Source organism: Tsukamurella hominis (assembly GCF_965137015.1).
Taxonomy (GTDB): domain Bacteria; phylum Actinomycetota; class Actinomycetes; order Mycobacteriales; family Mycobacteriaceae; genus Tsukamurella; species Tsukamurella hominis.
In genome coordinates this window covers 53,628-162,817 of the sequence record NZ_CBCRZG010000008.1, presented here as the reverse complement: position 1 = coordinate 162,817, position 109,190 = coordinate 53,628, and the positions used below count along the sequence as shown (strand labels likewise).

The 109,190-nt window shown below is 71.9% G+C and carries 118 protein-coding genes (2 of these 118 cut by a window edge); 72 read left to right on the top strand and 46 right to left on the bottom strand.

From position 1 onward, the window contains the following. Both ACM9LD_RS13045 and ACM9LD_RS13040 read left to right on the top strand, forming a co-directional pair. Positions 1-178, top strand: the final stretch of a protein-coding gene (locus tag ACM9LD_RS13045) for an SDR family oxidoreductase (protein ID WP_415677065.1). The gene continues 758 nt to the left of window position 1, outside the view; only the last 178 of its 936 coding nucleotides appear in the window; the start codon falls outside the window, past its left edge; it ends in the stop codon at positions 176-178. Then, a complete protein-coding gene (locus ACM9LD_RS13040; protein ID WP_415677064.1) occupies positions 162-731 on the top strand; it encodes a TetR family transcriptional regulator in 570 nt (189 codons plus the stop codon). Before ACM9LD_RS13045 ends, ACM9LD_RS13040 begins: the two co-directional genes overlap by 17 nt. Positions 732-752: 21 nt before the next feature. Here the strand turns inward: ACM9LD_RS13040 and ACM9LD_RS13035 are convergent, their stop codons facing one another. Together ACM9LD_RS13035 and ACM9LD_RS13030 are read right to left on the bottom strand one after the other, a co-directional pair. Continuing rightward, a complete protein-coding gene (locus ACM9LD_RS13035) occupies positions 753-1,460 on the bottom strand; it encodes a DsbA family oxidoreductase (protein WP_415677076.1) in 708 nt (235 codons plus the stop codon). Between the two features lie 41 nt (positions 1,461-1,501). Next, positions 1,502-2,056 carry a TetR/AcrR family transcriptional regulator gene (locus ACM9LD_RS13030; protein WP_415677063.1) on the bottom strand — a complete coding sequence of 185 codons (555 nt, stop codon included), beginning with the start codon at positions 2,054-2,056 and terminating at the stop codon, positions 1,502-1,504. Between the two features lie 52 nt (positions 2,057-2,108). Between ACM9LD_RS13030 and ACM9LD_RS13025 the strand changes: the two genes are divergently transcribed. Beyond that, entirely contained in the window at positions 2,109-3,116 is a 1,008-nt protein-coding gene (locus tag ACM9LD_RS13025) for an NAD-dependent epimerase/dehydratase family protein (RefSeq protein ID WP_415677062.1), read from the top strand. On the opposite strand, the gene ACM9LD_RS13020 is transcribed toward ACM9LD_RS13025, so the two are convergent. From ACM9LD_RS13020 to ACM9LD_RS13010, 3 genes are read right to left on the bottom strand one after another with little or no spacing between them, the layout of a single operon-like run. Further along, the gene (locus tag ACM9LD_RS13020; protein WP_415677061.1) at positions 3,100-3,939 is read right to left on the bottom strand and encodes an SDR family NAD(P)-dependent oxidoreductase; all 840 of its coding nucleotides are present in this window, start codon (positions 3,937-3,939) and stop codon (positions 3,100-3,102) included. The two genes, ACM9LD_RS13025 and ACM9LD_RS13020, sit on opposite strands and share 17 nt — an antisense overlap. Before the next feature lie 10 nt (positions 3,940-3,949). After that, positions 3,950-4,879: an oxygenase MpaB family protein gene (locus tag ACM9LD_RS13015; RefSeq protein ID WP_415677060.1), complete on the bottom strand. Its 930-nt coding sequence runs from the start codon at positions 4,877-4,879 to the stop codon at positions 3,950-3,952. A 47-nt stretch (positions 4,880-4,926) separates the two neighbouring features. Next, positions 4,927-5,847: an HhH-GPD family protein gene (locus ACM9LD_RS13010; protein WP_415677059.1), complete on the bottom strand. Its 921-nt coding sequence runs from the start codon at positions 5,845-5,847 to the stop codon at positions 4,927-4,929. Between the two features lie 9 nt (positions 5,848-5,856). On the opposite strand from ACM9LD_RS13010, the gene ACM9LD_RS13005 reads away from it, so the two are divergent. Further along, positions 5,857-6,510, top strand: a complete 654-nt coding sequence (locus ACM9LD_RS13005; protein ID WP_415677058.1) for a carbonic anhydrase — start codon at positions 5,857-5,859, stop codon at positions 6,508-6,510. Between the two features lie 69 nt (positions 6,511-6,579). Next, positions 6,580-7,389: a hypothetical protein gene (locus tag ACM9LD_RS13000; RefSeq protein WP_415677057.1), complete on the top strand. Its 810-nt coding sequence runs from the start codon at positions 6,580-6,582 to the stop codon at positions 7,387-7,389. Between the two features lie 38 nt (positions 7,390-7,427). Here the strand turns inward: ACM9LD_RS13000 and disA are convergent, their stop codons facing one another. From disA to ACM9LD_RS12985, 3 genes are read right to left on the bottom strand one after another with little or no spacing between them, the layout of a single operon-like run. Next, on the bottom strand, positions 7,428-8,501 hold the full coding sequence (gene disA, locus ACM9LD_RS12995) for a DNA integrity scanning diadenylate cyclase DisA (RefSeq protein ID WP_415677056.1): 1,074 nt from the start codon (positions 8,499-8,501) through the stop codon (positions 7,428-7,430). Positions 8,502-8,510: 9 nt separating this feature from the next. Further along, the gene (gene radA / locus ACM9LD_RS12990; protein WP_415677055.1) at positions 8,511-9,914 is read right to left on the bottom strand and encodes a DNA repair protein RadA; all 1,404 of its coding nucleotides are present in this window, start codon (positions 9,912-9,914) and stop codon (positions 8,511-8,513) included. A 15-nt stretch (positions 9,915-9,929) separates the two neighbouring features. Then, complete coding sequence (locus ACM9LD_RS12985) at positions 9,930-10,523, bottom strand: hypothetical protein (protein WP_415677054.1); 594 nt, start codon at positions 10,521-10,523, stop codon at positions 9,930-9,932. Between the two features lie 282 nt (positions 10,524-10,805). Here ACM9LD_RS12985 and ACM9LD_RS12980 point away from each other — a divergent pair, with 282 nt between their 5' ends. From ACM9LD_RS12980 to ispF, 3 genes are read left to right on the top strand one after another with little or no spacing between them, the layout of a single operon-like run. Next, positions 10,806-11,294, top strand: a complete 489-nt coding sequence (locus ACM9LD_RS12980) for a CarD family transcriptional regulator (protein ID WP_068523712.1) — start codon at positions 10,806-10,808, stop codon at positions 11,292-11,294. Then, a complete protein-coding gene (gene ispD / locus ACM9LD_RS12975) occupies positions 11,291-11,953 on the top strand; it encodes a 2-C-methyl-D-erythritol 4-phosphate cytidylyltransferase (RefSeq protein ID WP_415677075.1) in 663 nt (220 codons plus the stop codon). The genes ACM9LD_RS12980 and ispD overlap by 4 nt, the downstream gene beginning before the upstream one ends. Further along, positions 11,950-12,423, top strand: coding sequence for a 2-C-methyl-D-erythritol 2,4-cyclodiphosphate synthase (gene ispF, locus ACM9LD_RS12970; protein ID WP_415677053.1), 474 nt, complete (start codon positions 11,950-11,952; stop codon positions 12,421-12,423). Before ispD ends, ispF begins: the two co-directional genes overlap by 4 nt. 503 nt (positions 12,424-12,926) lie before the next feature. On the opposite strand, the gene rarD is transcribed toward ispF, so the two are convergent. Next, a complete protein-coding gene (gene rarD / locus ACM9LD_RS12965) occupies positions 12,927-13,850 on the bottom strand; it encodes an EamA family transporter RarD (protein ID WP_415677052.1) in 924 nt (307 codons plus the stop codon). An 85-nt stretch (positions 13,851-13,935) separates the two neighbouring features. Between rarD and cysS the strand changes: the two genes are divergently transcribed. The 3 genes from cysS to ACM9LD_RS12950 are packed head-to-tail and all read left to right on the top strand — an operon-like array spanning position 13,936 to position 16,959. Next, a complete protein-coding gene (gene cysS / locus ACM9LD_RS12960) occupies positions 13,936-15,342 on the top strand; it encodes a cysteine--tRNA ligase (RefSeq protein ID WP_415677051.1) in 1,407 nt (468 codons plus the stop codon). A gap of 11 nt (positions 15,343-15,353) precedes the next feature. Next, positions 15,354-16,319 (top strand): 23S rRNA (guanosine(2251)-2'-O)-methyltransferase RlmB, encoded by a 966-nt coding sequence (gene rlmB, locus ACM9LD_RS12955; RefSeq protein ID WP_415677050.1) that lies wholly within the window; start codon positions 15,354-15,356, stop codon positions 16,317-16,319. Between the two features lie 25 nt (positions 16,320-16,344). Next, on the top strand, positions 16,345-16,959 hold the full coding sequence (locus tag ACM9LD_RS12950) for a TetR/AcrR family transcriptional regulator (RefSeq protein ID WP_415677049.1): 615 nt from the start codon (positions 16,345-16,347) through the stop codon (positions 16,957-16,959). Between the two features lie 4 nt (positions 16,960-16,963). Here ACM9LD_RS12950 and ACM9LD_RS12945 read toward each other — a convergent pair whose 3' ends face one another. The 5 genes from ACM9LD_RS12945 to ACM9LD_RS12925 all read right to left on the bottom strand — a co-directional run bounded on the left by ACM9LD_RS12945 (position 16,964) and on the right by ACM9LD_RS12925 (position 20,802). Next, complete coding sequence (locus ACM9LD_RS12945) at positions 16,964-17,719, bottom strand: LamB/YcsF family protein (RefSeq protein WP_415677048.1); 756 nt, start codon at positions 17,717-17,719, stop codon at positions 16,964-16,966. After that, positions 17,716-18,618 (bottom strand): metal ABC transporter permease, encoded by a 903-nt coding sequence (locus ACM9LD_RS12940; protein ID WP_415677047.1) that lies wholly within the window; start codon positions 18,616-18,618, stop codon positions 17,716-17,718. The genes ACM9LD_RS12945 and ACM9LD_RS12940 overlap by 4 nt, the downstream gene beginning before the upstream one ends. Then, positions 18,618-19,373, bottom strand: a complete 756-nt coding sequence (locus ACM9LD_RS12935; protein ID WP_415677046.1) for a metal ABC transporter ATP-binding protein — start codon at positions 19,371-19,373, stop codon at positions 18,618-18,620. The genes ACM9LD_RS12940 and ACM9LD_RS12935 overlap by 1 nt, the downstream gene beginning before the upstream one ends. Continuing rightward, complete coding sequence (locus ACM9LD_RS12930) at positions 19,370-20,266, bottom strand: metal ABC transporter solute-binding protein, Zn/Mn family (protein ID WP_415677045.1); 897 nt, start codon at positions 20,264-20,266, stop codon at positions 19,370-19,372. The genes ACM9LD_RS12935 and ACM9LD_RS12930 overlap by 4 nt, the downstream gene beginning before the upstream one ends. Positions 20,267-20,373: 107 nt before the next feature. Beyond that, positions 20,374-20,802, bottom strand: a complete 429-nt coding sequence (locus ACM9LD_RS12925; protein WP_415677044.1) for a nuclear transport factor 2 family protein — start codon at positions 20,800-20,802, stop codon at positions 20,374-20,376. 70 nt (positions 20,803-20,872) lie between these two features. Here ACM9LD_RS12925 and ACM9LD_RS12920 point away from each other — a divergent pair, with 70 nt between their 5' ends. The 4 genes from ACM9LD_RS12920 (at position 20,873) to ACM9LD_RS12905 (ending at position 24,762) form a co-directional block, all read left to right on the top strand. Further along, a complete protein-coding gene (locus ACM9LD_RS12920; RefSeq protein WP_415677043.1) occupies positions 20,873-21,430 on the top strand; it encodes a PadR family transcriptional regulator in 558 nt (185 codons plus the stop codon). A gap of 76 nt (positions 21,431-21,506) precedes the next feature. Further along, positions 21,507-22,319, top strand: a complete 813-nt coding sequence (locus ACM9LD_RS12915) for a hypothetical protein (protein ID WP_415677042.1) — start codon at positions 21,507-21,509, stop codon at positions 22,317-22,319. Positions 22,320-22,483: 164 nt separating this feature from the next. Next, positions 22,484-24,037: an LVIVD repeat-containing protein gene (locus ACM9LD_RS12910; protein ID WP_415677041.1), complete on the top strand. Its 1,554-nt coding sequence runs from the start codon at positions 22,484-22,486 to the stop codon at positions 24,035-24,037. Beyond that, positions 24,034-24,762, top strand: a complete 729-nt coding sequence (locus tag ACM9LD_RS12905) for a DUF305 domain-containing protein (protein WP_415677040.1) — start codon at positions 24,034-24,036, stop codon at positions 24,760-24,762. Before ACM9LD_RS12910 ends, ACM9LD_RS12905 begins: the two co-directional genes overlap by 4 nt. Positions 24,763-24,776: 14 nt before the next feature. Here ACM9LD_RS12905 and ACM9LD_RS12900 read toward each other — a convergent pair whose 3' ends face one another. Beyond that, positions 24,777-25,748 carry a pirin family protein gene (locus ACM9LD_RS12900; RefSeq protein WP_415677039.1) on the bottom strand — a complete coding sequence of 324 codons (972 nt, stop codon included), beginning with the start codon at positions 25,746-25,748 and terminating at the stop codon, positions 24,777-24,779. Positions 25,749-25,918: 170 nt separating this feature from the next. Between ACM9LD_RS12900 and ACM9LD_RS12895 the strand changes: the two genes are divergently transcribed. The 3 genes from ACM9LD_RS12895 to ACM9LD_RS12885 are packed head-to-tail and all read left to right on the top strand — an operon-like array spanning position 25,919 to position 28,635. Further along, positions 25,919-26,785: an alpha/beta fold hydrolase gene (locus tag ACM9LD_RS12895; protein ID WP_415677038.1), complete on the top strand. Its 867-nt coding sequence runs from the start codon at positions 25,919-25,921 to the stop codon at positions 26,783-26,785. Positions 26,786-26,809: 24 nt separating this feature from the next. Beyond that, a complete protein-coding gene (gene mshA / locus ACM9LD_RS12890) occupies positions 26,810-28,123 on the top strand; it encodes a D-inositol-3-phosphate glycosyltransferase (protein WP_415677037.1) in 1,314 nt (437 codons plus the stop codon). 5 nt (positions 28,124-28,128) lie between these two features. After that, positions 28,129-28,635, top strand: coding sequence for a type III secretion system chaperone family protein (locus tag ACM9LD_RS12885; protein WP_415677074.1), 507 nt, complete (start codon positions 28,129-28,131; stop codon positions 28,633-28,635). Here the strand turns inward: ACM9LD_RS12885 and ACM9LD_RS12880 are convergent. Then, entirely contained in the window at positions 28,583-30,076 is a 1,494-nt protein-coding gene (locus ACM9LD_RS12880; protein ID WP_415677036.1) for an MFS transporter, read from the bottom strand. The two genes, ACM9LD_RS12885 and ACM9LD_RS12880, sit on opposite strands and share 53 nt — an antisense overlap. Before the next feature lie 139 nt (positions 30,077-30,215). On the opposite strand from ACM9LD_RS12880, the gene ACM9LD_RS12875 reads away from it, so the two are divergent. Next, positions 30,216-30,716, top strand: coding sequence for a hypothetical protein (locus ACM9LD_RS12875; RefSeq protein ID WP_415677035.1), 501 nt, complete (start codon positions 30,216-30,218; stop codon positions 30,714-30,716). Between the two features lie 65 nt (positions 30,717-30,781). Then, positions 30,782-31,561, top strand: a complete 780-nt coding sequence (nagB, locus tag ACM9LD_RS12870) for a glucosamine-6-phosphate deaminase (protein WP_415677034.1) — start codon at positions 30,782-30,784, stop codon at positions 31,559-31,561. Between the two features lie 4 nt (positions 31,562-31,565). Here the strand turns inward: nagB and ACM9LD_RS12865 are convergent, their stop codons facing one another. Then, complete coding sequence (locus ACM9LD_RS12865) at positions 31,566-32,225, bottom strand: TetR/AcrR family transcriptional regulator (protein ID WP_415677033.1); 660 nt, start codon at positions 32,223-32,225, stop codon at positions 31,566-31,568. 87 nt (positions 32,226-32,312) lie between these two features. On the opposite strand from ACM9LD_RS12865, the gene ACM9LD_RS12860 reads away from it, so the two are divergent. Continuing rightward, positions 32,313-33,668, top strand: coding sequence for an MFS transporter (locus ACM9LD_RS12860; RefSeq protein WP_415677032.1), 1,356 nt, complete (start codon positions 32,313-32,315; stop codon positions 33,666-33,668). Between the two features lie 9 nt (positions 33,669-33,677). Continuing rightward, positions 33,678-34,808, top strand: coding sequence for a YbfB/YjiJ family MFS transporter (locus ACM9LD_RS12855; RefSeq protein WP_415677031.1), 1,131 nt, complete (start codon positions 33,678-33,680; stop codon positions 34,806-34,808). Positions 34,809-34,933: 125 nt separating this feature from the next. Here ACM9LD_RS12855 and ACM9LD_RS12850 read toward each other — a convergent pair whose 3' ends face one another. From ACM9LD_RS12850 to ACM9LD_RS12820, 7 genes are all read right to left on the bottom strand, one after another. Continuing rightward, positions 34,934-35,344 carry a hypothetical protein gene (locus ACM9LD_RS12850; protein ID WP_415677030.1) on the bottom strand — a complete coding sequence of 137 codons (411 nt, stop codon included), beginning with the start codon at positions 35,342-35,344 and terminating at the stop codon, positions 34,934-34,936. A 121-nt stretch (positions 35,345-35,465) separates the two neighbouring features. Further along, positions 35,466-36,464: an aldo/keto reductase gene (locus ACM9LD_RS12845; RefSeq protein ID WP_415677029.1), complete on the bottom strand. Its 999-nt coding sequence runs from the start codon at positions 36,462-36,464 to the stop codon at positions 35,466-35,468. Between the two features lies 1 nt (position 36,465). After that, the gene (locus ACM9LD_RS12840) at positions 36,466-36,999 is read right to left on the bottom strand and encodes a MerR family transcriptional regulator (RefSeq protein ID WP_415677028.1); all 534 of its coding nucleotides are present in this window, start codon (positions 36,997-36,999) and stop codon (positions 36,466-36,468) included. 55 nt (positions 37,000-37,054) lie between these two features. Further along, positions 37,055-37,426, bottom strand: coding sequence for a type II toxin-antitoxin system VapC family toxin (locus tag ACM9LD_RS12835; RefSeq protein WP_415677027.1), 372 nt, complete (start codon positions 37,424-37,426; stop codon positions 37,055-37,057). Continuing rightward, complete coding sequence (locus ACM9LD_RS12830) at positions 37,427-37,681, bottom strand: type II toxin-antitoxin system Phd/YefM family antitoxin (RefSeq protein WP_415677026.1); 255 nt, start codon at positions 37,679-37,681, stop codon at positions 37,427-37,429. A gap of 34 nt (positions 37,682-37,715) precedes the next feature. After that, entirely contained in the window at positions 37,716-38,309 is a 594-nt protein-coding gene (locus ACM9LD_RS12825; RefSeq protein WP_415677025.1) for a DinB family protein, read from the bottom strand. Positions 38,310-38,611: 302 nt separating this feature from the next. Next, on the bottom strand, positions 38,612-39,409 hold the full coding sequence (locus ACM9LD_RS12820) for an ABC transporter ATP-binding protein (protein WP_415677024.1): 798 nt from the start codon (positions 39,407-39,409) through the stop codon (positions 38,612-38,614). Between the two features lie 36 nt (positions 39,410-39,445). On the opposite strand from ACM9LD_RS12820, the gene ACM9LD_RS12815 reads away from it, so the two are divergent. After that, positions 39,446-40,219: a methyltransferase domain-containing protein gene (locus ACM9LD_RS12815; protein WP_415677023.1), complete on the top strand. Its 774-nt coding sequence runs from the start codon at positions 39,446-39,448 to the stop codon at positions 40,217-40,219. Here the strand turns inward: ACM9LD_RS12815 and ACM9LD_RS12810 are convergent. Beyond that, a complete protein-coding gene (locus ACM9LD_RS12810; RefSeq protein WP_415677022.1) occupies positions 40,201-41,100 on the bottom strand; it encodes a LysR family transcriptional regulator in 900 nt (299 codons plus the stop codon). The two genes, ACM9LD_RS12815 and ACM9LD_RS12810, sit on opposite strands and share 19 nt — an antisense overlap. Positions 41,101-41,171: 71 nt before the next feature. Between ACM9LD_RS12810 and ACM9LD_RS12805 the strand changes: the two genes are divergently transcribed. From ACM9LD_RS12805 to ctaD, 4 genes are all read left to right on the top strand, one after another. After that, complete coding sequence (locus tag ACM9LD_RS12805) at positions 41,172-42,398, top strand: MFS transporter (protein WP_415677021.1); 1,227 nt, start codon at positions 41,172-41,174, stop codon at positions 42,396-42,398. Between the two features lie 14 nt (positions 42,399-42,412). After that, positions 42,413-43,189 (top strand): LLM class F420-dependent oxidoreductase, encoded by a 777-nt coding sequence (locus tag ACM9LD_RS12800; RefSeq protein ID WP_415677020.1) that lies wholly within the window; start codon positions 42,413-42,415, stop codon positions 43,187-43,189. Positions 43,190-43,313: 124 nt separating this feature from the next. Then, a complete protein-coding gene (locus ACM9LD_RS12795) occupies positions 43,314-43,727 on the top strand; it encodes a pyridoxamine 5'-phosphate oxidase family protein (protein ID WP_415677019.1) in 414 nt (137 codons plus the stop codon). Between the two features lie 67 nt (positions 43,728-43,794). Continuing rightward, positions 43,795-45,504 (top strand): aa3-type cytochrome oxidase subunit I, encoded by a 1,710-nt coding sequence (gene ctaD / locus ACM9LD_RS12790; protein WP_415677018.1) that lies wholly within the window; start codon positions 43,795-43,797, stop codon positions 45,502-45,504. Here the strand turns inward: ctaD and ACM9LD_RS12785 are convergent. Then, positions 45,501-46,343 (bottom strand): class I SAM-dependent methyltransferase, encoded by an 843-nt coding sequence (locus ACM9LD_RS12785; RefSeq protein WP_415677017.1) that lies wholly within the window; start codon positions 46,341-46,343, stop codon positions 45,501-45,503. The two genes, ctaD and ACM9LD_RS12785, sit on opposite strands and share 4 nt — an antisense overlap. 66 nt (positions 46,344-46,409) lie before the next feature. On the opposite strand from ACM9LD_RS12785, the gene ACM9LD_RS12780 reads away from it, so the two are divergent. The 7 genes from ACM9LD_RS12780 (at position 46,410) to ACM9LD_RS12750 (ending at position 51,562) form a co-directional block, all read left to right on the top strand. Beyond that, a complete protein-coding gene (locus ACM9LD_RS12780) occupies positions 46,410-46,979 on the top strand; it encodes a TetR/AcrR family transcriptional regulator (RefSeq protein ID WP_415677016.1) in 570 nt (189 codons plus the stop codon). Next, positions 46,976-47,722 carry a phosphoglyceromutase gene (locus tag ACM9LD_RS12775; protein WP_415677015.1) on the top strand — a complete coding sequence of 249 codons (747 nt, stop codon included), beginning with the start codon at positions 46,976-46,978 and terminating at the stop codon, positions 47,720-47,722. The genes ACM9LD_RS12780 and ACM9LD_RS12775 overlap by 4 nt, the downstream gene beginning before the upstream one ends. Before the next feature lie 98 nt (positions 47,723-47,820). Continuing rightward, positions 47,821-48,117: a GNAT family N-acetyltransferase gene (locus ACM9LD_RS12770; protein WP_415677014.1), complete on the top strand. Its 297-nt coding sequence runs from the start codon at positions 47,821-47,823 to the stop codon at positions 48,115-48,117. A 63-nt stretch (positions 48,118-48,180) separates the two neighbouring features. Next, positions 48,181-49,377 (top strand): sensor histidine kinase, encoded by a 1,197-nt coding sequence (locus tag ACM9LD_RS12765; protein WP_415677013.1) that lies wholly within the window; start codon positions 48,181-48,183, stop codon positions 49,375-49,377. Beyond that, positions 49,374-50,063, top strand: a complete 690-nt coding sequence (locus tag ACM9LD_RS12760; protein ID WP_415677012.1) for a response regulator — start codon at positions 49,374-49,376, stop codon at positions 50,061-50,063. Before ACM9LD_RS12765 ends, ACM9LD_RS12760 begins: the two co-directional genes overlap by 4 nt. 90 nt (positions 50,064-50,153) lie before the next feature. Further along, positions 50,154-50,879 (top strand): FadR/GntR family transcriptional regulator, encoded by a 726-nt coding sequence (locus ACM9LD_RS12755; protein ID WP_415677011.1) that lies wholly within the window; start codon positions 50,154-50,156, stop codon positions 50,877-50,879. Next, entirely contained in the window at positions 50,876-51,562 is a 687-nt protein-coding gene (locus ACM9LD_RS12750; protein WP_415677010.1) for a sterol desaturase family protein, read from the top strand. The genes ACM9LD_RS12755 and ACM9LD_RS12750 overlap by 4 nt, the downstream gene beginning before the upstream one ends. Here ACM9LD_RS12750 and ACM9LD_RS12745 read toward each other — a convergent pair. Then, positions 51,559-52,374, bottom strand: coding sequence for a hypothetical protein (locus tag ACM9LD_RS12745; protein WP_415677073.1), 816 nt, complete (start codon positions 52,372-52,374; stop codon positions 51,559-51,561). The two genes, ACM9LD_RS12750 and ACM9LD_RS12745, sit on opposite strands and share 4 nt — an antisense overlap. A gap of 48 nt (positions 52,375-52,422) precedes the next feature. Between ACM9LD_RS12745 and ACM9LD_RS12740 the strand changes: the two genes are divergently transcribed. From ACM9LD_RS12740 to ACM9LD_RS12700, 9 genes are all read left to right on the top strand, one after another. After that, the gene (locus ACM9LD_RS12740; protein ID WP_415677009.1) at positions 52,423-53,382 is read left to right on the top strand and encodes a Ppx/GppA family phosphatase; all 960 of its coding nucleotides are present in this window, start codon (positions 52,423-52,425) and stop codon (positions 53,380-53,382) included. Positions 53,383-53,543: 161 nt separating this feature from the next. Further along, positions 53,544-54,839 (top strand): hypothetical protein, encoded by a 1,296-nt coding sequence (locus ACM9LD_RS12735; RefSeq protein ID WP_415677008.1) that lies wholly within the window; start codon positions 53,544-53,546, stop codon positions 54,837-54,839. A gap of 14 nt (positions 54,840-54,853) precedes the next feature. Further along, the gene (locus tag ACM9LD_RS12730) at positions 54,854-55,705 is read left to right on the top strand and encodes a sugar phosphate isomerase/epimerase family protein (RefSeq protein WP_415677007.1); all 852 of its coding nucleotides are present in this window, start codon (positions 54,854-54,856) and stop codon (positions 55,703-55,705) included. 44 nt (positions 55,706-55,749) lie between these two features. Further along, positions 55,750-56,589: a thioesterase family protein gene (locus ACM9LD_RS12725; protein WP_415677006.1), complete on the top strand. Its 840-nt coding sequence runs from the start codon at positions 55,750-55,752 to the stop codon at positions 56,587-56,589. Between the two features lie 23 nt (positions 56,590-56,612). Continuing rightward, on the top strand, positions 56,613-57,422 hold the full coding sequence (gene proC / locus ACM9LD_RS12720; protein WP_415677005.1) for a pyrroline-5-carboxylate reductase: 810 nt from the start codon (positions 56,613-56,615) through the stop codon (positions 57,420-57,422). Between the two features lie 128 nt (positions 57,423-57,550). Beyond that, complete coding sequence (locus tag ACM9LD_RS12715; protein ID WP_068523814.1) at positions 57,551-57,796, top strand: helix-turn-helix domain-containing protein; 246 nt, start codon at positions 57,551-57,553, stop codon at positions 57,794-57,796. A gap of 160 nt (positions 57,797-57,956) precedes the next feature. Continuing rightward, positions 57,957-58,058, top strand: coding sequence for a 30S ribosomal protein bS22 (locus ACM9LD_RS12710; protein WP_003402602.1), 102 nt, complete (start codon positions 57,957-57,959; stop codon positions 58,056-58,058). A 75-nt stretch (positions 58,059-58,133) separates the two neighbouring features. Beyond that, positions 58,134-59,216: an NAD-dependent epimerase/dehydratase family protein gene (locus ACM9LD_RS12705; protein ID WP_415677004.1), complete on the top strand. Its 1,083-nt coding sequence runs from the start codon at positions 58,134-58,136 to the stop codon at positions 59,214-59,216. Positions 59,217-59,220: 4 nt separating this feature from the next. Then, entirely contained in the window at positions 59,221-60,288 is a 1,068-nt protein-coding gene (locus ACM9LD_RS12700) for a lysophospholipid acyltransferase family protein (protein WP_415677003.1), read from the top strand. A gap of 411 nt (positions 60,289-60,699) precedes the next feature. Here the strand turns inward: ACM9LD_RS12700 and ACM9LD_RS12695 are convergent, their stop codons facing one another. Further along, positions 60,700-61,593 carry an HAD family hydrolase gene (locus ACM9LD_RS12695; RefSeq protein ID WP_415677002.1) on the bottom strand — a complete coding sequence of 298 codons (894 nt, stop codon included), beginning with the start codon at positions 61,591-61,593 and terminating at the stop codon, positions 60,700-60,702. 83 nt (positions 61,594-61,676) lie between these two features. On the opposite strand from ACM9LD_RS12695, the gene ACM9LD_RS12690 reads away from it, so the two are divergent. From ACM9LD_RS12690 to ACM9LD_RS12660, 7 genes are all read left to right on the top strand, one after another. After that, positions 61,677-61,934 (top strand): glutaredoxin family protein, encoded by a 258-nt coding sequence (locus ACM9LD_RS12690; protein WP_415677001.1) that lies wholly within the window; start codon positions 61,677-61,679, stop codon positions 61,932-61,934. Between the two features lie 148 nt (positions 61,935-62,082). After that, complete coding sequence (locus ACM9LD_RS12685) at positions 62,083-63,420, top strand: glutamyl-tRNA reductase (protein ID WP_415677000.1); 1,338 nt, start codon at positions 62,083-62,085, stop codon at positions 63,418-63,420. Next, positions 63,413-64,363 carry a hydroxymethylbilane synthase gene (gene hemC / locus ACM9LD_RS12680; RefSeq protein ID WP_415676999.1) on the top strand — a complete coding sequence of 317 codons (951 nt, stop codon included), beginning with the start codon at positions 63,413-63,415 and terminating at the stop codon, positions 64,361-64,363. Before ACM9LD_RS12685 ends, hemC begins: the two co-directional genes overlap by 8 nt. Before the next feature lie 26 nt (positions 64,364-64,389). Then, positions 64,390-66,099 carry a bifunctional uroporphyrinogen-III C-methyltransferase/uroporphyrinogen-III synthase gene (locus tag ACM9LD_RS12675; RefSeq protein WP_415676998.1) on the top strand — a complete coding sequence of 570 codons (1,710 nt, stop codon included), beginning with the start codon at positions 64,390-64,392 and terminating at the stop codon, positions 66,097-66,099. 21 nt (positions 66,100-66,120) lie between these two features. Continuing rightward, positions 66,121-67,113, top strand: a complete 993-nt coding sequence (hemB, locus tag ACM9LD_RS12670) for a porphobilinogen synthase (RefSeq protein ID WP_415676997.1) — start codon at positions 66,121-66,123, stop codon at positions 67,111-67,113. Then, positions 67,110-67,688: a hypothetical protein gene (locus tag ACM9LD_RS12665; protein WP_415676996.1), complete on the top strand. Its 579-nt coding sequence runs from the start codon at positions 67,110-67,112 to the stop codon at positions 67,686-67,688. The genes hemB and ACM9LD_RS12665 overlap by 4 nt, the downstream gene beginning before the upstream one ends. After that, positions 67,685-68,182: a hypothetical protein gene (locus ACM9LD_RS12660; protein WP_415676995.1), complete on the top strand. Its 498-nt coding sequence runs from the start codon at positions 67,685-67,687 to the stop codon at positions 68,180-68,182. Before ACM9LD_RS12665 ends, ACM9LD_RS12660 begins: the two co-directional genes overlap by 4 nt. Positions 68,183-68,185: 3 nt before the next feature. On the opposite strand, the gene ACM9LD_RS12655 is transcribed toward ACM9LD_RS12660, so the two are convergent. Then, positions 68,186-68,767, bottom strand: coding sequence for a TetR family transcriptional regulator (locus ACM9LD_RS12655; RefSeq protein ID WP_415676994.1), 582 nt, complete (start codon positions 68,765-68,767; stop codon positions 68,186-68,188). 133 nt (positions 68,768-68,900) lie between these two features. Here ACM9LD_RS12655 and ACM9LD_RS12650 point away from each other — a divergent pair, with 133 nt between their 5' ends. Beyond that, positions 68,901-70,628 (top strand): GMC oxidoreductase, encoded by a 1,728-nt coding sequence (locus tag ACM9LD_RS12650; RefSeq protein WP_415676993.1) that lies wholly within the window; start codon positions 68,901-68,903, stop codon positions 70,626-70,628. A 1-nt stretch (position 70,629) separates the two neighbouring features. Here the strand turns inward: ACM9LD_RS12650 and ACM9LD_RS12645 are convergent, their stop codons facing one another. Further along, positions 70,630-71,106 carry an NUDIX hydrolase gene (locus ACM9LD_RS12645; RefSeq protein WP_415676992.1) on the bottom strand — a complete coding sequence of 159 codons (477 nt, stop codon included), beginning with the start codon at positions 71,104-71,106 and terminating at the stop codon, positions 70,630-70,632. A gap of 35 nt (positions 71,107-71,141) precedes the next feature. On the opposite strand from ACM9LD_RS12645, the gene ACM9LD_RS12640 reads away from it, so the two are divergent. The 9 genes from ACM9LD_RS12640 (at position 71,142) to ACM9LD_RS12600 (ending at position 80,452) form a co-directional block, all read left to right on the top strand. Further along, positions 71,142-72,266: a serine hydrolase domain-containing protein gene (locus ACM9LD_RS12640; protein WP_415676991.1), complete on the top strand. Its 1,125-nt coding sequence runs from the start codon at positions 71,142-71,144 to the stop codon at positions 72,264-72,266. Between the two features lie 69 nt (positions 72,267-72,335). After that, positions 72,336-72,542 carry a heavy-metal-associated domain-containing protein gene (locus ACM9LD_RS12635; RefSeq protein WP_415676990.1) on the top strand — a complete coding sequence of 69 codons (207 nt, stop codon included), beginning with the start codon at positions 72,336-72,338 and terminating at the stop codon, positions 72,540-72,542. Between the two features lie 48 nt (positions 72,543-72,590). Beyond that, a complete protein-coding gene (locus ACM9LD_RS12630; RefSeq protein WP_415676989.1) occupies positions 72,591-73,214 on the top strand; it encodes a CYTH domain-containing protein in 624 nt (207 codons plus the stop codon). Between the two features lie 110 nt (positions 73,215-73,324). Continuing rightward, on the top strand, positions 73,325-75,490 hold the full coding sequence (locus tag ACM9LD_RS12625) for an MMPL family transporter (protein WP_415676988.1): 2,166 nt from the start codon (positions 73,325-73,327) through the stop codon (positions 75,488-75,490). A 5-nt stretch (positions 75,491-75,495) separates the two neighbouring features. After that, complete coding sequence (locus tag ACM9LD_RS12620; protein WP_415676987.1) at positions 75,496-76,173, top strand: TetR/AcrR family transcriptional regulator; 678 nt, start codon at positions 75,496-75,498, stop codon at positions 76,171-76,173. Between the two features lie 153 nt (positions 76,174-76,326). Then, on the top strand, positions 76,327-77,739 hold the full coding sequence (locus ACM9LD_RS12615; protein WP_415676986.1) for a purine-cytosine permease family protein: 1,413 nt from the start codon (positions 76,327-76,329) through the stop codon (positions 77,737-77,739). 93 nt (positions 77,740-77,832) lie between these two features. Further along, on the top strand, positions 77,833-78,828 hold the full coding sequence (locus ACM9LD_RS12610; RefSeq protein WP_415676985.1) for a methionine ABC transporter ATP-binding protein: 996 nt from the start codon (positions 77,833-77,835) through the stop codon (positions 78,826-78,828). Then, positions 78,825-79,535 carry a methionine ABC transporter permease gene (locus tag ACM9LD_RS12605; protein ID WP_415676984.1) on the top strand — a complete coding sequence of 237 codons (711 nt, stop codon included), beginning with the start codon at positions 78,825-78,827 and terminating at the stop codon, positions 79,533-79,535. The genes ACM9LD_RS12610 and ACM9LD_RS12605 overlap by 4 nt, the downstream gene beginning before the upstream one ends. Then, positions 79,532-80,452, top strand: coding sequence for a MetQ/NlpA family ABC transporter substrate-binding protein (locus tag ACM9LD_RS12600; RefSeq protein WP_415676983.1), 921 nt, complete (start codon positions 79,532-79,534; stop codon positions 80,450-80,452). Before ACM9LD_RS12605 ends, ACM9LD_RS12600 begins: the two co-directional genes overlap by 4 nt. 1 nt (position 80,453) lies before the next feature. On the opposite strand, the gene ACM9LD_RS12595 is transcribed toward ACM9LD_RS12600, so the two are convergent. After that, positions 80,454-81,374 carry a tetratricopeptide repeat protein gene (locus ACM9LD_RS12595; protein ID WP_415676982.1) on the bottom strand — a complete coding sequence of 307 codons (921 nt, stop codon included), beginning with the start codon at positions 81,372-81,374 and terminating at the stop codon, positions 80,454-80,456. A gap of 9 nt (positions 81,375-81,383) precedes the next feature. Further along, positions 81,384-82,997 (bottom strand): HNH endonuclease signature motif containing protein, encoded by a 1,614-nt coding sequence (locus ACM9LD_RS12590; protein ID WP_415676981.1) that lies wholly within the window; start codon positions 82,995-82,997, stop codon positions 81,384-81,386. 149 nt (positions 82,998-83,146) lie between these two features. Between ACM9LD_RS12590 and ACM9LD_RS12585 the strand changes: the two genes are divergently transcribed. After that, on the top strand, positions 83,147-83,626 hold the full coding sequence (locus ACM9LD_RS12585; RefSeq protein WP_415676980.1) for a hypothetical protein: 480 nt from the start codon (positions 83,147-83,149) through the stop codon (positions 83,624-83,626). An 82-nt stretch (positions 83,627-83,708) separates the two neighbouring features. On the opposite strand, the gene ACM9LD_RS12580 is transcribed toward ACM9LD_RS12585, so the two are convergent. After that, positions 83,709-85,682: an acyl-CoA dehydrogenase family protein gene (locus ACM9LD_RS12580; protein ID WP_415676979.1), complete on the bottom strand. Its 1,974-nt coding sequence runs from the start codon at positions 85,680-85,682 to the stop codon at positions 83,709-83,711. Between the two features lie 51 nt (positions 85,683-85,733). Continuing rightward, entirely contained in the window at positions 85,734-86,372 is a 639-nt protein-coding gene (locus ACM9LD_RS12575) for a pyridoxamine 5'-phosphate oxidase family protein (protein WP_415676978.1), read from the bottom strand. 77 nt (positions 86,373-86,449) lie between these two features. On the opposite strand from ACM9LD_RS12575, the gene ACM9LD_RS12570 reads away from it, so the two are divergent. Together ACM9LD_RS12570 and ACM9LD_RS12565 are read left to right on the top strand one after the other, a co-directional pair. Further along, positions 86,450-87,829 (top strand): aminotransferase-like domain-containing protein, encoded by a 1,380-nt coding sequence (locus ACM9LD_RS12570; protein ID WP_415676977.1) that lies wholly within the window; start codon positions 86,450-86,452, stop codon positions 87,827-87,829. Positions 87,830-87,955: 126 nt separating this feature from the next. Next, positions 87,956-88,879, top strand: coding sequence for an alpha/beta hydrolase (locus ACM9LD_RS12565; protein ID WP_415676976.1), 924 nt, complete (start codon positions 87,956-87,958; stop codon positions 88,877-88,879). 76 nt (positions 88,880-88,955) lie between these two features. Here ACM9LD_RS12565 and ACM9LD_RS12560 read toward each other — a convergent pair whose 3' ends face one another. The 5 genes from ACM9LD_RS12560 to ACM9LD_RS12540 all read right to left on the bottom strand — a co-directional run bounded on the left by ACM9LD_RS12560 (position 88,956) and on the right by ACM9LD_RS12540 (position 94,179). Next, positions 88,956-90,530 (bottom strand): alkaline phosphatase D family protein, encoded by a 1,575-nt coding sequence (locus tag ACM9LD_RS12560; protein WP_415676975.1) that lies wholly within the window; start codon positions 90,528-90,530, stop codon positions 88,956-88,958. Between the two features lie 101 nt (positions 90,531-90,631). Beyond that, a complete protein-coding gene (locus ACM9LD_RS12555; RefSeq protein WP_415676974.1) occupies positions 90,632-92,122 on the bottom strand; it encodes a carboxylesterase/lipase family protein in 1,491 nt (496 codons plus the stop codon). 2 nt (positions 92,123-92,124) lie between these two features. After that, complete coding sequence (locus ACM9LD_RS12550; protein WP_415676973.1) at positions 92,125-93,543, bottom strand: WS/DGAT/MGAT family O-acyltransferase; 1,419 nt, start codon at positions 93,541-93,543, stop codon at positions 92,125-92,127. 67 nt (positions 93,544-93,610) lie between these two features. Continuing rightward, positions 93,611-93,979: a type II toxin-antitoxin system death-on-curing family toxin gene (locus tag ACM9LD_RS12545; protein ID WP_415676972.1), complete on the bottom strand. Its 369-nt coding sequence runs from the start codon at positions 93,977-93,979 to the stop codon at positions 93,611-93,613. Then, entirely contained in the window at positions 93,976-94,179 is a 204-nt protein-coding gene (locus tag ACM9LD_RS12540) for a CopG family transcriptional regulator (RefSeq protein WP_336669860.1), read from the bottom strand. The genes ACM9LD_RS12545 and ACM9LD_RS12540 overlap by 4 nt, the downstream gene beginning before the upstream one ends. Positions 94,180-94,304: 125 nt before the next feature. Between ACM9LD_RS12540 and hemL the strand changes: the two genes are divergently transcribed. Genes hemL through ccsB form a run of 6 tightly spaced genes read left to right on the top strand, consistent with a single transcriptional unit; the run spans position 94,305 to position 100,234 of the window. Next, the gene (gene hemL, locus ACM9LD_RS12535; protein WP_415676971.1) at positions 94,305-95,630 is read left to right on the top strand and encodes a glutamate-1-semialdehyde 2,1-aminomutase; all 1,326 of its coding nucleotides are present in this window, start codon (positions 94,305-94,307) and stop codon (positions 95,628-95,630) included. A gap of 9 nt (positions 95,631-95,639) precedes the next feature. After that, the gene (locus ACM9LD_RS12530; RefSeq protein WP_415676970.1) at positions 95,640-96,269 is read left to right on the top strand and encodes a histidine phosphatase family protein; all 630 of its coding nucleotides are present in this window, start codon (positions 95,640-95,642) and stop codon (positions 96,267-96,269) included. Further along, a complete protein-coding gene (locus ACM9LD_RS12525) occupies positions 96,266-96,856 on the top strand; it encodes a TlpA disulfide reductase family protein (RefSeq protein WP_415676969.1) in 591 nt (196 codons plus the stop codon). Before ACM9LD_RS12530 ends, ACM9LD_RS12525 begins: the two co-directional genes overlap by 4 nt. Then, positions 96,856-97,641: a cytochrome c biogenesis CcdA family protein gene (locus tag ACM9LD_RS12520; protein WP_415676968.1), complete on the top strand. Its 786-nt coding sequence runs from the start codon at positions 96,856-96,858 to the stop codon at positions 97,639-97,641. The genes ACM9LD_RS12525 and ACM9LD_RS12520 overlap by 1 nt, the downstream gene beginning before the upstream one ends. After that, positions 97,641-99,233, top strand: coding sequence for a cytochrome c biogenesis protein ResB (resB, locus tag ACM9LD_RS12515; protein WP_415676967.1), 1,593 nt, complete (start codon positions 97,641-97,643; stop codon positions 99,231-99,233). Before ACM9LD_RS12520 ends, resB begins: the two co-directional genes overlap by 1 nt. 2 nt (positions 99,234-99,235) lie before the next feature. Next, positions 99,236-100,234: a c-type cytochrome biogenesis protein CcsB gene (ccsB, locus tag ACM9LD_RS12510; protein WP_415677072.1), complete on the top strand. Its 999-nt coding sequence runs from the start codon at positions 99,236-99,238 to the stop codon at positions 100,232-100,234. Between the two features lie 84 nt (positions 100,235-100,318). On the opposite strand, the gene ACM9LD_RS12505 is transcribed toward ccsB, so the two are convergent. Beyond that, the gene (locus ACM9LD_RS12505) at positions 100,319-100,480 is read right to left on the bottom strand and encodes a BldC family transcriptional regulator (protein ID WP_074850913.1); all 162 of its coding nucleotides are present in this window, start codon (positions 100,478-100,480) and stop codon (positions 100,319-100,321) included. A 177-nt stretch (positions 100,481-100,657) separates the two neighbouring features. On the opposite strand from ACM9LD_RS12505, the gene ACM9LD_RS12500 reads away from it, so the two are divergent. Next, entirely contained in the window at positions 100,658-100,957 is a 300-nt protein-coding gene (locus ACM9LD_RS12500) for a DUF4229 domain-containing protein (protein ID WP_415676966.1), read from the top strand. Continuing rightward, entirely contained in the window at positions 100,954-102,054 is a 1,101-nt protein-coding gene (cds1, locus tag ACM9LD_RS12495) for an L-cysteine desulfhydrase Cds1 (RefSeq protein ID WP_415676965.1), read from the top strand. Before ACM9LD_RS12500 ends, cds1 begins: the two co-directional genes overlap by 4 nt. A gap of 26 nt (positions 102,055-102,080) precedes the next feature. On the opposite strand, the gene ACM9LD_RS12490 is transcribed toward cds1, so the two are convergent. Next, positions 102,081-103,019, bottom strand: coding sequence for an SDR family oxidoreductase (locus ACM9LD_RS12490; protein WP_415676964.1), 939 nt, complete (start codon positions 103,017-103,019; stop codon positions 102,081-102,083). Positions 103,020-103,137: 118 nt separating this feature from the next. On the opposite strand from ACM9LD_RS12490, the gene ACM9LD_RS12485 reads away from it, so the two are divergent. Next, positions 103,138-103,977 (top strand): helix-turn-helix transcriptional regulator, encoded by an 840-nt coding sequence (locus ACM9LD_RS12485; protein WP_415676963.1) that lies wholly within the window; start codon positions 103,138-103,140, stop codon positions 103,975-103,977. A gap of 1 nt (position 103,978) precedes the next feature. Here ACM9LD_RS12485 and ACM9LD_RS12480 read toward each other — a convergent pair whose 3' ends face one another. From ACM9LD_RS12480 to ACM9LD_RS12460, 5 genes are all read right to left on the bottom strand, one after another. Beyond that, positions 103,979-104,854, bottom strand: coding sequence for a 1,4-dihydroxy-2-naphthoate polyprenyltransferase (locus ACM9LD_RS12480; protein ID WP_415676962.1), 876 nt, complete (start codon positions 104,852-104,854; stop codon positions 103,979-103,981). 20 nt (positions 104,855-104,874) lie between these two features. After that, complete coding sequence (locus ACM9LD_RS12475; protein ID WP_415676961.1) at positions 104,875-106,668, bottom strand: acyl-CoA dehydrogenase; 1,794 nt, start codon at positions 106,666-106,668, stop codon at positions 104,875-104,877. Positions 106,669-106,771: 103 nt separating this feature from the next. Then, on the bottom strand, positions 106,772-107,917 hold the full coding sequence (locus ACM9LD_RS12470; RefSeq protein ID WP_415676960.1) for a DUF3089 domain-containing protein: 1,146 nt from the start codon (positions 107,915-107,917) through the stop codon (positions 106,772-106,774). A 34-nt stretch (positions 107,918-107,951) separates the two neighbouring features. Beyond that, positions 107,952-109,094, bottom strand: a complete 1,143-nt coding sequence (menE, locus tag ACM9LD_RS12465) for an o-succinylbenzoate--CoA ligase (protein WP_415676959.1) — start codon at positions 109,092-109,094, stop codon at positions 107,952-107,954. Beyond that, positions 109,091-109,190: the end of a DUF3349 domain-containing protein gene (locus ACM9LD_RS12460; RefSeq protein ID WP_415676958.1), read on the bottom strand. 254 nt of this gene lie beyond the right edge of the window; 100 of the gene's 354 nt are visible here — the last part of the coding sequence; its start codon lies beyond the right edge, outside the window; the stop codon is at positions 109,091-109,093. The genes menE and ACM9LD_RS12460 overlap by 4 nt, the downstream gene beginning before the upstream one ends.

Here is a 109,190-nt window from a genome sequence, read left to right as displayed (position 1 = left end):
TCCGCACGCCCGGAACGGCGAGTACTACGGCCCCCAAGGGCGATTCGGCCTCGTCGGCGCGCCAGGCGTGACCAAGAAGAACGCGCGGATGCGGGACGCCGACGTCGCCGCGAAGCTGTGGAAGTACGCTGCCGAGGTGACCGGAACCGACCTGCCGCGCGATGCCGCCCGCGCCTAAGCAACAGCGCGACGCCGCCGCGACCCGCGCCCGGCTGCTCGACGCCGCGATCGTCGAGTTCGCCGAGCACGGGCTCGCCGGCGCGCGCGTCGACCGGATCGCCGCCGCGGCCGAGGCCAACAAGCAGCTGATCTACGCCTACTTCGGCAACAAGCGACAGCTCTTCGACGCCGTCATCGAGGGCCGCGTCGCGGAACTGCTGGAGACGGTGCCCTTCACCGCCGAGGACCTGCCCGGCTACGCCGTGCGGCTGCGCGGCTTCAACCGTGCGCACCCCGAGCTGATGCGGCTCGTGCTTTGGCACACCCTGGAGTGCCCGGGGGAGCTGCTGGAGCTGGAGTTCACGTCCGACTCGAACGCGAAGAAGATCGCCGCCCTCCGGGCCGCACAGGACGCGGGCACGGTCACCGCGGCGACGCCCGCGCCGACGCTGCTCCTCGAGGTGCTCGCGCTCGTTCACGGCGACATCCTCACCGGGGGCAGCGAGGCTGTCGAGGTCATGCTCGACGACGATGCCCTCGCCGCCGCGGTGCGACGGCTCACCGCGCCCTAGGCCCGGGTCTCGGGCGCGGTCTCAGTCGCGCGGCGGCAGCTCGCAGCCGTCGGGACCGCACGCCTCGGCGTCGTCGCCGCCGATGACGGTGAGCGGCTCCTCACCGCGGGCCTTCGTCAGCGCCTCGGTGAAGACCTCGGGCGGCTGGGCGCCGGAGACGGCGTACTTGCCGTCGAAGACGAAGAACGGGACGCCGCCGATGCCGATCCGCCGGGCGGTCTCCTCGTCGGCGCGGACGGCGTCCGCGTAGGCGGTCGGATCGTCGAGCACCGCGCGGGCGGCGGCACCGTCGAACCCCGCGGACTCGGCGATGGCGACGAGGCGGTCGCGGCTGCCGAAGGCGGGCGTGGGCTCGGCGAAGTTGGCCGCGTAGAGCGCGTCGAGGAGCGCCTCCTGCCGGCCGAGCTCGAGGGCCCAGTGGAGCAGGCGGTGCATGTCGAAGCTGTTGCCGCTGTCACGGCCGTCGACCTGGTAGGGCAGGCCCAGCTGCTGCGCCTGCGCGCCGAGCCCGCGCTCGTTCGCGGCCGCCTGCGCCTCGCTGATCCCGTACTTGGCCGCGATCCGCGGGATGACGGGCTCGGAATCGCCGGCGGTCGGGTCCAGCTCGTAGGAGCGGTGGATCACCTCGACCTGATCGCGCTGCGGGAACTCCGCGAGCGCCTCCTCGAAACGGGCCTTCCCGATGTAGCAGAAGGGGCAGTTGATATCGGTCCAGACGTCCACGCGCATGGAAGGTTCAACAGTCACCGGCTCGCTCGCATTCCGGATGATCACGCCGCGAGGGCGCGCTCACAGAGGTCGACGAGCGCGTCCTGCAACTCCGGGTCCGGGAGGTGGCCGAGCCCGCGCAGTGCGGGGCCGAGATCGCTGAGCTGCAGCCAGCCGGCGAGCCGGCGCGGCGCGGGGTCCGGCCCGAGGAGTAACGGGAGCGCGTCCACGGCGATGGCGTCGAGGTCTGCGGTGGTCGACATCGCGCGCCGGAGCGCGGGATCGCCTCCGATGCCGACGGTGCCGATGCGCCGGAAGGCGCGGATCGACTGCTCGACGTAGCCCGCGATGAGCGCGCTGCGGCGCGCGGCGGGGTCGGGGAGTGCTGCGGCGTCGTCCACGAGTGCGCGCAGCGCCTGCGCGTGCGGCGCGACGACGCCCCCGAGCAGGGCCTCCTTCGTGCGGAAGTAGTAGTAGACGTTCGCCTTCGTGACGCCGGCGCGGTCCGCGACCTGCTGCAGGGAGGTGCGGTCGAAGCCTCGCTCGGCGATCAGCGCCTCGGCCGCCGCCAGGATCGTCGCCCGGGTCCGCTCCGCCTGCTCCGCTCGCGTGCTCACGCCTCCGATGCTACCTTTGGTTAGCCAATCGGCTAACGAAAGCAGGGGGATCATGGCCACAGCGCTCGTCACCGGCGGAACCGGCTTCGTCGGGGGATGGACGATCGCGGCGCTCCTCGACCGCGGCGACACCGTACGCACGACGGTGCGCGACGCGGCGAAGGCGGGCGCCGTCCTCGCCCGGTTCCCGGATGCCGACGGGCGGCTCACCGTCGTGCAGGCGGACCTGCTCGGCGACGACGGCTGGGCCGAGGCGACCGCCGGGTGCGACGTCGTGCACCACGTCGCCTCGCCGCTCACCGCCACGCGCGACGAGGAACAGGTGATCCGCCCAGCGGTCGACGGGGTGCTTCGGGTGCTCAGGGCCGCACGGGATTCCGGCGTTCCCCGGGTGGTGGCGACGTCGTCGTGTGGCGCGGTCTACTACGGCCACCCGTCGCGGGCGACGCCCTTCGACGAGTCGGACTGGACGAACGTCGACGGCGGGCCGATGAGCGCGTACGTGAAGTCCAAGGCGCTCGCCGAGCGCGCCGCGTGGAACTTCATGGAACGCGAGGGCGGCGACCTGTCGCTCACGACGGTCTGTCCGACCGGCATCTTCGGGCCGGCCCGCTCCGCCGACGCGACCTCGTCGCTGCGGCTGATCGACGGCCTGCTGTCCGGCCGGCCCCCGGCCGTCCCGAACGTGCGGCTGAACGTCGTCGACGTGCGCGACGTCGTCGACCTGCACCTGCGGGCCGCCGCCGCCGAGGCGGCCGCGAACCGTCGCTACATCGCCGCGACGGAGGGCGTCATCTCCATGCTCGACATCGCCCGCGAACTGCGCGCCCGCCTCGGCGACCGCGCGAAGCGGGTGCCGGCCCGCGCGATCCCCGACGTGGTGCTTCGCCTCGTCGGGCGGTTCGACCCCGAGGTCGGCGACCTGGTGCCGCTCCTCGGGCAGACCCGCTCGGCGTCGAGCGCGCGGGCCCGCGACGAGCTCGGCTGGCGGCCCCGCGCCTGGCAGGACGCGGTGACCGCCTCCGCCCAGAGCCTGCTGGACCTCAGAGCGCGTAGGTGACGCCCGTGAGCTTCTCGGAGACGGCCCACAGCTCGGCCCACTTCGCCTGATCCTTCGAGACCGCGGTGCTGGAGCACTTGCCCACCGGGCCGCGGGACTGGAAGAGCTGCGTCGGCCCCCACCACGGGTGCGGGTCGAGGTCGCGATCGGTCGCGGCCAGGATGAGCGACTGCGCCGCCTTCTCCGGCGGATTGTTCAGCAGCGCCACGGCCGGCTTCATCACGAGATCCAGTGGGGTGTCCGTGCGGGCGAACAGGCCCGTCGGGGAGACGCCGGGGTGCACGTAGTACGCCCGCTTGGCCGAACCCGCGGCCTCGAACCGGCGCTGCAGCTCGCGCGCGAACATCATGTTCGCGAGCTTGCTCTGCCCGTACGCCTCGGTGCGCAGGTACTTCCGGTTCTCGTAGTTGGGGTCGTCCATGCGCCAGCGGTAGTTCTGCCGGTGCGCCACCGAGGAGACGGCGACCACGCGGTCCGTCAGCCGGTCGAGCAGCAGGCCGGTGAGGGCGAAGTGCCCGAGGTGGTTCACGCCGAACTGCATCTCGAAGCCCTGCTTCGTGCGGCGCAGGGGGATGTTCATGAGGCCGGCGTTGTTGACGAGCACGTCGACCTCGGCGGTGCGGTCGGCGAACGCCCGCACGGAGTCGAGGTCGGCCAGGTCCAGGGACTCGACGGTCACGTCGCCGTCGATGCCGTCGGCGATGCGCTGGGCGCCCGCGACGTCGCGGCACGCCATCACGACGCGGCCGCCCGTGGCGGCGAGACTGCGCGTCACGACCTCGCCGAGGCCGCCGTTCGCGCCGGTCAATACATAGGTGGTCATGGCGGCCAGCCTACGAGGCGGTCGCGGCGCGTGCCCCACGGCCGTACCGCTCCCGCGCCTGCCCGGGCGTGACGGTGCCCGCCGGCTCCTCGGTCTGGGCGAAGTGACGCCGCAGGATCCCGCCCGTCATGGGCGCGACCAGCCCGCCCAGCCGGACGGTGCCCGCGGCGTGCTGGGCCGAGGCGGCGCGCACCGCGAGCCGCACGGCGAGCGGATACGCCGCGTCGACGACGCCGGGCTGGTCGAAGCCGCCCATCTCACGCATCCAGGCCGGCAGGGTCGCGATCGTGGCGGGCGCGATGAGCGAGCCGCCGGCGCGCAGCTTCAGGCCGCGATCGCGCGGGCGCAGCAGGTAGTGCATCCCGCGTCGGGCTCGCTCGGTGAGCGCCAGCGTCGGCCGGACGCGCGCGAAGTACTCCCGCACCTCGTCGCGCGTGGTGGGCACGTCGGCCGGGTCGCAGGTCTGCAGCTCCGCGGCGACGACGCAGTCGCGCCAGTACCGCGCCTCCTCGTCGGCGGTGAGCGGCCCGGGACCGTACATCTCGTAGCACTTGAGCACGGAGTGCCAGCCGGTCACGTGGATCCACAGCTGCGAGGCCGGGTTGTTGGCGCTGTACCGCTTGCCGGTGACCGGCTCGATGCCGGTGGCCTTCCGGTGCACGTCCATGAGGTGCTCGGAGGCCTCGATCGCGGTCTTCGAATCCGCCGTGGCGACGAGCAGGAAGTAGGCGAGCGTCCGGTCGAGCCGGCCGAACGGGTCGGTGTAGATCCCCGCCGAGTCCGCGACCGCGGCGGTGAGGTTCGGGTCGAAGTGTTCCAGCACCACCGAGCGCTGGAAACCGATGAGTGCGGTGGGCGAGGCCCACACCTTCCACGTGGGCGAGTCCGGACCGAAGAATCCCTGGTCGGTGACGCGCAGCGGGCCGTCTGAGAGCTTCATGGCCCGAATCTATCACCGATTCCTACAGCTGTGAATAAAAATATCCGTCACCCCTCGCCGGCGAGCGCGAAGCGTCCGTCCCTCGTCTGTTCGATCAGCCCGTCCACCAGCAGAGAGTCCAGCGCGCGGTCGCGCTGCGCCGGATCCCGTTCCCACGCCAGGTCGAGCGCGGCGCGGGGGACAGCACCGTCGGCCCCGCGGAGCACGTCGAGCAGCCTGCCGCGCGCCTGTCGGTCGGTGCCCTCGTACTTCTGCACCTTCCGCGGCGCCACCGTGCCCGACGGTGCGCCGGCCGCGAGCCACGCGCAGTCGGCGTGGACCGGGCACTCGCCGCAGCGCGGCGACCGCGCCGTGCAGACCAGCGCGCCCAGCTCCATGAGCCCGGCCGACAGCCGCGTCCGGCGGTCCGCGGGCACGGTGCCCAGGGCCGCCGTCGCCGCTGCGAGGTCGCGCTTCGCCGACGGTGCCGCCGCGTCGGAGTCCCCGTCGGCGGCGCGGGCGAGGACCCGGCGCACGTTGATGTCCACCACCGGCACGTCCTGGCCGAAGGCGAAGCAGGCCACCGCGCGGGCGGTGTAGTCGCCCACACCGGGCAGCGACAGCAGCTCGTCGACGTCGGCGGGGACGGCACCGTCGAACCGCTCGACGAGGGCCTGCGCGCACGCGTGCAGCCGCATCGCCCGGCGCGGGTAGCCGAGCTTGCCCCAGGCGCGCACGGCGTCGGCGCCGGTGGCGGCGGCGAGATCGGCCGCCGTGGGCCAGCGCTCCATCCAGGCGCGCCAGACGGGCTCGACCCGCACCACGGGCGTCTGCTGCAGCATCACCTCGCTGACCAGGATCGCCCACGCGCCGACGTCGGGCGCGCGCCACGGGAGGTCGCGCTCCGCGGCGTCGAACCATCCGAGCACCGGTGTGAAATCCGGGACAGAATCGCCGCTGGTGTCTCGCGAAGGATGCACGACGTGCATTATGGACCCATGCCCACCTCGACTCCTCCCGGCGCCTGGCGCGCCCTCCGTGACGGCAACCGCCGCTTCGTCGAAGGCGCGCCTGCGCACCCGAATCAGGGCGCCAGCCGCGTGGCCGAGCTGACGGCCGGCCAGCAGCCGACCGCCGTGCTGTTCGGCTGCGGCGACTCCCGCGTCGCCGCCGAGGTGATCTTCGACCAGGGCCTCGGCGACATGTTCGTCGTGCGCACCGCCGGCCACATCATCGACGCCGCCGTGCTCGGCTCCATCGAGTACGCCATCGAGGTGCTCAAGGTGCCGCTCATCGCGATCCTCGGGCACGACAGCTGCGGCGCCGTCGCGGCCACCGTGAACTCGATCGACACCGGCACCATGCCCCCCGGCTACATCCGCGACATCGTCGAGCGGCTGACCCCGTCGGTGCTCGCCGGCCGCCGCGAGGGCCTCTCGGACGTCAACGACATCACCGCGCAGCACGTCATGGAGACCAGCTGGCTGCTGATCGAGCGCTCGCGGATCATCGCCAAGGGCGTCGAGGAGGGCCGGGTCGCGATCGTCGGCCTCACCTACGAGCTCGCCGAGGGCAAGGTGCACCTGCGCGGCTCCGTCGGCGACATCGGCGAGGCGGCCACGTCGCCGTTCCAGGCCGTCCGGCCGGAGTGATCCGTACCGATTCGTGACACGCCGCCGCAGGTCAGCGGCGTGAGCTCGGGGAAACGTTACGGTTGAGACGTGCTTGAACCCCACGGACCCCTGCCGCCCGAGATCTACTGGCGCCGCCGCGTGCTGGCCGCCGTCTTGGCGCTGTTCGCCGTGCTCGTGGTGGTACTCCTGATCGTCTTCGTCGGTGGCGGCAAGGACTCGTCGCAGAACGCGGCGGCGACCTCGTCGACGCCGGTCACCACGTCCGACCTGCCACCGTCGCAGGCGCCCGACGGTGCCGACCCCTCCGCCGGGAACAACAACGGCGGCGGCACGGGCGGGGCCGGCGGCTCGGGTGCGCCCCAGTCCGGCGCACCGGCTTCGGGTTCCGCTTCGGCCTCCGCCAGTTCCTCCGGCGGCGGAGTCCCGACGCCCGGCGCGGTCGTCGCCGGCGGCCCCTGCCCCGACGCCAACATCTCCGTCGTCGTCGGCGCCGACAAGCCGACGTACGCGCTCGGCGAGCAGCCGACCTTCGAGGCGACCGTGACCAACGCCGGCCCGGTGGCCTGCTCGCGCGACATCGGCTCCGGCCAGCAGCAGCTGATCGTGCTCACCCTCGACGGCAGCAAGCAGCTGTGGACCAACTTCGACTGCACCTTCCAGCCCGGCATCAAGAACGAGGTGCTGCAGCCCGGCCAGCAGCTGCGCTACAAGCTGCAGTGGGCCGGCACCACCTCCGCGCCCGGCTGCCAGGCCCAGCGCGTCCCCGTCGCGCCCGGCGCCTACCAGGTGGTCGCGCAGCTCGGCGCCAAGCGCAGCGCGCCGGTGACCTTCAACATCGTCCGGGCGGCTCCCACGCCGGAGGCCGGCGCGGACGCCGGGACGGGCACGGGCAACTGACCGCCCGGAACCCGTAGCGGTTCAGCCGGCACCGCGGCTCAGAAGCGCTCGACCGAGGCCTCGGCGAGGCGGGAGAGGCCCTCGCGGGCCTGCCGCGCACCGTCGGACCCGATACCGGGCACCGCCTGCAGGTCCGCGGCCGAGGCGGCGAGCAGCGTCTGCAGCGTGCCGAACGTCCCGACCAGCGCCTCCACCTGCGCGGCGCGCAGCCGCGGGATGGAGCCGAGTAGGCGGTGGCCGCGCGGCGAGACCGGCTCGTCCTGCGCCTCCACCGTCCCCGAGAAGCCCAGGGCCGCAGCGATGGTGGTGGCGGCGAGCAGATCGGCGTCGCTGAGCGCGTCGATGCGGGCGACGGCGGCGTCCACGGTGTCGTCGTCGCCGAGGTAGTCGCGCAGTACGGGCTCGCGCAGCGAGATGGACTCGCCCAACAGGTCTTCCAGCTGCAGCGCGATCTGCCGGCCCGAGGTGCCCAGCTCCAGCACGTGCTGCTCGATCTCGACAGCCAAGCGCCGCACCAGCTCCAGCCGCTGCACGACGAGCGCGACCTCGTGGACCGTCACCACGTCCTCGATCTCCGCGCGGGAGAGCTGGGCGAGCACCTCGTCGAGGCGGTGGGCGTACCGCTCCAGCGTCGCGATGGCGAGGTTGGCGCGGGAGAGGATGGGCGCCGCGTCGTCGACGAGGTGCCGCACCCCGCCGACGTAGGCGTGCACGATCGACATCGACGCGCTCACCGAGATCACGGGATAGCCGGTCTGGATCGCGGCCCGCTCGGCGGAACGGTGCCGCGTGCCCGACTCCTGCGTGGGGATCGCGGGATCCGGCACGAGCTGCACGTTCGCCCGCACGATCCGCGCGCCGTCGGTGGAGAGCACCACCGCGCCGTCCATCTTCGCCAGCTCCCGCAGCCGGGTGGGCGCGAACTCGACGTCCAGGTGGAAGCCGCCGTCGCAGATGCCCTCGACGGCGTCGTCGTACCCCAGCACGATGAGCGCGCCCGTGCGGCCGCGGAGGATCCGCTCGATCCCGTCGCGCAGCGGCGTGCCCGGGGCCACCCGGCGCACGGTGTCGCGCAGCGGCGCGTTCCCGACGAACGCGGCTTCGAGGTTCATAGCGGTAGGTTAGCGCTCCTTCTTGCCGCTGGGCGCGAGGGAGCCCAGACGGAGGGCGTCGGCCAGCGTCGCCGCCTCGCCGATGTGGATGCCGTCGACCTTGAGCTTCTGCCCGTCGGGCGAGGGCGGCACGATGGCGTGGGTGAAGCCGAGGCGGGCGGCCTCCGCGAGGCGCCGCTCCAGGCCGGTCACGCGCCGCACCTCACCGGCCAGGCCCACCTCGCCCAGCACGACGGTGTTCGGGCGCAGCGCCTTCTCCACCGCGCCGGACGCGACGGCCAGCGCCAGCGCCAGGTCGGCCGCCGGCTCGGTGATCTTCATGCCGCCGACCGTCGCCGCGTAGACGTCCTTCTGCGGCAGGTTGTCGATGCCGCCGTGCTTGGTCAGCACGGCCAGGATCATCGCCACCCGGGCCGAGTCCAGGCCCGAGACCGCCCGCCGCGGCGAGGGCAGGGGAGTCGGCGTCACGAGCGCCTGGAGCTCGCCCAGCATGGGCCGTTTGCCGTCGAGGCCGACGGTGACCGCGGTCCCGGCGGCCGCCTGGTCGCGGTGGTGCAGGAACAGGCCCGACGGGTCCGTGACCTCGACGATGCCGGACTCGCGCTGCTCGAAGCAGCCCACCTCGTCGGAGGCGCCGAAGCGGTTCTTGATGCCGCGCACCATGCGCAGCGTGGAGTGCTTGTCGCCCTCGAAGCTGAGCACCACGTCCACGAGGTGCTCCAGCGACCGGGGGCCGGCGACGGCGCCGTCCTTGGTGACGTGGCCGACGAGGATCACCGCGATGCCGGAGGCCTTCGCCAGCGACGTGAGCGTCGTCGTGATCGCGCGGACCTGGGTGACGCCGCCGTGCACCCCGTCGACGCCGGACGCCGAGAGGGTCTGCACCGAGTCGACCACCATGAGCGTCGGGGAGATCTGCTCGACGTGGCCCAGCACCGTGCCGAGGTCGGATTCCGCGGCGAGATACAGCTGATCGGAGAGGGCGCCGGTGCGCTCGGCGCGCAGCCGCACCTGGCCCGCGGACTCCTCGCCCGTGACGTACAGGGACTTCCCGCGGCCCGTCGTGGCCCAGCGGTGCACCACCTCGAGCAGCAGCGTCGACTTGCCGACGCCGGGCTCACCGGCGAGCAGGATCACAGAGCCGGGGACGATGCCGCCGCCGAGCACGCGGTCGAGCTCGCCGATGCCGACGGGCAGTGCGCGCGTCGAGTTGGGGTCGATCCTCGTGATCGGGACCGCGGGGGTCTTCGGGAGCGTCAACCCGACATTGGCCGCCGGGCCGGAGCCCGCGGCGCGGGCGGGCGCGCCCTCCTCCATCGTGGACCAGGCGCCGCACGACGGGCAGCGGCCGACCCACTTGGCCACGGTGTGGCCGCACTCGGTGCAGGTGTACTGCACCTTGGCTCGTGCCATGAAGTACCGAGGGGCCTAGTGGCCGCCGGTGCCCTCGCCCGCACCGTGCTCGCCACCCTCGGTGGGGGTGATGCCCGCGGCGGAGGCGGGGGCGGCGCCGGCGTCGATCGGGACGTCGATCGGCAGCGAGCCCGCCTTCTCGAGGTGGAACCAGAGCTTGTTGGTCAGGCCGGGGCGCCAGTTCGCGTCGACGGGGACGGAGACCGTGAGGCGGGTGATGCCGGCGGCCTTGGTGTCGCTGCCCGCGGGGGCGGTGCCGTACAGCGAGCCGCTGGCGGCGAGGGTGGTGTCACCGCTGATGGTGGCGAAGCGGCCCTTCTCGTCCGAGATGCCCTTGAGCTTGTCGGCCTGGTGCGGGTTCAGGTTGGTGAGCACGAAGGCGAGCTTGCCCTGGCTGCCCGACACCGGGAACAGGACGTGCACGTCGCTGAGGGCGATCTTCTGGTCCACGAAGGTCTGGTTGGCGCCGTTGATCGCGGCCACCTGGTTCGCGGTCTGCGAGATCTGGCCCGCGCCGCAGGCGGACACCGAGAGCAGGGCGCCGGCGGCGAGCAGGGCGCCCGCGACGGTGGTGGCGGTGCGGCGGGTCGAGACGGTGCGTGCGGACACGGTTCCTCCAGTTTCCTCCCCGTGCGCGGCGACACCCGCGTGCGGACGGTGCTGAGTATGTCACCACGCAGCGTAGTAGAAGGCGGGTCGGCCCGTGCCGCCGGGCGGCATCTACGGCGTAAGTACTACGCGCCGTCGTGTGCGCCGCCGGTTGCCGGAACCTGCGGAGAACATCCGCGGCTTCGTTTGTCAAGCCCGGGAGGAGTCCTGACCTGCGACGTTGCCTCGCAGCCCGAATTCGCCCCGTGTTATCCTGGTCATATCGAAAGGGGCAAGGATCAGATGATTTTCAAGGTCGGAGACACCGTTGTCTACCCCCATCACGGTGCCGCACTGATCGAAGCTATCGAGATCAAGACCATCGGTGGACGTGAGCGCGAGTACCTCGTGCTCAAGGTCGCACAGGGTGATCTGACGGTCAAGGTTCCCGCTGAGAACGCCGAGGTCGTCGGCGTTCGTGACGTGGTCGGCCAGGAGGGCCTGGACAAGGTCTTCCAGGTGCTGCGCGCGCCGCACACCGAGGAGCCCACGAACTGGTCGCGCCGGTACAAGGCGAACCTCGAGAAGCTCGCGTCGGGCGATGTGAACAAGGTGGCCGAGGTCGTTCGCGACCTGTGGCGTCGGGAGCAGGATCGCGGCCTCTCGGCCGGCGAGAAGCGCATGCTGACGAAGGCCCGCCAGATCCTCGTGGGTGAGCTCGCGCTCGCCGAGGCGACGGACGACGGCAACGCCGAGTCCCGCCTGGACGAGGCGCTGGCGGCGGCCTCCTGACCGTCGTCGCGCTGGTCCCCGCCGCTGGGCAGGGGACGCGCCTGGGGCTGAACGTCCCCAAGGCCTTCGTGACTCTGAAAGGCCGTTCGCTGCTCGCAAGGGCAGTGGACGGTCTTTTGGCGTCCGGCGTCGTCGACGAGGTCGTCGTCATGGTGCCGCCGGACATGATCGAGCGGGCGCGGGACCTGGTGCCGCGGGCGCGCATCGTCGTGGGCGGGGCGGAACGCACCGACTCCGTCCGCGCCGGCCTCGCCGCCGCGGGCGACGCCGAGCTGGTGCTCGTGCACGACGCCGCGCGGCCCCTGACGCCCGCCCCGATGATCGAGCGGGTGGTCGCCGCGCTGCGCGCCGGAGCCTCCGCGGTCATCCCCGTGCTCCCGGTCGCCGACACCATCAAGCGCGTCGGGCCCGACGGTGCCGTCGAGGCCACCGTCGACCGGGCCGACCTGCGGGCCGTGCAGACGCCCCAGGGTTTCACCGCCGCGGCGCTGCGCGCGGCCTACGACGCCGCGCCCGGCGAGCTCGCCACCGACGATGCGGGCCTCGTCGAGCGCGCGGGCGGCACCGTCGTCACCGTTCCCGGCGACCCCCTCGCCCTGAAGATCACCACCGCCTTCGACCTGCGGGTCGCGGAAGTCCTTGCGCAGGAGCAGAGATGATGATTCCCCGCGTCGGCATCGGCACCGACGTCCATCCCTTCGAGCCGGGCCGCGAGTGCTGGATGCTCGGCCTCCTCTTCGACGGTGACGGCTGCTCCGGCCACTCCGACGGCGACGTCGCCGTGCACGCCCTGTGCGACGCGCTGCTCTCCGCCGGCGGCCTCGGCGACCTGGGCACCGTCTTCGGCGTCGGGCGCTCCGACAACGTCGGCATCACGGGCGCGGAGATGCTCACGCACGTGCGGTCGCTCCTGACCGACGCCGGCTTCGCCGTCGGCAATGCCGCGGTGCAGCTGATCGGCAACCGGCCCAAGGTCGGGCCGCGGCGGGACGAGGCCCAGGAGGTGCTGAGCGGGCTGCTCGGCGCCCCGGTCTCCGTCTCCGCCACCACCACCGACGGCCTGGGCCTCACCGGCCGCGGCGAGGGCGTCGCCGCCATGGCGACGGCCCTGGTCTACTCCGCCGGCTGACCCGGGCGGCAGTTCGCGGGCGCTCGCCGGGGTGGGGCCGTGTGTCGATCTCGGGAGCTATGCGTCGCGCGCATGGCTTGAGTATCTGCAGGTCGGAGGTTTTCTCTGCCACCTGGCCATGCGCGGCACGCATGCCCCTCCGTCCGGAGGCGAGAAACACCGGTCCGCGACCGCCTGTGTCACTCGCGCCGCGTGATGGTCTCGGTGTGTGGCCCCGTCGGCTGTCGTCCCCCGCGCGGCGCCGATCTGCGGACCCCACGTTCGAACCCCCACCAGAAGCCGTGCTTGCGGTGGGGGATCGGCTGACCCCTGCGCGGCGTTCGGTCCCCCGTCTGAAGCCGAGCGCGTTTCGTGGGGGACCGGTTGACCCCCGCGCGACGTTCGGTCCCCCGCTGAACGCCATCACGGTCCCGCCCGCGTCGATCTGACCGTGCTGCGAGGGTATGCGTCACGCGCACGGCTGCGCAGAGCTACACACGAACAGCAGGAGTGCTGCCGTGGAGCTACGCCGCGAGCCGGCCGGCCCGCGCGCGACGCAGCGTCACCACGGTGTCGGTCGTGAGGAGGAGCAGCGCGACCCAGACGATGCCGAAGCCGATCCACCGCTCGGGGGAGACGTGCTCGCCCAGGAACAGCACCGCGCACAGCAGCTGCATGATGGGTGTCGCGAACTGGATCAGCCCGACCGTCACCAGCGGGATCCGGCGCGCGGCCGCGGCGAAGAGGAGCAGCGGCACCGCGGTGGCGACGCCCGCGAAGGCGAGCAGCGCGGCGTGCCCGGCGCCGTGGCGCGCGAAGTCGAGTCCGCCGCCCCACACGGCGATGCCCACGAGTACCGCCGCGGCGATCGGCGCGAGGATCGCGGTCTCCAGCGTCAGGCCCTGCAGCGCGTTCAGGTGCACGCCGACCTTGTTCTTCACCAGCCCGTAGAGGCCGAACGAGAAGGCCAGCGCCAGCGCCGTCACGGGGAACGTCCCGGCCACGACGGCCAGGTAGACGAAGGCCAGGACGCCGATGCCGACGGCCACCCACTGGAGCGGCCGCAGCCGCTCGCGCAGCACCACGACGCCGAGCGCCACCGTGACCAGCGGGTTGAGGAAGTAGCCGAGCGCCGCGTCCGACGTGTGGCCCGACGTGACCGCCACGATGTAGACGATCCAGTTGGTGGAGATGAGCAGGGCGGCGATCGTCACCCCGGCCAGCAGCCGCGGCTGGCGCAGCACCGGCCGGATCCAGCCGAGGTCGCGCAGGATCAACAGCGCGGCGCCGCACAGCACCAGCGTCCACAGAATCCGGTGCGCCAGGATCTCCCACGGCCCGGTGGGCCTGAGGGCGTCGAAGTAGAGGGGGAACAGGCCCCACAGCAGGTACGCGGCGATGCCCATGGCGGTGCCGCGGGTCACCTCGGAGACGTCGCGTTCGGGCACCGAATGATCCTACCTTTTCGGGCGCGCACCGTCGAAGCCCCTGACCTGCGAGGCGCGCGCACCGCGACCCGTAGAATCAGTCGACGTGACGCTGCGCCTTTACGACTCCCTGACCCGCGAGGTCCGTGACTTCGTGCCCCTCGTGGACGGCAAGGCGGGCATCTACCTCTGCGGCGCGACGGTCCAGGGCGTTCCCCACATCGGCCACATCCGCAGCGGCGTGGCCTTCGACGTGCTGCGGCGCTGGCTGATCGCGAAGGGCCTCGACGTGGCCTTCGTCCGCAACGTGACCGACATCGACGACAAGATCCTGCGCAAGGCCGCCGAGGCGGGCCGCCCCTGGTGGGAGTGGGCCGCGACGCACGAGCGCGAGTTCACCCGCGCCTACGACGCCCTGGGCGTGCTGCCCCCGTCCGCGGAACCGCGGGCCACCGGGTTCATCACCCAGATGGTCACGTACATGGAGCGGATGATCGAGCGCGGCCACGCCTACGCGGCGCCGTCGGGCGCGGGCAACGACGTGTACTTCTCCGTCCGCAGCCTCCCGACCTACGGCGAGCTGAGCCGGCAGAAGGTCGACGACGTGCAGCAGGGCGAGACCCTCGCCGAGGGCAAGCGCGACCCGCTGGACTTCACCCTGTGGAAGGCCGCGAAGCCGGGCGAGCCGAGCTGGCCCTCACCGTGGGGCGACGGGCGGCCGGGGTGGCACCTGGAGTGCTCGGCGATGGCGACGAGCTACCTGGGCGCCCAGTTCGACATCCACTGCGGCGGCATGGACCTGGTCTTCCCGCACCACGAGAACGAGATTGCGCAGGCGCACGGCGCGGGCGATCCGTTCGCGAACTACTGGCTGCACAACGGCTGGGTAACGATGTCGGGCGAGAAGATGAGCAAGTCGCTCGGCAACGTCGTCTCGATCCCGAACCTCCTCACGCAGTACCGCGCCGTCGAGCTGCGCTACTACCTCGGCTCGGCGCACTACCGGTCGATGCAGGAGTACTCCGCGGGCGCACTGGACGAGGCCGTCACGGCCTACGGCCGGATCGAGGCGTTCGTGCGGCGCACCGTCGAACGGGCGGGGGAGGTGCCCGTCGGGGAGTGGACCGACGGTTTCGCTGCCGCGCTCGACGACGATCTGGGCGTACCGTCGGCGTTGGCGGAGGTCCACGGCACGGTGCGGGCCGGGAACGCGGCGCTGGAGTCGGGGAACCTCGACGAGGCGCGGCGGCTCGCGGGCGCGGTGCGGGCCATGACGGCGATCCTCGGCGTCGATCCGCTGGACCCGCACTGGGTCACGGAGAACGCCGGCGACGGCCAGGCCATGGACGCGCTCGGCGTGCTGGTGCAGGCCGAGCTCGAGCGGCGTGCCGCCGCCCGGGCCGAGAAGAACTGGGCGGAGGCCGACGCGTCGCGCGACCGGCTGCACGCCGCGGGTATCGAGGTGACCGACGGTGCCGACGGCTCCGCCTGGACCCTGAAGACGAATAAGTAGGAGGCGGACTGATGGCAGGCAATTCGCAGCGCCGCGGCGCGGTCCGCAAGGCGGGCACCAAGAAGGGGCAGGTCCAGGGCTCGGGCGGCGTCCGGCGCCGCGGGCTCGAGGGGCGCGGCGCGACGCCGGCCGCCAAGGACCGCCCGTACCACCCCGCGCACAAGAAGGCGCGGGCCGCGGCGAAGGCGGCCACCACGCCGCAGCGCCGGCCGAAGGTCGCCGGCCGCGCCGCCGACGACGGCCCCGAGTACGTCCTCGGCCGCAACCCCGTCGTCGAGTGCCTCCGCGCGGGCGTCCCCGCGTCGGCGCTGTACGTCGCGATCGGCTCGCAGAACGATGAGCGGCTCACCGAGTCCGTGCAGATCGCGGCCGATACGGGCATCGCGATCCTCGAGGTGCAGAAGGGCGAGCTCGACCGGCTCAGCGACAACGGCCTGCACCAGGGTGTCGCCCTGCAGGTGCCGCCGTACCAGTACGCGCACCCGGAGGACCTCCTCGCCCGGGCGCGGGACCGCGGCGAGGCGCCGCTCATCGTCGCGCTCGACAACATCACCGACCCCCGCAACCTGGGCGCCGTCATCCGGTCGACGGCCGCGTTCGGCGGGCACGGCGTGGTCATCCCGGGTCGACGGTCCGCGGCCGTCACCGCCGTCACCTGGCGCACCTCCGCGGGCGCGGCGGCCCGGCTGCCCGTCGCGCAGGCGCCGAACCTCAACCGTGCGCTCGCCGAATACGCGGCCGCCGGCCTGCAGGTCGTGGGCCTCGACGCGGGCGGCGACGTGGATCTTGACGACTACCGCGCCGACACCGGCGTGGTCGTGGTCGTCGGCTCCGAGGGCAAGGGCCTCTCGCGACTGGTGCGGGAGAACTGCGACTCGATCCTGTCGATCCCGATCGCGTCGTCGGTCGAGTCGCTCAACGCCTCGGTCGCCGCGGGGGTCGTCCTGGCCGAGTTCGCCCGACAGCGCCGTCAGTAAAGGTCAAGTGCGTTAGCCTGAACCAATGACCTCACTCGAGGAGCGGCAGGAGTCGCGGCGCCGGCAGATGCTCGACGCCGGGATCGCGCTCCTCGGCGGTCCCGAGGCCGGGGCGCTCGGCGTCCGCGCCGTGTGCCGATCCACGAGCATCACCGAGCGCTACTTCTACGAGGCATTCGGCACGCGCGACGGCTTCGCGCACGCGATCTACGACGACGTCAGCAGCCGCGCGCAGGAGGTGCTGGTCCATGCGCTCGGGACGACCCGGGCCGACGCCGTGGCGACCGGGAATCCGGTGACCTCCGTCATGATGGCGGAGGGGGTCATCACCGCGTACGTCGAGTTCGTCGTCGACCAGCCGGAGATCGGCCGGGTGCTCCTGCTCGGGCCCTACCGCGAGGCGGTGCTCTCCGAGCGAGGCCTCAGCAGCATGCCCGGCTTCTTCAACGTGGTCGCCGGCGCGCTGCCGAACTCGGTCGACGCCACCACGCGCCGGCTCGTCGCCACCGGCCTCGTCGGCGCGCTGACCACGCTGTTCACCGAGTACATCGCCGGACGACTCGACGTCACGCGTGAGCGGCTCATCGGCCACTGCGTCCGCCTCGTCGCCACCGCGCCGCAGCGGTTCCAGGAGGCCTGAGGCGCTACGCGAACCGCGCGACCGTCACGCCGGCACCGTCGAGCACGGTGCGCAGGCGTCGCGCGACGGCGACGGCCGACGGGTTGTCGCCGTGCACGCACACCGAATCCGGCGTGAGCTCCACCTCGCTGCCGTCGATCGCCTCGACGGTGCCGTCGCCGACCATGCGCAGCACCCGCGCGGCGATCTCGTCGGGATCGTGCAGCACCGAGCCTTCCCGCGAGCGGGGGACGAGCGCACCGTCGGGCAGGTAGGCGCGGTCGGCGAAGGCCTCCCGCACCGTGCGCAGCCCGCGCTCGGCGGCGATGCGGAGGAAGGCGGAACCGGGGAGGCCGAGGACCGGCAGCTCCGGCGCGGCCGCGAGCACGCCCGCCACGACGGCCGCGGCCTGCGCCTCATCGGCGACGATCCGGTTGTAGAGCGCGCCGTGCGGCTTGACGTAGTCGACGGTGCCGCCGACACTCCGCGCGATCGCCTGCAGCGCGCCGATCTGGTAGATCACGTCGGCGGTGAGGTCCGCGGCGGGGACGTCCATGGAGCGGCGGCCGAAGCCCCGCAGGTCCGCATAGCCCACCTGGGCGCCGATCGCCACGCCCTTGGCCACCGCCGCGGCGCAGGTCTCGCGCAGCGTCGTCGGGTCGCCGGCGTGGAAGCCGCACGCGACGTTGGCCGAGGTCACCACGTCGAGCAGCGCGGCGTCGTCGCCGAGGCGCCAGGCCCCGTAGGACTCGCCGCAGTCGGCGTTGAGGTCGATTCTCACGACCTCGACGGTAGCGCGTGCTGGCAGTCGTGCGCGGGAGCGTCGACGGGCGCGACGGTGCCGCGGCGGCCGCGCTGCCCGAGCAGGCGGCAGACCATGTAGATCAGGAACGAGATCGACGTGACGAACACCGACACCGGCAGCGCGGGGGCCAGCGACAGGATGATGCCGCCGACGGCGGACACCAGCGCGAAGATCAGCGAGAGCACCGTCGCCCTACCGGGCGAGCTGGTGACCCGTGCGGCCGCGGCGGCCGGCGTGATGAGCAGGCTCATCACCAGCAGCGCCCCGACGATCTGCACGCCCTGCGCGGCCGCGGCGCCCACGAGCATCGCGAAGACCACCGACAGCGTCTTGACCGGGACGCCGTGCGCGGCGGCCACGTCGGGGTCGGTCGAGAGGAACAGCAGCGGCCGGTAGATGAACGCGAGGATCAGCAGCACCACGACGGTGGTGATCGCCATGAGCGTCACCCCGCTCATCCCGACGGCCACGATCTGACCGGTGAGCAGCGCGAACGCGGTGCCCTGCCTGCCCTCGTGCAGCGCCAGGAACAGCACCGACAGGCCCAGGCCGAAGGCCATGATCACGCCGATCACCGAGTCCCGCTCGCGCGCGTAGACGCCGAGCAGGCCGAACAGCAGGCCCGCGACGAGGGCGCCGAGCAGCGCGCCCGAGCCCACGCTCCAGCCCATGAGCAGCGCGAAGGCGGCGCCCGTGAGCGACAGCTCGGAGGTGCCGTGCACGCTGAACGCCATCTGTCGCGAGACGATGAGCGGGCCCATCACCCCGGCCAGCACGCCGAGCAGCGCCGCGGCGAGCAGCGCCTGCTGCACGAAGGGCTGCTGCAGCAGCTCCCAGGTGAGGGAGAAGTTCGTCAGATTCTCGAGCCGGTCCATCAGTGCTCCCCTCCCACCACGACCAGCCGGTCGCGCACGTGCAGCACGTCGACGGGGGTGCGGTACAGCCGGGTCAGCCGCTCGGAGGTCATCACCTCGGCGGTCGGCCCCACCTCGAACCGCCCGTCCACCAGGTAGAGGACGCGGTCGCAGTAGGGGAGCACCGGGTTGATCTCGTGCGTCACGAACAGCACGGCGGTGTCGTGCTCGCGGCGGCGGCGCTCGATGAGCGAGACGGCCAGCTGCTGGTTGCCCGGGTCGAGCGAGAGCAGCGGCTCGTCGCAGAGCAGGATCGTCGGGTCGGAGGCCAGGGCCTGCGCCACCCGCAGGCGCTGCTGCTCGCCGCCGGATAGGGAGCCGATGGGCGCCTCGGCGAAGGCCTCGGCGTCCACCTGCTTCAGGGCCGCGTCGACGGCGGACCGTCGGGCGGCGCGGTTTCGCAGGCCGAGGCCCCAGGCGGCACCGTCGAAGCCCAGGCCCACGAGGTCGCGCCCGCGCAGGGGCACGGCCCCGTCGAGCGCGCGCTGCTGCGGGATGTAGCCGATCCGGCCGTTCACGTCCACGGTGCCGGCGGAGAGGTGGCTCTGGCCGAGCAGGATGCGCAGCAGCGAGGTCTTGCCGGCGCCGTTCGGGCCGAGCACGGCCACGAACTCGCCGGGCGCGATGTCGAGGTCGAGCCCGTCCCAGAGGGTGCGGTCCCCGTAGCGCAGCCCGGCGTCCCGCAGGCGGATCACCGGGTCCGACGGTGCGCTCACGGGCGCGGCGCGAGCGCGTCGGAGAGCGCCTTGACGTTGCTCGCCTGCCACGCGACGTAGTCGTCGACGCCCGCGGGCAGCGACTCGGTGACCTTGACGACGGGCACGCCCGCGGTCTCGGCGGTCTTCGCGAGCGCGGCGGTGACGGGGCTCTCGGTCTGGCCGTTGAGCACCACGGCCCGTACCTGCTTGCCGCTGACCAGCGCGTTCGCGGCCGCGATCTCGGCGGGCGCCGGGTCGGTGCCGGACTCGATGGCCGCGGTGTAGCGCGCGGGGGCGGCGTCGGTCAGGCCCGCGAGCGTCAGCAGGTAGCCGGCGACGGGCTCGGTCGCGGCGATCTTGGCGCCGGGGTTGGCGTGGCCGATGGCGCGGGCCTGGCCGATGACGGTGTCGAGCTTCGTGGAGAAGGCCGCGGCGCGGCTCTCGTAGCCCTCGCGGTGCGCGGAGTCCTTCTCGGCGAGCGCCTTCGCGACGGCCGTCGCGACCTTCTGCATGGTGGGCAGGTCGTAGAAGACGTGCTCGTTCTCGCCCTTCGGGTCCTGTAGCGCGACCGCGTCGACCTTGGCCGCGGCGGCGCCCTCGGCGGCCTGCTCCATGTAGGCGTCGTAGTGGCCGCCGTTGAAGACGAGCACGGCGGCCTTCTTGACCTTGAGCGTGTCCTGGGCGGAGGGCTCGAACTCGTGCGGGTCGCCCGTCGGGTTGGCGAACAGCGAGGTCACCGTCGCGTCGCCGCCGGCGACGGCCTGGGCGACCGCGCCGTAGACGTCGGTCGAGGCCACGACGGCGGGCTTGCCGTCGCCCGTGTCCGAGGAGGACGTCCCGCACGCGGTGAGCGCGAGGGCCAGGGCGGCGACGGCGCCGGCGACCCGGGTGAGACGAAGGCGGTTGCGCACGGTCGAGCTCCTCTGACAGCAATGGGAATCGTTGTCATTTAGAGTAGCGGCGTCGCCGTTGCACTGTCGAATAGGCGGATGCGCATGTATCGGCGCATCCGGCGTGGTCAGGCCCCGGGGGTGCCGGCCGCTCCGGCGGCCTCGGCCTGGGCGGTGGCGGCGGCCTCCTCGGCGATGGCGCCGAACTGCGCACCCATGGCGGCGGAGAGGGCCTGCGCGGCGGAGAGCGGGCGGACCATCACCATGAAGTCGTCGATCTTGCCCTCGGCGTTGACGTGGATGAAGTCGCAGCCGGTGATCTTCTTGCCGTCGACGGCGGCCTCGAAGACGAGCGCGTGGTCGTCGCCGTCGTTGATCTCGCGCACGTAGCGGAAGTCCTCGAAGACGCGCAGAACGCCGCGCAGGATGGCCGCCGTGATGTGCCGGCCCTCGTAGGGCTTGAACGCGACGGGGCTGGTGAAGGTCACGTCGTCGGCGAGCAGGCCGTCGAAGGCCCCGCCGTCGCGGGCCTCGACGGCGGCACGGAACTCACGCATGGCAACTCCTAGTAAATTTGTTGAGTAGGCATCCACGAGTATAGGCAACTAGTTGACTAGAATGGAAGGCATGGCGCTGCGGCACGCGATCTCCTCGACCCTGCTGGTGTTGGGGGAGGCCTCCGGGTACGACCTCTCGAAGGAGTTCGACGGTGCCCGCGCGAACTTCTGGGTCGCCACGCCGCAGCAGCTCTATCGGGAGCTCGAGCGCATGGAGTCCGACGGGGCGATCGTCGCGCGGACCGTCGAACAGGAGAAGCGGCCCACCAAGCGCGTCTTCCGGCTCACCGACGCCGGTCGTAGCGAGCTCGCCGCCTTCACCGCGACCTCGCCGCGCGCGACGGCGATCCGCGACGAGTTGATGGTGCAGGTGCAGGCCGTCGAGGTCGGCGACCCGGCCGCCGTGTGCGATGCCGTGGCCGCGCTCCGCGACGCCGCTGCCGCCAAGCTCGCCTACTACGAGCGGATCGAGCGCACCTGGCTCGGCGGCCGCGGCCGCGACGAGCTGCTCGCGGACCCGCACCTCGGCGGCCCCTATCTCACGCTGCTGCGCGGCCTGTCCTTCGAGCGCGAGAACATCGCCTGGTGCGATCTCGCGCTGCCGGTGCTGCGCGCCCGGATCGCCTGACGCGCGGCGTTTCCCGGGCCGTGCGCCCGTCGCTGTGTCACGATGGCGAGGGAACGCTTCTGGGGAGGGGCTCGACATGAACGGTGACCGGGGACTGCGCGCACGCTTCAGCACGACGGCCGGGGGTGGGATCGCGCTGTGCGCGCTCCTCGCGACCGCGGCGTGCGATGGCGGCGGGACGACCACCACGACGGAGACGGTCACGGCGACGCCGGCCGCGTCCTCGGCGGGGAGCGCCGCGACCACGACGGGCGGAACGAGTGCGCCGGCCGCGGCTGCGACGGTAGGCGAGGTGCCGGGCAGCGCGGGCGCCGCGAAGGCCCTGCGGCCCTGGCTCGCCGACGTCGTGGCGAAGGACCTCGGTGCGCTCACCACGAAGTGCTGGACGCAGCCGCCGAGCGTCGTCGGCGAGATGTACGGCGATGCCGCGCGGATCACCGAGGCCGTCTCCAAGCCCGGCGTGCTGGGCCAGTTCGGCCCGTCGTGGAAGAGCGCGACCACTACCGTCCAACTGCGCCCGAGCGAGGTCGCGTCGTCCTACGGCTGCCCCGACGTCTACGCGGCGGGCGCCTCGATCCCGATCGAGAAGGCGCGGTACGCCGTCGTCCGATACCTGGGCCGACAGTTCGGGAAGCCGGTGAACGCGGCCGATGTCGAGGCGGACTATCCGCTGCTGTGCCAGGCCGGTGGCGGTGCCCCGGACCTGTCCGAGGCCACGGGTTTCGACGCCGGGCAGGTCGGTGCGCCGCGGGAGGTCAGGAACGCATCGACCACCGTGACCTCGGTGACCGCGCAGGTCGCGACCCGCTCGGGGATCCGGAAGGCCGCCAACTTCACGCTCGACACGGGCCCGAACGGCTACTGCATCAGGGCCCTGACCATCCGCTAACGCGGAATCCGGGCGCTGACACTCCGCTCGGCATTTTCGGTGGTTCCGCGGAAAGTTAACGAGTGATTCCTTAGGCTGCCTGCAGGAACAACCCGCGTACGGGTGCCATTGTCATCTGCATCCCGTTTCGGATCGCCCGGGACCTGCGGGAATGCGGAGGATGTATGAGGATCACCGGTGTCAGGGCCTCGGCCCCGCTGCGCTGCCTGCTGGCCGGCCTGCTCGTGGCGGTGGGGGTGGCGGGCGCGCCGGGCGTGGCGCAGGCCGACCCGTCGTACTTCCCCACGACCGGCAGGTGGGACAAGGCGGTGCCGCGCGCCGACTGCCGCGAGGGCGACCGCGTCGAAACGGGGATTCAGGGGGACGTCCCGCTCGAGGATCGCAAGAGTCGGCGCAGCACCAAGGGCTACAACTGCAACATCGACCTCGTCGGCCAGTACCAGGGCGACGGCGCGGGCATCGTCAGCCCGAGCTACAAGAACTGCTCCTACATCTCCACCACTTTCCCGACGAACTTCGCCGGAGGCCGTGGGCCCGGCGTGCGGGTCATCGACAACTCCGACCCGAGGAACCCGAGGCAGACGGCGGTCCTCAACGAGCTCGGCATGGTCACCGGGACGTGGGAATCGCTCAAGGTCAACGCGAAGCGGGGCCTGCTCGTCGGCACCTCCGTCCCGTTCCTGACGGGGTTCGGCTACATCGCGATCTACGACATCTCGAAGGACTGCTCGCGCCCGCGGCTGCTCAACCCGGGCCCCGGCTCGAACCTGGCGATGCCGATCCCGATCACCACCCACGAGGGCGACTTCTCGCCCGACGGGAGGACGTACTGGGCATCCGGGCCGATCGCGGGGCATCTCAGCGCCGTGGATATCACCGATCCCGCCAACCCGATGGTCGTCTGGTCGGGCATCACGGGGATCGAGGGGCACGGCATAGGCTTCTCGCCCGATGGTCGCCAGCTCTACGCATCCACGCTCGCCGGCATCACCGTGATCGACGTCTCGGCGATCCAGGACCGTCGGCCGCGCACCGTGGTCACGGCGCCGGTGCCGCACGTCGGGCGCAAGTTCTGGCTCGACGGGAACATCACGCAACACAGCATCTACGTCACCTACGGCGGCAGGCCCCACGTCTACGTCGTCGACGAGGCCGGATCGGGCGGTGTGAAACTGCTCGCTCTCACCGATCTCAAGGACCTCAAGCTCCGCAACCAGATCAAGCTCGAGATCAACCTGCCGAAGAACGCGACGAAGTGGGCGTCCAGTGCCACGTCGAACGGCGTCTTCGGCTACGACGCGCACTACTGCACCGTCGACCGGCCGGAGCAGCCGACGGCCATGGCGTGCGGCTGGATCCAGTCCGGGATCCGCGTCTTCGACATCCGCGACCCTGACCGGATCCGGGAGATCGCCTACTTCAACCCGCCGGCGCAGACGGGGAAGAATCTGCAACTACCGAACTCGACGCACGCCCTGCTCGGTTCGATCGTCGCGCCGCCGATCATGGGCACGCTGTCGATCGCGCGGTCGATCCTGCAGGGGCAGGCCCCGGTCAACGGGATCATCAACGACCAGAGCAGGCTCCTGGGCGCGGATCTCTCGGCCGACTGGTGCATGTCGCCGCCGGAGTTCCGCGGCAACGAGCTCATGGTCAGTTGCATGGACAACGGCTTCTTGCGCCTGCGCATCGACCCGAAGGTGTACTCGCCACGATGACGGGATTCACGGAACGGCGGTCCGTGCGCGCGGCCGCCGCAGTGCTGGCGATCGCCCTGGCGGTCGCGATCGGCGTCCTGATCGGGAGGGGCGCCCAGCCGGCGGAGCCCGAGCAGCAGCCGGGCGGGACGCAGCGGCTCAGCGCCGCCGACATCGGCTTCGCACAGGACATGATCGCGCACCATCAGCAGGCGCTGCAGATGGTCGAGTTGCTGGGGCCCGACCTCAGCGTGGACGTGCGGGGTATCGCGACGCAGATCCAGCTCTCGCAGAGCAGGGAGATCGGTGTGCTCATGGGCTGGCTCGAGGTGCTGGGGGAGCCGCTGCAGAACCCGAACCCGATGGCCTGGATGACGGACGAGCCCCCGGCATCGTCGACCCCGAGCGCACCGGGAGGGCACGCCGGCCACGCGATGCCCGCAACGACGTCGAACTCGGCGTCGCCTGCGCCGACGATGCAGCACGCCATGCCCGGGATGGCGACGAGCGAGGAGCTCACGGCGCTGACCACCGCGTCGGGTGTGCAGCAGGAGGTCCGGTTCCTGCAGCTGATGCTCCGCCACCACCAGGGCGGCGTCGACATGGCGGGGTACGCGCAACGCGGCGGCGACGCGCCGGCGGTCCGCCAGCGCGCCACGGCCATGGCCAAGGGACAGTCCGACGAGATCAGCATGATGCTGGTCCAGCTCACCGCGCGCAACGCGACCTCGCTGCCGTACCCCTGAAACCGGGAAAGCGATCAGCGCACGACGTGCGGCATGAGCGCGTCGGGCGGGACCACGCCGAACTTGCCGGCGTTGTAATCCTCGAGCGCCTGGATCAGCTCGGCCTTGGTGTTCATCACGAACGGGCCGTACTGGGCGACGGTCTCGCGGATCGGGCGGCCGCCCAGGATCAGCACCTCCATCGCGGGCCGGTGCGAGTCCTGCGACTCGTCGGCGGCCACGGTGATCCGGTCGCCGGGGCCGAGCTGCGCGAGCTGGCCCTGGTGGATCGGGTGCCCCACGGGCCCGACGGTGCCCTTGCCGCTCAGCACGTAGACCAGCGCGTTGAAGTCGCGGTTCCACGGCAGCGAGGCCTCGGCGCCGGGCGCGATGGTCGCGTGCACGAAGTTGATCGGGGTGCGGGTGGAGCCGGGGCCGGCGTGCCCGTCGACCTCGCCCGCGACGACGCGGATCAGCGCGCCGCCGTCCTGCGTGGTGACGAGCGTGGTCTGGCCGCCCTCGAGGTTCTGGTAGGCGGGCGTCGTGAACTTCTCCGACTTGGGGAGGTTCACCCACAGCTGGATGCCGTGGAAGGTGCCGCCCGACTCGACCAGTTCGGCCGGCGGGGTCTCGATGTGCAGGATGCCGGAGCCTGCGGTCATCCACTGGGTGGCGCCGTCCTGGATGAGTCCGCCGCCGCCGTGGCTGTCCTGGTGCTGGAACAGGCCGTCGATCATGTAGGTGACGGTCTCGAAGCCGCGGTGCGGGTGCCAGTTGGTGCCCTTGGGCTCGCCGGGCTCGTACTCGACCTCGCCCATCTGGTCCATGTGGATGAACGGGTCCAGGTCGCGCGGGTGCACGCCCGCGAAGGCGCGGACGACGGGGAAGCCTTCGCCCTCGTGGCCGCGGGGGCCGGTGGTGATCTTCCGGACGGGGCGCTGCGTGTCCGACGGTGCCGCCGCGGCGATGCGGGGCAGGGTCAGGGTGTCTGCGGTGACGGCGGGCATGTCGTCCTCCTCGATTGGCTGGTGACGCTGACACTACCATCAACCGGACTGCAGTCCGATTAATTCCAGCGGGTTGATGCGTCGAGGAATCGGCCGATTTTCTCGTGGGAGCTTGTATGCCCCGTGTGGCGCGGAAATCAGCCGGTTCTCCGACGGATACGCTCGGAGCCGTGACTCGATCAGTGGGCTTGGCCGTCTCGTACGACGGCACGGAGATCTTCTACGCCGACTACGCGGCAGCAGCGGGCAGTGATACCGGCGCTGCGAAGCCGGCGTTCCTGCTGGTCCACGGCTGGTCGGCGAGCTCGGACTCGTGGGGCGCGGCGTTCGTCGGTGAGCTCACCGCCGCCGGGCACCGCGTCGTCGCGGTGGACAACCGCGGCCACGGCCGCAGCTCGGTCCCGGACTCGGAGCACCCCTACTCCACGGAACGCTTCGCCGACGACCTCGCGGTGATCCGACGCGACCTGGGCCTGACCGACGTGATCCTCGTCGGCTGGTCCTACGGCGGCCTCGTCATCGCCGACCACCTCGCCACCCACGGCACGGACGGAGTCACGGCCGTCGGTCTCATCGGCGCCATCACCTCCATCGGCGGCTCCAAGGAGACCGGCCCGTTCCCCGGCGGCGTCACCGGCGAGTCCATGAACGCCGCCCTGCCGGCCGCCCTGTCTGCGCATGCCGGCAAGGCCATCACCGCGCTCGCGAAGCTGCGGATGCTGCCGCGCGGCTTCGACCAGGACGCACTCGGCCCCGTCGCCCAGCAGCAGTTCGGGATCGCGCTCTCGACGCCCCCGGCCGTGCGCGGCGGGCTGTTCCGGCGCACCGTCGACCACGACGCCGACCTCGCGGCCTGGACCTTCCCGGTCCTGGTGCAGCACGGCCGCGACGACGAGGTCGTGGCACCGTCGACCGCGGAGCACCACGCCCGGATCCTGCCGAACGCGACCCTGTCGTGGTGGGACGGCGGCGGACACGCCCCGTTCGTCGTCGACCCCGCCCGCAGCGCCCGCGAACTCCTCGAACTGGCGCGCTGATCGGCCGGGGTTAAGCTGGACGACGTGCCTACTGGGAAGTCCGCGGCCCCCGTGCCGCGCCGGATCGCGGTGCTGTCGGTGCACACGTCCCCGCTGGCCCAGCCCGGGACGGGCGACGCCGGCGGGATGAACGTCTACATCTGGCAGACCTCCCTCGAGCTCGCGAAGCGCGGCATCGAGGTCGAGATCTTCACCCGCGCCACCGCCTCCGCCGACCAGTCGATCGTCGAGGCCGCTCCCGGCATCCGCGTGCGCAACATCGTCGCCGGGCCCTTCGAGGGCCTGGACAAGACGGACCTGCCCGCGCAGCTGTGCGCCTTCGCCGCGGGGGTGCAGCGCGCCGAGGCCCGCGAGGAGCCCGGCTACTTCGACCTGATCCACTCGCACTACTGGCTCTCGGGCCAGGTCGGCTGGCTCGCGCGCGACCGCTGGGGCGTGCCGCTGGTGCACACCGCCCACACCCTCGCCGCGGTGAAGAACGACGCCCTCGCGGTCGGCGACACCGCGGAGCCGCAGGCCCGGCTCATCGGCGAGCAGCAGGTCTCCGACGAGGCCGACCGGCTCATCGTCAACACCGAGGTCGAGGCCGGTCAGCTGGCACGGATCCACGACGTGCCGCCCGGCCGCATCGACGTGGTCTACCCGGGCGCCGACCTGAACACCTACATCCCCGGCGACGGGGCCGCCGCGCGCGCCGAGCTCGGCATCGCGCCCGACGAGCTGGTGCTCACCTTCGTCGGCCGCATCCAGCCGCACAAGGCGCCCGACCTGCTGCTGCGCGCCGCCGCGCCGCTCATCCACGCGCACCCCGAGCGCCGCATCCGCGTGCTGGTCATCGGCGGACCGTCGGGCACGGGGCTCGAGCGCCCGGACGCGCTGATCGCGCTGGCCCGCGAGCTCGGCATCGAGCACGCGGTCACCTTCGGCCCGCCGCGCCCGCCCGCCGGGCTCGCCGAGGTCTACCGCGCCTCCGACGTGGTCGTCGTCCCCAGTTACTCCGAGTCCTTCGGCCTCGTCGCCGTCGAGGCGCAGGCGTGCGGCACGCCCGTCGTGGCCGCGAGGGTCGGCGGACTGCCGGTCGCCGTCGCCGACGGTGTCTCGGGACGCCTCGTCGACGGCCACGAGCCGCAGGTGTGGACCGCGGTGCTCGACGAGCTCACCGCGGACTCCGTTCTGCGACAGCGGCTTTCCGACGGTGCCGCCGCCCACGCCCGGCAGTTCTCGTGGGCGCGCACGGCCGACGGCCTCCTGGAGAGCTACGGGAAGGCGATGCAGGCGCGCAGCGAGGCGGCGCAGACGGTGCGCCGTCGGCGGCGCCGGACGGGAGCACGGGTATGACGATGATGACCCCGGAGCAGATCGAGAAGGCGCTCACCGAGCGGGAACTCGAGTTCACGCGCAAGGAGGAGTCGGGCAAGGACGTCGCCCACTTCGTGATCGAGCTGCCCGGCGAGAAGAAGCTGAAGACCACCACCCTGCTGACGCTGGGCACGCACGGGGCGCGGGTGGAGGCCTTCGTCTGCCGGCACGTCGACGAGAACTTCGAGGGCGTGTACCGCTATCTGCTGCAGCGCAACCGGCGCCTCTACGGAGTGGCGTACACCCTCGACAAGGCGGGCGACATCTACCTCACCGGCCGGTTCGCCGAGCTCACCGAGGACGAGTTGGACCGGATCCTCGGGCAGGTGCTCGAGGCCGCCGACGGTGACTTCAACATCCTGCTGGAGTTGGGCTTCTCCACCGCGATCCGCCGCGAGTTCGACTGGCGCGTCTCCCGCGGCGAACCGCTGTGGAATCTCAAGCCCTTCGAGCACCTGCTGCCAGAGTTTCCGGAGCTTCCGGAGCGCTGACCTCGTCGGCACCGTCGACGGCAGTGCGTGAGCGCGGGATCGCCAGGGCGACAACGGCCGCCACTGCGGCGACGACGCCGGCGATCACGAAGGTGCTGGTGAACGCGGACTCCGCGGGCAGCTCGACGGCGCGCGGAGTGCCGGCGCCCAGGGTGATGGTGGTGCGGGTCAGTACTGTCGCCATCACGGCCGAGGCGACCGCGGTGCCCATGGAGCGCATGAGCGAGTTGAGGCCGTTCGCGGCGGCGGACTCGGTCTCCGGGACGTTGCCCATGATCAGCGCGGGCATCGCCGAATAGGCCACGCCCACACCGCCGAAGACGATCATCGAGCCGAGCGACATCTTCCACGTCGCGTCGGTCAGGCCGAGCAGCGCGAAGTAGCCGCCGGCCGACATGGTGGCGCCGAGCGCGAGGGTCAGGCGCGCGCCGATCCGCCTGGTCAGCAGCGCGGAGACGGGGGAGAGCGCCATCATGACCAGGCCGCCGGGCACCATCCACAGGCCCGCGTTGAGCATGGTCAGGCCGAGTCCGTAGCCGGTGGCCTCGGGGATCTGCAGCAGCTGCGGCATCGTCAGCATGAGCGAGAACATCGCGAAGCCGACCATGATCGACGCGAGGTTGGTCAGCAGGATGGGGCGGCGCGCCGAGATCCGCAGGTCCACCAGGGATTCGCGGGTGCGCAGCTCCCACCAGCCCCACGCCAGCAGGACGAGCGCGCCGCCGACGGCGCAGCCGATCGTGGCCGCCGAGGTCCAGCCCCAGCTCTGCCCCTTGGTGATCGAAAGCAGCACGGAGACCAGGCCGACGCTGAGGCCGACGGTGCCGACCACGTCGAACTTGCCGGGGTTGAGGTTCGGCGATTCCGGGACCACGACGTACACCAGGCCGAGCGTGATGACGCCCAGCGCGAGCGAGAACCAGAACAGCGTGTGGTAGTCGAAGTGCTCGGAGATGTACGCGCCGAACGGGATACCGATCGCGCCGCCCACGCCGAGCATCGCCGACATGAGGGCGACGGCGCCGGGGATCTTCTTCGCGTGCAGTTCGTCGCGCATGAGCGAGATGCCCACGGGCACCAGGCCCATCGCGAAGCCCTGGAACGAGCGGCCCACGACGGTGAGCAGCAGCGTGTGCGAGAGCGCGCAGATCAGCGAGCCCGCGATGAGGCTCAGCAGGCTGGTGAGCAGGATGAGGCGCTTGCCGTACATGTCGCCGAGGCGGCCGGCGATCGGCATCGCGACCGACGAGGCCAGCAGCGTGGAGGTGATGACCCACGAGGCGTTGTCGGCGGAGGTGTTCAGCAGGTGCGGCAGTTGGCCGACGAGCGGCACCACCAGCGACTGCATGAGGGAGGCGAGGAGTCCGCCGAGGCACAGGACGGCGATGAGGATCCCGTCCGACGGGGCCCCGGCGCGGGTCTTTCGGAGCATGTCTGTCATGCCGCCCGACGGTAGTTGCAGAATACAACTCAAGCAACCGGATGCGGCGAGCGTCACCCCCGCCGGGGGCACTGTGACGTGCATTAATGTGGGGCCGCGAACCGCCACGAATGGGGCGTTCCGTCCCTAAGGTCGGGGTGTGAATTCCACGACGAAGCTCCGTGCCGGCACCGCACTGCTCCTGGCGGCGATCGTGGTGCCGATCCTCCTCGTCCTCACTCTCACCCTGCCGCAGTTCCGGCTCGACGCGCGGATCGTCCCGCTCGACGGTGCGCCGCACGCCGTCGAGCTCCCGGCCGGCGCCGAGTACGCGGTCCTCGCGGCCACGCGGACCAAGGAGGGCGCACCGTCGTGCGTGCTGACCGGGCCCGACGGTGCGCCGATCCCGCTGCGGGAGGCCTCCGGGGGTGTCACGGTGGAGAACCGGATGGTGATCCGCGTCTTCGACACGGGCACCGGCGCGGTCACGGCGACGTGCCCGCCGACCCCCGGCTACACCGAGGTCGCTCTCGGCAAGCGTCCCGACATGACGCGCCTGCTCGGCGGGATCTTCGGCGCCTTCGGCTTCGCCCTGCTGGTCGGCGGGCCGGGGCTGGTGCTGCTCATCGGTGGCCTGCGGGGGCGCTCCCGCGTCGCCTGAAGTTGGTTATGACCAGTTTCGCTGATCTGCGGGTATTCGGCGCGTGCGCCCTCTAGGATGGCCGCATGGAAATCGTGATCCGCCCGACTCCCGCCGACGTCGCAGTCACCGCCGCCGACATCGTGGCCGAGCACGTGCGCCGCGGCCCCGCGGTGCTGGGCCTGGCCACCGGTTCCACGCCGCTCGCCACGTATCAGGAGCTCATCCGCCGCCACCGCGACGAGGGACTGAGCTTCAAGGACTGCGTCTCCTTCAACCTCGACGAGTACGTCGGGCTGCCCAAGGGGCACCCCGAGAGCTACCGCGAGGTGATCCGCAAGGAGTTCACCGCGCACGTCGACATCCCCGACGCCAAGGTCGAGGGCCCGGACGGCACGGCCGCCGACATCGCCGCCGAGGCGAAGCGTTACGAGGACGCGATCAAGGCCGCGGGCGGCGTCGACGTCCAGTTGCTGGGCATCGGCACCGACGGGCACATCGGCTTCAACGAGCCGGTCTCGTCGCTGGCCTCGCGCACCCGGATCAAGACCCTGACCACGCAGACCCGCGAGGACAACGCGCGGTTCTTCGCCTCGATCGACGAGGTGCCGATCCACGTGCTCACGCAGGGGCTCGGCACCATCTCCGAGGCGGAGCACCTGCTGCTGCTCGCCACGGGCGAGGGCAAGGCCGAGGCGATCGCCGCCACCGTCGAGGGGCCGGTCGCCGCGATCAACCCCGCGTCGGTGCTCCAGTTCCACCCGCACGTCACCGTCGTCATCGACGAGGCCGCCGCGTCGCAGCTGCGGCTGAAGGACTACTACGTGCACGTGCTCGCCAACAAGCCGGCGAACCAGCCCTTCTAGGAGCTCAGGGCTCCTCGGGCCCGAAGAGGCCCGTCATCAGCGCCGCGAGACTCGCGGCGAAATCGTCGACGGTGGCGGTCTCCGCGTCCAGTTCCGCGCTCGCGCGCAGGTGCGGCACGGTGTCCCGCGGCATCGTCCCGACGATCTCGTCCATGCGCTCGTGGGTGAGCGGCGTCCCCTCCGCGCGCTGCCGCAGGTGCGAGAGCACGCTGCCGAGGGTGAGGCTCCACAGCGCGCGGTAGGCGGCGAGCGCGGCGGCGCGGTCGCCGGTGAGCTCGTACGCCGCGCCCATCACGGCGTCGGTGAGCAGGAGCGCGCCCCGGCCGATCCGTTGCGGCCGGATGAGCGCCTCCGGCACCCATGGGTGCGCCGTGAGCGACTCGTAGAGCGTCGTCATCGCCATCCGGATGCGGGTGCGCGGCTCCTCGGGGAAGGTGATCGCCGCGAAGGGCTCCGCGATCGCGTCGAGCGCCAGGGCGAGCAGGTTCTCCTTGTCGTCCACGTGCCGGTACAGGGCCATGGTGGTCACGCCCAGGTCGGCGGCGAGCGACTTCATCGTGAGCCCGTCGACGCCGGCCTCGTCGAGCACGACGAGGGCTCGCTCGACGATCCTCTCCCGCGTGATGCTGGGCGGGCGGCCGCGGCGCGGCGTGATCTGACGCATGCGCCCATTCTGTCGGAGGGGCCTTGTGAACGCTCCTCACTGAGGCTACCCTTCCAATTTATGTTACTAGATACACAAAAAACTCCGGTGCGGGCGGCGCTGCTCCTCGCCGCGCTCTCCCAGTTCCTCGTCGCCTTCGACGCCTCCGTCACCAACGTCGCGCTCCGGGCGATCCGCGACGACGTCCACTTCACTCCCCAGGGCCTGTCGTGGGTGGTCAACGCCTACGCGATCGTCTTCGGCGGGCTGCTCCTCCTCGCCGGCCGGCTCTCCGACCGGTTCGGTCCGCGCGCGCTGCTCCGTTTCGGCTTCGCGCTGTTCACCGTCGCCTCGCTCGCCGCGTACCTCTGTCACGAGCCCTGGCAGGTGATCGCGGTGCGGGTGCTGCAGGGGGTCGGCGCCGCCGCGATCGCGCCCGCGGCGATCACCTCCGTGGCGCTCACCTTCCGCGAGCCCGCGCAGCGTGCGAAGGGCTTCGCCGCCATCGCGATCGGCGCCTCGGTCGGCGGCGCCGCGGGGGTGGTGCTCTCCGGCGTCCTCACCGACGCCTTCGGCTGGCGCACCGTCATCGCCTGCGGTGCGGTGGTCTCCGCACTCGGCCTCGCGATGACCTACGCGGCCCCGGGGCCGGTGGCGGGGGCGGACCGTCGGACCGACTGGGCCGGCGGCGCGCTCGCCACCGCGGGCCTGACGGTGCTCGCCTACGGCATCGTGGCGGCCACCGACAACGGCTGGGGCAGCACGCGCACGCTGGGTTGGTTCGTCGTCGCCGCGGTGCTGTTGGCGGCCTTCGTGGCCGTCGAACGGCGAACGACGGTGCCGCTGGTCGACTTCCGCGTGCTCGGCCGGCGGGACGTGCTGGTGCCGTGCCTGGTCTTCGCCTTCGTGGTCGCCGGACAGTTCGGCGCCTTCTACTTCGTCTCGCTGTATCTGCAGATGGGCCTGGGGTATTCGGCCACCAAGACGGGACTGATGTTCCTGCCCTTCTCCTTCGGCATCGTGGTCGCGGTGCAGCTCGCGACGCGCCTCGTGCCGAGGATCGGTGCCCGCCGGGTGGTGGCGATCGGCACCGCGCTGGCGACTGTCGGCTTCCTGCTCTTCGCGCCGCTCCCCGCGGACGGCGGCTTCCTCACGGCGGTGCTCATCCCGTCGCTGGTGACCTCGGTGGGCATCGGGATGGTCTTCCTGCCGCTCCCGGGCGTGGCGACCGCGGCGGTGGCGCCGTCCGCCGCCGGCATGGTCTCGGGCGTGCTCAACACCTTCCGGCAGGTGGGCGGCGCCCTCGGTCTCGCGATCCTGGTCACCGTCTCCGCCGCGCTGAACGGCGACGGCGCCGTCCTCCCCGGCTATCGCGGCGCGCTGCTGGTGAGCGCCGGCCTCGTGGCAGCGGCCTTCGCCCTGGCGCTCCTCCTGCCCGCGAGGCAGGAATCCCCCGCTCGTTAGAATGGCGTAGTGAATACGCGGCAGCTCGGCTTCGGCGCCCTGGCCGGGCTCGCGGCCGCGATGGGGCTCGGGCGGTTCGTCTACACGCCGATCCTGCCGCTCATGCAGGAGCAGACCGGCATCTCGCCCGGCTCCACCGCGGTCGTCGCCACGTTCAACTACCTCGGCTACTTCCTCGGCGCCCTGGCGCTGGCGATGTGGCCGCGGCTGGCCCGCAGTAGGGGACTGCTGCGGGCCTCACTGCTCGCGCTCGTCGCCAGCGAGGTGGCGATGGTCCTGGCGGTGAGCGTGCCGCTGTGGTCCGGGGTGCGGCTGATCGCCGGACTCGCGAGCGCCGTCGTCTTCGTCTACTGCGCCGGCGCGGTCGCCGGGACCGCGGCGGCGGGCGTCGCCTTCTGCGGCGTGGGCGTCGGGATCGCCGCGTCGGGCGTGCTGGTGGTCGCGCTGGGGGAGGTCGTCGGCTGGCAGGTCCTGTGGTGGGTGGCCGCGGTGGCGACCGCGCTGTTCGGGCTGTGCGCGTGGCGGCTCCCGCCGGGCGCGTCCGGCCCCGTCGCCCGGCCCGACGGTGCCCCCGCGCCCCGGCCCGGCGTGGCCGGGTGGGCGCTCGGGATCAGCTACTTCCTCGAGGGGCTCGGCTACATCGTGCTCGGCACCTTCCTCGTCGCGGCCGTGGCCGTCGGCGGGCGGCCCTGGGAGGGGCCGGCGGCGTGGGTGATCGTCGGCCTGGCCGCCGCCGTCTCGCCGCTGATCTGGGCGCGGCTGCGGCGGTACCGCTCCGCGGAATCGCTCCTGGTGATCGCACTGCTCCTGCAGGTGGTCTCCGCGGTGCTGCCCGCGCTGGTGCACGGCCCCGCGGCGGCCGCCGTCTCGGCGGTCCTGTTCGGCGGCACCTTCATCGGCGCGGTGCAACTGTCGATGGAGGCGGGCGCGCGGATCGGCATTCCCCGGTCGGCCGCCGTGCTCACCGCGGGCTACGGGATCGGCCAGATCGTAGGGCCGCTCGTCGTCGCGCCGATGCTCGGCGACGGCTACGACGCGGCCTTCCTCACCGCCGGCGGCGTGCTCGTGGCCTCCGCGGCGCTGGCCGCGGTCGCGCGCTGGACGGCCCCGGATCGGGCCGCTACCCCTGGCGTCCGCTGACCTGTGCCGTGCAGCGGCGCGACCCTCCGATTCCGCGGGGGTCGCGCCGCTGGGGGACACGTTTCAGCGGGTACACCGAGTCCGCCGCACCGCGGGTGAGATCCGACGGTGTCGAAAGGCCGGCGTCAGGCCGGTACGAAGCCGAGCGTGGCGGGCGTGTTCTTGTCCCGAGGCGCGGTGTAGTAGACGTCCACCGTCTGACCGGGGAACACGCGGACCGGTAGGTACCGCCAGGTGAAGGTGACCGTGTCCGTGTTGCATGCGACGCGTAGCAATCGATCGCCCGCCTCCACGGTCAGCGTGTTCGTTCGCCACATCGTCGCCAGCGGCCACTGCGTGACCAGGCCGTCCACGGTGGCCCACACCTCGGGGCCGTTACCGCCCAGGTTGATGAGATCGGTCGGGTCGCGGTACCAGAGGAACTCGGCGATGCGGTCCACGAGGTCGAACCTCTGCCAGAACCCTCGCCGGCCGCGCTGGCAGTGGAGCCGGATCTGGCCAGTCGGGTGGCCGCCCTTCGCCGGATAGGGATGCATCGATTCTCCTGGTGGTCGGCACGGATCTTCTTGCCGACCTCCACGATTCCCGCGAGCCCTTGGTGCCGCCTTGCCCGGCGGTTGGCCCGCACGGTGGCGGTGCGGGCCGACCGCCGGAGTATCAGCGCTGCTGCAGCGTGCGCTGCGGCAGGCGGCTGCCCACGGCAGACAGAGCGGTCAGCTCGGAGAGCTGGTCCGCGGTGAGCGCGACGGCGGCGGCGCCGAGGTTGTCGCCGAGGTGCTTGCGCCGCGTGGTGCCCGGGATCGGCACGACGTCCTCGCCCTGCGCCAGCACCCACGCGAGCGCGACCTGCGCGGCGGTCACCGGCGCACCGTCGGCCCCGGCGCTGGAGGCGGTGAGGTCGGCGGCGATGGCGTCGATCCGGTCCACGAGCCGCAGATTCGCCTCGAGGTTCTCGCCCTGCCAGCGCGGGATCGTGTGGCGGAAGTCGTCGCCGCCGAGCGCCGCGGCAACGGCCTTGCGGTCCGCGGTCAGCAGGCCCCGGCCGAGCGGGCTGAACGGCACCAGGCCGGCGCCCACCTCGTGGGCGGCCTGCAGCGGCCCGTCCTCGACGTCGCGGGTGAAGATCGAGTACTCCGACTGCAGCGCGGCGATCGGGTGCACGGCCGCGGCCCTGCGGATGTCCTCCGCGGTCGCCTCGGACAGGCCCAGCGCGCGGACCTTGCCCGCCGCGACCTGCTCGGCCATCGCGCCCACAGTCTCCTCGACGGGCACCTGCGGGTCGACGCGGTGCAGGTAGTAGAGGTCGATCACGTCGACGCCGAGGCGGCGCAGCGAGCCGTCGACGCACCCCGCCACGCGCTCGGGGCGGCCGTCGAGCCCGACGGGCTTGGCGTTCTGGTCGTTGACGAAGCCGAACTTGGTGGCCAGCACGATCTCGTCGCGGTGCGCCTGCACGAAGGGGGCGAGGAACTCCTCGTTGGCGCCGTTGCCGTACATGTCGGCGGTGTCGTAGAGCGTCACGCCGGCGGCGAGGGCGGCCTCGAGCGTCGCGCGGGCCTCGTCGGGATCGGCCGAGCCGTAGGCGTGGCTCATGCCCATGCAGCCGAGGCCGAGGGCGGAGACGCGCAGGTCGCCGAGGGTGCGAGTGGGGAGCATGTCAGTCCTTCAGGTCGAGTTCGTGGGGTGCGACGGTGCCGGCCGCCGCGGTGTCCGGGGTGGTGGCCGGCGCACCGGCGACGCAGTCGCCGAGCCCACCGCCGTAGGTCGCGATCTTGTAGTCGATGACCGCGAGCGAGTACTGCAGCTCCTCGATCTGCGCGGCCGTGCGGGCACGGTGCGCCGTGAGGAGGGCGAGGCGGGCGGGGATCGTGGCGTCTCCGCCGTCCACGAGGTGGACGTACTCCGTGATGTCGGCGATCGGCATACCGGACAGGCGGAGCCGGGTCAGGAAGATGACCCGCGCGATCGCCTGCGGGCCGTAGCGACGGTGCCCGGCGCTGTCCCGGTCGACCGTCACCAGGCCGACCCGCTCGTAGTAGCGCAGTGTGTGGCCCGAGACGCCCACCAGCTCCGCCATCTCGGCGACGGTGAGCGGCCCCTCCTGCGCCGGCCCGGCGAGGATCTCCGCCGCGCTCGGCAGCGGCCCGCGGGAGCGGACGATGGATGCGAGTTCTTCCGTGTGTGCGACCACGTGAGCAACGCTAAGCCTTCGAGCGCACTCGAAGTCAACAGGAGTTCGGGGCGGATCAGACTTCGAGCGTGTCGACGTCGTATCGCCTGATCGTGGCGTCGCGAGTGACGAGGGTGAGTCGCTCGACCTTCGCCTGCGCGATCAGGATCCGGTCGAACGGGTCGCGGTGGATTTCGGGGAGCTCGGCGGCGGCGGTGGTGTGAACGTTGCGCACTGCCAGTTCGACGAGAGTCGCGAGCCCGGCCGCCAGCCCGCTCGGCACCTCGAGCTTGCCCCGCGCAGACTTGCGCAGGATCTCGTAGGTCGAGATAGGGCTGTAGTACACGGCGGTTTCGGTTTCGATCAGATCGATCACAGCGGGGCTCAGCTCGGATCGGTCGCCGCGCAGCCACCAGAGAACCACGTGCGTGTCGAGGAGGAGGCGCACCTAGGCGTCCTCGCCCCACTCGCGAGCGAGCTCGGCGTTGGTCTCCGGGCTGTCCCATCCTTCGTGCAGGACGATGGAATCCGCGAACATCCCGAAGCTCGATCGCCTGGCCGTCAGGTCGAGTGGCACGACCTTCGCGATAGGGTGCCCGGCCCGCTTGATGGTGATCTCCTCGCCGTTCTCGACGCGATCGAGCAGCTTCGAGAAGTGCGTCTTCGCTTCGTGGACGTTGTACTCGTTCGCGTCCGGATCCATCGTCGCCTCCAGGAGTGGACTAACCGAGTCCACTCTACTCTTCACTCCTGTTCGTGGGCGTCCACGCCTGGACGAAGCCCAGGTCGCCCAGGTCCTCGGCCGCGGCGATGAGTGAGTATCCGGTGGCGCCGTCGATCTCCTCGCGGAGGATGTCGGCGTGGCCGGCGTGGCGGGCGACCTCCTCGATCACGTGCAGCAGGATCCAGCGCACCGTCCACCCCTCGAAGCCCTCGGGGAACCACGGCGCGGGGCGCGCGGGTGCGACCGCGTCGAGATCCGCCTCGTCTGCGACGGCCAGGACGCGCGCAACGGCGGCGTCGTGGGCGGCGAGCAGGGTCGCGAGCGTCTCGCCCTCCCCGAGCCGGAAGTCGTCGCCCTCGGCCATGGCGTCCAGCCGGGGATCGGAGAACAGCTCCGGCGCGGCCTCTGCACGGGCGGACCAGGCGTTCACGGTGAGCGTGACGTGCTTGAGCAGCCCGCCTACGGTGAGCGCGCTGCGGGCGGGGGAGAGCCGGATCTGCGCCTCCGTGAGACCGAACGCGGTGTGCCGCAGGCCGTCGAGCTGCTGCGCGAGGAAGCCGCGGAGCCCGGCGCGCTCGGAATCGGCCGGGGGTGCCATGAAGGGCATGAAGAACTCCTGACGGGATCGAGGGGGCGTCCCCAGTCAAGCGCGGACCACTGACATCCGCCTCGATCGCGTCCTGCTGTGCGTACTCGGCGGCGAGCGCATCGGCGAGCGCGCGGGCGGCGATCTCCTCCTGGGCGACCTCCAGCCACACGCAGTGTTCGAACGGCTCGTACCCGTCGTCGCTGTACATCCGGCACCTCCGTGGAAGGATGCCTCCAGTCTAGCGCCGTTATTCGATCATAAGATCACGAATCAATAACGATCTCGAACGTCAATCGAACGAACGGCGACAGTCGCCGACGCTACGACCGCGCCGTCCAGCGGCCGTCCTGCCGCGCGATGGTGATCGGGTGGTCGAAGGCGTGACTGATCGCGTCGGTGGTCAGCACGTCGTCGACCGCGCCGGCCGCGGTGATCCGGCCGTCGCGGATCAGCACCGCGTGCGTGGTGGTCACCGGGATCTCCTCCAGGTGGTGGGTCACCAGGATCGAGGCGAGCTCGGGGTGGGCGCGCCGCGCACCGTCGACCGTGGTCAGGAGGCGTTCGCGGGCGGCGAGGTCGAGCCCCGTCGCCGGCTCGTCCAGCAGGAGGAGCGCCGGCTCGCCCATGAGCGCGCGGGCGATCAGCGCCCGCCCCCGCTCGCCCTGGGAGAGGGTGGGCCAGCGCGATTCCACGTGCCGCGCCATCCCCAGCGTCTCGACGAGCTCCTCCGCGCGGGCGCGCTGCGCGTTCGTCGGCGCCCACCGGGGCGGGAACTCGGGCGTGTTCGTCACGCCGGTGATCACGACATCGCGCACCGTGAGCGGCACGTCGAGGCGATGCCGCGGGTTCACGTGTCCGATGTGCGTGCGCAGCTCCCGCATGTCCACCCGGCCCAGGCGCTTGCCGAGCACGTCGACGGTGCCGCGGGTCGGGTGGGTGACCGCGCCGCACAGGCCGAGCAGCGTGGACTTCCCAGCGCCGTTCGCGCCCAGCAGGACCCAGTGCTCGCCCCGGCGTACGGTGAGGGAGACGTCGTCGAGGAGGTTGCGGCCGGTGCGGACCAGGTCCACGTGGTCGATGCTCAGCACGTGCGGATCGTTCGTCGCGGTATCAGTCACAGTCCACCTCTCCACTCAAATTGATTGGATGATTGTATGACTTCTCATCGGTGGGATCCATCCCAGTACCTCCGTTACGGCGACGAGCGCACCCGCCCGTTCCTCGACCTGCTCGCCCGCATCCCCGGCGATGCGCGCACCGTCGTCGACCTCGGCTGCGGCCCGGGCAACGACGTCGCGCCGCTGCGCGCCCGCTGGCCGGACGCTGCGATCCACGGCGTCGACTCCAGCGCGGAGATGATCGAGCGCGCCCGCGCCGACGTCGCCGATCCGCGCGCGACCTTCGCGGTCGGGGACGCCGCCGCGTGGCGCCCCGGCGGCGAGCGCCCCGACGTGATCGTCTCGAACGCCATGTACCAGTGGGTCGATCGGCACATCGACCTGCTGCCCGCCACCGCCGACGGTGCCGCCCGCGCCTTCGCCTTCCAGGTACCCGGCAACCAGGACGCGCCCTCGCACGCCCTCCTCTGGCGCCTGGCCGCGGAGTACGGCATCACCGACTTCCGCCGCATCGACGTGCGCGATCCCGCCGAATATCTTGCGGCGCTGCAGCGCCCAGGCTGGGCGGTCGACGCCTGGGAGACGACCTACCAACACGTGCTGCAGGGTCCCGACGCCGTCTTCGAGTGGATCTCCGGCACCGGCGCGCGCCCGGTGCTCGCGCGGCTCGACGGTGCCGAGCGCGCGGACTTCGTCGCCCGGTACAAGGCGGAGCTGAACACCGCCTACCCGCCCAAGGATTTCGGGACGGTGCTGCCGTTCCGCCGGATCTTCGCCGTGGCGACCCGCGATCAGGCGTCGAGCGCGTAGTCGCGGAACGCGCGCACCGCACGCGGCAGCGCCGTGTCGGGCCGCCAGATGAGCCCCACCTCACGGGTCGGCGCGGGCCCGGACATGGGCACCAGCACCAGACCGGGTGGCCACAGCGGGTCCTCGTCGACGGGCAGCAGCGCCACCCCGAGGCCCGCCGCGACGAGGCCGGCGACAGTGAAGGACTCGGACGACTCGAACGCGATCCGCGGTCGGAAACCCGCGGCGGCGCAGCGCTCTTCCAGGATGCGGCGCAGGCCGAACTCGGGGTGCATCGTGATGAAGTCCGCGTCGGCCGCCTCGGAAAGGTGCACGGACGGGCGCTCCGCCAGCGGGTGACCCGCGGGCACGGCCAGCGCCAGGCGCTGCACCGCGAGCAGCCCGAAGGCGACGGCGCTGGTGGCGGGCCGCGGCGAGACGATCGCGAGGTCGGCCTCGTCGGCGAGCACTCGGTCGGTGACCGTCCCAGCGGCGAACTGGGACAACTCGAAACTCACGCGCGGCTCCCGCTTCCGGAAGCCGGAGACGAGGCGCGGCACCAGCGCGACGCCGAAGGAGTGCAGGAAGGAGAGCCGGATCGTGCCCTGTGAGGGGCTGCGCAGGTCCGCGATCTGGGCCCGCGCCGCCTCCAGTTCGGCGTGCGCGCGGCGGGCGTGGTCGAGGTAGATCTCGCCGCTCGTGTTGAGCACGAGGCGCCCGTGCCGCCGGTCGAACAGCGGCGCCCCGATGTCCGCCTCCAGGCGCGCCAGGGTGCGCGAGAGCGTCGGCTGGGTGATCCGCAGCGCCGCCGCGGCGTCGGTCATGTGCTGGGTCTCGGCGAGTGTGATGAACCGCGCGAGGTCGTCCGACGTGCTCGGAACGGGCCTGCCAGCTGTGGTCATGCGTTCTTTCTATCAAGATCAGCAGATCCATGCATTTCACACATCGGCACCGCGGGGGCAGGGTGAGTCCCATGACCGCCACCGTCGAGACCGCCGAGACCGCGCCGCTCCGTGCCGGGACCCCCGCGTACCGTCGGACCACCCTGGCGCTGTTCGTGGCGGGACTGACGACCTTCGGTTCGATGTACTCCACCCAGGCCGTGCTGCCCGAGCTGACGCGGGTCTTCGGTTCGGCGCCGGCCGTCTCCGCGCTCGCGGTCTCCGTCACCACCGGGCTGCTCGCGCTCGCGATCATTCCCGTCAGCGCGCTGTCGGAGCGCTTCGGCCGGACCCGCGTGATGACGGTGTCGGCCGTCGCGGCCGTGCTGCTGGGCCTGGTCATCCCGCTCGCGCCCACGCTGCCGGTCCTGCTGATCCTCCGTGCGCTGCAGGGGATCACGCTCGCCGGCGTGCCCGCCGTCGCCATGGCCTACCTGGCCGAGGAGGTGGACGGGCGCGACCTCGGCGGGGCGATGGGGCGGTACGTCGCGGGCACGACGATCGGCGGCCTGCTCGGCCGCGTGGTGACGGCGGTCGGCCTCGACGTCATGGCCTGGCGCGGCGCCATGGAGCTCTTCGCCGTGGCCGCAGCGGTGCTCACGGTGGTGATGATCCGCACCCTGCCGGCATCGCGGTTCCACGTGCCGAAGCCGGTCTCGGTGGGAACGACGGTGCGCGGCATGCTCGGCCACCTCCGCCGGCCGGAGCTCGCGACGCTGTTCGTGCTCGCCTTCCTGCTGATGGGCGGCTTCGTCAGCGTCTACAACTTCCTCGGATTCCGTTTGCTCGCGGAGCCGTTCGTGTTCGCGCCGGGCGTCGTCGGGCTGGTCTTCCTCATCTACCTGGCGGGCACCGTCTCCTCCGGTGCGGCGGGCCGGCTCGCGGACCGGATCGGCCGGCGCCGGGTGCTGTCGACCTCCATCGCGACGATGGGCGCGGGTCTCGTGCTCACGCTGCCGGATTCGACGCCCGCCGTGCTGGCGGGGATGGTCGTCTTCACCGCGGGCTTCTTCGCGGCGCACAGCGTCGCGAGCGGCTGGGTCGGGCTGCTCGCGACCGAGCACCGCGCGGAGGCCTCCTCGGGGTACCTGTTCTGCTACTACGCCGGCTCGTCGGTGCTGGGGGCGTCGGGCGGGGCGGCGTTCGCCGCGCTGGGTTGGACCGGGCTGGTGATCGCGGTCTCGATCGCCGTCGCCGCGGCGTTCGTGCTGGTCATCGCGGTCCTTCCCGGTTCGGCCAGCGCGTCCGCGGAGGGCTGAGTAGCGTCGATGCCATGCGCATCGGAGTCCAACTTCAGCCCCAGCACTTCACCGAGTACCAGCAGCTCCGCGACGCCGTCGCCAAGCTCGAGGATCTGGGCGTCGACATCGTCTACAACTGGGACCACTTCTTCCCGCTCTCCGGCGACCCCGACGGCACGCACCTCGAGTGCTGGACGATGCTCGCCGCGTGGGCGGAGCAGACCTCGCGGATCGAGATCGGTGCGCTGGTCACCTGCAACAGCTACCGCAACCCCGACCTGCTCGCCGACATGGCGCGCACCGTCGACCACATCTCGAAGGGCCGACTGATCCTGGGCATCGGCTCCGGCTGGTTCCAGCGCGACTACGACGAGTACGGCTACGAGTTCGGCACCGCCGGCTCGCGCCTCGACGACCTCGGGAAGGCCCTGCCACGGATCACCGAGCGGTGGGCCAAGCTCAATCCGGCTCCCACGCGCGACATCCCGATCCTCATCGGCGGTGGCGGCGAGAAGAAGACGCTGCCGCTGGTGGCGCAGTACGCCTCGGTGTGGCACTACTTCGTGGACCTGGAGACCTACCGGCACAAGTCGGCCGTGCTCGCCGAGGCCTGCGCGAAGATCGGCCGCGACCCGAAGGAGATCGCGCACAACATCGCCATCCCGCGCGGCACCGGCCCCGACGACGCCCTCGCCTTCGCCGACCAGCTGGTCGCGGAGGGCGCCACGCAGTTCACCGCGGAGCTCTCCGCGCCCGGCTTCGACTACACCGTCATCGAGGCGCTGCTGCGCTGGCGGGACTCGCAGTAGGCGAGGCCTCCGCTCCCGGCGGTCCCGGGACGTGCGGCCCGACGAAGGTCCCTGGCGACGCGCCGCCGGACGGGGTGAGAGTGGGCGGCGGGCAACACTCCCGCCCCGACCCTAGGAGCACGTCATGGAACGATTCACCGCCGGCACCACCGTCCTCGATCGTGCGGAGGCGACCGAGCTGCTGCGCCGCAAGGACGTGGGGCGCATCGTGATCGCGCTCGGGGGCGAGGCCGAGATCTTCCCCGTGAACTACGTGCTCGGCGAGGGCTGCAACGTCCTGTTCCGGACCGGTCCGGGCAGCAAGCTCGCCTCGGCGGTCGTGGCGCGCGAGGTGGCCTTCGAGGTGGACGAGGTCGGCGGGGATCAGGCCTGGAGCGTCATCGTGCGCGGGCCCGCGCGCGTGCGCACGGACTCGTCGGCCCTGTCCGTCACGGACGCGCTCTCCTTGCGGCCCTTCATCGACGACGGCAAGTACGAGGTCGTGGAGGTCCTGGCGGAACGGGTCAGCGCCCGCGGCTTCGGACGCACCTGGTCCTGAACCGCCGGGACATCGCTCGGGACGTCCGCCGCTGCCGCGGGGGTCTCCCGCGGCCGACGATCGATCCATGGACGGTGGAACCGAGACGACCGCCACGGACGTGGCACCCGAACGGCGGCTGCGCGCCGCGCGCCCCGAACCCGCGCGCGGCAGGCCCGCCGGCGGCTGGATCCGCGACCTCGTGGTCACCACGGATCACAAGACGATCGGCGTCATGTACATCGTCACCTCGATGCTGTTCTTCTTCGCGGGCGGCCTCATGGCCCTGGTCATGCGGGGCGAGCTCGCGGAGCCCGGCCTGCAGTTCCTCTCCACGGAGCAGTTCAATCAGCTGTTCACGATGCACGGCACCGTGATGCTGCTGCTGTACGCGACCCCGATCGCGTTCGGCTTCGCCAATTACCTCGTGCCGCTGCAGATCGGCGCACCCGATGTCGCGTTCCCCCGCCTCAACGCGGTCGGCTACTGGCTGTACCTGTTCGGCGGCCTCACCGCGTCCGCGGGCTTCATGGTCCCCGGCGGCGCGGCCGACTTCGGCTGGACCGCGTACACCCCGCTGTCCGACGCCGCCCACAGTCCGGGCGTCGGCGGCGACCTGTGGTTGATGGGGCTCACGGTCGGTGGTCTCGGGACGATCCTCGCGTCGGTGAACATGGTCACCACCGTGCTCTGCCTGCGGGCGCCCGGGATGACGATGTTCCGGATGCCGATCTTCACGTGGAACATGTTCGTGGTGAGCGTGCTCGCACTGATGGTCTTCCCGTTGCTGGCGTCCGCGCTGGTCGGGCTGGAGGTGGACCGGCAGTTCGGTGCCCACCTGTTCGATCCCGCGAACGGCGGAGCGGTCCTGCGGCAGCACCTGTTCTGGTTCTTCGGCCACCCGGAGGTGTACGTGCTGGCCCTGCCGTTCTTCGGCATCGTCTCCGAGATCTTCCCGGTGTTCACCCGCAAGCCGATCTTCGGCTACAGCGGCCTCGTGATGGCGACGCTCGCGATCGCGGCGATCTCGATGGCGGTGTGGGCGCATCACATGTACGCGACCGGCGCGGTGCTGCTGCCCTTCTTCAGCTTCATGACGTTCCTGATCGCGGTGCCGACGGGCGTGAAGTTCTTCAACTGGATCGGCACGATGTGGAAGGGGAACATGACCTTCGAGTCGCCGATGCTGTTCTCGATCGGCTTCCTCGTGACCTTCCTCTTCGGTGGCCTCACCGGCGTGCTCCTCGCCTCCCCGCCGCTCGACTTCCACGTCTCGGACACCTACTTCGTGGTCGCCCACTTCCACTACACGCTGTTCGGCACCATCGTCTTCGCGGCGTTCGCGGGCATCTACTTCTGGTTCCCCAAGGCCACCGGACGCCTGCTGAACGAGCGACTGGCCCGATGGCACTTCTGGCTCACGTTCGTCGGCTTCCACACCACCTTCCTGGTCCAGCACTGGCTGGGCGCCGAGGGCATGCCGCGTCGCTACGCCGACTACCTCGACACGGACGGCTTCACGAGCCTGAACCGGATCTCGACGGTCGGTGCGTTCATCCTGGGCGCCTCGGTCCTGCCCTTCGTGTGGAACGTCTTCACGAGCTACCGCTACGGCGAGGTCGTCACGGTCGATGACCCGTGGGGCTTCGGCAACAGCCTGGAGTGGGCCACCAGCTGCCCCCCGCCGCGGCACAACTTCACCGAGCTGCCGCGCATCCGCTCCGAGCGCCCCGCGTTCGAGCTGCACTACCCGCACATGGTCGAGCGCATGCGGGCGGAGAAGCACACCGCGCGCTAGCGAGCCGGGGCGAGCGTCACGACGCCGCTCCACGGCGCGTCGCCAGGGGCGCGCGGGTCCGGTTGCGGTCCCGCGGCCAGGCGGTGCGCCTCGGGCGAGTCCAGGCGTCCGAGCTCCAGCGCGGCGACGAACAGCGAGTCGATCCGGTCGGCCGCCCAGCCCCGGTCCTCGAAGTGAGCGACCCCGTCGGCGGGGAGGAACCGCCAGGGCGCGCGATGCAGGATGCCCCGATTCCGCTCGGCCATCACCGATCCCACCCCGGCGGAGCTGAGGTCGAGGCACCAGCGATGCACTCCCGCCGCGCGCAGGACGTCCGCGAGGGCGTCGGCCTCGTCGGGGGAGAGGTACATCACCAGCCCCTCGGACAGGACCAGGATCCGACGGTCCGCGAGGCCGGCCAGGAGGTCCGCGAGGCCGTCGCCGGCCAGGTCCAGCGGCACTCGGCGTAGCCGGCAGCGCGGCGTCTCCGCGGCGAGGACCGCCGCCTTGTGTTCCAGGATCGCGGGGAGGTCGACCTCGATCCATTCCAGGTCGGCGGGCAGGTCGAGGCGGTACGGCCGGGCGTCGAGGCCCGCGCCCAGGTTGACGACGGTGTCGCAGCCGTCGGCGATCGCCGCGGCCACCGCCTCGTCGATCAGGACGGTCCGGGCGGTGAGGTACCAGCCGTCGCCGCCGCCCGCGGCCGGGGCGGCGCCCTCCGCGATCGCCGCGCCCTCGGCGCCCGCGAGCCGCGCGGCGAACGGGTCGTGGAACAGCGCGTCGGGGCGCGCCGATTCGGTGGCCCGATGGTGCGCGACCCAGCGCGCCGTGTCGTCGACGGTGCCGATCAGGTCGTCCATGTCATCCCCCTCTATAGAAGTAGAGTGCTCTAAGGTTATAGAGCATCGAGTGGATGGAGGGCAACCGTGGACGAGCGACGGATCGCGATCGGCGAGGCGGCGCTGGACCTCGCGGCCGACGGCGGCAACCGGGCGGTGACGCACGGCGCCGTCGACAAGCGGCTGGGGCTGCCCAAGGGGTCGACGTCGTACTACTGCCGCACCCGCTCCGATCTGCTGCGCACCGCGATCGAACACCTCCGGCAGCGGTCGCGGGCCGCCTTCGACGCCGACGTGCCGCGCACCGTCGACCGCGAGACCGCGGCGGACCTGACGGCGCGCCAGCTGCACCTCCTGCTCACGGACCGCCGGCGAGACGCCCTCGCCCGCTACGCGCTGGCGCCGGATGCGCTGGCCGAGGGGCTCGAGGCGGATCTCGCCACCTGCCTGTTCTCCGTGCCGCTCGCGAGCGGCCTGTTCGCGGCGCTCGGCACCGTCGACCCCGACCGGGCCGCGGCCGACCTGGTCAGCCTGCTCGAGGGCCTGCTCTTCGACCGCCTGTACGGCACCCGGTCGCTGGGGCCCGCGAAGACCGAGGCCGAGAGCCTCGCGGACCTGCGTGAGCCGATCCGGCGGGCGTTAAACTACGGCGCATGACCTACGGCACCCTGATCCTGCTCCGCCACGGCGAGAGCGAGTGGAACGCGTCCAACCAGTTCACCGGCTGGGTCGACGTGGCGCTGACCGAGAAGGGCCGCGGCGAGGCCGCGCGCGGCGGCGAGCTGCTCAAGGAGGCCGGGCTGCTGCCCGACGTCCTTTACACCTCGCTGCTGCGTCGCGCGATCACCACCGCGAACATCGCGCTGGACGCCGCCGACCGGCACTGGATCCCCGTGGTCCGCGACTGGCGCCTCAACGAGCGTCACTACGGCGCGCTGCAGGGCCTCAACAAGGCCGAGACCAAGGACAAGTACGGCGACGAGCAGTTCATGCTGTGGCGCCGCAGCTACGACACCCCGCCGCCCGCGATCGATCCGGAGAACGAGTACAGCCAGACCGGCGACCCGCGGTACGCGCACCTGCCGCAGGTGCCGCTCACCGAGTGCCTGCTCGACGTGGTCAAGCGCTTCATCCCCTACTACCAGGCCGTGATCGAGCCGCAGGTGGCGCAGGGGAAGACGGTGCTCGTGGCCGCGCACGGCAACTCGCTGCGCGCGCTGGTCAAGCACCTCGACGGGATCTCGGACGCCGACATCGCGGCGCTGAACATCCCCACCGGCATCCCGCTGACCTACTCGTTCAACGAGGACGGCACCGTCGCCAACCCGGGCGGCACCTACCTCGACCCCGAGGCTGCCGCCGCCGGCGCCGCCGCGGTCGCCAACCAGGGCGCCAAGTAGTCCCACGATCGACGACGGGGGCGGTACCGAGCGAATCGGTACCGCCCCCTAAGTTTCTCCTCAGCCTCCGGGGCCGCGCAGGGGATAGGTTGGATCACATGGCTGACGTGACTGTGACCCACTCCCCGGAACAGGAGCGCTACGTGCTCACCGTCGACGGCGAGCAGGCGGGCTATCTCGACTACGTGGACGAGGTGGACGTGCGCCTGCTCACGCACACCGTGGTCGACGCCGAGTACGGCGGCAACGGCTACGCGGCGGTGCTCACCAAGGCCGCCCTCGACGACGTCGTCGCGTCGGGGAAGAAGGCCCGCGCCGTGTGCTCCTACGTCGCGAACTACGTGACGAAGCACCCCGAGTACGCCTCCGTTGTCGAGGTGGCCGCCGACCGGTAACCCGTTGTTCACCAGTCGTTCCCGATGTGAAGAATCGCAGGAGAACCTGGGTACACTGACCGCGTGACTGTGGCCCTCTGTGTGGTGTCCGCCCTGGCGGGCGCCCTCATCGGATGGCTCGCGCGGCGCGTCCGGCAGCGGGTGATCACCGCCGAACCGGTCGGTCCGACGCGCATGACGGTGGCCGAGCTGCACCGCGCGGTGATCCGCGAATCGCCCACCGGACTGGTGGTCGTCGACGGCTTCCGCGACGTCATCGCGTGCAACGCGCGTGCCGAGGAGTTCTCCCTCGTCCGCGAGCAACTCCTCGACGACCGCGTCTGGCAGGCCGCCTCGCAGGTCCTCGAGACCGGTGCCCCGCGCACCGTCGAACTGACGGTGTCCCGCCGGTCCGACCGGGCGAGCATCGCGGTGCGGTGCCGGGTGGACCTCATCGTCGGGACCGAACCCGACGAGCGGTACGCCGTGGTCTACGCCGACGACGACACCGAGAACCAGCGCATGGAGGCCACCCGGCGCGACTTCGTGGCGAACGTCTCGCACGAGCTGAAGACCCCCGTCGGCGCGATCGGCCTGCTCGCCGAGGCGCTGCTCGAATCCGACGACGACCCGGAGGCGGTGCGGCACTTCGGCTCCCGCGTGCTCGTCGAGTCCACGCGCATGGGCAACATGGTCAACGAACTGATCGCCCTCTCCCGTCTGCAGGGCGCGGAGAAGCTGCCCGACCTCGGCAGCGTGGAGGTCGACGACGTGGTCGGCGAGGCCGTCGCCCGCGCCCAGGTCTCGGCCGAGGCTAACAACATCTCGCTCATCGTCGACGAGCCCTCCGGTCTGGAGATCCGCGGCGACGACACCCTCCTGCTGACGGCGCTGTCGAACCTCATCTCCAACGCGATCGCCTACTCGCCGCAGAACACCCAGGTCTCGATCAGCCGCCGCCTGCGCCCCGCCGCCGGGCCCGACGGTGCCTCGTCGGTCGAGATCGCGGTCACCGACCGGGGCATCGGCATCGCCCCCGAAGACCAGGAGCGCGTCTTCGAGCGCTTCTTCCGCGTCGACAAGGCGCGGTCCCGGATGACGGGCGGGACCGGACTCGGTCTCGCGATCGTCAAACACGTCGCCGCGAACCACGGCGGCACCATTAGGCTCTGGAGCAAACCGGGCATGGGTTCGACCTTCACGCTGGTGCTGCCGGCGCCGGTCGAGCCGGGCGCGGGTCCTGCAGAGCGCGATGACCACAGTGAGGATGTACTGCGGTGACACACGTACTGATCGTCGAGGACGAGGAATCGCTGGCCGACCCGCTGGCCTTCCTGCTGCGCAAGGAGGGCTTCGAGACCACCGTGGTCACGGACGGCGCCGAGGCCCTGCGGCACTTCGACTCCGCGGGCGCCGACATCGTCCTGCTCGACCTCATGCTGCCCGGCATGAGCGGCACCGACGTGTGCAAGCAGCTGCGCGCCCGGTCGTCCGTGCCGGTCATCATGGTGACCGCGCGCGACAGCGAGATCGACAAGGTGGTGGGCCTGGAACTGGGGGCCGACGACTACGTCACGAAGCCCTACTCCGCACGCGAGCTCATCGCCCGCATCCGCGCGGTGCTGCGCCGCGGCGCCGACACCGCCGCCGCGGACGGCCTCGACGACGGGGTGCTCGAGGGCGGCCCCGTCCGGATGGACGTCGAGCGGCACGTCGTGACCGTCGGGGGAGACGCGGTGACCCTGCCGCTCAAGGAGTTCGACCTGCTCGAGTACTTGCTGCGCAACAGCGGCCGCGTGCTCACCCGCGGGCAGCTCATCGACCGCGTCTGGGGCGCCGACTACGTGGGCGACACCAAGACCCTCGACGTGCACGTCAAGCGCCTGCGCAGCAAGATCGAGGCCGACCCGGCGAACCCGAAGCACCTGGTCACCGTCCGCGGCCTCGGCTACAAGCTCGAGCCCTAGCCCCGGCATCACCGTCGCGTTCCGCGGCGGTCCGGCGATTTACTGGTAAGACCACTTGACCACCGGACCGGGTGGCGCTACGGTTCCGGCATGGAACTGAGCCCGGTCACGAAGCGGTCCGCCGCCGACGAGGTGCACGAGCAGCTGCTGAACCAGCTGGTCAGCGGCGCCGCGCCGGTCGGCTCGCGGCTGCCCAGCGAGCGCAAGCTCGCGGAGGTCCTCGGCGTCTCGCGGCCCGTCGTCCGCGAGGCGATCGCCCGCCTCGCCACGTCGGGCCACGTCGAGGTCCGCCAGGGCGACGGTGCCGTCGTCAACGACATCACCCGCACGGGCGGGCTGGACCTGCTGCCGCACCTGCTCGTCGCCGCGCCCGACGGTGCCGTCGTCGACCCGTCCGTGGTCCGCAGCGTCCTCGAGGTGCGCGAGCACCTCGGGCCGTGGATCGCCGAGAAGGCCGCCGCCCGCTCGGCCGACGCGCTGACCGTCCCGCTCACCGCGGCGCTCGCCGCGATCGAGGGCGCCGGCTCCGGCCCGGAGCAGCAGGCCGCCGCCCTCGGCTACTGGGAGCAGCTCGTGCGCGGTGCCGACTCGATCGCGATGACCCTCATCTTCAACGGCATGCGCCGCGTGTACGAGCCGCTGCTCGGCGTGCTCGCCGACGCGGTCGCGGCCGCCGAACCCGCGGAGCGCTACCGCACCCTCACCGCCGCTGTCCTCGACGGCGACGCCGCCGCTGCCCGTACCGCCGCGCAGGCCGTCCTCGGCGGCGCCACCGGCGTGCTCGGCGGATTCCTCGACCGGATGGAGCAGTCATGACCACGACCGATCGCGCGGCCCGCCGCAGATTCTCACTCGGCGACGCCGGCCGCGAGTTCCTGCGCCATCCCACGCCGTGGATGATCCTGGCCTTCCTCGCCGGCACCGTCGCCGCGCGCATCGTCGTCGGCGGGGGAGGGCTCGCCGACCTGTGGGCGCCGCTCGTCTTCGCGGCCCTGTTCCCGTTCCTGGAGTGGGTGATCCACGTCTTCGTGCTGCACTGGCGGCCGCGGACCGTCGGGCCGATCACGCTGGACACGCTGCTCGCGCGCGACCACCGGCGGCACCACGCCGCGCCCCGCGACGTGGACCTGGTGTTCATCCCCACCCGCGCGCTGCCCTGGGTGATCGCCGGCCTGGGCGTCGCCGCGCCGCTCGGCGTGGGCGCCCTGATCGGCGCGCCGCTGCACGCGACGCTCACCTTCATGCTGGTCGAGGCGGTCTTCCTGCTCGGCTACGAGTGGATCCACTACCTCGTGCACACCGACTACAAGCCGCGCGGCCGCGCCTACAAGGCGGTCTGGCGCAGCCACCGGCTGCACCACTTCAAGAACGAGCACTACTGGTTCTCGGTCACCACCGCGGGGACCTCCGACCGGGTGCTGGGCACCTACCCGGACCCCGGCGCCGTCGACACCAGCCCGACCGCCAAGAATCTGCACGGCCTGGACGGGCTCGGTTAGAGCTCCACGTACTTCATGTCGTAGGACTGCCGCTCCGTCGCGGCCGCGGTGGCGGGGTGTACGGCGACCAGCTTGCCCTGGCGCGCCTCGCACTCGCGGGCCAGCGCGGCGTAGGCCTCCTCGCCCAGCAGCTCCGTGAGCTCGGGGGCGTAGCTCTGCCACACCTGCTGTGCGCCGACGTGCGCCTCGGGGGAGCCGGTGCAGTACCACTGCAGGTCGAGTCCGCCTGCGCCCCAACCCCGCCGGTCGTACTCGCCGATCGTGGTGCGCAGGATCTGTTCGCCGTCGGGCCGCTCGACCCACTCCTGGGTGCGCCGGACCGGCAGCTGCCAGCAGACGTCGGGCTTGACGGTGAGCGGTTCGACGCCGGTCCGCAGGGCCATCGCGTGCAGGGCGCAGCCCTCGCCGCCGGGGAATCCCGGCCGGTTCAGGAAGATGCACGCGCCCTCGTACCGGCGGGTGCGCAGCGCGGGCTCGTCGTCGAGGTCGTCCTCCTCGAGGTACCCCTTCTTCCCCAATCCCTTACTGCGGAACTGCCAGTCGTCGTCGGTGAGCTTCGCGACGGCCTTCTTCAGGCGCTTGCGGTCGTCGTTGTCGGAGAGGAAGGCGCCGTGGCTGCAGCAGCCGTCCGTGTCCCGGCCCGGCTCGATCCCGTGGCACGACGGGGTGCCGAACACGCACGTCCAGTGGGAGAGCAGCCAGGTCAGATCCGCCGCGATCAGATGGCTCGGGTCCGCGGGGTCGGTGAACTCCAGCCACTCGCGCGGGAAGTCCAGGGGGACTTCCGGGACGGGACGCCGCAGGCCGGGCATCGGAAGGTCGGTCACAGGGGCCACCGTAGTCGGGTCTAGATTGACGGGGTGAGATTGGGAGTCCTCGACATCGGGTCCAATACGGTGCACCTGCTCGTGGTCGACGCCCACTGGGGCGCGCACCCGACGCCGATGAGCTCGACCAAGGCCACGCTACGGCTCGCCGAGAAGATCGAGCCGAGCGGCCGCCTCAGCCGGGCCGGCGAGGACGCGCTCGTCGCATCCGTCGAGGAGTTCACGAAGATCGCGCGCAGCTCCGGCTGCTCCGAGGTGATGGCCTTCGCGACCTCCGCGGTCCGCGACGCCAGCAACACCGACACCGTCCTCGCGCACGTCAAGCAGGCCACCGGCGTCGACGTCGAGGTGCTCTCCGGCGCCGACGAGTCCCGCCTCACCGCGCTCGCGGTGCGCCGCTGGTACGGCTGGAGCGTGGGCCGCGTGCTCAACATCGACATCGGCGGCGGCTCGCTCGAGATGAGCAACGGCGTCGACGAGGAGCCGGACGTCGCGCTCTCGCTGCCGCTGGGCGCGGGCCGGATCACCCGCGAGTGGCTGCCCGACGATCCGCCCGGGCGCCGTCGCGTCGCCATGCTGCGGGACTGGCTCGACGCCGAGATCGCGCCCGCCGCCGCGCGGCTGCAGGCCGTCGGCACGCCCGACCTGGTCGCGGGCACGTCGAAGACGATGCGCACCCTCGCCCGCCTGACGGGCGCGGCGCCCTCCTCCGCCGGGCCGCGGGTCAAGCGCACGCTCACGGCGCGCGGACTGAGCCAGCTGATCGCCTTCATCAGCCGGATGACGGAGTCCGACCGCCGCGAGCTGGACGGGCTGAGCTCCGATCGCGCGGGCCAGATCGTGGCCGGCGCGCTGGTCGCCGAGGCCGCGATGCGGGCGATGAAGGTCGAGGAACTCGACATCTGCCCGTGGGCGCTGCGCGAGGGCGTGATCCTGCGCTATCTGGACACCCAGGCGGGGTTCACCCCGGAGAGCAGCGGTAAAGCCCATTAAAGGCGCGAAGTAACATAACGGACCGCCGCGTGTGCCGCCACGGTTGCGCGGCGGTGTACAAGTAGAATCTTCTGAGACCACACAGGGCGTGAGTGGCGGGTGTGAACTTTCCGGCACGCGCGGGGCCCACGAGGCCGACGAGCCACAGGACGGTGACGTGCATGAGCGAGGAGCGAAGGATTTCGCTGGCGGAGCTGCTCGCCAGGGACGGCGGCACTCCACCCCCACCCCCGGGCGGCCGCCGCCGGCGCCACCGCGGCGGCGAGAACTCGATCACCGTCGCCGAGCTGACCGGCGAGATCCCCGTCATCCGCGACGACCAGCCCGCGCCGGGCACCGAGGCCCCGGCCGAGCAGGCCGCGCCCGAAGCGCCGGCCGCCCCCGAAGCGCCCGCTGCGCAGGCTGTGCAGTCCGCGCCGGCCGCCCCGGCGCAGCCGTCCGCGTACGAGCCCGAGGTGGTGACCCCCGAGGCCGTCGAGCCCGAGGCCGCGGCGCCCGCCGCGCCCGAACCGGCCGCCCAGGCCGCCCAGGCCGCCCCGGCGGAGCCGGCCGACCAGGACGACCAGGACGACGACGAGCCGATCACCTCCTCCTTCCTCGCCGCCGCCGTGGCCGACCCCGGCCCCGTCGACGATCCTGCGCCGCAGGAGAGCGCGCCGCAGGAGCCCGAGGCGCCGGCGGCGGACGAGACGCCCGCGCAGCCCGAGGGCCGGCGCGGTGGGCTGCTCCGCTGGGGCCGTGGCTCCCGGGCGGCCGAGGCGCCGCAGGAGCCCGCGCAGGCCCCGGAGCCCGTGCCGGCGCCGGAGCCCGAGCCGGTCGCGGAGCCCGCCGCCGCGCAGGCCGCCGACGCCGCACAGGCGGAGGACGGCCGCGACTACGCGTGGTCGCGCTGGGATCAGGCGGAGGCGCCGATCATGGCCACCGCCGACTTCAACACCGCTCAGGTCCGCGAGCGCCAGTCCCGGTTCGCCGAGGTCGAGGCCGACGACACCGTCGACGTGAAGCCCGTCGCCGTGCCGGCCCCCGACGTGGACGCCCCCGTCGCGCCCGACACCGCGGCCCTGAGCGCTCAGCAGATCGAGGACGCGCGCGCCGAGGAGACCCCCGACTTCCTCGCGAAGCCGGGCACCGCCGACAGCGACGAGGACGCGGACGCCGACGAGAAGGACGCCGCGCCGGGCAAGGGGCGCGGCTGGGCGGCGCTCGCCGCCGAGGTCGTGCTCGGGCTCGCGGCCGGCGCCGGCCTCTTCTACGGCTTCTTCAAGCTGTGGAACTGGGGCGGCGGCTGGCCGACCATCGCGCTCACCGTCGTGCTGGCGTTCATCGTCATCATCGGCATCGTGACCTTCACGCACTACCTGCGCAAGACCACCGACTACCTGACGCTGGGGCTCGCGCTGTTCGTGGGCCTGGTGATCACCTTCGGCCCGCTGCTGATGGCGCTCGGCTCGAACTGAGTACGCTCGGCGTCGTGAGCGGGATACCGGTCGGACTGTCGACGGCTTCGGTCTACCCCGAGAAGCTCGAGGACGCCTTCCGGTACGCGGCGGAGACCGGCTACGACGGGGTCGAACTCATGGTCTGGCACGAGGGTGCCAGCCAGGACATCGCGAACGTGGCCGGGCTGTCCATGCGCTACGACGTGCCCGTGTTGTCCGTCCACGCGCCCTGCCTGCTCATCAGCCAGCGCGTGTGGGGCCCCGACCCCATGGCGAAGCTCGGCCGCGCGGTGACGGCCGCGGAGGACCTCGGCGCCGACACCGTCGTCGTGCACCCGCCGTTCCGCTGGCAGCGGCGCTACGCCGAGAACTTCGTGGACCTGGTCAGCGAGCTCGAGGACGACAGCCACGTCGCGATCGCCGTGGAGAACATGTTCCCGATGCGGCTCGACGCCTTCTTCGGGCGCCGGGGCGAATCCGTCGAGCGACTCAAGCGGCGCGGCCACCCGGGCACCGCGGTGTCGGCTTTCGCGCCGTCGATCGACCCGACGGACGTCGGCTACGCGAACTACACCCTGGACCTGTCGCACACCGCGACCGCGGGCGTCGACGCCCTCGAGCTCATGGACCGCATGGGCGACGGGCTGCGGCACCTGCACCTCACCGACGGCCTCGGCGCGGCCGTCGACGAGCACCTCGTGCCGGGTCACGGCACCCAGCCGGCCGCCGAGGTGTGCCGCCGGCTCGCCGTCTCGGGCTTCGACGGGCACGTGATCCTCGAGATCGCGACGGGCTCGGCGAAGACGCCCGAGGAGCGCCGTGCGATGCTCACGGAGGCGCTGGAATTCGCGCGGGAGCACCTGCGCGCCGACCCGGCCGCCTGACGTCGGGTACCCGCGCGGGTACCCCGGTAAAGGAGAGCGCACAGATGGCTTTGTTCGCGGACCTCGTCTCCGTCGCGAAGGCCCCCGGCGGGTACACCGCCGACATCGACCCCACCTGGTCGGTGGGCAGCAAGGTGCACGGCGGGGCCCTGCTCGCCGTGATCGCCTCGGCGGCGCAGGCCGCCTACCTCGACGACGGGGGCGACGCCGACGTCACGCCCGTCGTGATCTCCGCCGAGTACCTCGGCGCGCCCGATCCCGGCCACGTCGACCTGCGGACCGACGTGCGCAAGCGCGGCCGCACCACCTCGTTCGTCAACGTCGAGGCCGTGCAGGGCGACCGCGTCTACGTGCAGGCCGCCGTGACCCTCGCGCGCCGCGACGAGGGTGACGAGCGCTACACCGAGGCCCTCCCTCTCGACGCGATGCCGCCGACCCCGCCCGCCGACGCGCTGGCCTGGGACCCCGAGCATCCCGCCGCGAAGATCTTCAAGGTGGGCCGCGTGGCCGAGGTGCACTACGACGCGGAGACCCTGCCGGTGATCGAGGGCCGCACCGGGCCCGCCGAGACCCGCGGCTGGGTGCGGCTGCGCGAGGAGCCGCTCACGGGGCTGTTCGCGCTCCTCGCCACCGACATCTCGCTGCCCGTGGTCGCCAACCTCGGCGGCATCGGCTGGGCGCCCACCATCACGCTGACCGCGTCCGTCCGGCGCGAGCCCGTGAACGGCTGGCTGCGGTTCCGGGCGTCCGCGCCCGTCGTCGGGCAGCGGTGGTTCGAGGAGGACCACGTGCTGGTCGACGAGTCCGGGCACGTCGTCGCGACGTCCCGCCAGCTGGCGATGATGCCCCGCGGCCCCCGGACCCCCGAGCCCGAGAAGAACTGACGTCCCGGAAGAGGAGAACTGACATGGATGGTCGTATCGCGCTGATCGGCGGCGGGCGGATCGGCGAGGCCCTGCTGGGCGGCCTCATCGCCGCCGGGCACGCGCCCGAGGCGCTCACGGTCGCCGAGCCCCACGCCGGCCGCGGCGGGGAGCTCACGGAGCGCTACGGGGTCCGGGCGGTGACCACCGTCGCGGAGGCGGTCGACGGGGCGGACCTCGTGGTGATCGCCGTCAAGCCCGACGTGGTGACCGCGATCCTGCCCGACGTGTCCACCGCGCTGCGGCCGGGCGCGGTCGTGGCCTCGGTGGCCGCGGGCGTCCCCACGACCGTCTACGAGGCGGCCCTGCCCGCCGGGACGCCCGTCGTGCGGGTCATGCCGAACACGGCGATGCTCGTCGGCCGGTCGATGAGCGGGATCTCCGGCGGCCGGGAGGCGACGGAGGCGCACGTGACGCTCGTGCGGGAGGTCATGGACGCGGTGGGTAAGACCCTCGTCGTGCCCGAGGCGAAGCTCGACGCGCTCACCGCGCTGTCCGGCTCCGGGCCCGCCTACGCCTTCCTCGTCGCGGAGGCGATGATCGACGCCGGCGTGGATCTGGGGCTCACCCGGGACCAGGCGACGACCCTCGCCACGCACACGATCGCGGGCGCGGGTGCACTAATGGTTGAGACTTCCACGTCGCCCGTCGAGCTCCGGGCAGCGGTGACTTCTCCGGGCGGCACGACGGCCGCCGCAATCCGTGAGCTGGAGAAAAATGGCCTCCGACCTGCGTTTTACGCGGCGACACGGGCGTGCGCCGAGCGATCGGCCGAGCTCGGGCGCCTCGCCTAGAAGGTTCGGTTAGCTCACTCCCGTCGCATTATTCCCATTGGTACCGCTAAGCTGCTCGAAGCACGTGCGTGTCAGGTCCGCCGGAGGGGAAGCCGGCGGCGCGACATGTGCCGGAGGTTAGGGATTACATGGCGTCTGCAAACAAGAACACCAAGCCCGCCGAGATCGGTGCCGGAGCCCAGGCTCCCCAGGCAGCCGGCTCGTCGTTCCTGACGGTGGCCGAGGTCGCCACCCTCATGCGGGTGTCGAAGATGACGGTCTACCGCCTGGTGCACAACGGGGAGCTCCCCGCGGTGCGTGTGGGCCGGTCGTTCCGGGTCCACGAGAAGGCGGTCCACGACTACCTGCAGACCTCGTTCTTCGACGCGGGCTAGGCCCGTCGGAGAGGGTCGGCAGCAGCGGCGGCGCGGGCGGATTTCGCCTGGGCCGTCGCGACGGGTAAAGTAGAAGCCTGCTGCGTGGACGCGGGGGCTCTTCCGTACCCGGCCGCCGCGCACCGAACATGGCAATTCGATAGAGAGACGTGAGGAACCCATGGGTTCAGTGATCAAGAAGCGCCGCAAGCGCATGTCGAAGAAGAAGCACCGCAAGCTGCTCCGCCGCACTCGGGTGCAGCGTAGGAAGCTCGGCAAGTAGGCCTTCTGGTCACACTTTCATGAGAGCCCGCCCAGGATCTGGGCGGGCTTTCGTGTTTCCGGTTACCCTTCAGTAATGAGTGAGTCGGTCGTCACTGCGCCGCGCGTCGTCATGGTGACGGGCGCCTCCACGTTCGTGGGCGGCTACCTCGTGCGCCGGCTCGCGCAGCGCCCCGACATCGAGCGGGTGATCGGTGTGGACGCCGTGCCGCCGACCAAGGCGATGCACCGCCGGATGGAGCCCGCGGAGTTCATCCGCGTCGACTACCGCAGTCACATCTTCGGCAAGATCATGGCGACCAACGAGGTCGACACCGTCGTGCACTGCTCCACCTCGGTCACCGACAACCACTTCCCGTCCGGGTCCACGAAGGACGCGATCGTCTTCGGTTCCATGCGGGTCTTCGCCGCGTGCCAGAAGTCGGAGACGGTCAAGCGGGTCATCATGCGCTCGGCGACGCAGGTCTACGGCTCGCGCTCCCGCAACCCCGCGCTCATCACCGAGGACCTCGTCGGCGGCGCCGCCGCCAGCGGCCACCCGCGCGACCTGCTCGACGCCGAGGCCTACGCCCGCAGCATGGCCCGCCGTCGCACCGACATCGACCTCACGATCCTGCGCCTCGCGCCGATCCTGGGGCCCAACATCGAGACGCTGCTCGGCTCGCTGTTCGAGCGGCCGGTCGTGCCGTCGATCGTCGGCCGCGACGCCCGGCTGCAGCTGCTGCACCAGGACGACGCCCTGGGCGCGCTGGAGCACGCCGTGGTGGCCGGGAAGCCGGGCACGTACAACATCGCCGGCGACGGCGCGATCTCCATGTCGCAGGCCATCCGGCTCTCCGGCCGGTTGCCGCTGCCGGTGGTCAAGCCCGCGTTCGGGCCCGCCGTCGCGGCGATCCGTGGCCGGGGCCGCGGCCAGACGGACAAGGTGCAGCTCGCCTATCTGAGCTTCGGCAACGCCTTCGACACGACGCGCATGCGGAAGGAGCTCGGCTTCGAGCCGCGCTTCACCACACGGCAGGCGATGGAAGACGCCGCACGCCACGGCCGCACAGAACCTACAATCGGTGTGGATTCGATCGTGGCCGTCGAGCAGCGGGTCGCCTCGCTGGCACGACGGTTCGCGGGAATCGGCTCCGAGTACGGCACGGCTGGACGGTAGACACATGACCAACGCTTCAGGCTCACAGCACGCGAAGGTGCTGCAGCTGCCCGTGTCCATCGACACCGCTCGCACCGAGGGGCGCGAGCGCGCGCAGCAGCGGCACCCGTCCGCGCTGACCGGCACCCCGGCACCGTCGGCCCCGCGCCGCGAGGCCACGGTGCACGCTCTCAACCCCGACTACATCGCCGCCGCGCAGCCGGGCGAGCCCGGTCCGGGCTGGCGCGAGCGCGCCGCGGACTCGGTGGTCGACGGTGCCGCCTTCGTCCGCGAGCGGCTCACCGGCGACTACGACATCGATCCCTTCGGCTTCGATCCGCACCTGACCGACGCGCTCTTCCTGCCGGCGCTGCGGCCGGTCTACGACAAGTGGTTCCGGGTGGACACCACCGGCGCCGACAACCTGCCCCGCGAGGGCGGCGCGCTGCTCGTGGCGAACCACTCCGGCGTGATCCCGCTCGACGGGCTGATGTCGGCCGTCGCGGTGCACGACAACCACCCCGACCAGCGGCACCTGCGCCTGCTGGCCGCCGACCTGGCCTTCGAGTACCCGGTCATCGGCGAGGTCGCCCGCAAGATGGGCGCCACCGTCGCCTGCAACGCGGACGCCGAGGCGCTGCTCACCCGGGGTGAGCTCGTCGCCGTGTGGCCCGAGGGCTTCAAGGGCATCGGCAAGCTCTACCGCGACCGGTACAAGCTGCAGCGCTTCGGCCGCGGCGGCTTCGTGACCGCCGCGATCCGCGCCCAGGTCCCGATCATCCCGGTGTCCATCGTGGGCGCCGAGGAGACGTACCCGATGCTCGCCGACGTCAAGCCCGTCGCGCGACTGCTGGGCCTGCCCTACGCGCCGATCACGCCGCTCTTCCCGTGGCTCGGCCCGCTGGGCATGGTGCCGCTGCCGTCGAAGTGGCACATCGAGTTCGGCGAGCCCATCGCCACGGACCGCTTCACCGAGGCCGACGCCGACGATCCCATGGTGGTCTTCGAGCTCACCGACAACGTCCGCGAGACCATCCAGCAGTCCCTCTACCGCATCCTCGCGCGCCGGAAGAACATCTTCCAGGACTTCTGAGCGTCGGGCACCGTCGGCCGGTCCGACGGTGCGCCGCCCGCCCGGCGGGTGTGCCGTCGGCGCGTCGGGTTCGCGCGGCGCCAGTACTGCTTCGTGTTCGTCCCTCGCGCGGCGCCGAAAGGCGACTCCGACGTTCGTTCCCCCGTGAGACGCCGCTCGTGCGGTGGGGGAGCGGTCGTCTCCCACGCGGCGCCGATTCCCCCACGGCACACCGGCTACCGCCGGAGTTGCCTGCGGTTTCGGCGGCGGCGACCTGCGATCTCGTCGCCGAATCCGCTAGCAATCGCCGGTCCGGCGGCCGTCTCTCCGAACCGCGAGCCATCACCCGCCGGCGAACTGGCGTTGTTCAGTATCTGTATGGGCATCGCGATGACACCGACCGCGACGGCGGGCACCGTCGAACTCGAGGAACTAGTCGTCGCTGAAGTGCTTGATCAGCGCGGCGGCACCGCCGATGGCCGCACCGACGCCGATGGCGGTGGGGACGCCGATCTTGGCGGCCTTGCGGCCGGTGCGGTAGTCGCGGATCTCCCAGCCCCGCACCCGCGCGACGTCACGCAGGTCCGAATCCGGATTGATGGCGACGGCGGTGCCCACCAGGGAGAGCATCGGCACGTCGTTGTGCGAGTCGCTGTAGGCGGTGCAGCGCTTGAGGTTCAGGCCCTCGCGGATCGCCAGCGACCGGACGGCGTGCGCCTTGCCCAGGCCGTGCAGGATGTCGCCGACGAGCTTGCCCGTGAACACCCCGTCCTGCGACTCGGCGACGGTGCCGAGCGCGCCGGTGAGGCCCAGCCGGTCGGCGATGGTCTGCGCCAGCTCGACGGGGGTGGCCGTCACCAGCCACACCTGCTGCCCGGCGTCGAGGTGCATCTGCGCCAGCGCGCGGGTGCCCGGCCAGATCTTGTCGGCGATGATCTCGTCGTAGATCTCCTCGCCGACGGCCTTGAGCTCCTCGGTGGAACGGCCGGCGATGAAGGACAGCGCCTTCTCGCGCCCGGCGGCGACGTCCTCGCTGTTCTCCTTGCCCGTGAGCCGGAACTTGGCCTGCGCCCACACGGCCGAGGCCAGGTCGGAGTAGGAGAAGTAGTTGCGCGCGGCGAGGCCGCGGGCGAAGTGCACGATCGAGGCGCCCTGCACCATCGTGTTGTCGACGTCGAAGAAGGCGGCCGCGGTGAGGTCCGGCGGCACCTGGCCGTCCTCGCGGCCCTCCTTCTCGAGCAGCAGCGAATGGGCGGCGTCGGCGCTCGCCTCGCCCGCCGCGCTCTGCCGTTGTTCGTCGGCGCTGGCCTGGTCGGACAAGGGCACCTCCCCACTCGCGTGATCCCACGTGCGTGATCTCCCCTCAACCTTAGCGGCGCGCGCCGCCCTCGGGGTGGGACACTCGGCACATGTCCGTGATCACGCTGCTCACCAGGGAGGGGTGCGGGATGTGCGCCCGCGCCCACGACGAGCTCACCGCGCTCGTCGAGGAACTCCGCGCCGCCGACCGCCCCGTCGACTACCGGCAGCTCGACGTCGACGCGCCCGGCAACACCGAGTACCGCGGCGAGTACGGCGACATGCTGCCGGTGGTCCTGCTCGACGGCGAACAACACAGCTACTGGGAAGTGGATGTTCCGCAGCTCCGGGCGGATATCCTCGGGTGAACGACCCTCGCGGGTGACCCGCCGTCACCTGCACGGGTGAGGTGAGGCTGTGCGCGTTTTCCCATTTCAGGGGATGCGGGGTACCGTGCCTTAACGGGAAACTACGGACTGTAGTTCACCCGTCAAGATCTTCGAAGGAGCAGCGAGGGTGTCGGTTCTGCTGTTCGGCGCGTCGCACCGCAGCGCGCCGGTGTCGGTCCTCGAGAAACTGGCGATCACCGAGACCGATCGTCCCAAGGTGCTGGCGCAGCTCATGGAGTCGCCCCACATCGACGAGGTCATGGTCGTCACCACCTGCAACCGCGTCGAGATCTACGCCGTCGTCGAGGCCTTCCACCCCGCCCTGGAAGCCGTCTCCGACGTCCTCTCCGCCCGCTCCGGCCTCACCATCAACGAACTCAGCAAGCACGCCTTCGTGCGCTACTCCGAGGCGGCCGTCCAGCACCTGTTCTCCGTCGCCTCCGGCCTCGACTCGATGGTCGTCGGCGAGCAGCAGATCCTCGGCCAGATCCGTGGCGCCTACGCCGCCTCCGACGAGCACCAGGTCGCGGGCCGCGTGGTCCACGACCTCGCGCAGCGCGCCCTGCACGTGGGCAAGCGCGTGCACACCGACACCGGCATCGACAAGGCCGGCGCTTCCGTCGTCTCCGTCGCCCTCGACCGCGCGCAGGACATCCTCGGCGCGCAGGGCGGCTCGCTGCGCCGCGCCGTCGTCGTGGGCGCGGGTGCCATGGGCGGCCTCGGCGTCGCCCACCTGGCCCGTGCCGGCGCCGTCGACGTGACGGTCGCCAACCGCACCCAGGACAAGGCCGATCGCCTCGCGCAGGCCGCCCTCGACGGTGGCGTGGCCGCCGCCCGCGGCGTCGCCATGGACGACCTCGTGGTCGCCCTCGCCGACGCCGACGTGCTCATCGCCTGCACCGGCGCCGTCGGCAGCGTCGTCAGCCTCGCCGACGTGCACTCCGCGCTGGCGCAGCGCACCGTCGACACCGATCTCGTGGTGTGCGACCTCGGCCTGCCACGGGACGTCGACCCCGCCGTCGCCGGGCTGCCGGGCGTGGCCGTCATCGACATCGACGCCCTCTCCCGCGAGCCGGGCACGCAGGCCGCGGAGGAGGACGCCGAGAAGGCCCGCGGCATCGTCTCCGACGAGTTGGCCGAGTACCTCTCCGCGCAGCGCTCGGCCGAGGTCACCCCGACGGTGACGGCCCTGCGCCGGCGCGCCGCCGAGGTGGTGGAAGCCGAACTGCTGCGGCTGGATTCGCGTCTGCCGGGCCTCGAGGGCACGGACCGCGACGAGGTGGCGCAGACGGTGCGCCGCGTCGTCGACAAGCTCCTGCACGCCCCGACGGTGCGCGTCAAGCAACTGGCCGCCACCCCGGGCGGCGACTCCTACGCGGAGGCGCTGCGCGAGCTCTTCGAACTCAAGCCGGGCGCCACGGGCGCCGTCTCCGCGACCGAAGGATCCGACGACCGAAGTGTCTGAAGTGACCGCCACCCCGATTCCCGACCCCATCCGCATCGGTACCCGCGGCTCGCTGCTGGCGACCACGCAGGCCGGCACCGTGCGCGACGCACTGATCGCGGCGGGCCACCCGGCCGAGCTGGTCATCGTGACCACGCCGGGCGACCTGAGCTCCGATCCGGTCGAGAAGATCGGCGTCGGCGTCTTCACCTCCGCGCTGCGCGACGCACTCGCGAACCGCGAGGTCGACGTGGCCGTGCACTCCTACAAGGACCTGCCCACCGCGCCCGACGAGCGGCTCTCGATGCCCGCCGTGCCGCCCCGTGAGGACTCGCGCGACGCCCTCGTGGCGCGCGACGGCCTGGTGCTGGGGGAGCTGCCGGCGGGTTCCGTGGTCGGTACGTCCAGCCCGCGGCGAGCCACACAGCTTAACGCACTGGGTCTGGGTTTGGAAATCCGCCCCCTACGAGGCAACCTTGACTCTCGGTTACGCAAAGTAGCGGACGGCGAACTCGACGCGATCGTGGTCGCCCTCGCCGGACTCAAGCGGATCGGTCGCCACAACGAGGTGACGGAGGCGCTGGATCCGGTGCAGATGCTGCCGGCGCCCGCACAGGGCGCACTCGCGGTGGAGTGCCGACGCGACGATGCGGAACTGCATTCCGTGCTCTCCGGCCTGGACGATCCGGTCACGCGCGCGGCGGTCACCGCCGAGCGCGCCCTCCTCGCCGAGCTGGAAGCCGGATGTACCGCACCCGTCGGTGCGATCGCGGAAGTCGTCGAGTCCCTCGACGACGACGGTCGGATCTTCGAGGAGCTGTCGTTGCGCGGCATCGCGCTCGCGGCGGACGGCTCCGACTCGGTCCGCGCCTCCGTGGTCGGCCCGGTGGGCGACGCCGGCGCGCTGGGCATCGCGCTGGCACGGGAGCTGCTCGACCTGGGCGCACGCGACCTGCTCGCGTAGCACCCGCAACTACTGGGAGCCGATACATGAGCCGCACTGCACAGTCCGCGAAGGCCGACACGGCAGCCGACACCGACACGGTGTCCGCGCGCGTCGCCGCGAAGACGAACAAGCCCGCCCGGGGCCGGGCGGTGGCACCGGGCCGCATCACCTTCGTGGGGTCCGGCCCGGGCGATCCGGGGCTCCTCACGCTGCGTGCTGAGCAGACTATCGCGGGCGCCCGGACGGTCTACACCGACCCCGACGTTCCGCAGACCGTCGTGGACATGGTGGGCACCGCGCTGCCGGCCGAGCCCGTCGAGGCCGACGACGCCGCCGACGGCGCGACCGCGAAGGGCCGCAAGGGCGAGCCCGCCGTGCGCAATCCCGCCACCGTCGCGCCCGCGCTGGGCGAGCCCGCCGAGGTCGCGAAGACCCTGCTGGCGCAGGCCCGCCACGGCCTCGACGTCGTGCGCCTCGTCGCCGGCGATCCCCTGTCCTCCGACGCCGTGCTGGCCGAGGTGAACGCCGTCGCCCGCACCCAGATCGCCTTCGAGATCGTCCCGGGCCTGGCGCCCGCGACGGCCGTCCCCACCTACGCCGGCATGGCGCTCGGCTCGGCGCACACCGAGGCCGACGTGCGCGGCGAGGTCGACTGGGCGGCGCTGGCCGCGGCCCCGTCGCCCCTGGTCCTGAGCGCGACCGCCGAGCACCTCGCCGACACCGCCTCCGCGCTGGTCGAGAACGGCCTCGCGCCGCAGACCCCGGTGGCCGTCACCGCGCAGGGCTCCACCTGCAAGCAGAAGACCGTCGAGGCCACCCTCGCCACGCTGAACGAGGCCGGCGCGGGCCTGCCCGGCCCGCTCGTGGTCACCGTCGGCAAGGTCGTGGGCCAGCGGAACAAGCTCTCCTGGTGGGAGTCGCGCGCGCTGTACGGCTGGACCGTGCTCGTGCCCCGCACCAAGGATCAGGCCGCCGAGATGTCGAACCGGCTGCGCGCCCACGGGTCCATCCCGATGGAGGTCCCGACCATCGCCGTCGAGCCGCCCCGCAGCCCCGCGCAGATGGAGCGGGCGGTCAAGGGCCTGGTCGACGGCCGCTACCAGTGGGTGGTCTTCACCTCGACCAACGCCGTGCGCGCCGTGTGGGAGAAGTTCATCGAGTTCGGCCTGGACGCCCGCGCCTTCTCCGGCGTGAAGATCGCCTGCGTCGGCGAGCAGACCGCCGCCAAGGTCCGCGCCTTCGGCATCGAGCCGGAGCTGCTGCCCACGGGCGAGCAGTCCAGCCTGGGCATGCTCGAGGTCTTCCCGCCCTTCGACGACGTCTTCGACCCGGTCAACCGGGTCCTGCTGCCGCGCGCCGACATCGCCACCGAGACCCTCGCCGAGGGTCTGCGCGACCGCGGCTGGGAGATCGACGACGTGACCGCGTACCGCACGGTGCGCGCCGCGCCGCCGCCCGCCTCGACCCGCGAGATGATCAAGTCCGGCGACTTCGACGCGGTCTGCTTCACCTCCAGCTCGACGGTGCGCAACCTCGTCGGCATCGCCGGCAAGCCGCACGCCCGCACCATCGTCGCGTGCATCGGCCCGAAGACGGCCGAGACCGCGATCGAGTTCGGCCTGCGGGTGGACGTGCAGCCGGAGACCGCGTCGGTGGAGGATCTCGTCGAGGCCCTGGCCGCGCACGCGTCGCGGCTCCGCGCGGAGGGCGCCCTGCCCCCGCCGCGGAAGAAGCCGCGCCGCTCGCGGTCCTGACGCTTACGTAGGCTGGGAGGCATGACCTTTCCCCACGTGCGGCCGCGCCGGCTGCGCACCACGCCCGCCGTCCGGCGGCTCGTCGCCGAGGTGTCGGTGGAGCCGCGGCAGCTCGTGCTGCCGATGTTCGTGCGCGACGGGATCGACGCGCCGCTGCCGATCTCGTCGATGCCGGGCGTCGTCCAGCACACGCCCGATTCGTTGCGTGCCGCGGCCGAGGAGGCCGTCCGCGAGGGCGTCGGCGGGATCATGCTGTTCGGCGTCCCCGACGACGCCGACAAGGACGCCGAGGGCAGCGCGTCGTGGAACCCCGACGGGGTGCTCAACCGCGGCCTGCGGGCCCTCCGGGACGACCTGGGCGATGCGACGGTCATCATGGCGGACACGTGCCTGGACGAGTTCACCTCGCACGGGCACTGCGGCGTGCTCGACGGTGCCGGGCGCGTCGACAACGACGCCACCCTGGAGCGGTACGCCCTCATGGGCGTCGCGCAGGCCGACGCCGGGGCGCACATGCTCGGACCGTCGGGGATGATGGACGGCCAGATCGGCGTGCTGCGTTCCGCGCTGGATGCCGCTGGGCACCAGGACGTCTCGCTGTTCGCGTACACCGCGAAGTACGCGTCGCCGTTCTACGGCCCGTTCCGCGAGGCCGTCGGCTCGTCGCTGCAGGGCGATCGGCGGACGTACCAGCAGGATTCGGCGAACCGGCGGGAGTCGCTGCGCGAGCTCGAGCTGGACCTCGCCGAGGGCGCCGACATCGTGATGGTCAAGCCGGCGATGAGCTACCTCGACGTGCTCGCCGACGTGGCCGCCGCGTCGCCGGTTCCGGTGGGGGCGTACCAGATCTCGGGGGAGTACGCGATGATCACCGCCGCCGCCCAGAACGGCTGGATCGACCGCGACGCCGCGATCCGCGAGTCGCTGCTGTCGATCCGCCGCGCCGGCGCCGACATCGTGCTGACCTACTGGGCCGCCGAGGCCGCGGGGTGGCTGAAGAGGGGTACGTGGTGAGCATGCACCACCAGGGCCCCGTCTGGCCCGGCCCCGGCCCGCAGCCGCCCACCTGGCCGGCGCCGCCGCCCGTGCCGAAGCCCGAGCGCGGGCCGCGTCCCGACGACGTGAAGCTCTCCGTGCAGCTGTGGATCTTCGTCATCGTCGCGTCGGCGATCTCCCGCGTCGCGCAGGCGATCTCGACCCGCGGCTCCGACGAGCTGCGCGAGCAGTTCGACCGGATGCGCGAGGGCGACGGCATCATCGCCCGCACCTCCCGCGAGCAGTACAAGACCTTCGAGCAGTACGACACCACGACCTTCGTGCTCGCCATCGTCATGGTGGTGGTCGGCGTCGCCGTGGCGGCGGGCCTGGTCTACTTCCTGTGGCGCGGGCAGAGCTGGGCGCGGCTGGTGCTCCAGTTCGTCGCCGCGTTCGTCCTGGTGCAGGGCGTGCTCGCCTTCTTCTCCGGGAACGGCGCGGTCGCCGTCCCGGCCATCCTCGCGGCGATCGCCGTGGTGGGGGCCATGATCGCGGCCAACAGCCGCGACGCGCTCGAGTACTTCAAGCCGGGCTCCACGGCGGCCCGCCGGTGACCGCGCCCGTGGCTCCGCTCTACGCCGAGCGGGGCCTGTCGCGCATCTGGCTGGTGCTGGTGCCCCTGGCGACGGTGGCGATGATCCTCACCCAGTGGCTGCTCGCCGGCCGCACCTCCGAGTGGTGGATCTGGCTGCTCCTGGGCCTCGCGACGCAGGGCTTCGTCTGGCTGCAGGTGACCGCCGGCCGCACCCACGTCTCGATGGCGATCACGCCCGAGGAACTGCGCTGCGGCGAGGAGACGATCCCCGTCGCCGACATCGCGCGGATCCTGCCCGGCAAGTCCCCCGACCACCCGCGCAAGGCCAAGCCGGAGGACTTCCCGGCGTGGTCCTCGGCGCGCGCCATGGGGCGGCTGAGCACCGTGCCGCGGCGCCGCTACGGCATGGGCATCCAGCTGGCCGACGGTTCGACGGTGCAGGCCTGGGCCCGCAACGACTACGCGCTGCGCGCGGCCCTCGAGCCGCTGCTCGCCGCCCGGTCCGGGAGCTGATCCTCAGCCGATGAGGGCGGCGGCCGTGCGCTCGATCTGCGTCGCCGCCTCGTCGACGGTGCCGCGCGGCGCCAGCAGGTGGCTCACGGTGAGCCGCACGAACACTTCGACCGTCCCATCGTCGACGGCGGCACCGTCCGGCCGGGCGTCGAGCGCCGCGCGCACCGCGCCGATGGCCCGCCCGAGCACCGGCTCCGGGTCGGTGGTGAGCAGCGGCAGCAGCTCCGCGCCCGCGCCGGGGACGCCGGCCAGGATCGACTTGAGCAGCGTGTTGTCGGAGCCGTGCACGAGCGCGGCCCGGGCCCCCGCGCCCAGTCCCGCGACGGTCGTCTCGGCGGCCGTGATCGCGGCCGTCACCGCGTCGAGGTAGCGGTCCGCGTCGCGCTGGACCAGAGCCGTGGCCAGGTCCTGTTTGGCGCCGAGCTCCTTGTACAGCGCGGTGCGGCTCACGCCCACGCGCTTGGCGATGAGCGACATGTTCACGGCGTCCCAGCCCTGGTCGACGACCAGGGCGCGGGCCGCATCGAGCGCGCGGTCGCGCAGCAGCTGCTTGACCTCGGTGTGGAAGCTCGCGGGAGCGCTCATGTACTCAGCGTACATCTTGTAGACGATTGTCCGCATGGTTGACAGAACTGGCAGATGTGTAATCAAATGGAACACGACAGTGATTCATGTCACCTCGGCGACCGCCCCGTCGAGGAGGACCGAAGGAGACGCCATGTCCAGCTCAGCCGCACCGCAGAAGCCGTCGAAGTCGGGTACCGATTACGACGTCCTGGTGATCGGATCCGGCTTCGGCGGGTCCGTCACCGCCCTGCGCCTCACCGAGAAGGGCTACCGCGTGGGCGTCCTCGAGGCCGGTCGGCGATTCGCCGACGAGGACTTCGCGAAGACCAGCTGGGACCTGCGCAAGTTCGTCTGGATGCCGGCGCTCGGCCTGTACGGCATCCAGCGCATCCACATGCTGCGCGACTGCCTGATCCTGGCCGGGGCGGGCGTCGGCGGCGGCTCGCTGAACTACGCGAACACGCTGTACAAGCCGCCCGCTTCCTTCTTCGCCGACGAGCAGTGGGCCGGGATCACCGACTGGTTCGACGAGCTCTCGCCCTACTACGACCAGGGCCGCCGGATGCTGGGTGTGGTGCAGAACCCGCACCTGACGCCGGCCGACGAGATCGTCAAGCAGGTCGCCGACGACATGGGCGCGGGCGAGACGTTCATCCAGACCCCCGTCGGCGTGTACTTCGGCGAGCCCGGGAAGACCGTCCCCGACCCCTTCTTCGGCGGCGCCGGCCCCGACCGCACCGGCTGCATCGAGTGCGGCGAGTGCATGACCGGCTGCCGCCACGGCGCCAAGAACACGCTGGTCAAGAACTACCTCGGGCTAGCGGAGCGCGCGGGAGCCCAGGTGCACCCGCTCACGACGGTGACCGACCTGACCCGGCTCGTCGACGGCAGCTGGGCCGTCACGACGGTCCGATCGGGCGCGAAGCTCCGCAAGCGCCGCCGCACCTACACCGCCCGGCACGTGGTCTTCGCCGCCGGCACCTGGGGCACGCAGCAGCTGCTGCACCGGCTGCGCGACGAGGGCTCCCTGCCGGAGCTGTCCGACCGGGTGGGCGTGCTCACCCGGACCAACTCCGAGTCGATCCTCTCCGCGGTGCGCATGACGGTCGACAAGGAGCTCGACCTCACCCGCGGCGTCGCGATCACCAGCTCCTTCCACCCGAGCAGTGACACCCACGTCGAGCCGGTGCGCTACGGCAAGGGCTCCAACGCGATGGGCATGCTGCAGACGCTGATGACCGACGGTGGGGGCCGCACGCCGCGCTGGCTGAAGTTCCTCGGCACCGTCGTGCGGCATCCGCTGGCCTTCCTCCGCGTGCTGCTCGTGGGCGGCTGGAGCGAGCGGACGATCATCGCGCTGGTCATGCAGAACCTCGACAACTCGATCACCACGTTCACCAAGCGCGGCCTGTTCGGCCGGAAGATGTCGTCGCGGCAGGGCCACGGCGAGCCGAACCCCACCTGGATCCCGCTGGGCAACGAGGCGACGCGGCGCATCGCCGACAAGATCGGCGGCGCGCCCGCCGGCACGTGGGGCGAGGTCTTCAACATCCCCATGACCGCGCACTTCCTGGGCGGCTGCGCGATCGGCGCGGACCGGTCGACCGGCGTCATCGACCCGTACCACCGGGTGTACGGCTACCCGACGCTCAGCGTGGTCGACGGCTCCGCCGTCTCCGCGAACCTCGGTGTGAACCCGTCGCTGACCATCACCGCGCAGGCCGAGCGGGCCGCGGCGCTGTGGCCGAACAAGGGCGAGGCCGATCAGCGCGCCCCGCAGGGCGAGCCCTACCGCCGCATCGCGCCCGTCGCGCCGCGGCACCCGGTCGTGCCCGCCACCGCTCCGGGAGCCCTCCGCCTGCCGCTGTACGTGGTCTGAGTCACTGCCACGCCGGGCGGGTGTCGCCACGCAGGGCGGCGAGGCCGCGGCGTACCCGCTCGGTCTGCCGCACCGACATCGCCGGCAGCGCCTCGGGGTGGAACCACGCGATCTCGAGCGACTCGTCGTCGGCGACGTGCGCCTCGCCGGCGACGTAGCGGCACAGGAACAGGAGCGTGAGGTACTGCGCCACATCGCCGTTCGGGTAGTGGACGGGCTCGTCGGTGCGGACCGCGAGCAGGTCGAGCACCTCCGCCTCGACGCCCGCCTCCTCGCGGATCTCGCGGACGATGGCCTCGGCGGGCTGCTCACCCGGCTCGAGGATCCCCGCGATCGAGGCCCACTCGCCGGTGTCGGCGCGGCGGCCCAGCAGCACCTCGCCCGCCTCGTTCGCGACCACCGCGGCGACGCCGGGCAGCCAGAGCAGGTCGGTGCCGATCTTCTCGCGGATGCTGCGCACGTACTCGGGGATGGGCATGCTTGTGAGCGTACGTACCCGATCCAGGAGGCGCCGTGCTGCAGGAACTGATCGAGCGGGAGATCGCGCAGGGGCCGCTGCCGGGCGCGGTCGCGGCGTTCGACGACTCGGCGGGGCTGGAGGTCGCCGTCGGGGGCGAGCGGGCACCCGGTGTCCCGATGTCGCGCGACACCGTGTTCCGTATCGCGTCCATCGGCAAGCCGATCCTCGCCGCGGCGGCCCTCGTGCACGTCGAGCGCGGCACCGTCGGGCTCGACGATCCCGTCGCGCGCTGGCTGCCCGAGCTCGCCGAACCGCGCGTCCTCCGCGACCCGAGCGGCCCGCTCGACGACACCGTCCCGGCGGTCCGCCCCATCACCGTGCGGCACCTGCTCTCGTTCACCGGGGGCCTCGGCATGGTCTCCGACTTCGAGGCGCCGCTGATGCAGGAGCTGTTCGGCACGCTGCACCAGGGCCCCGCCGACCCGCTCGGCACCCCGCCGCCCGACGAGTGGCTCGCGGCCGCCGCGCGCCTGCCACTGGCGCACCAGCCGGGGGACGGGTGGACCTACAACACCGGCGCCGATCTCCTCGGCGTGCTGCTCGCCCGCGCCGCCGGGATCACCCTGGGTGAGGTGCTGCGCGACGCGGTGCTGGGGCCGCTGGGCATGGCCGACACCGCCTTCCGCGCGACCGAGGCGATGCGCCCGCGGCTCGGTGACGCCGTGATGTCGACACCGGAGGGGCTCGCGATCGTCGACCCCGCCGACGGCGCCTTCCTCGCCGAGCCGGTCTTCGAATCCGGTGGTGGCGGGCTGCTCTCCACCCTCGACGACCTTCTCCGCTTCGGCCGGATGCTCCGCGGCGCGGGGGAGTCCGACGGGGTCCGCGTGCTCAGCCCGGAGGCCGTGGCCGCGATGACGTCGGTGCAGGTGCCGCCCCAGCCGGGCGACGTCTTCCTCGACGGCGCCGCCTGGGGCTACGGCGGCGCGGTGGACGTCGACCGCGTGCACCCGTGGAGCGTCCCGGGGCGTTACGGCTGGGTCGGCGGCTCGGGCACGGCGTTCTACTTCTATCCGGATTCGGGCAGGATCGCGGTGTGGCTCGGGCAGTTGCAGCTCGCGGGTCCCGCGGAGGGCGGGCCGATCGAGCGGTTCTGTGCGGCCGCGATGGCGGATTGATACCCCTAGGGGGTATTGTGGACGGTGCGCGACGAGCGACGATCGCGTCAGTGTTGTAAGGAGCGAGATATGGCAGTGGAGAGCACCTACACCGTGACCGGCATGACCTGCGGGCACTGCGCGGCGTCGGTCAGGGAGGAGATCTCGGAGATCGGCGGCGTGACGAACGTGGACGTGAACGTCGAGACCGGTGCCGTCACCGTCGCCAGCGAGGCCGAGCTGACGCGCGACGCCGTCGAGGCCGCCGTCAAGGAGGCGGGCTACACGCTGGTCTGAGCGGTCCGCTTCGCGCGGATCGCCACCCCGACCGGCTACGGTGGGGGCATGTCTGAGCAGGGTTTCGGGGACTTCGAGTTCGAGCGCAAGTTCTTCGTGCGCGAGGTCCCCGAGGCCGCTGCTCTCGACCCCACGCCGACCCTCATCGTGCAGGCCTACCTGTTCGCCGCCGACGGCTACGCCGTCCGGGTCCGCGTGCAGGGGCCGGCGCCGGCGGAACTGACCGACGATCCCGGCGCGCTCGTCGACGCCCTCGACGGCGTGACCACCGGCACCATGACGGCCAAGGGGCCCGCCGTGAGCGGCACCCGGTACGAGGCCGAGCGCGAGCTCGACGCCCTCGTCGCCGGGCAGATCGTGCGCCGCGCCGAGCACGTCGTCGCCAAGGTCCGCTACTCCATGTGGCTCGGCGAGGACGGCTGGATCGTCGACGACTTCCTCGGCGCCAACGCCCCGCTCGTGATGGCGGAGGTGGAGCGCGGCGGCCCCGTCGTGGACCTCGCGATCCCCGACTTCTGCGTCACCGAGGTCTCCGAGGACGAGCGGTTCCGCAACGAATACCTCGCGCACGTACCCTTCGGCGGCTGGTCCGAGACCTACGCCCGCGAGCTGGCCCTCCTCGGCCCGCGCTTCGTGCACAGCCTGGGCGAGAACCGCCTCGGCGGCGTCTGAAACCCCTCCCGTCCTCAGGGTGGCGGAGATCTCCGTCTCCGGGCGGTTGACGCGCCCTGTATTAACACTGTTAACTTAACGTCGTTAATACAACTGGAAGGGGACGCACGATGATCGACGCACTCACCCGCTTCGTCGCGCGCCGCGCGAAGGCCGTGCTGCTGCTGGCCGTGATCCTGCTCGCCGCGCTGGGCCTCGCGGGCGCCGGCGTCGCCGACAAGCTGCAGGCCGGCGGCTACGTCGACCCGCAGGCCGAGGCCATGCAGACCTACGACCGCATGGCCGACGACTTCCACCGCGGCGGGCTGCCGCTGGTGCTCGCCGTCTCGATCCCCGAGGGCCAGGAGGCCGCCGCGGGCGCCTACGGCCGCGGCCTGGTCGATCGGCTCAAGGCCGACGGTCGCGTCGAGAGCGTGGTCGACGGCTTCAGCACGCCCACGCCGATGCTGCTCAGCGAGGACAAGCGCACCGCGCTCATCGTCGCCGCCATCGCGGGCGGCGAGTCGCAGGCCCCGCTCAACGCGAAGGCCATCGTCGGCGACCTGCCGCAGCCGCCCCCGTCGGTCACCATGACCCCCGGCGGCCAGGCCTACAGCTACGCGCAGATCAACGACCAGTCCTCGCGCGACCTGCTGCTCGCGGAGGCCGTCGCCATCCCCATCACCTTCCTCGTGCTGGTGTGGGTCTTCGGCGGGCTGGTCGCAGCCGCGATCCCCGTGCTCATCGGCATCGCCGCGATCATCGCGACCACCGGCATCCTGCGCGCGTTCACCACGTTCACGGACGTCTCGATCTTCGCGCTCAACCTCACCACCGCCATGGGGCTCGCGCTCGCGATCGACTACACGCTGCTGGTGATCTCCCGCTACCGCGAGGAGGTGGCCGCGGGAAGCGACCGCCCGGAAGCCCTGCGCCGCACCATGAACACCGCCGGCCGTACCGTGCTGTTCTCCGCGGTCATCGTCGGGCTCTCGCTCGCCGCGATGGCGATCTTCCCCATGTACTTCCTGCGCTCCTTCGCCTACGCGGGTGTCGCGGTGGTGGTCTTCGCGGCCCTGGCCACGCTGATCCTCACGCCCGCGATCCTCACGGTGCTCGGCGACCGCGTCGACGCGCTGAAGATCGGCCGCCGCCGCGCGGAACCGGCGCCGCAGGACAGCCTCTTCTACCGGCTCACCCGCGCGGTGCTGCGTCGCGCCGTGCCCATCGGCCTCGCGCTCGTCGCGCTCCTGCTGATCCTCGGAACCCCGTTCCTCAGCATCCATTTCGGCTTCCCCGACGACCGCGTGCTGCCGTCGTCGTCGAGCTCGCACCAGGTGGGCGACACCATCCGGTCCGACTTCGCCGAGGACGCCTCGGGGCAGGTCAGCGTCGTCCTCACCAGCACCGTCGACGACGGTGCCGTGGCCGACTACGCCGTGCGCCTCTCGCAGGTCCCGGACACCGGGGCCGTGGTGGCCCCGTCGGGCACGTACCTCGCCGGGCAGCGCGTTGCCGACGGTGACCCGACCGCCCGGGCCGCGAACGGGACGGCGCTGCTGCTGGTCTCGTCGAAGCTCGACCCGCTGTCGCAGGCCGCGTCCGACCAGCTCGACCGGCTGCACGAGGTGCAGGCTCCTGCGCCCCCGACCTTCGGCGGCTCCGCGCAGCTCAACCGCGACTCGGTGCAGTCGATCCTCGACACCCTCCCGACGGTCCTCGCCGTGATCGCGGTGACCACCTTCATCCTGCTGTTCCTGTTGACCGGCTCCCTCGTGCTGCCGCTCAAAGCGCTGGTGATGAACGTGATCTCGCTGTCGGCGGTGTTCGGCGCGCTGGTCGCGATCTTCCAGTGGGGCTGGCTCGGCGGGCTCGACACGACGGTGACCGGAGCGATCATCGCGAACATGCCGGTGCTCATGTTCTGCATCGCCTTCGGGCTCTCGATGGACTACGAGGTGTTCCTGCTCTCCCGCATCAAGGAGTTCTGGGACCACTCGGAGACGAAGGACCACGCCGCGAACGACGAGGCCGTGGCGATGGGCATCACCCGCACCGGCCGCGTGGTGACGGCCGCCGCGCTGCTCATGGCGATCGTCTTCGCCGCCATCGGATTCGCCGGCGTCTCCTTCATGAAGATGTTCGGCGTGGGCATGATGATCGCGGTGCTGCTGGACGCCACCCTGATCCGGATGCTCCTCGTGCCCGCGTTCATGCGCGTGGCGGGCGTGTGGAACTGGTGGGCGCCGGCTCCGATGAAGCGCCTGTACGACCGCGTCGGTCTGCGAGAATCGTAGGCACCATGGAGCAGGGACGACGGCGGCGCAACAAGCGCGGCGACGGGGAGCGGCTCGCCGCCGAGATCCTCGACGCCGCCACGGATCTGCTCATCGAGACGGGCAGCGCCGAGGCGGTCTCGATCCGGGCGGTGGCGCAGCGCGCCGGCGTCACGCCACCGTCGATCTACCTGCACTTCCCCGACAAGGACGCGCTGCTCACCGCCGTCGTCGCGCGGTACCTCGGGCAGCTCGATGACGCGCTCAGCGAGGCCGAGGCCGGCGCCCCGACCCCGCTCGACGCGGCGCGGGCGCAGGGCCTGGCCTACGTGCGCTTCGCCCTCGCCACGCCCGAGCTGTACCGGCTGGCGGCGATGACCCCGTCGGACGACGCCTCCGACGTGGACGTCGTGCTCACCACCGCGGCGTTCGCGCACCTCGAACAGAACGTGCGCGACCTGCAGGAGGAGGGCTACTACCCGCCCGGCGACCCGCAGCCCATCGCGCTGCGCATGCTCACCGTCGTGCACGGCGTCGCGTCGCTGCTCGTCGCGAAGCCCTTCCTGCCGTGGGGCGATCCGATCGAGTACGCCGACCGCGTGATCAGCGGCGCGTGCCTCGGCATCGCCCTCACCGCGGGCATGGACGAGTTGCCCGACGGTGCCGCCGCCCTCGCCCTGGTCCGGGAGCTCCGCGGCGGCTGAGTCACCGGTCGCTGTTCAGTGACAACGCCCGTGACCTGCCCGTTCGCAGCTGCAAGGGGCTTGACAAGCATTTGTATAGACAGCACTATACGAATGGCCGGGGTGATCCTCGTCACTGCCGCGCGGCAGTTCCGCTCAGAACGAAGGACCCCGATGGCGACGACGAACGCGAAGGCACCGCTGCGGGAACGCCGCACCATCGACGTGGTGCCCGACTCCGAGCGACACGGCACGCCCCGCAGCCAGTTCACGCTGTGGTTCGGGGCGAACCTGCAGATCACCGCCATCGTCGACGGTGCCCTCGCCGTCGTCTTCGGCGCCGACGCGCTCTGGGCGATCATCGGCGTGCTGATCGGCAACGTGCTCGGCGGCGCCGTGATGGCGCTGCACGCGGCACAGGGCCCGCGGCTGGGCCTGCCGCAGATGATCTCGAGCCGCGCGCAGTTCGGGGTGAAGGGCGCCGCGGTGCCGCTGGTGCTGGTGATCCTCATGTACCTGGGCTTCGCGGCCACGGGCACTGTGCTCTCCGGGCAGGCGATCAACCGCCTGATCGGGGTGGACGAGCCCGCCGTCGGGATCGTGATCTTCGGGGCCCTGACCGCGGTCGTCGCGGTGGTCGGCTACCGGCTGATCCACATTGTCGGCCGGATCGCCACCGTGGTCGGGATCGTGGGCATCGGGTACCTGATGGTGCGCCTGTTCTCCGCGTACGACGTGGGCGCCGTGGTGGGGGTGAAGGGCTTCGACATCGTCACGTTCCTCCTCGCGATCTCCCTCGGCGCGGGCTGGCAGCTCACGTTCGGGCCGTACGTCGCGGACTACTCGCGCTACCTGCCGCGGTCGACGCCGGAGCGCACCACCTTCTGGGCGACGTTCGCGGGCAGCGTGATCGGCTCGCAGATCTCGATGACCTTCGGCGCCCTCGTCGCGGCCTGCGCCTCGAAGGCCTTCCTCAGCAACCAGGTCGGCTTCCTGGGCGACTTGGCCGGCCCCGCCGCCGCGGCCGCCGTGGTCTATCTGGTGATCGTGGTGGGCAAGCTGACGGTCAACGTCCTCAACGCCTACGGCGGCTTCATGTCGGTGCTCACCACCGTCACCGCGTTCGGCGGCGGTTCGCGGATCTCGTCGCTCGCCCGCACGCTGTACATCGTCGGCTTCGTCGCCGTCTCCGTGATCATCGCGATCGCCGCGAGCGCCGACTTTCTGGAGAACTTCAAGAACTTCGTGCTGGTGCTGCTCATGGTGTTCACCCCGTGGAGCGCCATCAACCTGATCGACTACTACGTGATCTCCAAGGAGCGCATCGACATCCCCGCGCTCTACGACCCGGCCGGCCGGTACGGATCGTGGCAGTGGGCGGCGCTGTTCGCGTACGCCGCGGGCATCGTCATCCAGATCCCGTTCCTCGCGCAGAAGCTGTACACCGGGCCCGTCACGGACATGCTCGGCGGCGCGGACATCTCGTGGATCGTCGGGCTGCTCGGTACCGCGGCGATCTACTACCCGCTGGCCAAGAGCACCTCCCGCGCACCGGCCGAGATGATCTACCCCGCCTCCGACTCCTGACCCGGCGTCGGTCGCTCGGATCAGGGTGACCGCAACCGTTCTCTCGCCGGGCCGCGTGCCGCACTGTTCTCCTCACATTCCGAGGAGGAGACGATGATCGAGGTGCACAGCCTCACCAAGACCTACGGGACCGGCGCGGCGGCGACGCCCGTGCTGCGCGACGTGGGTTTCACCGTGGCCGCGGGCGAGATCTTCGCCGTCGTCGGCCCCAGCGGCGCCGGCAAGTCGACGCTCGCGCAGTGCCTGAACCTGCTGGAGCGGCCGACGAGCGGCACCGTCGTGATCGGCGGGCAGGACCTGACGGCGCTGCCGGAGGGGCAGCTGCGGGCGGCCCGCCGCCGGATCGGCACCGTCTTCCAAGCGTCCAGCCTGCTCCGCCGCCGCACCGCGGCCGAGAACGTCGCGCTGCCGCTGGAGTACCTGGGTGTCACCAAAGGGGAGACGCGGGCGCGCGTCGCCGAGCTGCTCGACCGGGTGGGGCTGGCGGACAAGGCCGGCCACTACCCGCACCAGCTCTCCGGCGGCCAGCGTCAGCGCGTCGGGATCGCCCGCGCGCTGGCGCTGCGGCCCAAGGTGCTCCTCTCCGACGAGGCCACGTCGGGCCTCGACCCGGAGGCCACCGCGCAGTACCTCGACCTGCTCCGCGACGTGCGCGACGAGCTGAACCTCGCCGTCGTGCTCATCACGCACGAGATGGACACCATCGTCCGCGTCGCCGACAGCGCCGCGCGCCTCGACCACGGGGTCCTCGCCGAGCAGGGCGCCCTCGTCGACCTGCTGACCGACCCGGAATCGGTGCTCGGCGAGGCCCTCCGCGCCGCCGGGCCCGCGGCGGCGGCGCCGTCCGGCCAGACGACGGTGCGCCTGACCTACGACACGACCGTGCCGGCCGATTGGCTCAGCCGCGTCACCCTCGAGACCGGGGCCGCGGTCGCGCTGCTCTCGGCGTCCGTGCAGGCCGTCGGGGGCGTCACCGTCGGAACGGTCACCGTCGGGATCGACGACGGTGACCTGACCCGCGTCCTGGATTCGGCGCGCGCCCTGGGGCTGCGCACCGACGCCGCCGCCCGCGAGGCGGTGGCCGCATGACCTACCTCGCCTCCGGGATCACGGTGCCGCTCAGCGACATCCCCGACCTGGTGCTGCCCGCGCTGCGCGACACGGTGATCATGGTGGGGCTCGTCATGGTGATCGTGCTCGTCGTGGGCGTGCCGCTGGGCGCCCTGGTGCACAACCTCGCGCCGGGCGGCCTGCTCGCGAGACCGGCGCTGCACCAACCCCTCACGTGGGTCATCAGCATCGGGCGTTCGCTGCCCTTCCTCGTGCTCATGACGGCGATCATCCCGTTCACCCGGTTCCTCACCGGCACCAACATCGGCATCGCCGCCGCGGTCGTCCCGATGTCCATCGCGGGCATCGCCTTCTTCGCCCGGATCGTCGAGAACAGCCTGCGCGCCCTACCGCCCGACGTGGTGACCGTGGCCAAGGCGTCGGGCGGTTCCAACGCCCAGATCATCTGGGGCGCACAGATCCCCGAGGCGCTGCCGGGCATCGTCGGCGGCCTCACCATCAACACCATCGCCATGATCGAGTACTCGACGATCGCCGGCACCATCGGCGCGGGCGGCCTCGGCTACGTCGCCGTGACCTACGGCTACCAGCGGTTCGACCACGGCGTCATGATCGCCACCATCCTCGTGCTCATCGTGGTGGTCACCGCGATCCAGCTCGCCGGCGACGCGCTCGTACGTCACCTCACCCCCGAACAGACCGTCCTCCGAAAGGCCCTCGCATGAGCGACACCGAAACCCCCACCCCGGCAGCGCCTCCCGCCGACGACGACCACGGTTTCACCACGCGCGGCTCGCGCCGGCCCCTCATCATCGGCGTCGTGATCCTCGTCGTGCTCGTGGTGGCCGGCTTCGTGGGCTGGCGCGCCTTCGGCGGCTCCGACGCGAAGACCGCCAACGAGACCGCCGGCGCCACCCTGCTCGTGGCCACCACCGAGGGCAACGCGGCGGAGCAGGCGCTCATCGAGTTCATCGCGAAGGACGTGGCGCCCCGCCACGGCATCACCGTCGCCTTCAAGGGCCTCGCCGACTCCACGACGATCAACCGCGCCGTCAGCGAGGGCGAGGTCGCGGCCACCGTCTACCAGCACAAGCTGTGGCTCGGGCAGGTGCTGCAGGCGAACCCGGACTTCCGCGAGGAGGCGGCGACGCCCGTCTTCCGGTGGGGCTTCGGGCTGTTCTCCGACAAGTACACCGACCCGCAGCAGCTGCCGCAGAACGCGAAGGTCTCGCTGTACTCCGACCCGGCCAACGAGGCCCAGGGGCTGTGGTTCCTCGAGCGGGCAGGGCTCATCACCCTCAAGCCGGGCGTCAACAAGTGGCAGGCCACCGTCAAGGACATCGCGACGAACCCGAAGAACCTGCAGTTCACCCTGCTCGACTTCGCCGCGCAGACCCGCGCGCTGCCCGACCTCGACGCCGCCGTCGGCTACACCGAGTACTACCTCGCCGCGGGCGTGAGCATCGAGAAGGAGATCTTCGCGCCGCCCGCCCCCGACGAGTTCGCCGGCCAGCTGACGATCGGCACCCGCTGGAAGGACACCGAGAACATCAAGAACCTCGTCGCGGCGTTCAAGGACCCGGCGGTGCAGGAGTTCCTGCGCACCGATCCGCGGGTGAAGGACATCCTGCTGCCGCTGTAGGTCAGGGCCGCGGGCGCTGCAGCCCCATCGCGGCCAGGCGCTCGTCGACGACGCCGTCCCCCAGCAGGTGGTCGGCGTCGCCGAGCAGCCGTGCGGCGCGGGAGGGATCGGGCCGCAGGCCGCCGTCGCCGGTGAGCAGCATGACGCCGGCGGTGAAGGCCGCCATACCGTGGTTCTGTTCCGCGGCGTGCAGGTACCAGCGCAGCGACTCCTCGGCGTCGCGGGCGAGGCCGTACCGGCCGGTGGCGTACGCGGCGCCGAGGTTGTAGGACGCCCGCGCGCTGCCCAGCTCGGCGGCGCGGCGGGTCCAGCGCAGCCCCTCCTGGTCGTCCTGCGGCGCACCGCGCCCCTGGTGCGCGCGGAGCGAGAGCTCGAAGGCACCGTCGGCGCTGCCCCTCCCGGCGGCCTCCGCGAAGAAGTCGCCGGCGGCCTCCTGGTTCTCGGGCACGCCGAAGCCGGCCTGCAGGAGGTGGCCCGCGTGGACGAGGGCATCGAGGCGGTCGGGGTGGGTGACCTGGAAGGCCTTGGCCTTCCGCCAGGCGGCGTGTGCGAGTTCGGTGCGGTCCGCCCGGTAGAGCGCGCGCGACAGTGCGTACGGCGCCTCGTCGACGCCGGTGGACTCGGCGTACCGGTACAGCTCGATCGCGCGGTCGTCGTCCTGGGGGAGCAGCGGCGACCGCCAGGTTCCGCCCGCCGCGTGCAGGGCCGCGAGCTCGAGGTAGGCGTCGCCCACGCCCGCGGCGCCCGCCCGCTCGAAGCCGGCGACCATCACCTGCGGTGCGTCGGGCGGCAGCAGCCCGAGCAGGTGCTCGTTCCGGACGAACGCCCCCGACAGCTCACGGGCGTGGTGCAACATCAGGCGCGGATCGGTGCGCGGGTCATCGAGCGCGCGGCGCAGGTCGACGTAGGACTGCGAGGCCATGGCGACACGCTACGCGGCGTCCGGCAGCGGCGACGGGAGTTCCCACGCCGCCTCGGCGTCGTGTTGCGCGAGGAGTTGCTCCAGCAGGGGAGGGCCGTGGGGGCCGTCGAGGATCGTGGCGATGTCGTCGTACGTCGTGCCGATGACGGTGCGGAACCGATCACGGAGATCCTGGGCTCGCCAGTGATCGGCGAACCGCGCCCGGTGACGGTGCCACGCCTCGAGGGCCTGGCTGTAGATCTCCTCGGTGTGGTGCGTGTGGTTCACCCGGTACTGCTGAGTCGGGTCGGCGGTTCGGCGCCACCCGGTGCGGCCCGCGAAGGGCCCGTCGAGGAGCGTGATCGTGCTCCAGCCGGGACGCCCCGAGGTATCCGTCGGAGGGACGACCCTGCCGTGGTGTTGATCGCACGCCAGTGTCAGCGCTGTGATGTCCGTGGAGCCGCCATCGGCCCACTCCGTGATGTGGTGGACCTGGCAGCGCGTCGCGGGCGCATCGCATCCCGGTGCGGTGCAGCCCTTCTCGGAGCCGTACAACGCGATCCGCTGGTCCATCGAAGCGAGTCTCTTCTCGCGCCCGAGGAACAGGGGGCGGCTGTGCAGGTCCAGCACCAGGACGTACTTCGGGTTCGCGCCCATCATGCGCAGGGCGTCGGCGACGGGCATCCGCCCACCGGTGGCGGTGGTAGCGATGCCCGTCTCCGACTCGAGCTGGTCGATGCCGAGGGTGATGATCGGGACGCACGGCACGCCGCGGTGCCGGCCGAGCGCGTCCGATCCGATCGCGGTGCGCAGGGCGTGGGCCAGGGCATCGTGGCTGCGTTGCGCGGCGGTCCGCTTGTCCCGCTTCGCCGCTGCGTGCACCGCGTCGGGATCGGAGGGGTCGACGGGAGCGTCCGCATCGGCGGGGTTGTTCACGCCCGGCCGGGCGAACTTCTCCAGTACGGCGTCGAGGAGCGCGCGAGCCTCGGGGGAGAGGTCGCCGGTGAGCGGGGACATCAGATCGCCGTCCTGTTCGCCGAGGTTCAAGCCGCGTGCGCGGGCGATGACCTCCTCCTTGGGCTCGGCACCGTCGGGGTCGATGAGGTCGATGGCGCGCCTGCCCACCTTGGCGATGTCCTCCGGGCTCGCGGACTTGGCTGCGGTGGTGAGGATCTCCTCCAGGACGGCTTCGTCCTTGATCTCGAGGCGCTTGCGGCAGGAATGGAAGACGTTCTCGATCACCGCCGCGTGTCGCTCAGAGATCTCGCCATGGCGCTGCGCCTCCGCGACGAGCGGGTAGCGCGGCTCCGGGGCGAGGCCGCGCTCATGCCTGGGAACGCGCGAGCGCGAGCCGTGGACCCGGTCGCGCGCCTCGCCGCCCGAGAGGTGGAGTCGCTGCACCAGGAGCTCCTTGAGGCCGGTGTAGCCCAACTCGTCCGGCACGCGGTGCTCCACCGCGGCCTGCGCCAGCCAGTTCTGCGCGTAGGTGACCTTGCGCGCCGCGGACTCCAGGGCGGGCAGCGCATCGGTGATCTCCTGCGAGGACAGCATCACGGGATCCGTCGCGGCGAGGCGTTCCGCGGCTTGTTCGAAGGAGGCGAGGGCGTCGTGGTAATCCGCCATACTGCAGGTAGTGGCGGTCATCGCGCCCTCCTCTCTGTGTCTCCATGCTACGCCCGCATTCGATATATGTCAATCACACAGCAACTGTGTTCGAGATCGACGGGCAATCGGTCGCGTGCGGCCACGCCGGGCCCAAGCGGCCGATAAGCGAGGTGGCGGATGATTCTGCGGTGCAGACCAGCAGGGAACCCCATCACGTGTGGACGCCCGGACCGGAGGAGGCGACGCGGGAAGCCCGCGCCATGGCACGGCTGTTCCTGCGCAGCCCGGCGTGGATCGTTATCGCCGTGCTGTGCGTGCTGTACGCCGTGGTCTCGACCGCGACGGGCCACGGCGACGTCGCGCACTACGCGTTCGCTGTGGTGCCGGTCGTGATTCCGGTCCTGATCTTCGCGCTCACGTGGTGGCGCCTGCGGAGTGTCTTCGTTCCCGGAGCACAGTGGACGTCCACGTTCGGCCCGGAGTCGATGACGATCACGTCGCCGCTCGGTCGGTCCGACCTGCTCTACTCGCAGATGCGACGGGTCCGCCGGCGAGGGGTGTTCGTGGTGATCGCACTCCGTCCCGCCGGCCGGCTCACGACCTACGGTGCGCTGGTCCCGCCGCCTGCGGAGGAGTTCCTGCGCAGCAGGATCGGCAGCGAACGGTGACGTCGCGCAGTGCCGTATGGGTGTGCCGGTTCACGGGCGCCTGAGGAGCGCGGTGGCCTGGGTGGGAGTCACCGTCGGGGCGCTACCGGACGGCGACGCTGTTGGCGGGGTCGAGCATCGGCACGTCGAGGGCGGCCGCGGGGATGCCGAAGGCGTCCACGAGCGACTCGGCGAGCGGGCGGGCCCTACCGCACAGCTCGTTCACGCCGCGCCGGATCGCCTTGGCGCGCTCCACCGAGATGTGCCGGTGCATGAGGTACCAGCCCAGGTCGCGCTCGAGCAGCGAGTACACGTACAGGTTGCGCATCAGCTTGAGCGCGTCGCGGGTCTCGCGGTCCTGGACGTCGGTGATCGCGTCGACGAAGGCCTCCAGCACGATCCGCTCGATGTGCGCGTCGCCGACCTTGATCAGGTGGTCCTGCGTCTCGGTGAAGACCTCGAGCGGGTCCTCGTCGGGCTCCTTCGCGCGCCGCATGCGGGCGGCGGCGGTGCGCAGCAGGTGGTCCTCGCGGTTCCGCAGGAGCCGCAGCTGCGTGCCCGGGTGGGTGAGTTCGCTCTCCTCGGTGTCCTCGTCCGAGTCGTCGAGCAGTGTCTGCACCACCTGGCGGGCGGCGGTCTTCTCCAGCACGACGTCCTTGGCCATGTTCGCCACGAAGCGCACCCAGCCCACCGCGTCGAGGCCCTGCACGTCGCCGGCGTAGGCGGTGAGCTGCTCCTTGGCGACCAGCTGGGTGAGCACCAGGTTGTCGCCCTCGAAGGTGGTGAAGACGTCGATATCGCCGCGCAGCAACGGGAGCCGGTTCTCCGAGAGGTAGCCGGCGCCGCCGCAGGCCTCGCGGGCCGCGCTGATCGCGTCCGACGCGAGGCGGGTGTGGCCGGCCTTGATCGCGGCGGCCTTGCCCTCGATCTCGCGGGCGTAGGCGGGGTCCACCGCGTCGGGATCGCCGGTCTGCAGCTCGTGCAGTTCCGCGGTGAGCTCGTTCTGCGCGATGGCGAAGGCGTAGGCCCGCGCGACCAGCGGCAGCAGCCGGCGCTGGTGCGTGCGGTAGTCGAGCAGCAGTAGCTCGTTGTCGCCGCCGGGCGCGTCGAACTGGCGGCGGACCAGCGCGTACTTGGTGGCGAGGGTGATGCCGAGCCGTCCGGCGGCGCCCGCCGCGGCGCCCACGGTGACGCGGCCGCGGATCAGGGTGCCGAGCATCGTGAAGAAGCGCTTGTTGTCGGATTCGATGGGGCTGGAATAGGTTCCGTCCTCCGCGACGTCCGCGTACCGGTTGAGCAACTCGCGCCGGGGGATGCGCACGCGGTCGAAGACGATGCGGCCGTTGTCCACGCCGGGGAGGCCGCCCTTGTAGCCGCAGTCGGAGGTGGTGACGCCGGGGAGGTCGTCGCCGTTCTCGTCGCGGATCGGCACCACGAAGCAGTGCACGCCCCGGCCGGTGGGCTCCTCGCCCGGGCCGCCGGTGATGAGCTGCGCGAACACGGAGGCCCAGCGCGCGTGCTTCCCGGCGCCGCCGATGTAGTCCTTGCGAGCACTGGAGGTGGGGGAGTGGATCTCGAACTCGCCCGTCTCCGGCAGGTAGGTGGCGGTGGTCTCCAGCTCCTGCACGTTGGAGCCGTGCCCGGTCTCGGTCATCGCGAAACAACCGAGCACGTCGAGGTCGATCAGGCCCTTGACGTACGTGTCGTGGTGGTAGTCGGTGCCCAGGTTCTCCACCGCGCCGCCGAACAGACCCCACTGCACGCCCGCCTTGACCATGAGCGAGAGGTCGCCGTAGCCGAGGGTCTCGATCGCGGTGACCGCGGCGCCCACGTCGCCGGTGCCGCCGTGCTCGGTCTTGAAGCCGTCGGCCGGGAAGCCCAGCGGCACCATCGCCTTCATCTGGCCGAGCATCAGCTCGCGGTACTCGTCCAGGCTCAGCCCCGCCTGCGGGACCACGTTCCCGTCCTGGATCTGCTCGCGCACCACGTCCCTCGTGGCGGCCCACCGGCCGTCGAGGATGGCGCGCAGCGCTGCGGTCAGTTCGGGCGACGATGCCGGCGAGGTCGGAGCACTCATGGCCTCAACCGTACCCAGCCCGGGCGATTCATGCCGTTTCCGAGAGGGGAATCACCGGGCGTTCGCGCAGCACGCCTCCGGCTCGTCCGCCCCGAGCGCCGCCCGCACGGACGCGGGCACCGGCAGATCCTGGCCGGGCGTCGGCTCGATCCGCGCATAGCCCTTCCGCAGCGGCAGCACGCCGGACCAGCCGCCCTCGGTCGACGAGGCTCCGCCGGTGCGCGCCTTGGCGATCCAGTTGTCGGCGGTGATCGGGAAGGTGAGCACGGTGGTCGCGGCGAGCTCCTTGCGGGTGTTGGCGCGCAGCTCCGCGCTGCGGCCCGGCAGTAGCGTGTCGGTGAACGCCTCGAGCAACTCCGCGCCGTCGACCGACTCCGTCGTGAGCGCGCCGCGCAGCACCGCCGAGCGGTAGTTCATCGAGTGGTCGAAGGCCGTGTCGGCCACGATCAGCGCGTCGACATGGGTCACGGTCAGAGTCGCCGGGGCACCCGCTGCGACGTGCCGCAGCGCGCCGGCCCCCGTCGAACCGTGGAGCACGATCCGGTCGCCGAGGCGGGCGTACGCGATCGGCACGGACCACGGCAGGCCGTCGGCCACCGTCGACAGCACCGCGACCACGCCCTCGTCCAGGATCTCGTCGAGGAGGCGGCGGTCGCCGCCGCGCTGGGGATACCGGGTGAGCTTGTCCATGCATCCATCCTGGGGCAGATACCGGTGCTGCAGAAGATCCAGAATTGGGAGATTTCGAGAACCAGTATTCTGGGGCGATGCCCCGCCCGCCCGCGTCCCTCCCCGACTTCTGGTCCGCGTTCGCGCACGGCGGCGCGCTCCCGAGCGGCGCGATCGTCGACGCGGTCATCGACGGCCTCGACGGCGGCGCCCTGCACCCCGGCGACGTGCTGCCCTCCTCGCGGGCGCTCGCCGCGGGACTGGGCATCGCCCGGAACACGGTGATCGCCGCCTACGACACCCTCGCCGCGATGGGCGTCACGGCCGCGGTCCCCGGCAGCGGCACCCGGATCGCCCCGGATACCGACCGGCTCGCGCACGCGATGCACGCCGCGCCCGCCCCGCGTCGCGACGAGGAGGCACCGTCGGACATCTGGGACACGAGCCTGGTGCCGGGCGTACCCGACGTGACCCTCATCGACGAGCGGCGGTGGCGCCGGTCCTGGCGGCACGCGACCGCGCTCCCGCCCACGACGTCGGCGGCGCCGCACGTCGCGGCGCTGCAGGAGGCCTTGGCCGTGCACCTGCGGCGGCGGCGCGCGGTGCGGGCCGCGCCCGGCGACCTGCGCGTGTTCCCGGGCGTGAATCCGGCCCTGACCGCGATCGCCGGGGAGCTCGGCACCCCGATCGCGGTGGAGACGCCCGGCTACCGGCGGGCCTTCGACGCCTTCCGCGCGACGGGCGGCGAGGTCGTGGGTGTGCCCGTCGACGCGGACGGACTGGTCGTCGATCGGCTGCCGCGCCGGCGGTGCCTCGTCTACACGACGCCGGCGCACCAGTACCCGACCGGCGTGCGGCTCTCGATGGCGCGGCGGCTCGATCTCGTGGACTGGGCGCGGGAGACGGGCAGCGTGATCGTCGAGGACGACTACGACGGCGAGTTCTCCTACGACGTGGCGCCGCTGCCCGCGCTGCAGACCCTCGCGCCCGACCACGTCGTCTACCTCGGCACCGCCTCGAAGGCGCTGACCCCGCAGCTGCGACTCGCGTGGGCCGCCGTACCGGAGTCGCTGCGCGGGCTGCCGCACGCGGGGCACGGCTCGAGCGCGGGCGTCGACGGCGCCGCGGCCTCGATGCTGGCCCACTTCCTCGACTCCGGCGCCTGGGACGCCCACGTAGCGCGGGCGGCCCGCACCTACGGCGCGCGGCGTGCCGCCGTCCGGCGGGCGCTCGCGGAGCATCTGCCGGACGCGCTCGTCCTCGGCGCCGACGCGGGGCTGCACCTCACCGTGGACCTGGGCTCCGATGCGGCGCTCGCCGCGGCGCGGGCGACGCTGACCCGGCACCGCTACCGCGTGTCGACCCTCGCCGAGCACGCCTTGACCGACGGCGACGTCGCCGACACCGCGCTCCTGCTGTCGTTCGCGCTGATCCCCGAGACGCGGGCCGCGGTGGTCATCGCGCTGCTGGGCGCCTGACGGCGCCAGACAGGGGCCGGCAGTACCCCCGATAAGCGCCCACTGCCACCGCCGCGCGGACGACGGCAGAGTGGTTCTCAGCAGCCCGGCCGGACGACCGGGACACCGCAAAGGAGAGGAACCATCATGGCCACCCAGTCCGTGAAGATCGCCAAGGGCACCATCGAGCTCGCCGGAAACCTGTTCACCCCGGACGACTTCGACGCCAACAGCACCTACCCCGCCCTCGTCGTCGTGCACCCCGGCGGCGGCGTCAAGGAGCAGACCGCCGGTCTGTACGCCGCGAAGCTGGCCGAGGCCGGGTTCGTGACCGTCGCCTACGACGCCTCCTTCCAGGGCGAGTCCGGCGGCGAGCCGCACTTCCTCGAGGACCCGGCCGCCCGCGTCAGCGACGTCAACGCCGTCGTGGACTTCCTGCAGACCCAGTCCTTCGTCGACCCCGAGCGGATCGGCGTGTGGGGCGTGTGCGCCGGCGGCGGCTACGCCGTGGCCGCCACCAAGGTGGACGCCCGCATCAAGGCGGTCGGCACCGTCAGCGCCGTGAACATCGGCTCCGCGTGGCGCAAGGGCTGGGACGGCAACGGCCGGGACGCGGACGTGCTCCCCACCCGTGACGCCGCGTCGGCGCAGCGCCAGGTCGAGGTCACCACCAAGGCCGAGCCCTTCACCGTCGGCTACGTGCCGACCGAGGTCACCCCCGAGGTCCCGCGCGACCTGGCCGAGGCCAGCGACTACTACCTGACGCCGCGCGCGCAGTACCCCACGGCCGAGAACAAGTACCTGCTGGGCCTGTCGATCCCCGCGATCATCGGCTTCGACGCCTTCGCCCTGGTCGAGGACCTGCTGACCCAGCCGGTGCTCGCGATCGCCGGCTCCGAGGCCGGCTCGCTGTGGCACTCGACCGAGCTGTACACCCGCGCCAAGGGCGACAAGAAGCTGCTCGTCGTGGACGGCTACGCCCACATGGACTTCTACGACGGCCCCGAGGCCACGACCCTCGCCGCCGCCGAGGCCGCGAAGTTCTTCAACGAGAAGCTGGCCGCGAAGTAACGGCTCCGCTCACGACGTGCGCCGCCGGTCGACCCCGAGTCGACCGGCGGCGCACGCTTGTTCCGGTGGGGCCGCGTCAGACCTGCTGCAGGCCGCGCACCCCGTCGCGGATGTCGAACGACGCCGCGGTCTGCACCGGTGCCCCGGGCTTCGAGACGTACGGCAGCACACGGTAATCCGCGCGGATGGTCTCGGGCGTGATCCGGGTGCTGACGTAGCCGCGCTGGTTGCGCAGCAGCCGGATGTGCGGGTTGTCGCGCAGCTGCGCCTTCTCCTTCTCGCTGTGGTCCGCGGAACCGTCGCCGCCGCTGGTGATCGACGTGGCCGTCAGCTCGGAGGCCACGACGGCGTCGCCGCGCCGGATGTCGTTGGCGTAGTGGGTGTGCACGTCGCCGGTGAGCACCACGGGGTTGCGGGTGCCCGCCGCCTGCCAGCCGTCCATCACCCGGTCGCGCGAACCGACGTAGCCGTCCCACGCGTCCGGGTTGTAGCCGGCGGCGTCGGTGGGGTCGTAGTCGATCGGGGCGAACATCACCTGCTGCCCCAGCACGTCCCAGCGCGCCCGCGAGGCGTGCAACCCGTCGAGCAGCCAGCGCTCCTGCTCCGCGCCGGTGAGGCTGCGCGCGGGATTCCGGTTCTCGGGGTCGGTGGCGGGCACCTTGTCGTTGCCCACCTGGTCGTCGCGGTACTGCCGGGTGTCCAGCATGTGGAAGGTGGCGAGGTCGCCCCACTGCACGCGCCGGTACAGGCGCAGCGACAGCCCGTTCGGCACCTGCGCGCGGCGCAGCGGCATGTTCTCGTAGTACGCCTGGAACGCCGCGCGGCGCCGCTCCAGGAAGTCGGGCTGAGGCTTCTCGGGCTTCTCGTAGACCTCGCCGGCCCAGTTGTTGTCGACCTCGTGGTCGTCCCACACGGCCACCCACGGCGCGGCGGCGTGCGCGAGCTGCAGGTCCGGATCGGACTTGTACTGCGCGTACCGCTGCCGGTAGTTCGCCAGCGTGACGGTCTCCGGGCCGCGGTGGTCGCGCACGTTCCCGGTCGTGAGCTCGTAGCCGCCGGCCGCGTACTCGTACTGGTAGTCGCCGAGATGCAGGATCAGCTGCGGGCGCTCCTCCGCGAGGTGCCGGTACGCCGTGAAGTAGCCGTGCTCGTACTGCGAGCAGCTGGCGAAGGCCATCGCCAGCGGCGTCATCGCACCGGGCTCCGGCGTGGTGTGCGTGCGACCGGTCCGCGACAGCGCGCCCTCGGCGCGGAAGCGGTAGAAGTACTCCCGCCCGGGGCGCAGGCCCGCCAGCTCGACGTGCACGCTGTGCCCCGCCTCGGGCGCCGCCGTCGCGTCGCCGCGCTGCACGACCTTCGTGAACCGCTCGTCCTCGGCCACCTCCCACTGCACGGGGAAGGTGCGCGCCGGGATCCCGCCCATGCCGTCGTCGGCGAGCGGATCGCGGGCGAGCCGGGTCCAGAGCACGGCACCGTCGGGCGTGGGATCGCCCGAGGCGACGCCGAGCGCGAAGAGATCGCCGCGCGGCGTGGCGCTGGGCGAGGCGCTCGGGGCGGGATCGCCGCCCGGTGCGCAGCCGGCGCCCGCGAGCGCCGCCGCGCCCGCGGTGCCGAGGAGGAAGATACGACGGGAAACGAAGGGTGAGGGCATGCCTGCACCGTGCCCCTTCGGGGTGACGTGGGCACGTCGCCGACATGAGCACCCGGTGAACGCGCCGCCGGGCGCGCGGCGCCGGCCCCGTCGGGCACGGCTCAGCGGCGGGCGGCCTCGAACGCGTCCCAGGCGCGACGGATCTCGGGGGAGGGGTCGTAGACGACGCGGTTGCGGTCGTCGATCACCAGCGTCGCGCGCGAGGTGCCGTTGTACGTCGGCCACTCGCCGGCCGGACGGCCCGTGCGGGCGAACGTGATCCAGTCGCGCTGCATCCCGTCGGAGACGCGCATCGCGATGCGGCGGTCGCCCAGCGCGCCGAGGACCCACCCCGTCGTGCCGTGGTAGACGCCGAACACCGCCATCAGCTCGGAGGCGTGCGTCGCGCCGTAGCCCAACAGGTCCAGCGTCTTCGGGGAGAAGTCGTAGCGGTAGAAGTACGTCGGCGCGTGCTTGGCGTGCGCCTGCGCGATCCGCAGTGACGGCGCCCAGAACATGAAGTCGCCGATGATCCGGTTCAGCGACGCGACGTCGGGGAAGCCCGGGTACGCCGCGGACAGCGCGGCGAAGGCCTCCGGCGTGCCGCCGACGGTGTGCGCGGCGCGCTCGGCCGACGGCTTGCCCATGCCGGGCATCTTCGTGAACAGTGTGGCCTCGGTGCGGTTGGTGCCGATGATGAGCGGCACCTGCGCGCCCCGTCCGGCCGCGATGGCGACCTCCGGATCCTCCGGGAGGTAGTCACCGTCGACCGTGGGGCCGAAGGGGACCACGCCCAGCTGCTCCCGGTTGAGCTCGCCCATGAGGCGGTTGCCGGCGCGGCCCAGCTCCTCGGAGGTGGCGGTGTCGATGTGCTCGGGGCCGCCGACGATCTCCACGAAGCGCTTGCCCCAGCCGCGCGCGGTGACCGCGTCGACGGTGAGCTCGGGGGCCGAGCTCTGCGCGATGGCGCGGTGGAACAGGCCCCGCGCGGCGGGCGTGGCGAGCAGCGTGGTGACGGCGTTGCCGCCGGCGCTCTCGCCGAAGATCGTGACGTTGCCCGGGTCGCCGCCGAAGGCCGCGATGTTGCGGTGCACCCACTGCAGGGCCGCGACCTGATCGCGCAGGCCGAGGTTGCCGTCGATCGGGCGCTCGTCGGTGGAGAAGTCCGTCAGGTCGAGATAGCCGAGGGCGCCCAGGCGGTAATTGATCGAGACGAAGACGACGTCGCCCCGCTCGACCAGCGAGTTGCCGTAGTACAGCGGCGTCGCCGAGCTGCCCATGAGGTAGGCGCCGCCGTGGATGAACACCATCACCGGGCGCGGCGTCGTGGCCTCCCGCGCGGGGGCGACCACGTTGAGGGTCAGCGAGTCCTCGCTGGTGGGCTGGTACTCGCGGAAGCCGACCAGCGTGTACTTCTTGTTCTGCGGCGCGGCGGCGCTGAACTCCGTCGCCGCGCGGACCCCGTCCCAGGGCTGCACCGGCTGCGGCGCCCGGTACCGCAGCGGCCCGACGGGCGGCTGCGCATAGGGGATGCCGCGGTAGGCGTGCACCGTCCGCTGGTCGCGGCCGGAGATCTCGCCGCTGTCGATGCGTACCCGCGGGCCGTCGGTCATGGTCAGCCTTCCTCGGTGCCCGCCGCGTCGACGGCCGCGACCAGCGCCGCCATGTCGCGTTCGAAGGCGCGGACGATCGGCCACGGGTCGGGCACCTGCTTCTTGCAGGCGATCACACCGATGTTCAGTGTGCCCTCCTGCGAGAAGACCGTCACGTTGAGGCCCGCGCCGTGGAAGACCGGGCCCAGCGGGTACATCGAGTGGATCCGCGCGCCCAGGAAGTACAGCGGGATGTCGGGGCCCGGCACGTTGGAGATCACCAGGTTGTAGATCACGGGGTGCAGCTCGGGCAGGTTGTTGTCGCCGTAGAGCCGGGCGCCGAGCTGCATGATCGACGCCGGCGCGAACTGTGCCCAGGAACGGAGCAGGTTGTCGTCCAGCTCGCCGTGGTGCTCCTTGCTCGTCGCGACCCGCTCGCGGATCGCCTCCAGTCGCGCGACGGGGGTGTCGACGTCCGTGGTCATCCGGGTGAACATGCCGGTGACCTTGTTGGTGCCCTCGGTGAGCGTCGCGCCGATCTCGGCCTCGTGCACCGAGACGGGGATCATCGCGACCAGCGGCTGCTCGGGGAGCTCGCCGCGGTCGTGCAGGAACTCGCGCATCGCGCCCGAGCAGGCCGCCAGCACCACGTCGTTGACCTTGACCCCGAAGTGGTCCTTGATCTTCTTCACGTCGGCCAGCGGCACGGAGGCGAAGGCGATGGCGCGGTGGCCGGTGATCGAGCTGTTGAGCGAGGTGCGGGGCGCGCTGAACGGGGCCGGCATGGCGGCGCCGCGGCGCGAGCGGGTCCACCAGCGCACGGGGACGGGCACGGTGCGCGGCAGCAGGGAGACCAGCGACAGCGGGCGGAGCAGGACGTTCTTCGCGCCGTCGGCGGCGAGCGCGAGCAGCGGCGCGCCGCCCGTCGACTTGTCCACCATCGCGGGATCGAGCGCGGGCGGTTCGGGGGTCAGCGAGCACAGCTGGGCCATGAGGCCGGCGCCGGTCACGCCGTCGACGCCCGCGTGGTGCATGCGCATCATGATCGCGATCCGCCCGTCGGCCAGGCCCTCGATGACCCACATCTCCCACAGGGGCTTGCTGCGGTCCAGCGCCTGGCCCGCGATGTGCGCGCAGAGATCGGCGAGCTCCTGCTCGCCGCCGGGCGCGGGGACCGCGATCCGGTGCACGTGCGCCTCGATGTCGAAGGACTCGTCCTCCACCCAGACGGGGTGGTCCAGGTTGGCCACGGAGTCGTGCAGCTTGCGCCGGAACGCGGGCATCGCCGTGATCCGCCGCGCGAGCTCGCTCCGCAGGTCCTCGAACCGGTACCCGCCCTCGACGGTGCCGGGGTCCAGCTCGAGCAGCCCGCTCACGTGCATGAGCTGGGATCGGGACTCCAGGTACAGGAAGGAGGCGTCCAGTCCGCTGAGTCGTTCCATGGCTCTACTCCTACCGTGCGCGGCGCGGCCCCGGAAGTGGAACCTGTTCCACTATAGGGTGCGGCCGCTACGACGCGGTCCATGACGCCAGCAGGCGGGCGCTGGCGTGGTAGTCGATCCGGCCCTCGGCGATGCCGATGACGAGGTCGTAGGCGGGGTCCTCCGGGGCGTCCAGCGTCACGCCGTTGAGGCCGTAGAAGACGACCGTCGCGAGCCAGCCGAGCCGCTTGTTCCCGTCGACGAGCGGGTGGTTGCGGACGATCGACTCCATGAGTGCGGCGGCCTGCTCGTCGAGCGTCGGGTACGCGTCGTCGCCGAACACCGAGGTCTGCGGGCGCAGCGCGGCCGACTCCAGAAGGCCGTGGTCCCGAACGCCGGGCAATCCGGCCTGGTCGATGATGGTGAGCAGGAGTTCCAGATCGAGGTGGACCGTCACTGCGCGAGCCGGTCGAGCAGCGGGCCGTACCGCGCGACCGCGTCCCGCGTGAGCCGGCGGACCTCGGAGTCGCGGTCCAAGCGCGCGGACTTCTCGCGGATCGCGCGGAGCGCCGCCTCCTGCTTGCTCACCCCCTCCGCCGCGGCGAGTGCGGTGAGGGCGGCGTCGTCGTCGTCGGTGAGGCGGAGCGTCATGGCCATACCCCGACGATACGCGCGGTGGTATCGAAGTGGTATCGCCTTTCGGGCGGCCCACCGGGGCGGTTTCCACTGAACTCCTACACCCTGTAGTTGACGAGTTGCGCTCGTTTGGGACACTGGAGGTCGTGAGTTCCCCCATCGCCCCCGGTAGCGACACAGCGGCCCCGGCCAGCGCGGCCCTCTTCGAGCGCGCGGCCCGCTCCATCCCCGGCGGGGTGAACTCCCCGGTGCGCGCCTTCTCCGCCGTCGGCGGCACCCCGCGATTCATCACCAGCGCCACGGGCTCGCAGCTCACCGACGCCGACGGCAACACCTACGTCGACCTCGTCTCCAGCTGGGGACCGATGATCCTGGGCCATGCGCACCCCGCCGTCGTCGACGCCGTGCAGCGCGCCGCCACCACCGGCCTGAGCTTCGGCGCCCCCACCGAGGCCGAGATCGCGCTGGCCGAGGAGATCATCGCCCGCGTGGCCCCCGTCGAGCGGGTGCGCCTGGTCAACTCCGGCACCGAGGCCACCATGAGCGCCGTGCGCCTGGCCCGCGGCGTCACCGGCCGCGCCAAGATCATCAAGTTCGCCGGCTGCTACCACGGCCACGTCGACGCGCTGCTCGCCGACGCCGGCTCCGGCGTCGCCACCCTGGGCCTGCCGACGAGCCCCGGCGTGACGGGCGCGCAGGCGGCCGACACCGTCGTCCTGCCCTACAACGACCTCGCCGCCGTGCGGGAGGCCTTCGCGCAGTACCCCGGGCAGATCGCCGCCGTGATCACCGAGGCCGCCGCCGGGAACATGGGCGCCGTCCCGCCGCAGCCGGGCTTCAACGAGGGCCTGCGCGAGATCACCCGGGCCGACGGTGCCCTGCTCATCCTCGACGAGGTCATGACGGGCTTCCGCGTCAGCAAGGCCGGCTGGTACGGCCTCGACCCCGTGGACGCCGACCTGTTCACCTTCGGCAAGGTCATGTCGGGCGGGCTGCCCGCCGCGGCCTTCGGCGGCTCCGCCGAGGTCATGGGGCATCTCGCGCCGCTCGGCCCCGTCTACCAGGCCGGCACGCTCTCGGGGAACCCCGTCGCCGTGGCCGCGGGCCTCGCGACGCTGCAGCACGCCACCGACGAGGTGTACGCCAAGCTCAACGCCAACTCGATCCGCCTCGGCGGGCTCATCGGCGACGCGCTCACCGCGGAGGGCGTGCGGCACCACGTCCAGTACGCGGGCAACCTCGTCTCCGTCTTCTTCACCGACGGGCCCGTCAAGGACTACGCGCAGGCCAAGGCCGCCGAGACCTTCCGCTTCGCGCCCTTCTTCCACGCCCTGCTCGAGCAGGGGATCTACCCGCCGCCCAGCGCCTTCGAGGCGTGGTTCGTCTCCGCCGCGCTCAGCGACGACGACTTCGCATCCATCGAGGCGGCGCTGCCCGCCGCCGCCCGCGCCGCCGCTGCGGCGACGCAGTAGGAGACCCAGATGACCCAGACGATCGTGCACGTCATGCGGCACGGCGAGGTGCACAACCCCGACGGCATCCTCTACGGCCGCCTGCCCGGGTTCCGCCTGTCCGACACGGGCCGGGCCCAGGCGCAGACGGTGGCCGACGCGCTCGCCGACCACGACATCACCGCCGTGTTCGCCTCGCCGCTGCAGCGCGCCCAGGAGACCGCGACGCCCATCGCCGCGTCGCACGGGCTGCCGATCATCACCGACGAGGAGCTCATCGAGGCCGGTAACCAGTTCGAGGGCCTCAAGGTGGCCGTCGGCGACGGTGCCCTGCGCCAGCCCAAGCACTGGGCCAAGCTGCGCGATCCGTTCACCCCGTCGTGGGGCGAGCCCTACCTGCAGATCGCGCACCGCATGGTCGGCGTCGTCGACATCGCGCGCGAGCGGGCCCGCGGCCACGAGGCCGTCCTGGTGAGCCACCAGCTGCCCGTCGTGACCCTGCGCCGCCACCTCGAGGGCAAGCGGCTCTGGCACGATCCGCGCAACCGGCAGTGCTCCCTCGCCTCGCTCACCAGCCTCGTCTACGACGGCGACGAGCTCGTCGACATCGTGTACTCCGAGCCGGCGGGCGCCACCGACCCGCTGGTGCGCGGCGCGTGAGGCTCGCCCGCCGCGCCGCAGCCCTCGTGGTCGCCGGCGCGGTCGCCTTCGGCGCGTCCGGCTGCGTCCAGCTCTCCGACCAGGCCGCCAAGGGCGGCGTGATCGCCCCCGGCGGCAAGGTCCGGCAGTTCTACGAGCCCGGGCAGCGCAGCACCGTCGAGAACCTGTCCGGCCGCAGCGTGACCGACCCGAACACCACGATCAAGCTCTCCGACTACGCCGGCAAGGTCGTCGTCATCAACGTGTGGGGCAGCTGGTGCGCCCCGTGCCGCCTCGAATCGCCCGAGCTGGAACGCACCTACGTCGCCACCAAGGACAAGGGCGTGCAGTTCCTCGGCATCAACCTGCGCGAGACCGCCGGCGACGACGCCGCCCGCGACTTCATCGGCTCGCAGGGCCTGACGTACCCGTCGATCTACGACCCGCCCGGTAAGACGCTGCTGGCCATCGGCGAGCAGTACCCGACCACCGTCGTGCCGATGACCTTCGTCCTCGACCGACAGCACCGCGTGGCCGCGTCCTACCTGACCACCGTCGGCGAGAAGGAACTCACGGACACCATCGAGAAGGTGCTGGGGGAGGGCTGATGGGAGAGGCCTTCGCCACCGCGGCCGTCTCGGGCCCGCTGCTGCTCGCGCTCGGCGCGTGCCTGCTCGCGGGGCTCGTCTCCTTCGCCTCGCCGTGCATCGTCCCGCTCGTGCCGGGCTACCTGTCGTACCTCGCGGGGCTCGTCGGGGCCGAGGCCCCGGCCGCCACCGTCGACGAGGCGAAGGCGGGCGCGCGGGCGGGCCGGTGGCGCGTCATGGGCGCCGCGATCCTCTTCGTCGCCGGGTTCACCGCCGTCTTCCTGCTGATGACGATGTCGGTCTTCGGGCTCGCCACGTCGATCCGGCTCAACGCCGACACCCTGATGCGGATCGGCGGCGTCGTCACCATCGTCATGGGCCTCGCCTTCATCGGCCTGGTCCCGATGCTCGAGCGCGACGTGCGGTTCGCGCCGCGGCAGTGGACCACCCTCGCGGGCGCGCCGCTGCTCGGCGGCGTCTTCGCGCTCGGCTGGACCCCGTGCATCGGCCCGACGCTGGCGGGGATCCTGTCCATCGTCGTCGGCACCGACGCCGAGCCCGCCCGCGGCGCGATCCTCATCGTGGCCTACTGCGCCGGACTCGGGCTGCCCTTCATCGTCCTGGCCCTCGGGTCGACGGTGGCCGTCCGCGCCGTCGGGTGGCTGCGCCGCAACTCGCGCCGCATCCAGATCTTCGGCGGCGTGCTGATGATCGCCGTCGGCGTCGCGCTGGTCACCGGCTATTGGGCCGAGTTCATCGACCTCGTCCGCCGCCTCTTCGTCTCGAACACAGTGATGCCGATCTGATGACTACCCCCGTCAAGCAGTCCCCGCCCCGCCGCGCCCTCGCCGCGGTCCGCAACACGTGGCGCTCGCTCACGTCGATGAAGACCGCGCTGGTCCTGCTCTTCCTGCTGGCCGTCGCCGCCATGCCCGGCGCGCTGCTGCCCCAGCGCGACGTCGACTCCGCCGCCACCGCGAAGTGGATCGACGACCACGGCACGCTCGGCGAGATCATGGACGAGCTGCAGTTCTTCGGCGTCTTCAAGTCGGTGTGGTTCACGTCGATCTACGCGCTGCTGTTCGTCTCGCTCGTCGGCTGCATCCTCCCGCGGACGGTCGAGCACTTCCGCGCCCTGCGGACGCCGCCCGTCGCGACCCCGCGCAACCTGTCGCGCCTCCCGCGGCACACCACCCGCGAGAGCGACCAGGATCCCGAGGCCGCCGCGCAGACGGTGCTCGCCGGCCTGCGCGGCTGGCGCAAGATCGCCCGTCCCGGCGGGGCGAACGAGGCCGAGGGCACCGTCACCGTCTCCGCCGAGAAGGGCTACCTCCGCGAGGCCGGCAACCTGGTCTTCCACATCTCGCTGGTGGGCATCCTCATCGCGATCGGCGTCGGCCAGCAGTTCTCCTACGAGGGCTCGCGCATCGTGATCGCGGGCGACGAGGGCTTCTGCAACACCTCGTCGAACTACGACAACTTCCGCGCCGGCAACCTCGTCGACGGGACCGGGCTCGCGCCCTTCTGCCTCAAGGCCGACGAGGTGCAGGCCACCTTCCTGCCGAACGCGCAGCCCGACATGTTCCGCACGCTCGCCTCGTACCAGGACCGCGAGGGCCTGCAGAACGACACCTGGAAGAAGTACGCCATCGAGGTGAACAAGCCGCTCCGCATGGAGGGCGTGCGCGTCTACATGCTGGGCCACGGCTACGCCGGCACGTTCACCGTGACCTACCCGAACGGCGCCGTCCGCACGCAGACCATGCAGTTCGCGCCGCAGGACAAGATCAACTTCCTCTCCTCCGGCGCGCTGCGCTTCGACCCGCCCGCCGAGCTGTACCGCACCGAGGACGAGCGACGCACCAAGCAGATCGGGATCGAGGGGCTGCTCGCCCCCACCAAGCAGCTCGACGGGACGCTGCTCACCTCGCGCTTCCCCGCGCCGAACGATCCGGCCGTCGCGGTGGACATCTACGAGGGCGACACCGGCCTCGACACCGGCAAGCCGCAGAACATCTTCTCGCTCAGCCGCGACCAGATCGACTCCGGCCGGCTGTCGAAGAAGGCGCGGGTGAACCTGACCGTCGGGCAGTCGACCACCATCGAGGACGGCACCCAGGTGCGGTTCGACGGGGTGACGAACTTCGCGGCCCTGCAGGTCAGCCACAACCCGGCGCAGAATTGGACGCTGGTCTTCGCGATCGGGATGCTGGGCGGGCTCATCGTCTCGCTCACCGTGCGGCGCCGGCGGGTGTTCGTGCGGCTGACCCCGCGCGAGGGCGGCGGTACCGTGATGGAGATCGCCGGACTGGCCCGCACCGACCAGGCCGGTTGGACCGAGGACTTCGAAGCACTGGCCGACCGCCTGGTCGGCTCCAACGGTGAGAAAGTGGCGTGAGCATGGGAACCGAGACCAACGTCGACCTGGCGAACTTCGCCGACGTGCTGTTCACCAGCGCCACCGGGATCTATGCGCTCGCGCTGGTCCTGATGGTCATCGAGCTCGCCACGTCGCGGGTGGACGCGACGGCCGCGCGCGACCGCAAGCGGGAGCTCGTCGCCGCGGGCGGCGGCCCGATCGCCACCGATTCCACTCCGGGCCGGGTAGTCGACGACGGCCCCCGGCGCACGAAGTCCGAGCGGATCGGCCGGATGGGCTACGCCCTCGTAGTCGCGGGCCTGCTCGTGCACGTCTCCTCGATCGTGCTGCGCGGCGTCGCCACCGGCCGCATGCCCTGGGGCAACATGTACGAATTCATGTCCATCATGTGCGCGGGCGCGGTCCTCGCCTCGCTCGTGCTGCTGCGCAAGCCCGAGGCCCGTCCGATCCTCGGCTTCGTGCTGGTCCCGATCCTGATCTTCATGTTCGTCGCCGAGGGCGTGCTGTACACGACCGCCGGCCCCGTGGTGCCCTCGCTGAAGTCCTACTGGCTCGCGATCCACGTCTCGATCGTGTCGATCGGCGCCGGCATCTTCCTGGTCTCCGGCGTCGCCAGCCTGCTGTACCTGATCCGCCGCCGGTTCGAGCTGCCCGACGGTTCCGTCACCGTGACCTCGGGGATCGGCGGCCGGCTACTGCAGGCCATCCCGTCCACGCAGGTGCTCGACCGCGTGGCGTACGGCACCGTGATCGTCGCCTTCCCGCTGTTCAGCGCGGGCGTGATCTGCGGCGCCGTGTGGGCCGAGGCGGCGTGGGGCCGCCCGTGGGGCTGGGACCCGAAGGAGACCACCTCGTTCATCGCGTGGGTCCTCTACGCGGCGTACCTGCACGCGCGGGCGACGTCGGTGTGGCGCAAGGCCGCGCCCTACCTGAACATCCTCGGCTTCGCCGTGATCGTCTTCAACCTCTTCATCATCAACTACTTCGCGACGGGCAGCCTGCACTCCTACGCCGGCTGAGTCCGCGCCGAGTACCCGCGTACGCGAAGGGCGCCGCCCCGCCGAGGATATCGGTGGAGCGGCGCCCTTCGTCGTGTGCGGGGGCTACGCCGTGGTGTTCTGGTTCAACAGAGCAAAGACTTCCGACGCGCGGAAGCGACGGTGCCCGCCGGGGGTCCGGACGGAGCCGAGGAGGCCTGCGCCTGCCCACCGGGTGACCGTTTTGGGGTTCACATTGAACAGTGCGGCCACCTGGCCTGGGGTCATGAGGCGCTCGGGCTGACGGGGAGCAGCGGCCCGGGGGTCCGCTGCGCGCTGGGCGAGGTTCGGGTGTGCCGTGGTCATGATGCCCAGTATGCAGCGATTTGCCCGAGTACTCGAACCTCTATCCGAGTGCCAAGAATTGGTAAAGTCGTATTTCGGACGAGGGGTAGGCTCATGGTCATGACCGATACGGGTGCGGCCAAGAAGGCCCTGGCACGCGACATCTTTTTCTATACGCTGTTCCGCCTGGGGCTCGTCGTCGCCGTGTTCGCGGTGCTCTACGGGATCGGGTACCTGTTCCTCGACGAGGTGCCGCCCGTTCCCGTCTTCCTGTTCGCCCTCGTGGTCTCGCTGCCGCTGTCGATGGTGCTCGGCAAGAAGCTGCGCACCCGGGTGAACGAGAGCGCCGCCGTCATCGACGAGGCGCGCAAGGCGAAGCGCGACGACTTCCGTCGGCGGCTGCAGGGCGTGGACGAGTGACGACCGTCGTTCACGACCGGTCCGCGGACCGGTCCTGGGTGGACAACGCCGTCAGGCTGATCGAGGCCGACGCGCGCCGCAGCGCCGACACGCACCTGCTGCGCTTCCCGCTGGGGGAGTGGGCGCGGGGCGCCGGGATCGACCTGTATCTCAAGGACGAGACCACGCACATCACGGGCAGCCTGAAGCACCGTCTGGCCCGGTCCCTGTTCCTGTACTCGCTGTGCAACGGGTGGGTGCGCGAGGGCACGACGGTGATCGAGGCCTCGTCGGGCTCGACGGCGGTGTCCGAGGCCTACTTCGCGAAGCTGCTGGGCCTGCCCTTCGTCGCGGTGATGACGCGCTCGACGTCGCCGGCGAAGGTGGCGCTGATCGAGCGCGAGGGCGGCACGTGCCACTTCGTGGACCGCGCCGACGAGGTGTACACCGAGGCCGCGCGGCTCGCCGAGGAGCGGGGCGGCCACTACATGGACCAGTTCACGCACGCCGAGTGCGCGACGGACTGGCGCGGCAACAACAACATCGCCGAGTCGATCTTCTCCCAGCTGTCCCTCGAGGAGCACCCCGAGCCGGCCTGGATCGTGGTCGGCGCGGGCACCGGCGGCACGTCGGCGACCATCGGCCGCTACATCCGCTACCGCCGCCACGCGACCCGCCTGTGCGTGGTGGACCCGGAGAACTCCAGCTTCCTGCCCGGCTACGTCGCCGGGGACTGCACGGTGCAGACGGGGCAGTCCTCGCGGATCGAGGGCATCGGCCGTCCGCGCGTGGAGCCGTCGTTCATCCCGGAGATCGTCGACCGGATGGTGGGCGTGCCCGATGCCGGCTCGATCGCCGCGGCGCGCATCGCCTCGTCGATGCTCGGCCGCCGCGTGGGCGGCTCCACCGGTACCAACCTCTGGGGCGCCTTCGGTGTGATCGCCGAGATGCTGCAGGCGGGCCGGTCCGGCAGCGTCGTCACCCTCCTCGCCGACGACGGTGACCGGTACCTCGACACCTACTTCGACGACGCCTGGGTGCAGTCGAGCGGCTTCGACCTCATCCCGCCCACGCTCACCGTCGAGCGCTTCCTCGCCGACGGGTCCTGGCGGGAGTAGGGCGCGCCGTCCGCGGTCGTTAGGGGTCAGGACGGGAAGGAGATCCCGGTCATGCCCTCCGAGATCCGCCACATGCGGCGGGCCTCCTCCTCGCTGCGGATCCTGCTGTAGAGAGGCTGCTCGGCGGGCGGGCCCCCGAGGTGCATGAAGCCCTTGGGGCCGTACAACCTGCCCGCCGCGTCCGGCGTCGTCGCGGCGAGAAGGGCGGGGAGGGCGGCGGTCTCCGCGGTCCCGACCACGATCCCCAGCGCCGACAACCGGCGGATGATCCGCACCCCGAGCGTGTCACCGTCGCGGCCGATCTCCGGGCGCGCCGCCAGGAGGCTGGTCGGGGCGACGCCGGGGTGGGACAGGTTGCTGGTGATGCCCCAGCCGCGCTCCCGGCTCACCCGGTCCAGCTCGAGGCCGAACAGGCCGAAGGCGATCTTGGACTGACTGTAGGCGCCGGAGCCGTTGTAGGACTGCTCCCAGTTCAGGTCGTCCCAGTTGATGGACCTCTCGTTGGCGGCGATGCTGATCTGCGACGTGACGCGGGCCCGCGACTCGCGAAGCAGCGGCAACAGGTGCGCGACCAGCGCGACGTGGCCGAGGTGGTTGGTCCCGAACTGGAGCTCGAAGCCGTCGGCGGTCGTCTGCCGGGTGGGCGGGGTCATCACGCCGGCGTTGTTGATGAGCAGGTCGATGGGGCGGCCGTCCTCGAGCAGGGTGCGGCCGAGCGCCTCCACCGACGCGAGGGACGACAGGTCGAGGGGGAGTGTGGAGACGGTCGTCGCCGGCGCCGCGGCGCCGATCGCGGCGACCGCAGCCTCGGCCTTCGCGGCGTTCCGTGCGGGCAGGACTACGTCCGCGCCGGCCGCGGCGAGGCGGCGCGCGATGCCGAGGCCGATGCCGTCGGTGCCGCCGGTCACGACGGCGCGCTTGCCGGTGAGATCGGGAAGGGGGAGGTCGATCGGTGCTCGGTTCATGGCTGCCAGCCTCGCAGTGCCGCGGATGCTCATCCAGGGACCGTCGATCCCCGGATGAGAGCGTCCAGCGGCGTCGCGATCGGTCCGGTCCCAGTACCGTCGTCGGCAGGAGGTGCGGATGATCGACCGGGAAGGGCTCGCGGAGTTCCTCCGCCGGCGGCGGGGGGCCCTGCAGCCGGAGGACGTGGGGCTCCCTCGAGGGCAGCGGCGGCGGACGCAGGGCCTGCGGCGGGAGGAGGTTGCGGCGCTGTGCCACATGTCGGTCGACTACTACACCCGGCTCGAACGGCAGCGCGGCCCGCACCCGTCGCCGCAGATGATCGCGGCCATCGCGCAGGGCCTGCACCTGAGCCTCGATGAGCGTGACCACCTCTTCCGGTTGGCGGGGCAGCACGCGCCGCCCCGGGGCGCGACGGGCGATCACATCGGTCCCGGGTTGGCCCGGGTGCTCGATCGTCTGTCCGACACCCCGGCGGAGATCGTCACCGAGCTCGGGGAGACCCTGCGTCAGACGCCGCTCTCGGTGGCCCTGACGGGTGACACCACCGGCTACACCGGCCCCGAGCGCAGCGTCGGGTACCGGTGGTTCACCGACCCGGCGAGCCGCGCGATCCACCATCCTGACGACCACGCGTTCCTGTCGTCGATGTTCGTCTCGGGCCTGCGTGGGGTGGCGGCGCTCCGGGGGCCCGGTTCCCGCGCGGCGGAGTACGCGGAACTGCTGCTCGAGCGCAGCGCGGAGTTCGCGGCGCTGTGGGAGGCGCATCCGGTGGGGATCCGCCCGAACGCGGTGAAGCGATTCATCCACCCGGAGGTCGGGGCGCTCGAGCTGGACTGCCAGCACCTCGTGGACCCGGAGCAGTCGCACCTGCTGCTCGTGTACACCGCGCAGCCCGGATCGGAGAGCTACGAGAAGCTGCAACTGCTCTCCGTCGTGGGCGCCGCGGCACGCGGCTAACTCACGCGCCCAGGAACAGCCCGACCGCGGCGCCGATGGACCAGACGAGCATGGCGAGGCCGGTCTGGGCGAGGGCGGGGATCAGGGCGGGGCCCTGGCCGCCGCGGGCGACGGGCAGAGCGGCGCGCACGGCGAGCGGGGCGGAGGCGAGGGAGAGGAGCGCCCACGGGGTGGCGACGGCGGCGAGGGCCAGGCCCAGCACCGTCGGCACGGCGACGAGGACCGAGAACAGGACGCGGGTGCGGGAGTCGCCGAGGCGGACGGCGAGGGTGATCTTGCCGGACTCGCGGTCGGTGGGGATGTCGCGCAGGTTGTTGGCGACGAGCACCGCCGAGCTGTACGAGCCCACCGCGCAGGCCGCGAGCCAGCCGGCGGCATCCACCCGCCCGGCCTGCACGAACTCGGTGCCCAGCACCGCGACCAGGCCGAAGAACACGAAGACCGCGATCTCGCCGAAGCCGAGGTAGCCGTAGGGCTTCTTCCCGCCGGTGTAGAACCACGCCCCGGCCACGCAGGCCAGGCCCACGAGGATCAGCCAGGGCGCCGAGGTCAGGGACAGCACCACACCGGCCACCCCGCCGACGCCGAAGCACGCGAACGCCGCGCGCTTGACCGCCGCGGGGGAGGCCAGCCCGGACCCGACGAGGCGCAGCGGCCCGACGCGGTCGTCGTCGGTGCCGCGGATGCCGTCGGAGTAGTCGTTGGCGAAGTTCACGCCCAGGATCAGCGACAGCGACACCACCAACGCCAGGAGTGCCTTCCACCAGACCGCCTCGCCGAGGAAGCCCGCCGCCCCCGTACCCGCGATCACCGGGGCGATCGCGTTCGGGAGCGTGCGGGGGCGGGCCCCTTCGAGCCACTGCGCTGCGGTTGCCATGCACCCAGCCTATGCAGTCGCTACAGAACCGAGGTGTCCAGGTCGAGCGTGGTGCGGTCGAGCTTCGCCAGCAGGTCGAACTCGGTGTGCGCCTTGGGCAGCTCGTACACGAAGAAGTACTGCGTGGCCGCCCGCTTGCCGCGGTAGAAGGCCTCGTCCTTCGCCGTGCCGTCCTCGGCGTACGTGGCGAGCGCCTGGTCCAGCCACAGCCACGCCACCACGACGTGGCCGAGGCCGTCGAGGTAGGAGGTGGCGTTCGCCAGCGACAGCGCGGGGTCCCCGGTGCCGCCGAGTGTCATCGTGACCTCGACGGCGCGCTGCGCGGCCGCCCGCAGCGCGGTCGCGTGCGGCGCCAGCTCCTCGACCTTGTCGGCGCGGGCGGCCGTCGCCTCGATCCGACCCAGCAGCGCGCCGAAGGCGGCGCCGCCGTGCTGCGGCACCTTGCGGCCCAGCAGATCCAGGCCGTGGATCGCCTTGGCGCCCTCGTGGATCGCGTTGAGCCGGTTGTCCCGGTACAGCTGCTCGACGTTGAACTCGCGCGTGTAGCCGTAGCCGCCGTGGATCTGGATGGCGTAGTCGTTGGCCTTGGTGGCCCACTCGCTGGGCCAGCTCTTGATGATCGGGGTGAGGAAGTCGAGGAGCTGCCCGGCGGCGGTCCGCTCCTCCTCCGTCTGCCCGGTGTCCGCGTCGTCGACGAGGCGCGCCCCGAACAGCGCGAGTGCCAGCCCGCCCTCGACGTAGCTCTTCTGCGCGAGCAGCATCCGGCGCACGTCGGGGTGCTCGATGATCGGGACCTGCGGCCCCGTCGGGGCGGTCACGGGCCGGCCCTGCACGCGGGTCTTCGCGTACTCCAGCGACTGCAGGTAGCCGGTGTAGCCGATCGACGACGACGCGAGGCCCACCGCGACGCGCGCCTCGTTCATCATCTGGAACATCTGGACCAGGCCGCGGTTCTCGGTGCCCACCAGGTAGCCGGTGGCGCCCTCGAGCGAGAGCAGGCAGTTGGTGGTGCCCTTGTTGCCCATCTTGTGGTTCAGGCTCACCAGGGTGACGGCGTTGCGCTCGCCGACGGACTGATCGTCGTTCACCAGGTACTTCGGCACGATGAACAGCGAGATGCCCTTGACGCCGTCCGGCGCGCCCGGGACCTTCGCGAGCACCAGGTGCACGATGTTCTCGGACATCTCGTGGTCGCCGCCGGTGATCCACATCTTGGTGCCGGTGATGGCGTAGCTGCCGTCCTCGCGGGGCTCGGCCTTGGCGCTGATGTCGGCGAGCGCGGAGCCGGCGTCGGGCTCCGAGAGGCACATGGTGCCGGTGAACCGGCCCTCGATCATCGGCTCGAGGAAGAGGCGCTTCTGCTCGTCGGTGCCGAAGGAGCGGATCACGTTGCCGTTGCCCAGGGTGAGGCCCGAGTAGACGGTGGTGGAGACGTTCGCGGCCTGCATCCACGCGAAGGCGGCCTTGCTGATCAGCGAGGGCAGGCCGATGCCGCCCTCCTCGGCGGGCAGCTCGCCGAAGGTCAGGCCCGAGGCCGCGATCGCGTCGAGCCCGGCCTTGGTCGCGGGCAGCGTCTTCGCGGTGCCGTCGGGCTGGATCGTCGGCTCGTGGGCGTCCGCGTCCTTGTAGTGGTTCGACAGCTTCTGCACGGCGATGTCGGCGGCCAGGTCGAGCGCGGCGTCGAAGGTCTCCTTCGAATGCTCCGCGAAGGCGTCGCGCTTGGTCAGCTCCTCCGCGTTCAGCCACTCGTAGAGCAGGAAGTCGACGTCGCGGGGGTTGAGCAGCGGGGTCTGCGCTGCGATGTTCTGCTTCACGGTTCTCCGATCCGGGCTGATACTGCGGAGCGATCTTACTCGGCGGTAACCTTACCCGAAATTCCTTCAACCATGAATATTTGTGACGTCCGTCAACCTGCGGTCAGCGTGCGCGCCACGCCGCCGACTGCTGCGCCGCGATCGACACCAGCCGGTCGAGGCCGAAGTTCACGTCGAGCAGGTGCGTGCCCATCAGTGGTAGCTCGTTGAGCGGCTGCGGCACCGTCAGCCGGATCCGGTACATGCTGTGCCGGTTGACCTCCGAGCAGCTTCCCACGCCGCGGCTCCTGCTCACCGTCCACGTGCTCGCCGACGTGGGCAGGGCTTCGGGGAACGTCGTGTAGTCCATGAGCACGGAGATGATCCCGAACGCGTAGCGCTCGCTCGGCACCGTCACGCCGACGGGACCGGAGTCGCCGGACAGCGGGCCGGGGTCGGTGCAGGCTACGTGCTTGCCCGCGCCCACGGGGAGCTCCATCGTCTGGGAGAGCAGGTCGAGGTCGGTGTTGCCGAACATCGAGATCACCGGCGCGGCGGTGTCGGTGGAGTACGCCACGACGCAGCCGAACTCGCCGCGGCGGGTGCATAGCGGGATGTTCCGGAAGTCGCCACCCGTCGTGCTTCCCGCCGCCGTGGTCACGTTGCCGCCCATCAGGAAGGCGCCGACGAGGCGGTTCCGGACCGCCGCGTTGCCGTCGATCTCCTCGCGGATCAGCTTGCGCAGCATCATCGTTCCCTGCGAATGCCCGATGAGCACCACGCCGCGGCCGCCGTTGTCGCGCGCCAGGTACTCGCGCCAGGCCGTCCGCACGGCGTCGTACGCGGTGTCCACGACCGGCCTCAGGTGCATCAGCATCGTGGGCGCGAGGCCCGTCAGCGTGATTTGCGGGTAGATCGGCGCAAACACCCGGCACATCGACCCGAACCGCGCCGCCTGGAACCGGGCGATCGAGTCCACCTCGGGCATGCGCACCGGGTTGGCGTTGAGCGCCACCTGATTCGTCACCGTCGGATAGACGTAGAAGCAGTCGACGGCCTTCTCGGCGTCGGTCACCTTCGGTGCCGGTGTGCTCTTCCCGGTGCCGAGGTCGGTGGTGTCGGTGGGGAGGGTGCACGGGTTCGCCGTGCCCGGCCGGCACATCCACGTCGTCGACGGTGCGCCCTGGGCCACACCCGCCGCCAGGCCCGCGCCGAGCGCGAGGGTCGCCGTTGTCGCTGCGAGTCGCCCGAGGGCGCGCCGGAGAATCATGCGGCGACGATATACCGAGAGTTTTGGAATTCGCTCAGTATTCGGAGAATCGGTCGACCAACGCCCGCCGGTCGACCTTGCCGGGCCCGCGCCGGGGCAGCGCGTCGAGGAGGTACAACGCCCGCGGGGCCGCCGTCCGGTCCAGCTCGGCCTCGACGGCCTCCCGCAGTAGCTCGACGGTGACGTCCGCCCCCGGCCCCGGCACGACCGCCGCGGCCACCCGCTGGCCGAGCCGCGGGTCGGGCTGGGCGAAGACGGCGACCTCGGTCACCCCGGGCACCCGCGCGAGTACGGCCTCCACGACCTGCGGGAGCACCGTCAGGCCGCCGGTGGAGATGGCCTCGTCGAGGCGGCCCGTGACGGCCAGGACGCCGTCCGTGAGCGTCCCCGCGTCGTCGGTGCGGAACCAGCCGCGCTCGGCGAAGGCGGGGTGCTCGGGGAGGTTCCGGTAGCCGAGTGCCACCGTCGGGCCGCCGAGGACGACGCGCGATGCCGGGCCGTCCAGGCGGATCTCGACGCCCGGGAGGGGCGCACCGTCGTACACGCAGCCCCCGGCGGTCTCGCTCATCCCGTACGTGCGGACCATGCGGACGCCGGCGGCGAGCGCCGCCTCGCGGACCGGGGCGGGACAGGCGGCGCCGCCGATGAGCACTCCGTCGAACCTGGCCAGGGCCTCCGTGGCGGACGGGTCGGCGAGGACTTTGACCAGCTGGGTCGGGACCAGGGAGACGTACCGACGGTCCGCGGTCATGCGCGCGTGGGCCGCGGCGAGGGCGGCGGGGTCGAAGCCCGCGCGCACGTCGAGCTGGGCGGGCGCGTGGCCGGCGGCGAGGGAGCGCAGCATCACCTGTACACCCGCGACGTGCTGCGGTGGCATGGCGAGCAACCACTGCCCGGGGCCGCCGAGCCGCGCGTGCGTCCCCGCGGCGCTGGCGGCGAGGGCCTCGCGGGTGAGCATCGCGCCCTTGGGGGTGCCGGTCGTGCCGGACGTGGCGACGACGAGGGCCACGCGCTCGTCGATCGGGGTGCCCGCGGCGAGCGCGACGGTGAGCCGCTCGGCCTCGCGCGGATCGTGCGCGGGCACCGGCAGCCACGCGGGCGCCGTGCCCTCCAACAGGGCGGTCAGCTGCGGCAGGGCGGATGCGACGGTGTCGATCCGCAGCGGTTCGAGGTTCACTCGCCGTGCGTCTTGGGGCAGCCGCCGGGGTTGAGCGGGGCGTCGTCGAAGGGCCAGCCCTTGCGCTCGAGGCGTTCGCGGACGCGGGTGATGTCC

Bases quoted from the DNA above. Each gene is read 5' to 3' on its own strand.
- ACM9LD_RS13040 (WP_415677064.1), top strand. From the start codon at position 162: ATGCCGCCCGCGCCTAAGCAACAGCGCGACGCCGCCGCGACCCGCGCC.
- ACM9LD_RS13035 (WP_415677076.1), bottom strand. From the start codon at position 1,460: ATGCGCGTGGACGTCTGGACCGATATCAACTGCCCCTTCTGCTACATC.
- ACM9LD_RS13025 (WP_415677062.1), top strand. From the start codon at position 2,109: ATGGCCACAGCGCTCGTCACCGGCGGAACCGGCTTCGTCGGGGGATGG.
- ACM9LD_RS13020 (WP_415677061.1), bottom strand. From the start codon at position 3,939: ATGACCACCTATGTATTGACCGGCGCGAACGGCGGCCTCGGCGAGGTC.
- ACM9LD_RS13015 (WP_415677060.1), bottom strand. From the start codon at position 4,879: ATGAAGCTCTCAGACGGCCCGCTGCGCGTCACCGACCAGGGATTCTTC.
- ACM9LD_RS13010 (WP_415677059.1), bottom strand. From the start codon at position 5,847: ATGCACGTCGTGCATCCTTCGCGAGACACCAGCGGCGATTCTGTCCCG.
- ACM9LD_RS13005 (WP_415677058.1), top strand. From the start codon at position 5,857: ATGCCCACCTCGACTCCTCCCGGCGCCTGGCGCGCCCTCCGTGACGGC.
- disA (WP_415677056.1), bottom strand. From the start codon at position 8,501: ATGAACCTCGAAGCCGCGTTCGTCGGGAACGCGCCGCTGCGCGACACC.
- radA (WP_415677055.1), bottom strand. From the start codon at position 9,914: ATGGCACGAGCCAAGGTGCAGTACACCTGCACCGAGTGCGGCCACACC.
- ACM9LD_RS12980 (WP_068523712.1), top strand. From the start codon at position 10,806: ATGATTTTCAAGGTCGGAGACACCGTTGTCTACCCCCATCACGGTGCC.
- ispF (WP_415677053.1), top strand. From the start codon at position 11,950: ATGATGATTCCCCGCGTCGGCATCGGCACCGACGTCCATCCCTTCGAG.
- rlmB (WP_415677050.1), top strand. From the start codon at position 15,354: ATGGCAGGCAATTCGCAGCGCCGCGGCGCGGTCCGCAAGGCGGGCACC.
- ACM9LD_RS12950 (WP_415677049.1), top strand. From the start codon at position 16,345: ATGACCTCACTCGAGGAGCGGCAGGAGTCGCGGCGCCGGCAGATGCTC.
- ACM9LD_RS12940 (WP_415677047.1), bottom strand. From the start codon at position 18,618: ATGGACCGGCTCGAGAATCTGACGAACTTCTCCCTCACCTGGGAGCTG.
- ACM9LD_RS12925 (WP_415677044.1), bottom strand. From the start codon at position 20,802: ATGCGTGAGTTCCGTGCCGCCGTCGAGGCCCGCGACGGCGGGGCCTTC.
- ACM9LD_RS12920 (WP_415677043.1), top strand. From the start codon at position 20,873: ATGGCGCTGCGGCACGCGATCTCCTCGACCCTGCTGGTGTTGGGGGAG.
- ACM9LD_RS12915 (WP_415677042.1), top strand. From the start codon at position 21,507: ATGAACGGTGACCGGGGACTGCGCGCACGCTTCAGCACGACGGCCGGG.
- ACM9LD_RS12910 (WP_415677041.1), top strand. From the start codon at position 22,484: ATGAGGATCACCGGTGTCAGGGCCTCGGCCCCGCTGCGCTGCCTGCTG.
- ACM9LD_RS12905 (WP_415677040.1), top strand. From the start codon at position 24,034: ATGACGGGATTCACGGAACGGCGGTCCGTGCGCGCGGCCGCCGCAGTG.
- ACM9LD_RS12900 (WP_415677039.1), bottom strand. From the start codon at position 25,748: ATGCCCGCCGTCACCGCAGACACCCTGACCCTGCCCCGCATCGCCGCG.
- ACM9LD_RS12885 (WP_415677074.1), top strand. From the start codon at position 28,129: ATGACCCCGGAGCAGATCGAGAAGGCGCTCACCGAGCGGGAACTCGAG.
- ACM9LD_RS12880 (WP_415677036.1), bottom strand. From the start codon at position 30,076: ATGACAGACATGCTCCGAAAGACCCGCGCCGGGGCCCCGTCGGACGGG.
- nagB (WP_415677034.1), top strand. From the start codon at position 30,782: ATGGAAATCGTGATCCGCCCGACTCCCGCCGACGTCGCAGTCACCGCC.
- ACM9LD_RS12865 (WP_415677033.1), bottom strand. From the start codon at position 32,225: ATGCGTCAGATCACGCCGCGCCGCGGCCGCCCGCCCAGCATCACGCGG.
- ACM9LD_RS12850 (WP_415677030.1), bottom strand. From the start codon at position 35,344: ATGCATCCCTATCCGGCGAAGGGCGGCCACCCGACTGGCCAGATCCGG.
- ACM9LD_RS12845 (WP_415677029.1), bottom strand. From the start codon at position 36,464: ATGCTCCCCACTCGCACCCTCGGCGACCTGCGCGTCTCCGCCCTCGGC.
- ACM9LD_RS12830 (WP_415677026.1), bottom strand. From the start codon at position 37,681: ATGGATCCGGACGCGAACGAGTACAACGTCCACGAAGCGAAGACGCAC.
- ACM9LD_RS12825 (WP_415677025.1), bottom strand. From the start codon at position 38,309: ATGCCCTTCATGGCACCCCCGGCCGATTCCGAGCGCGCCGGGCTCCGC.
- ACM9LD_RS12815 (WP_415677023.1), top strand. From the start codon at position 39,446: ATGACTTCTCATCGGTGGGATCCATCCCAGTACCTCCGTTACGGCGAC.
- ACM9LD_RS12810 (WP_415677022.1), bottom strand. From the start codon at position 41,100: ATGACCACAGCTGGCAGGCCCGTTCCGAGCACGTCGGACGACCTCGCG.
- ACM9LD_RS12805 (WP_415677021.1), top strand. From the start codon at position 41,172: ATGACCGCCACCGTCGAGACCGCCGAGACCGCGCCGCTCCGTGCCGGG.
- ACM9LD_RS12800 (WP_415677020.1), top strand. From the start codon at position 42,413: ATGCGCATCGGAGTCCAACTTCAGCCCCAGCACTTCACCGAGTACCAG.
- ACM9LD_RS12795 (WP_415677019.1), top strand. From the start codon at position 43,314: ATGGAACGATTCACCGCCGGCACCACCGTCCTCGATCGTGCGGAGGCG.
- ctaD (WP_415677018.1), top strand. From the start codon at position 43,795: ATGGACGGTGGAACCGAGACGACCGCCACGGACGTGGCACCCGAACGG.
- ACM9LD_RS12785 (WP_415677017.1), bottom strand. From the start codon at position 46,343: ATGGACGACCTGATCGGCACCGTCGACGACACGGCGCGCTGGGTCGCG.
- ACM9LD_RS12775 (WP_415677015.1), top strand. From the start codon at position 46,976: ATGACCTACGGCACCCTGATCCTGCTCCGCCACGGCGAGAGCGAGTGG.
- ACM9LD_RS12770 (WP_415677014.1), top strand. From the start codon at position 47,821: ATGGCTGACGTGACTGTGACCCACTCCCCGGAACAGGAGCGCTACGTG.
- ACM9LD_RS12755 (WP_415677011.1), top strand. From the start codon at position 50,154: ATGGAACTGAGCCCGGTCACGAAGCGGTCCGCCGCCGACGAGGTGCAC.
- ACM9LD_RS12750 (WP_415677010.1), top strand. From the start codon at position 50,876: ATGACCACGACCGATCGCGCGGCCCGCCGCAGATTCTCACTCGGCGAC.
- ACM9LD_RS12745 (WP_415677073.1), bottom strand. From the start codon at position 52,374: ATGCCCGGCCTGCGGCGTCCCGTCCCGGAAGTCCCCCTGGACTTCCCG.
- ACM9LD_RS12735 (WP_415677008.1), top strand. From the start codon at position 53,544: ATGAGCGAGGAGCGAAGGATTTCGCTGGCGGAGCTGCTCGCCAGGGAC.
- ACM9LD_RS12725 (WP_415677006.1), top strand. From the start codon at position 55,750: ATGGCTTTGTTCGCGGACCTCGTCTCCGTCGCGAAGGCCCCCGGCGGG.
- proC (WP_415677005.1), top strand. From the start codon at position 56,613: ATGGATGGTCGTATCGCGCTGATCGGCGGCGGGCGGATCGGCGAGGCC.
- ACM9LD_RS12715 (WP_068523814.1), top strand. From the start codon at position 57,551: ATGGCGTCTGCAAACAAGAACACCAAGCCCGCCGAGATCGGTGCCGGA.
- ACM9LD_RS12710 (WP_003402602.1), top strand. From the start codon at position 57,957: ATGGGTTCAGTGATCAAGAAGCGCCGCAAGCGCATGTCGAAGAAGAAG.
- ACM9LD_RS12705 (WP_415677004.1), top strand. From the start codon at position 58,134: ATGAGTGAGTCGGTCGTCACTGCGCCGCGCGTCGTCATGGTGACGGGC.
- ACM9LD_RS12700 (WP_415677003.1), top strand. From the start codon at position 59,221: ATGACCAACGCTTCAGGCTCACAGCACGCGAAGGTGCTGCAGCTGCCC.
- ACM9LD_RS12690 (WP_415677001.1), top strand. From the start codon at position 61,677: ATGTCCGTGATCACGCTGCTCACCAGGGAGGGGTGCGGGATGTGCGCC.
- ACM9LD_RS12675 (WP_415676998.1), top strand. From the start codon at position 64,390: ATGAGCCGCACTGCACAGTCCGCGAAGGCCGACACGGCAGCCGACACC.
- hemB (WP_415676997.1), top strand. From the start codon at position 66,121: ATGACCTTTCCCCACGTGCGGCCGCGCCGGCTGCGCACCACGCCCGCC.
- ACM9LD_RS12655 (WP_415676994.1), bottom strand. From the start codon at position 68,767: ATGAGCGCTCCCGCGAGCTTCCACACCGAGGTCAAGCAGCTGCTGCGC.
- ACM9LD_RS12650 (WP_415676993.1), top strand. From the start codon at position 68,901: ATGTCCAGCTCAGCCGCACCGCAGAAGCCGTCGAAGTCGGGTACCGAT.
- ACM9LD_RS12645 (WP_415676992.1), bottom strand. From the start codon at position 71,106: ATGCCCATCCCCGAGTACGTGCGCAGCATCCGCGAGAAGATCGGCACC.
- ACM9LD_RS12635 (WP_415676990.1), top strand. From the start codon at position 72,336: ATGGCAGTGGAGAGCACCTACACCGTGACCGGCATGACCTGCGGGCAC.
- ACM9LD_RS12630 (WP_415676989.1), top strand. From the start codon at position 72,591: ATGTCTGAGCAGGGTTTCGGGGACTTCGAGTTCGAGCGCAAGTTCTTC.
- ACM9LD_RS12625 (WP_415676988.1), top strand. From the start codon at position 73,325: ATGATCGACGCACTCACCCGCTTCGTCGCGCGCCGCGCGAAGGCCGTG.
- ACM9LD_RS12620 (WP_415676987.1), top strand. From the start codon at position 75,496: ATGGAGCAGGGACGACGGCGGCGCAACAAGCGCGGCGACGGGGAGCGG.
- ACM9LD_RS12615 (WP_415676986.1), top strand. From the start codon at position 76,327: ATGGCGACGACGAACGCGAAGGCACCGCTGCGGGAACGCCGCACCATC.
- ACM9LD_RS12610 (WP_415676985.1), top strand. From the start codon at position 77,833: ATGATCGAGGTGCACAGCCTCACCAAGACCTACGGGACCGGCGCGGCG.
- ACM9LD_RS12605 (WP_415676984.1), top strand. From the start codon at position 78,825: ATGACCTACCTCGCCTCCGGGATCACGGTGCCGCTCAGCGACATCCCC.
- ACM9LD_RS12600 (WP_415676983.1), top strand. From the start codon at position 79,532: ATGAGCGACACCGAAACCCCCACCCCGGCAGCGCCTCCCGCCGACGAC.
- ACM9LD_RS12595 (WP_415676982.1), bottom strand. From the start codon at position 81,374: ATGGCCTCGCAGTCCTACGTCGACCTGCGCCGCGCGCTCGATGACCCG.
- ACM9LD_RS12590 (WP_415676981.1), bottom strand. From the start codon at position 82,997: ATGACCGCCACTACCTGCAGTATGGCGGATTACCACGACGCCCTCGCC.
- ACM9LD_RS12580 (WP_415676979.1), bottom strand. From the start codon at position 85,682: ATGAGTGCTCCGACCTCGCCGGCATCGTCGCCCGAACTGACCGCAGCG.
- ACM9LD_RS12575 (WP_415676978.1), bottom strand. From the start codon at position 86,372: ATGGACAAGCTCACCCGGTATCCCCAGCGCGGCGGCGACCGCCGCCTC.
- ACM9LD_RS12570 (WP_415676977.1), top strand. From the start codon at position 86,450: ATGCCCCGCCCGCCCGCGTCCCTCCCCGACTTCTGGTCCGCGTTCGCG.
- ACM9LD_RS12565 (WP_415676976.1), top strand. From the start codon at position 87,956: ATGGCCACCCAGTCCGTGAAGATCGCCAAGGGCACCATCGAGCTCGCC.
- ACM9LD_RS12560 (WP_415676975.1), bottom strand. From the start codon at position 90,530: ATGCCCTCACCCTTCGTTTCCCGTCGTATCTTCCTCCTCGGCACCGCG.
- ACM9LD_RS12555 (WP_415676974.1), bottom strand. From the start codon at position 92,122: ATGACCGACGGCCCGCGGGTACGCATCGACAGCGGCGAGATCTCCGGC.
- ACM9LD_RS12550 (WP_415676973.1), bottom strand. From the start codon at position 93,543: ATGGAACGACTCAGCGGACTGGACGCCTCCTTCCTGTACCTGGAGTCC.
- ACM9LD_RS12540 (WP_336669860.1), bottom strand. From the start codon at position 94,179: ATGGCCATGACGCTCCGCCTCACCGACGACGACGACGCCGCCCTCACC.
- ACM9LD_RS12530 (WP_415676970.1), top strand. From the start codon at position 95,640: ATGACCCAGACGATCGTGCACGTCATGCGGCACGGCGAGGTGCACAAC.
- ACM9LD_RS12520 (WP_415676968.1), top strand. From the start codon at position 96,856: ATGGGAGAGGCCTTCGCCACCGCGGCCGTCTCGGGCCCGCTGCTGCTC.
- resB (WP_415676967.1), top strand. From the start codon at position 97,641: ATGACTACCCCCGTCAAGCAGTCCCCGCCCCGCCGCGCCCTCGCCGCG.
- ccsB (WP_415677072.1), top strand. From the start codon at position 99,236: ATGGGAACCGAGACCAACGTCGACCTGGCGAACTTCGCCGACGTGCTG.
- ACM9LD_RS12505 (WP_074850913.1), bottom strand. From the start codon at position 100,480: ATGACCCCAGGCCAGGTGGCCGCACTGTTCAATGTGAACCCCAAAACG.
- ACM9LD_RS12500 (WP_415676966.1), top strand. From the start codon at position 100,658: ATGACCGATACGGGTGCGGCCAAGAAGGCCCTGGCACGCGACATCTTT.
- ACM9LD_RS12490 (WP_415676964.1), bottom strand. From the start codon at position 103,019: ATGAACCGAGCACCGATCGACCTCCCCCTTCCCGATCTCACCGGCAAG.
- ACM9LD_RS12485 (WP_415676963.1), top strand. From the start codon at position 103,138: ATGATCGACCGGGAAGGGCTCGCGGAGTTCCTCCGCCGGCGGCGGGGG.
- ACM9LD_RS12480 (WP_415676962.1), bottom strand. From the start codon at position 104,854: ATGGCAACCGCAGCGCAGTGGCTCGAAGGGGCCCGCCCCCGCACGCTC.
- ACM9LD_RS12470 (WP_415676960.1), bottom strand. From the start codon at position 107,917: ATGATTCTCCGGCGCGCCCTCGGGCGACTCGCAGCGACAACGGCGACC.